This is a genomic window from Luteolibacter ambystomatis, from assembly GCF_018137965.1.
Lineage (GTDB): Bacteria > Verrucomicrobiota > Verrucomicrobiia > Verrucomicrobiales > Akkermansiaceae > Luteolibacter > Luteolibacter ambystomatis.
Genome location: NZ_CP073100.1, coordinates 2,534,927 through 2,650,269 on the forward strand (window position 1 = coordinate 2,534,927; position 115,343 = coordinate 2,650,269).

The 115,343-nt window shown below is 61.3% G+C and carries 89 protein-coding genes and 2 pseudogenes (2 of these 91 running past the window's edge); 38 read left to right on the forward strand and 53 right to left on the reverse strand.

Translation table 11 applies throughout. The features are described 5' to 3' along the window. Positions 1-1,562, reverse strand: the 5' portion of a protein-coding gene (locus KBB96_RS09690) for a chitobiase/beta-hexosaminidase C-terminal domain-containing protein (RefSeq protein ID WP_211634496.1). Its footprint begins 241 nt before the window's first position; only the first 1,562 of its 1,803 coding nucleotides appear in the window; it begins with the start codon at positions 1,560-1,562; its stop codon lies beyond the left edge, outside the window. Between the two features lie 304 nt (positions 1,563-1,866). Between KBB96_RS09690 and KBB96_RS09695 the strand changes: the two genes are divergently transcribed. After that, positions 1,867-2,772, forward strand: a complete 906-nt coding sequence (locus KBB96_RS09695; protein WP_211634497.1) for an alkaline phosphatase family protein — start codon at positions 1,867-1,869, stop codon at positions 2,770-2,772. Between the two features lie 9 nt (positions 2,773-2,781). Here the strand turns inward: KBB96_RS09695 and KBB96_RS09700 are convergent, their stop codons facing one another. From KBB96_RS09700 to KBB96_RS09710, 3 genes are all read right to left on the reverse strand, one after another. Beyond that, positions 2,782-4,692: a right-handed parallel beta-helix repeat-containing protein gene (locus tag KBB96_RS09700; RefSeq protein WP_211634498.1), complete on the reverse strand. Its 1,911-nt coding sequence runs from the start codon at positions 4,690-4,692 to the stop codon at positions 2,782-2,784. A gap of 239 nt (positions 4,693-4,931) precedes the next feature. Further along, positions 4,932-6,491, reverse strand: coding sequence for a LamG domain-containing protein (locus KBB96_RS09705; RefSeq protein ID WP_211634499.1), 1,560 nt, complete (start codon positions 6,489-6,491; stop codon positions 4,932-4,934). Then, positions 6,488-7,033 (reverse strand): sigma-70 family RNA polymerase sigma factor, encoded by a 546-nt coding sequence (locus KBB96_RS09710; protein WP_211634500.1) that lies wholly within the window; start codon positions 7,031-7,033, stop codon positions 6,488-6,490. The genes KBB96_RS09705 and KBB96_RS09710 overlap by 4 nt, the downstream gene beginning before the upstream one ends. Before the next feature lie 137 nt (positions 7,034-7,170). Between KBB96_RS09710 and KBB96_RS09715 the strand changes: the two genes are divergently transcribed. Both KBB96_RS09715 and KBB96_RS09720 read left to right on the forward strand, forming a co-directional pair. After that, positions 7,171-9,945: an alpha-L-fucosidase gene (locus KBB96_RS09715; RefSeq protein ID WP_211634501.1), complete on the forward strand. Its 2,775-nt coding sequence runs from the start codon at positions 7,171-7,173 to the stop codon at positions 9,943-9,945. Between the two features lie 112 nt (positions 9,946-10,057). Further along, positions 10,058-10,837 (forward strand): LamG domain-containing protein, encoded by a 780-nt coding sequence (locus KBB96_RS09720; protein ID WP_211634502.1) that lies wholly within the window; start codon positions 10,058-10,060, stop codon positions 10,835-10,837. Between the two features lie 24 nt (positions 10,838-10,861). Here the strand turns inward: KBB96_RS09720 and KBB96_RS09725 are convergent, their stop codons facing one another. Then, positions 10,862-12,313 carry a DNA-3-methyladenine glycosylase 2 gene (locus KBB96_RS09725; RefSeq protein ID WP_211634503.1) on the reverse strand — a complete coding sequence of 484 codons (1,452 nt, stop codon included), beginning with the start codon at positions 12,311-12,313 and terminating at the stop codon, positions 10,862-10,864. A 121-nt stretch (positions 12,314-12,434) separates the two neighbouring features. On the opposite strand from KBB96_RS09725, the gene KBB96_RS21185 reads away from it, so the two are divergent. Further along, positions 12,435-12,947: a methylated-DNA--[protein]-cysteine S-methyltransferase gene (locus tag KBB96_RS21185; RefSeq protein WP_211634504.1), complete on the forward strand. Its 513-nt coding sequence runs from the start codon at positions 12,435-12,437 to the stop codon at positions 12,945-12,947. Between the two features lie 151 nt (positions 12,948-13,098). On the opposite strand, the gene KBB96_RS09735 is transcribed toward KBB96_RS21185, so the two are convergent. Beyond that, positions 13,099-13,485: a helix-turn-helix transcriptional regulator gene (locus KBB96_RS09735; RefSeq protein WP_211634505.1), complete on the reverse strand. Its 387-nt coding sequence runs from the start codon at positions 13,483-13,485 to the stop codon at positions 13,099-13,101. A gap of 226 nt (positions 13,486-13,711) precedes the next feature. Here KBB96_RS09735 and KBB96_RS09740 point away from each other — a divergent pair, with 226 nt between their 5' ends. From KBB96_RS09740 to KBB96_RS09760, 5 genes are all read left to right on the forward strand, one after another. Beyond that, complete coding sequence (locus tag KBB96_RS09740) at positions 13,712-15,583, forward strand: DNA/RNA non-specific endonuclease (protein WP_211634506.1); 1,872 nt, start codon at positions 13,712-13,714, stop codon at positions 15,581-15,583. Positions 15,584-15,672: 89 nt separating this feature from the next. Further along, positions 15,673-17,469: a S1 family peptidase gene (locus KBB96_RS09745; RefSeq protein WP_211634507.1), complete on the forward strand. Its 1,797-nt coding sequence runs from the start codon at positions 15,673-15,675 to the stop codon at positions 17,467-17,469. Next, on the forward strand, positions 17,466-19,655 hold the full coding sequence (locus tag KBB96_RS09750; protein WP_211634508.1) for an nSTAND1 domain-containing NTPase: 2,190 nt from the start codon (positions 17,466-17,468) through the stop codon (positions 19,653-19,655). The genes KBB96_RS09745 and KBB96_RS09750 overlap by 4 nt, the downstream gene beginning before the upstream one ends. 38 nt (positions 19,656-19,693) lie before the next feature. Next, positions 19,694-20,617, forward strand: a complete 924-nt coding sequence (locus KBB96_RS09755; protein WP_211634509.1) for a lipase family protein — start codon at positions 19,694-19,696, stop codon at positions 20,615-20,617. Continuing rightward, the gene (locus tag KBB96_RS09760) at positions 20,614-21,102 is read left to right on the forward strand and encodes a hypothetical protein (RefSeq protein WP_211634510.1); all 489 of its coding nucleotides are present in this window, start codon (positions 20,614-20,616) and stop codon (positions 21,100-21,102) included. The genes KBB96_RS09755 and KBB96_RS09760 overlap by 4 nt, the downstream gene beginning before the upstream one ends. 567 nt (positions 21,103-21,669) lie before the next feature. Here KBB96_RS09760 and KBB96_RS09765 read toward each other — a convergent pair. Further along, a complete protein-coding gene (locus KBB96_RS09765; protein ID WP_211634511.1) occupies positions 21,670-22,026 on the reverse strand; it encodes a carboxymuconolactone decarboxylase family protein in 357 nt (118 codons plus the stop codon). 194 nt (positions 22,027-22,220) lie between these two features. Here KBB96_RS09765 and KBB96_RS09770 point away from each other — a divergent pair, with 194 nt between their 5' ends. Beyond that, positions 22,221-25,157: a sensor histidine kinase gene (locus KBB96_RS09770; RefSeq protein WP_211634512.1), complete on the forward strand. Its 2,937-nt coding sequence runs from the start codon at positions 22,221-22,223 to the stop codon at positions 25,155-25,157. Between the two features lie 80 nt (positions 25,158-25,237). After that, a complete protein-coding gene (locus KBB96_RS09775; RefSeq protein WP_211634513.1) occupies positions 25,238-25,870 on the forward strand; it encodes a response regulator in 633 nt (210 codons plus the stop codon). Positions 25,871-26,137: 267 nt separating this feature from the next. Here KBB96_RS09775 and KBB96_RS09780 read toward each other — a convergent pair whose 3' ends face one another. The 3 genes from KBB96_RS09780 to htpG form a co-directional block, all read right to left on the reverse strand. Continuing rightward, entirely contained in the window at positions 26,138-29,194 is a 3,057-nt protein-coding gene (locus tag KBB96_RS09780; protein ID WP_211634514.1) for a beta strand repeat-containing protein, read from the reverse strand. Positions 29,195-29,540: 346 nt separating this feature from the next. Beyond that, a complete protein-coding gene (locus tag KBB96_RS09785) occupies positions 29,541-30,308 on the reverse strand; it encodes an alpha/beta fold hydrolase (protein WP_211634515.1) in 768 nt (255 codons plus the stop codon). A 148-nt stretch (positions 30,309-30,456) separates the two neighbouring features. After that, positions 30,457-32,301, reverse strand: a complete 1,845-nt coding sequence (gene htpG, locus KBB96_RS09790) for a molecular chaperone HtpG (protein ID WP_211634516.1) — start codon at positions 32,299-32,301, stop codon at positions 30,457-30,459. Between the two features lie 373 nt (positions 32,302-32,674). Here htpG and KBB96_RS09795 point away from each other — a divergent pair, with 373 nt between their 5' ends. From KBB96_RS09795 to KBB96_RS09805, 3 genes are all read left to right on the forward strand, one after another. After that, on the forward strand, positions 32,675-35,647 hold the full coding sequence (locus KBB96_RS09795; protein ID WP_211634517.1) for a sensor histidine kinase: 2,973 nt from the start codon (positions 32,675-32,677) through the stop codon (positions 35,645-35,647). Positions 35,648-35,724: 77 nt separating this feature from the next. Then, on the forward strand, positions 35,725-36,357 hold the full coding sequence (locus KBB96_RS09800) for a response regulator (protein WP_211634518.1): 633 nt from the start codon (positions 35,725-35,727) through the stop codon (positions 36,355-36,357). A gap of 152 nt (positions 36,358-36,509) precedes the next feature. Further along, entirely contained in the window at positions 36,510-37,145 is a 636-nt protein-coding gene (locus KBB96_RS09805; RefSeq protein WP_211634519.1) for a LuxR C-terminal-related transcriptional regulator, read from the forward strand. A gap of 252 nt (positions 37,146-37,397) precedes the next feature. Here KBB96_RS09805 and KBB96_RS09810 read toward each other — a convergent pair whose 3' ends face one another. The 5 genes from KBB96_RS09810 to KBB96_RS09830 all read right to left on the reverse strand — a co-directional run bounded on the left by KBB96_RS09810 (position 37,398) and on the right by KBB96_RS09830 (position 46,251). Then, entirely contained in the window at positions 37,398-41,276 is a 3,879-nt protein-coding gene (locus KBB96_RS09810) for an autotransporter-associated beta strand repeat-containing protein (protein WP_211634520.1), read from the reverse strand. Positions 41,277-41,755: 479 nt separating this feature from the next. After that, complete coding sequence (locus KBB96_RS09815; protein ID WP_211634521.1) at positions 41,756-43,711, reverse strand: hypothetical protein; 1,956 nt, start codon at positions 43,709-43,711, stop codon at positions 41,756-41,758. A 93-nt stretch (positions 43,712-43,804) separates the two neighbouring features. Beyond that, positions 43,805-44,437, reverse strand: a complete 633-nt coding sequence (locus KBB96_RS09820) for a hypothetical protein (RefSeq protein ID WP_211634522.1) — start codon at positions 44,435-44,437, stop codon at positions 43,805-43,807. A 162-nt stretch (positions 44,438-44,599) separates the two neighbouring features. Then, entirely contained in the window at positions 44,600-45,637 is a 1,038-nt protein-coding gene (locus KBB96_RS09825; RefSeq protein WP_211634523.1) for a hypothetical protein, read from the reverse strand. Next, positions 45,634-46,251, reverse strand: coding sequence for a hypothetical protein (locus KBB96_RS09830; protein ID WP_211634524.1), 618 nt, complete (start codon positions 46,249-46,251; stop codon positions 45,634-45,636). The genes KBB96_RS09825 and KBB96_RS09830 overlap by 4 nt, the downstream gene beginning before the upstream one ends. Before the next feature lie 263 nt (positions 46,252-46,514). On the opposite strand from KBB96_RS09830, the pseudogene KBB96_RS09835 reads away from it, so the two are divergent. Continuing rightward, positions 46,515-46,859 (forward strand): annotated as a pseudogene (locus KBB96_RS09835) (DDE-type integrase/transposase/recombinase); the annotation flags it as partial. 127 nt (positions 46,860-46,986) lie between these two features. Here the strand turns inward: KBB96_RS09835 and KBB96_RS09840 are convergent. After that, positions 46,987-47,226: pseudogene (locus KBB96_RS09840) on the reverse strand (integrase core domain-containing protein); the annotation flags it as partial. Positions 47,227-47,389: 163 nt separating this feature from the next. On the opposite strand from KBB96_RS09840, the gene KBB96_RS09845 reads away from it, so the two are divergent. From KBB96_RS09845 to KBB96_RS09855, 3 genes are all read left to right on the forward strand, one after another. After that, entirely contained in the window at positions 47,390-47,569 is a 180-nt protein-coding gene (locus KBB96_RS09845) for a CRISPR-associated endonuclease Cas1 (RefSeq protein WP_211634527.1), read from the forward strand. 584 nt (positions 47,570-48,153) lie between these two features. Then, positions 48,154-50,448, forward strand: coding sequence for an RNA polymerase sigma factor (locus KBB96_RS09850; RefSeq protein ID WP_211634528.1), 2,295 nt, complete (start codon positions 48,154-48,156; stop codon positions 50,446-50,448). A gap of 1 nt (position 50,449) precedes the next feature. After that, entirely contained in the window at positions 50,450-51,121 is a 672-nt protein-coding gene (locus tag KBB96_RS09855) for a hypothetical protein (protein ID WP_211634529.1), read from the forward strand. Between the two features lie 255 nt (positions 51,122-51,376). On the opposite strand, the gene KBB96_RS09860 is transcribed toward KBB96_RS09855, so the two are convergent. Continuing rightward, positions 51,377-51,700, reverse strand: coding sequence for a hypothetical protein (locus KBB96_RS09860; RefSeq protein WP_211634530.1), 324 nt, complete (start codon positions 51,698-51,700; stop codon positions 51,377-51,379). Between the two features lie 137 nt (positions 51,701-51,837). Here KBB96_RS09860 and tnpA (KBB96_RS09865) point away from each other — a divergent pair, with 137 nt between their 5' ends. The 3 genes from tnpA (KBB96_RS09865) (at position 51,838) to KBB96_RS09875 (ending at position 54,686) form a co-directional block, all read left to right on the forward strand. Further along, positions 51,838-52,110, forward strand: a complete 273-nt coding sequence (gene tnpA / locus KBB96_RS09865; RefSeq protein ID WP_211634531.1) for an IS66 family insertion sequence element accessory protein TnpA — start codon at positions 51,838-51,840, stop codon at positions 52,108-52,110. 20 nt (positions 52,111-52,130) lie between these two features. Next, the gene (locus KBB96_RS09870; protein WP_226373705.1) at positions 52,131-53,069 is read left to right on the forward strand and encodes an IS3 family transposase; all 939 of its coding nucleotides are present in this window, start codon (positions 52,131-52,133) and stop codon (positions 53,067-53,069) included. Between the two features lie 435 nt (positions 53,070-53,504). Beyond that, complete coding sequence (locus KBB96_RS09875) at positions 53,505-54,686, forward strand: substrate-binding domain-containing protein (protein ID WP_211634533.1); 1,182 nt, start codon at positions 53,505-53,507, stop codon at positions 54,684-54,686. Positions 54,687-55,184: 498 nt separating this feature from the next. On the opposite strand, the gene KBB96_RS09880 is transcribed toward KBB96_RS09875, so the two are convergent. Then, entirely contained in the window at positions 55,185-55,328 is a 144-nt protein-coding gene (locus KBB96_RS09880) for a hypothetical protein (protein ID WP_211634534.1), read from the reverse strand. A 49-nt stretch (positions 55,329-55,377) separates the two neighbouring features. On the opposite strand from KBB96_RS09880, the gene KBB96_RS09885 reads away from it, so the two are divergent. The 6 genes from KBB96_RS09885 (at position 55,378) to KBB96_RS09910 (ending at position 58,938) form a co-directional block, all read left to right on the forward strand. Next, a complete protein-coding gene (locus KBB96_RS09885; RefSeq protein WP_211634535.1) occupies positions 55,378-55,962 on the forward strand; it encodes a hypothetical protein in 585 nt (194 codons plus the stop codon). A 130-nt stretch (positions 55,963-56,092) separates the two neighbouring features. After that, positions 56,093-56,383 carry an IS66 family insertion sequence element accessory protein TnpA gene (gene tnpA / locus KBB96_RS09890; protein ID WP_211634536.1) on the forward strand — a complete coding sequence of 97 codons (291 nt, stop codon included), beginning with the start codon at positions 56,093-56,095 and terminating at the stop codon, positions 56,381-56,383. Positions 56,384-56,399: 16 nt separating this feature from the next. Further along, positions 56,400-57,323 (forward strand): IS3 family transposase, encoded by a 924-nt coding sequence (locus tag KBB96_RS09895; protein WP_211634532.1) that lies wholly within the window; start codon positions 56,400-56,402, stop codon positions 57,321-57,323. Continuing rightward, the gene (locus tag KBB96_RS09900; protein ID WP_211634538.1) at positions 57,298-57,687 is read left to right on the forward strand and encodes an RES family NAD+ phosphorylase; all 390 of its coding nucleotides are present in this window, start codon (positions 57,298-57,300) and stop codon (positions 57,685-57,687) included. Before KBB96_RS09895 ends, KBB96_RS09900 begins: the two co-directional genes overlap by 26 nt. Further along, on the forward strand, positions 57,684-58,136 hold the full coding sequence (locus tag KBB96_RS09905) for a hypothetical protein (RefSeq protein ID WP_211634539.1): 453 nt from the start codon (positions 57,684-57,686) through the stop codon (positions 58,134-58,136). Before KBB96_RS09900 ends, KBB96_RS09905 begins: the two co-directional genes overlap by 4 nt. Positions 58,137-58,617: 481 nt before the next feature. Beyond that, entirely contained in the window at positions 58,618-58,938 is a 321-nt protein-coding gene (locus KBB96_RS09910; protein ID WP_211634540.1) for a hypothetical protein, read from the forward strand. Between the two features lie 84 nt (positions 58,939-59,022). Here the strand turns inward: KBB96_RS09910 and tnpC (KBB96_RS09915) are convergent, their stop codons facing one another. The 15 genes from tnpC (KBB96_RS09915) to KBB96_RS09985 form a co-directional block, all read right to left on the reverse strand. Next, positions 59,023-60,255: an IS66 family transposase gene (gene tnpC, locus KBB96_RS09915; protein WP_226373682.1), complete on the reverse strand. Its 1,233-nt coding sequence runs from the start codon at positions 60,253-60,255 to the stop codon at positions 59,023-59,025. Positions 60,256-60,605: 350 nt separating this feature from the next. Then, positions 60,606-60,959, reverse strand: a complete 354-nt coding sequence (tnpB, locus tag KBB96_RS09920) for an IS66 family insertion sequence element accessory protein TnpB (RefSeq protein ID WP_211634331.1) — start codon at positions 60,957-60,959, stop codon at positions 60,606-60,608. Further along, positions 60,953-61,327: an IS66 family insertion sequence element accessory protein TnpA gene (tnpA, locus tag KBB96_RS09925; RefSeq protein WP_211634330.1), complete on the reverse strand. Its 375-nt coding sequence runs from the start codon at positions 61,325-61,327 to the stop codon at positions 60,953-60,955. The genes tnpB (KBB96_RS09920) and tnpA (KBB96_RS09925) overlap by 7 nt, the downstream gene beginning before the upstream one ends. A gap of 228 nt (positions 61,328-61,555) precedes the next feature. Beyond that, complete coding sequence (gene tnpC / locus KBB96_RS09930) at positions 61,556-62,671, reverse strand: IS66 family transposase (protein WP_211634541.1); 1,116 nt, start codon at positions 62,669-62,671, stop codon at positions 61,556-61,558. Continuing rightward, a complete protein-coding gene (locus tag KBB96_RS09935; RefSeq protein ID WP_211634542.1) occupies positions 62,668-63,072 on the reverse strand; it encodes a transposase in 405 nt (134 codons plus the stop codon). Before KBB96_RS09935 ends, tnpC (KBB96_RS09930) begins: the two co-directional genes overlap by 4 nt. Positions 63,073-63,133: 61 nt before the next feature. Then, complete coding sequence (gene tnpB, locus KBB96_RS09940) at positions 63,134-63,454, reverse strand: IS66 family insertion sequence element accessory protein TnpB (RefSeq protein WP_211634543.1); 321 nt, start codon at positions 63,452-63,454, stop codon at positions 63,134-63,136. Next, positions 63,448-63,849 (reverse strand): IS66 family insertion sequence element accessory protein TnpA, encoded by a 402-nt coding sequence (gene tnpA, locus KBB96_RS09945; RefSeq protein WP_211634544.1) that lies wholly within the window; start codon positions 63,847-63,849, stop codon positions 63,448-63,450. The genes tnpB (KBB96_RS09940) and tnpA (KBB96_RS09945) overlap by 7 nt, the downstream gene beginning before the upstream one ends. 67 nt (positions 63,850-63,916) lie before the next feature. Further along, positions 63,917-64,261, reverse strand: coding sequence for a hypothetical protein (locus KBB96_RS09950; RefSeq protein ID WP_211634545.1), 345 nt, complete (start codon positions 64,259-64,261; stop codon positions 63,917-63,919). Positions 64,262-64,574: 313 nt separating this feature from the next. Continuing rightward, the gene (locus KBB96_RS09955) at positions 64,575-74,348 is read right to left on the reverse strand and encodes a DUF6765 family protein (RefSeq protein ID WP_211634546.1); all 9,774 of its coding nucleotides are present in this window, start codon (positions 74,346-74,348) and stop codon (positions 64,575-64,577) included. Positions 74,349-74,751: 403 nt separating this feature from the next. Next, on the reverse strand, positions 74,752-75,144 hold the full coding sequence (locus KBB96_RS09960) for a hypothetical protein (protein WP_211634547.1): 393 nt from the start codon (positions 75,142-75,144) through the stop codon (positions 74,752-74,754). Positions 75,145-75,346: 202 nt separating this feature from the next. Further along, complete coding sequence (locus KBB96_RS09965) at positions 75,347-77,170, reverse strand: alpha-amylase family glycosyl hydrolase (protein WP_211634548.1); 1,824 nt, start codon at positions 77,168-77,170, stop codon at positions 75,347-75,349. Positions 77,171-77,404: 234 nt separating this feature from the next. After that, a complete protein-coding gene (locus tag KBB96_RS09970) occupies positions 77,405-77,587 on the reverse strand; it encodes a hypothetical protein (protein WP_211634549.1) in 183 nt (60 codons plus the stop codon). 39 nt (positions 77,588-77,626) lie between these two features. Further along, on the reverse strand, positions 77,627-78,916 hold the full coding sequence (locus KBB96_RS09975; protein ID WP_211634550.1) for an Nramp family divalent metal transporter: 1,290 nt from the start codon (positions 78,914-78,916) through the stop codon (positions 77,627-77,629). 16 nt (positions 78,917-78,932) lie between these two features. After that, a complete protein-coding gene (locus tag KBB96_RS09980) occupies positions 78,933-80,006 on the reverse strand; it encodes an L-dopachrome tautomerase-related protein (RefSeq protein ID WP_211634551.1) in 1,074 nt (357 codons plus the stop codon). Positions 80,007-80,023: 17 nt separating this feature from the next. Next, positions 80,024-80,497, reverse strand: a complete 474-nt coding sequence (locus KBB96_RS09985; protein ID WP_226373683.1) for a DUF2383 domain-containing protein — start codon at positions 80,495-80,497, stop codon at positions 80,024-80,026. Positions 80,498-80,717: 220 nt separating this feature from the next. Here KBB96_RS09985 and KBB96_RS09990 point away from each other — a divergent pair, with 220 nt between their 5' ends. The 3 genes from KBB96_RS09990 to KBB96_RS10000 are packed head-to-tail and all read left to right on the forward strand — an operon-like array spanning position 80,718 to position 82,642. Then, positions 80,718-81,335, forward strand: coding sequence for an HD domain-containing protein (locus tag KBB96_RS09990; RefSeq protein WP_226373684.1), 618 nt, complete (start codon positions 80,718-80,720; stop codon positions 81,333-81,335). A gap of 3 nt (positions 81,336-81,338) precedes the next feature. Continuing rightward, on the forward strand, positions 81,339-82,130 hold the full coding sequence (locus tag KBB96_RS09995) for an SDR family oxidoreductase (RefSeq protein WP_226373685.1): 792 nt from the start codon (positions 81,339-81,341) through the stop codon (positions 82,128-82,130). A gap of 20 nt (positions 82,131-82,150) precedes the next feature. After that, entirely contained in the window at positions 82,151-82,642 is a 492-nt protein-coding gene (locus tag KBB96_RS10000; RefSeq protein WP_211634554.1) for a hypothetical protein, read from the forward strand. Here KBB96_RS10000 and KBB96_RS10005 read toward each other — a convergent pair. Beyond that, a complete protein-coding gene (locus KBB96_RS10005) occupies positions 82,620-83,069 on the reverse strand; it encodes a low affinity iron permease family protein (protein WP_211634555.1) in 450 nt (149 codons plus the stop codon). The two genes, KBB96_RS10000 and KBB96_RS10005, sit on opposite strands and share 23 nt — an antisense overlap. A 15-nt stretch (positions 83,070-83,084) precedes the next feature. Here KBB96_RS10005 and KBB96_RS10010 point away from each other — a divergent pair, with 15 nt between their 5' ends. Beyond that, positions 83,085-83,648, forward strand: coding sequence for a cysteine hydrolase family protein (locus KBB96_RS10010; RefSeq protein ID WP_211634556.1), 564 nt, complete (start codon positions 83,085-83,087; stop codon positions 83,646-83,648). Here KBB96_RS10010 and KBB96_RS10015 read toward each other — a convergent pair. Continuing rightward, complete coding sequence (locus tag KBB96_RS10015; protein WP_211634557.1) at positions 83,628-84,140, reverse strand: DUF892 family protein; 513 nt, start codon at positions 84,138-84,140, stop codon at positions 83,628-83,630. The two genes, KBB96_RS10010 and KBB96_RS10015, sit on opposite strands and share 21 nt — an antisense overlap. 313 nt (positions 84,141-84,453) lie before the next feature. Here KBB96_RS10015 and KBB96_RS10020 point away from each other — a divergent pair, with 313 nt between their 5' ends. The 3 genes from KBB96_RS10020 to KBB96_RS10030 all read left to right on the forward strand — a co-directional run bounded on the left by KBB96_RS10020 (position 84,454) and on the right by KBB96_RS10030 (position 87,866). Next, entirely contained in the window at positions 84,454-86,547 is a 2,094-nt protein-coding gene (locus tag KBB96_RS10020) for a catalase (protein WP_211634558.1), read from the forward strand. 51 nt (positions 86,548-86,598) lie between these two features. Further along, entirely contained in the window at positions 86,599-87,207 is a 609-nt protein-coding gene (locus KBB96_RS10025; RefSeq protein WP_211634559.1) for a DUF4142 domain-containing protein, read from the forward strand. Between the two features lie 410 nt (positions 87,208-87,617). Continuing rightward, positions 87,618-87,866, forward strand: a complete 249-nt coding sequence (locus KBB96_RS10030; protein WP_211634560.1) for a hypothetical protein — start codon at positions 87,618-87,620, stop codon at positions 87,864-87,866. A 185-nt stretch (positions 87,867-88,051) separates the two neighbouring features. On the opposite strand, the gene KBB96_RS10035 is transcribed toward KBB96_RS10030, so the two are convergent. The 8 genes from KBB96_RS10035 to KBB96_RS10070 form a co-directional block, all read right to left on the reverse strand. Then, the gene (locus KBB96_RS10035; protein ID WP_211634561.1) at positions 88,052-88,498 is read right to left on the reverse strand and encodes a hypothetical protein; all 447 of its coding nucleotides are present in this window, start codon (positions 88,496-88,498) and stop codon (positions 88,052-88,054) included. 24 nt (positions 88,499-88,522) lie between these two features. Next, entirely contained in the window at positions 88,523-88,693 is a 171-nt protein-coding gene (locus tag KBB96_RS10040; RefSeq protein WP_211634562.1) for a DUF1328 domain-containing protein, read from the reverse strand. 441 nt (positions 88,694-89,134) lie between these two features. After that, entirely contained in the window at positions 89,135-89,398 is a 264-nt protein-coding gene (locus tag KBB96_RS10045; RefSeq protein ID WP_211634563.1) for a hypothetical protein, read from the reverse strand. Positions 89,399-89,571: 173 nt separating this feature from the next. Then, positions 89,572-91,227 (reverse strand): ABC1 kinase family protein, encoded by a 1,656-nt coding sequence (locus tag KBB96_RS10050; protein ID WP_211634564.1) that lies wholly within the window; start codon positions 91,225-91,227, stop codon positions 89,572-89,574. A 90-nt stretch (positions 91,228-91,317) separates the two neighbouring features. Then, on the reverse strand, positions 91,318-91,896 hold the full coding sequence (locus KBB96_RS10055; protein ID WP_211634565.1) for a TVP38/TMEM64 family protein: 579 nt from the start codon (positions 91,894-91,896) through the stop codon (positions 91,318-91,320). 77 nt (positions 91,897-91,973) lie between these two features. Then, positions 91,974-94,346: an endonuclease/exonuclease/phosphatase family protein gene (locus KBB96_RS10060; protein ID WP_211634566.1), complete on the reverse strand. Its 2,373-nt coding sequence runs from the start codon at positions 94,344-94,346 to the stop codon at positions 91,974-91,976. A gap of 16 nt (positions 94,347-94,362) precedes the next feature. Continuing rightward, a complete protein-coding gene (locus tag KBB96_RS10065) occupies positions 94,363-95,640 on the reverse strand; it encodes a glycosyltransferase (RefSeq protein WP_226373686.1) in 1,278 nt (425 codons plus the stop codon). Next, positions 95,637-97,853, reverse strand: coding sequence for a hypothetical protein (locus KBB96_RS10070; RefSeq protein WP_211634567.1), 2,217 nt, complete (start codon positions 97,851-97,853; stop codon positions 95,637-95,639). The genes KBB96_RS10065 and KBB96_RS10070 overlap by 4 nt, the downstream gene beginning before the upstream one ends. A gap of 282 nt (positions 97,854-98,135) precedes the next feature. Between KBB96_RS10070 and KBB96_RS10075 the strand changes: the two genes are divergently transcribed. Beyond that, entirely contained in the window at positions 98,136-98,726 is a 591-nt protein-coding gene (locus KBB96_RS10075; protein WP_211634568.1) for a UdgX family uracil-DNA binding protein, read from the forward strand. Between the two features lie 6 nt (positions 98,727-98,732). Here KBB96_RS10075 and KBB96_RS10080 read toward each other — a convergent pair whose 3' ends face one another. From KBB96_RS10080 to KBB96_RS10100, 5 genes are all read right to left on the reverse strand, one after another. Further along, on the reverse strand, positions 98,733-100,247 hold the full coding sequence (locus KBB96_RS10080; protein WP_211634569.1) for an FAD-dependent oxidoreductase: 1,515 nt from the start codon (positions 100,245-100,247) through the stop codon (positions 98,733-98,735). 12 nt (positions 100,248-100,259) lie between these two features. Next, the gene (locus KBB96_RS10085) at positions 100,260-100,634 is read right to left on the reverse strand and encodes a cupin domain-containing protein (RefSeq protein WP_211634570.1); all 375 of its coding nucleotides are present in this window, start codon (positions 100,632-100,634) and stop codon (positions 100,260-100,262) included. Further along, a complete protein-coding gene (locus KBB96_RS10090) occupies positions 100,588-101,703 on the reverse strand; it encodes an alpha/beta hydrolase (protein ID WP_211634571.1) in 1,116 nt (371 codons plus the stop codon). Before KBB96_RS10090 ends, KBB96_RS10085 begins: the two co-directional genes overlap by 47 nt. A 136-nt stretch (positions 101,704-101,839) precedes the next feature. Beyond that, positions 101,840-102,079 (reverse strand): hypothetical protein, encoded by a 240-nt coding sequence (locus tag KBB96_RS10095; protein WP_211634572.1) that lies wholly within the window; start codon positions 102,077-102,079, stop codon positions 101,840-101,842. An 87-nt stretch (positions 102,080-102,166) separates the two neighbouring features. Further along, positions 102,167-102,781 carry a DUF6766 family protein gene (locus tag KBB96_RS10100; RefSeq protein WP_211634573.1) on the reverse strand — a complete coding sequence of 205 codons (615 nt, stop codon included), beginning with the start codon at positions 102,779-102,781 and terminating at the stop codon, positions 102,167-102,169. Here KBB96_RS10100 and KBB96_RS10105 point away from each other — a divergent pair. Together KBB96_RS10105 and ligD are read left to right on the forward strand one after the other, a co-directional pair. Next, positions 102,780-103,175 carry a hypothetical protein gene (locus KBB96_RS10105; RefSeq protein ID WP_211634574.1) on the forward strand — a complete coding sequence of 132 codons (396 nt, stop codon included), beginning with the start codon at positions 102,780-102,782 and terminating at the stop codon, positions 103,173-103,175. The two genes, KBB96_RS10100 and KBB96_RS10105, sit on opposite strands and share 2 nt — an antisense overlap. 99 nt (positions 103,176-103,274) lie before the next feature. Next, positions 103,275-105,620 carry a DNA ligase D gene (gene ligD, locus KBB96_RS10110; protein WP_211634575.1) on the forward strand — a complete coding sequence of 782 codons (2,346 nt, stop codon included), beginning with the start codon at positions 103,275-103,277 and terminating at the stop codon, positions 105,618-105,620. On the opposite strand, the gene mscL is transcribed toward ligD, so the two are convergent. From mscL to KBB96_RS10130, 4 genes are all read right to left on the reverse strand, one after another. Next, positions 105,575-106,000: a large conductance mechanosensitive channel protein MscL gene (gene mscL / locus KBB96_RS10115; protein ID WP_211634576.1), complete on the reverse strand. Its 426-nt coding sequence runs from the start codon at positions 105,998-106,000 to the stop codon at positions 105,575-105,577. The genes ligD and mscL overlap by 46 nt on opposite strands. Before the next feature lie 12 nt (positions 106,001-106,012). Further along, positions 106,013-107,551 carry a glycogen synthase gene (locus KBB96_RS10120; protein WP_211634577.1) on the reverse strand — a complete coding sequence of 513 codons (1,539 nt, stop codon included), beginning with the start codon at positions 107,549-107,551 and terminating at the stop codon, positions 106,013-106,015. A 481-nt stretch (positions 107,552-108,032) separates the two neighbouring features. Next, positions 108,033-112,463 carry a PAS domain-containing protein gene (locus tag KBB96_RS10125; RefSeq protein WP_211634578.1) on the reverse strand — a complete coding sequence of 1,477 codons (4,431 nt, stop codon included), beginning with the start codon at positions 112,461-112,463 and terminating at the stop codon, positions 108,033-108,035. 88 nt (positions 112,464-112,551) lie between these two features. Further along, positions 112,552-113,289, reverse strand: coding sequence for a response regulator transcription factor (locus KBB96_RS10130; protein WP_211634579.1), 738 nt, complete (start codon positions 113,287-113,289; stop codon positions 112,552-112,554). Between the two features lie 419 nt (positions 113,290-113,708). Here KBB96_RS10130 and KBB96_RS10135 point away from each other — a divergent pair, with 419 nt between their 5' ends. Beyond that, positions 113,709-114,212, forward strand: a complete 504-nt coding sequence (locus tag KBB96_RS10135) for a ferritin-like domain-containing protein (RefSeq protein WP_211634580.1) — start codon at positions 113,709-113,711, stop codon at positions 114,210-114,212. An 847-nt stretch (positions 114,213-115,059) separates the two neighbouring features. Here KBB96_RS10135 and KBB96_RS21325 read toward each other — a convergent pair. Continuing rightward, a protein-coding gene (locus KBB96_RS21325; protein WP_386780373.1) for an IS3 family transposase crosses the window boundary here: on the reverse strand, positions 115,060-115,343 show its 3' portion. Its footprint extends 154 nt past the window's final position; 284 of the gene's 438 nt are visible here — the last part of the coding sequence; its start codon lies off the right edge, out of view — the gene reads right to left on this strand; the stop codon is at positions 115,060-115,062.

A 115,343-nucleotide genomic window follows, 5' to 3' on the forward strand; every position in this document is an offset into this window, starting at 1 on the left:
GTGCCGGTCGTGACCGTGGAGGTCGCGTCCACGGTGGAGAGCTCCGGCGCGGGATTCCACACGGAGGGCGTGTCCGGCAGTGCCTGGGCGCTGCCGCTGGAGGGGGTGCCGAGCTGCGAATGCGTGTTCGAGCCCCACGAGTAAACCGTGCCGTCATCGGCGATCGCGAGGCTGAAGCCGTCGCCGTCCTCACCGCCGGCGGCGATGGCCACGATGCCCGAGAGATTGGTGGAATTGTCCGGGGTCCGCACCATGCCGGCATAGCCGCGGCTGGTGGTGGTGTTGTCGCCCAACTGGCCCTTGGCATTGTTCCCCCAGGCCCAGACGCGGCCGAACTTGTCGAGCGCCAGCGTGTGCGAGGCTCCTGCGGAAACAGCCTTGATGCCCTGCAGCGGCACGCCCACGGCGATCTCCGCCTGCACCGGATAGACGACATTTCCGCTGCTGGTCACGTTGTTGCCCAGGCGGCCGGAGCCGCGCTCGCCGAAGCTCCAGACACTGCCCTGGAGATTGGCATCGCCGGTCTTCCAGCGGACCACGGCGGTGTGGATCTGGCCACCGGAGATGGCGGTGACATCGGTGAGCTGCGTGGTGGAGTCCAGCATCACCGGAAAGGCCCGCAAGCGGTTGTTGGTGTGGCCCAGTCCGAGCTGACCGGAACTGTTGTTCCCCCATGTCCAGACCTTGCCGGTGCCGCCCGGGACTTCGTCCGCATGAGCCTCACGTGCGACTCCGAAGGCACCGCCGAACTCGATCTCCACGATTCCCGAGAGGCTCGGAGCGCCGCCCACATCGCCGCGGGTGACAAGGCCCGCGTACTTGCGGTTGCCGAGGTTGTTGCCATTGCCCAGGCGACCGGTGATTTCGCTTCCCCAGGTGTAAACGTTCCCGCCGAAGGATAGCGCGCCGGAGAAATTGTTGCCCGCGGCCACCGCCTCGCAACCGCCGACGCTGAAGGAACCGTCCGAGACGTTCACGAATCCGGATCGCGTGGTGAGCGTGTCATCACCCACCTGTCCGTTGCTGTTGCTGCCCACGCCAAAGGGGCTATCCCCGCCGATGATGAGGGACTGGTCCTGCCCGGCGGCGATGCTGCCGGCATCCCGCACCGGAGTGGTGGAGGCGTAGGACATCATGGCCACGGCGGTGCCGGAGCCGGTGGTGAGATTCGCCAGGCGGCCGTTGTTTTGCGCGCCCCAGGCATAGGCATTGCCGACCGCATCCATCATCACCGTGTGAAGGCTTCCCGCGACGATATCGCCGGTGAAGGTATAGGTGCGGGTGGTGGTGGGGCTGGAGTCCGCGCCCACCCAGGCCTTCGCCTTGAACGTGACATTGTCTCCGATGCTGACAATGCCGGGGAAGGGCGCGATGGGATCATTCACCGTGGGTTCCTGACCGTTCAGGGTATAGCGGATGGTGGCTCCGGGTGTGGTGCAGGTGACGAAGAATCCACCCCCGCGCTTGTACGAGCCGCTGGCCACCGGGATGATGGGGGCATCCACGACGACGGCGGAGACGGACGAGCATCCCAGGGCGAGAATGGGAAGGGATTTCAACATGCTATGTCTGTTGTTAGGCATATCATGCATGTTCAAGAATCCGGCCCGCGCCCTGTAAATCAAAAAGTGATGACATGTTGATAAATGACAAAACCGCGCAAAAAGCAAACCACCCGGATTCATCATAACACACTAACATCAAGCAGCCCGGAACGACGGCGGCACGCGTGACAAAAATGACATGTCATCCGGCAAGGCGCCCTTCCGGCCGCGGGATGCCGGTTTTCACCCCGCGCTTTCCCCTTTCCTGCCATGCAGCCTGCCTCCTTGACACCCCGCCGGAAGATTTCTTGGGTGGTGGCGTATGAACCGTATGATCCGCCGTTTGTTCGTGGCCGTGCTGGCCATTGCAGGAAGTCCGTTTGCCAATGCCGAGGCCGCGCGTGCGGAGCACGTGTTCATCATCAGCTTCGACCAGGCATCGCCCGCGGGCATCGAGAAGGCGGAGATGCCGCTGTTCAAGAAGATGGCCGCGGAAGGCGCGCACACCTGGGAGGCCTACACGATCGTGCCGAGCCTCACCCTCCCCTCCCACACTTCCATGCTCACCGGCGTGGGCATCCAGAAGCACCAGGTCGACTGGAACAACTACCAGCCGGAAAAAGGCGTGGTGAAGGTGCCCACCATTTTCGCACTGGCGAAGCAGAAGGGCCTGGGCACGGCCATGTTCGTGGCGAAGGAGAAATTCCAGCACCTCAACCAGCCGGGCACCGTGGATACCTTCGTCTATCCGAAGGACGATGAGACCTGCGGCAGCGTGGCGCGCCGTTTCGCCGAGGAGGTCGTGAAGTCGAAGCCCGCGCTGTGCTTCATCCACTTCGGTGATCCGGATGTGAAGGGCCATGAGTTCGGCATCTATTCGCCGGAAAAGATGCAGGCCTACACGGACACGGACAAGGCGCTGAAGGTGATCCGGGATGCGGTGGACAAGGCCGGCCTCACCGCCAGCAGCGTCTTCATCCTCACCGCCGACCACGGCTGCCATGACATCAAGGACAAGAACGGCATCACCCGCGGCACGCACGGCGATTCCTCGCCGGACGACGTGACCATCCCGTGGGTGGCCTGGGGCAAGGGCGTGAAGCCGGGCGCGACGATCACCGCGCCGGTGGTGCAGTATGACACCGCCGCCACCGCGCTGTGGCTGCTGGGCGTGCCGGTGCCGGAAGGCTTCTGGGGCCGCCCGGTGACGAGCGCGTTCGGGAATTGAGAGAGCTTCCTATTCTCCGCTGGGATTCCCGATCTTCACGCGGAAAAAGCGTGCGGCTCCCTCCGCTGTCGTGTCCGGGAGCAACGCCTTGACGATTTCGTGGTTCGCATCGGCGGCCACGACGGCCAGCTTCGCTTCGGACGGGCCCGGTGCCGCGGATTCCGGCACGGGATGCCACGCTTGCAGATCCATGCCGGCCTCCAGCGTGTAGGAGAGTCCGAGCGCGGCGCGATCCTTCCGCCGCGTGAAGTACATCACCCGCCGTCCGCCATCCGCTGCGGATGCCGGGAACACGGAGGGCATCCCCGGCCGCTGGATCGTCCCGGCGGCCGCATCGAACGCCGCAGGAAGGATGGCTGCGCCCACCGGCGGCAGCCCGCAGGCGAAGTCCGCCAGGTTCGCGGTGCCGCTTCCATTCGCATCGGATCCATCCGCGGCCGTCCCGGCATTCACCATCGTGCCGAAGTACTGGAGACGCCATAGTTGCAGCGCGCTCGGGATGAACTCCAGCGCCCCGGCATCCGGCGGAGGCGTGCGCGCCGCGCCATCGTGATCCACTGACGGGGCGTATGCCGGCAGCGCCAGGCCGATCGCGGGGGAATCCGGCCGCAGCCGGTAAACGCGCGCGGACGCGTCCACGAACCGGGGATCACCGGACACCGTCGCCACCGCCACGGCGGAGATCTCCGGCGTCACCGTGCCCTGCACCACGTTGTTCTCCACCACCAGTCCGGTGGTGCTGCCCGCGGACAAGGCCCGGCCGCCGAAGTCGTTCACCGCCACGGTGATGTTGTTCCGCACCGTCACGTCCGCGCCATCCTGCACGCTGATGCCCGTGTTCGGCCCGCTGCCGGAGCGCTGGTTGTTGAAGCACGTGTTGTTCACGATGTCCACGCGCTGCGCTCCGTTCAGATGGATGCCGCTGAAGCCATTGCCATCGCACACGTTGTTCGCGATCAGGATGCGGCCGATGTTCCAGCCGCTGATCGCCGCGGTGGTCTTCTGCACCGTCAGCCCCTTGCCTTCGTCGATCTGCGGATTGATGAAGGTCTTCAGCTCGCTCCACGAATAGATCTCGTTGTAGTTGTCGTACACGGTGTTCGCGGACAACTCGATGCGGGTGCCGGTGAAGCCGTCGTTCAGCAGGTTCGTGCCGCCCTGCACCACGAAGCCGTGCGTGCCCACCGCGGACCGCCGCGAGCAATCGTGCACCGTGTTGCGCAGCGCCTTCGTGTGGTCGATCCCTTGCAGCCGCACGCCCGCGCCGGGCAGGTGGTGGACCGTGCAATCCGTGATCTCCACATGGTGGCTGTTCTGCACCAGCAGCCCGGTGGTGGAGAAATAGGAAGGCCGCTGGGCGAAATCCAGCACCGGCAGGTTCGTCAGCGCCGCGATCTGCTCGTCCGTCAGCGAGGGGTCCACCCGGTATCGCACCACACCGTCCGCGTCCTTGTAGGCGAATTGGTACTGCTTCGCTAGTACCACCGGGATACGGTCCACCTCGCCCTCGATCGTGAGGCCGGACACGCGCACGTAGCTGCTGTTCCGCAGTTGGAAGATCGCATCGCCATCGCCCTGCATCAGCACCGTCCCCGGAGTCTGCGCGCGGATGGTGATCCACGCCGCCGCCGTGCCGTTCAGGTTGTTCACCCGCACCGTTTCCTCCAGCTTCCAGATGTCCAGCGGGGTCTGGCCGTAGGTCGGATTCCGGTAGGTGCCCGGCAGCAGCACGATTTCATCCCCGGGAGCCACCCGCCCCGCCGCGTACGCCACCGTGGCGAAGGGATTGGCCGGGCTCGTTCCCGCGGACGGGCTGTTCGTTCCACCACCGGTGGGTGCCACGTAGAAAGTCGCGGCATTGGCCACCGGAACCAGCCAGCAGGCCCACCAGAAACCCCGCAGCGGGAACCGCCCTGACAATCGTCTTATTTTCGACCACATCGGAAACACCCTACAAGAACGCTCACAAAGTCACACGCCTTTGAAACAAATGGAATGATCAAAAGTTCCCGGGAAATCGGAATGACCAGGCGGACAGCTCCGTGCAATCACGGTGGACCGGAGTCTGCACTCCGGACCACCGCATTCTCTATTGCATTGTGTTGCGTTACCCAGGAAAAGCATTGGAGGGTTGGAAAGCGCGCCCGCATGCCCCCCTCTCACTTCTCCCGCGCCAGCGAGGCAATCTCATCGGACGAGAGGACGCGGGTGAAGAGGCAGAAGTCATCCATCTTGCCCATGAAGTTGCGGATGATCTCCGCCTCGATCCCTTCCAGATTGGCGGGCCTCCAGTTGCCGATCTCCGCGGTGACGAAATGAAAGGTGGGGATGCCGTTGAAACGGCTGGAGCTGATGATCCTGCCATCCAGATAGTGGCTCACCTCACCGGTCACCGCATTGCAGGTGGTGGCGAGATGATGCCACTCGCCGTAGTTCACAGGACCGATGATCGGCGGGGTTTTCGCGTCCTGATAGTAGGAGTCCACACGGCTGCACAGCCCGAGGTAGCCGGCGTTTCCCATCTGCCAGTGGACGCCCCCGGGCAGGAAATCATCGGACATGAAGAGCGAGTTGTAGCGACGGTCCAAGCCGGTCACCAGCACCCACGCGGCAAAGGTCAGCTCGGTGGATTCGATGTCCGCGCGCAGGCGGATGCGGTCGGTGTGATGGGAGAACTCCATCACCTGGCCGGATCGGCGGCGGTCCGGTGCCGAGGTGGCGCCGATGACGATGCCATCGCGCTGGCGGGAGCCGCGGCGGGCGCGGTTGACCACGCGGCTGGCGTCCGCCGGATCGGGCTCGAAGTCGTAGCAGATCACCAGCGCCGGATCATCGAGCAAGGACGGCAGAACACCGCCACTGTTGGAACGGGCGAAAGTATCCTTCCTCAGCCGCGCGCCAACCTCCCGCAGCGGTCCCGCGTCCGGCACCTCCTCCGCCAGCCCCCCCTCTCGGAAAAGGGTGGCGCGACCGATGCCCAGCAGCGGACCGCCGGTGCCCTCGATCATTCTGCCGGATTCCAGGAGCACCTCGCAGGAGGAGCGGGAGACGCGCATGACGCACTCGCCTTCCTCCAGTGAAAACGACATGCCACCCGCGGTGATGCGGAGGATTCCGGGCATGGCGGGATGACGGATGAGGAAGATCCCCTCGGACAGCGCGATCTGGCGCGAGTCCGGCAGGCTGAAGCCGGCAGGTGCCATGCAGCTCACCTGGGTGCCTTCCACCGTCTCCAGCGCCGCGGTTCCCGTGGGCAGGCGGTAGCCGCCGCGCTCCAGTGTCTCACCCACGGCGCGGCCATCCATGGAGACCAGTGCGCCGCCACGGAAGGTGGCGATGGCATGGCTGGTGCCGAGCACGGAATCCGGGGAAATATCGGCGGTGACAATGGAGGGCCGCTCCTTCCATACGCCCGGCCCGCGCAATCCCGCCCACAGGCCGAGCGCAAGGAGGGCTGCGGCGGCGAGGCAGAATACGGCCCTTCTGCGGAGGTGGCGGCGGGCGGAGGCCTTGCGGATTTCCGCGATCAGGGCGTGGCGGGACTCGGTGGTCCGGGCCGCACCCCATTCCTGCAAGGAGCCTTCCATGTTTCCGAAGACGAGGAATTCCTCGCGGACCGCGGGATTCTCCAGCAGCAGCGTCTCCAGCACGCGGAGCTCGTCGGAGGCGAGGCCACCGTCGAAATAGCGTTCGATGAGATCCGTGTGGGAGGGCTTCATGGAGGGTTCGGAATCTGGCGGAGCTTCCGTTCGATGCAGTTGCGGAGCAAGGAGCGGAAGCGCGAGAGCATGACCTTCACGGAGGCGGGGCGGAAGGAAAGCACGTCCGCAATCTCCGCCAGCGATTTGCGGTGGGTGTAGCGCAGCGAGATCATCTGGCGGGCGTTGCCCGGCAGCTTCGCGATGCAGTCGCGGAGATGGGCGGCGCGCTCGTCGAAGTGTCCGTCCGGCGGTTCCCGGTCCTCCGTGATCGCTTCCAGCACCTCCGGCGCCAGATACCCCTCATGCCGCCGCTCGCGCAGGGACTGGAGTGCCTTGTGCCGGCCGATGGTGAAGACCCACGCGCGGAAGTTGGTGCCCTCCTCGAAGGTGTCCGCCTTGCGGGTGACGGTCAGGAAGGTTTCCTGGATCACATCATCGAGGCGGTGGCGGTCCGGCACCAGCGTCCACAGGAAGCCGCGGAGATTGGAAATCTCCATGACGAACATCTGCTGGATGCGGAGGGCCTTCGCGGGATCAGGGGGTGATGGGTGCGGGTTCAACAGCTTGTCAGTTCTTGGATCGCACAGGATGGGCGATCGTTAACAAAAAAAACCACAAAAACCCAAAAAAACCATTAACCTCGGGCGAAGCCGGAGTGATGAGCGGTTGTACTTCTCCACTCGTTCAACTCCCCGCCATGTATCCAAAATTGACTGCCATTTTAACGGCCTTCACCCTGAGCCAACCCGTGCTGCGGGCGAATGTGGCGATCCTCGCCGACTATCCGCTGGGGGAACCCGGCTCGCTCGGCACGAACAGCCGCCCGCTGGACCTCACCGGCACCTATTCCTACACGGGGAACAACTACGGGGGCACCACGCCGGTGGCCACCGCCGGGGTTTCCGCGCCGGGATCGACGCACTATCTGGACACCTCCGACACCACGCGCCAGGAGGGCTTCTGGGGACCGGTATTCTCCGTGCCGGGCAGCGACAACTTCGCGATGGGGATCTATGTCCGCGCGGCGGAAGACACGGCGGCCACCCGCGGCTCGATCTTCACCTCCGGCCCGAGCAACCAGAACGGCGTGCTGAAGATCACGCTGGATGGAAACGGCTGGTCCGCCAGCGCGCACAATGTCGCGTGGATCGGGACGGCCGGCGGCACGGGCTTCACCGCCAACACGTGGGTACACCTCGCGCTGATCCGCAGCGGCGGCGTCACGACCTTCTACATCGATGGCGCGGCGCAGGCGGGCACATGGTCCGGCACGCCGGTCTTCGGCCAATCCCACCTAGGCGTGGATGCCGGTGGCACCAACGCCTTCGACGGGCATCTCGACCAGGCCCGCGTGGTCACCTTCACCGCCGGAGAATCCGTGGCGAACATCCTCGCCGCGCTGACCTCGGCGGGCGCTCCGGAGCCGCACATCCTCCAGCAACCGGCATCGGTGGTCGTACAGAACGGGGGGACCGCGACCTTCACCGCCTATGCCAGCGGCCATCCCACGCCGACCTACCAGTGGTTCCGCAATCCCGGGGCGGTCCCCGTTTCCGGCGGTGCCACGGGCACGCTCACGCTGGCGAATGTCACCAGCGCGGACACGGGGGACTACTACGTGGTGGCCACCAATACCGCGGGCAGCGACACCAGCGCCACCGCCACGCTGGCCATCGGCCGCGCGCCAACGCCCTCCACGCTCCCGGACGCGGTGCAGCAGATGCAGATGGACCGGAAATACGGCATGTTCTGCCACTTCGGCGTCAATACCTTCGCCGACCAGGAGTGGACGGATGGCACGCTGCCGGCCACCACCTTCAATCCCACCGCGGTGGACGCGGACCAGTGGGTGCTGGCGGCAAAGGCCGCGGGCATGCGCTATCTGCTGCTCACCACGAAGCATCACGACGGCTTCTGCCTGTGGCCGTCCGCCTACACGACGTATGACGTGGCCTCGTCCTCGCGGCCGGATCTCGACGTGGTGAAGCTGGTGTCGGACGCCTGCCAGCGCCACGGCCTGCGCTTCGCCGTCTATTACTCGCTGTGGGACCGCAACTGGAACAACGGCGCGATGCGCGCAACCAGCCTCGACCTGAGCCCGGCGAACAGCGCCGCCTACGTGACCTACATGAAGAACCAGCTCACGGAGCTGCTCACGAACTACGGCCCGGTGGCGGAGCTGTGGCTGGATGGAGGCTGGGTCACCCCCAGCGAGGACTGGAACATCCCGGCGGTCTATGACCTGGTGAAATCGCTCCAGCCGGAATGCCAGGTGAGCGTGAACTGGACGGTGGGACCGGAGGGATCGAACGTCACTCCCGCGAACCAGCAGCCCGGCGATCCGCTGCGATACTTCCCCTCCGATTTCCGTACGGCCGACCCGTTCATGCCGAAGTTCGCGGACCCGAAGACCTTCACGCATTCCGGAAACACCTACTACCTGCCCTTCGAGGCGACGATCACGATCGCGAATGGCTCGCACTGGTTCTACCACACCGGCGACGAGACGGCGAAGCCGCTGTCCTCGCTGGAAAACTCGTTCAACACCGCCACCGCGCAGGGAAACCTGCTGGTCATCAACTGTTCTCCCAACCGCAATGGCGTGCTGCTGCCCAGCAACGTCACCGCGCTGGCGCAACTGGCACAGCGGCTGGGACTCGAACCGGATCGTCCGTTCCCGGTGAACCTCGCCCGGACCGCCACGGCCAGCGCCTCCACCGAGTGGCCGAGCGGCGGCCATCAAGCGTGGAAGGCCAGTGACGAGGACCCTAACAGCCGCTGGGCCGCGGCGGACGGTGATGCCAGCCCCACGCTCTCCTTCGACTTCGGACAAGCGACGACTTTCGACCGGATCATGGTGAATGAATATGGCGAGGGCGATGTGTACCGCTGCCAGTCGTTCGACCTGCAAACGAGTGACGATGGCTCGGCGTGGACCACGATCCACAGCGGCACCACGCTGGGCGAGTCCATCCGCATCGACCTGCCCGCACCGGTGACCTCGCGGTGGCTGCGCCTCCGCGTGAACTCCGCGTCCGGCGCGGTCTCGATCTGGATGTTCAAGGTCCAGAACTCCGCAAGACCCGATCCGGAGAAGACCTCCTTCCGCCTGTGGCAGGAGCAGAACTTCACGCTCGGTGAGATCCAGTCCGGGATCGCCGGAGCGGATACCACGCCGTGGGGCGATGGCCTGCCGAACTTCCTCAAGTATGCGCTCGGCATCGGCAATGCACGCCATCCCCACACAGGAGGGAGTGCCACGACCTTTGGCATGTTTCCGGGAGGCGGCTGGAAATTCCAATTCCACCGCGCCCGTCCGGACGTGACCTACACGATCCAGTCCTCGTCCGATCTCCAGAACTGGCAGTTGTACGATCAGGACCCGGGCAGCGTCGGCAGCCCCGTCGAGGTCTTCGTTCCCGGTGGCACGGGCTCTCTTTTCCTGCGCCTCCAAGCCGCGGAGAAACCATGATCCGGATTTATCCAGTTAACCTTCCGCCTCTCCGGGGGATGACAAGGCGGAGCATCGGCTCCGACCTCCTGCCCCCGTCCCATTGATTGCTTCGTTCATACAACACATGTCCATGAAAAACACATCCCCCTTGGTGCTCGCCATGTTCGCGGGCCTGACCGCAGTCTCTCCCGCCGCCGTAACGGTCTTCGCCGAGTATCATCTCGGTGAAGCCGGGAGCCTCTCCGGAGCCAACAATCTTCCCCAGGATAGTTCCGGCAACGGCAGGAATCTCGCCACCGCCATCAGCGGCAATACCGTCATTGTCGGAACCACCGGCGTGGTGGCTCCGGGATCGACCGCCTACATCGATACCAGCAGCGCGACCAATGAGGGATGGTTCTCGTCCAACCTCCTGACCGGCCTACCCACCGATGATTTCGCGGTGGGCGTCTATGCTTCTTCGGCAACGATTGGCGGCACACGGGACATCATCTCGCTGGGGGGAAACAACGGAGCCTACAAGCTCTCACTGGGCCCCAATGGCTGGGCCGCAAGTGCGCATAACGTATCATGGATCGGGACCGCCAACGGGATTGCCGGTTCCTTCACCGCGGACCAGTGGGTGCATCTCTCCCTGATCCGCTCCGCTGGCACGACGACCTTTTACATCAATGGCGTGGCACAGGCCACCTACGCGGGCGCTCCGGTCAATGACACGCTTCACATTTCGGTGAATCCAGGTGGCGGGACTTATTTCAACGGCAAGATCGACGAGGCCCGCATCGTGACTTTCACGCCGGGTGAAAGCACCTCGAACATCCTCAATGCGCTCCAAGGCGTGCCCGAGCCATCGGCGGCCATTCTCGGAGGACTGGGATTGCTCGGCCTGCTGCGCCGCCGCAGGGAGTGACGCGGAACCGCAGCGTCCCCACCTTCAGGGATTCCGCCACAGGTGCATCACCGCGTAGCTGCGCCACGGACGCCACGCTTGTGAGATTTCTTCCGCCCGCTTCGCCGTGACGCGGCCGAGGCGGTTGCGGATGGCGATGTCTTCCTTCGGGAAGGCATCCGGCCAGCGCAGCGCGCGCATGGCGAGATAGTGCGCGGTCCATGGACCGATGCCGGGCAGCGCGGTGAGCTGCGCGAATGCGGCGTCCGGGTCACCGCCGCTGTCGAGGACGAGTTCACCGCGATGACACGCACGTGCGAGCGATTGGATGCAGGCGGCGCGACTGCCGACGATGCCAAGGCGCGCGATGTCCGATACCTCCGCCCGCGCGAGCACGGTGGCAGCAGGTGTGAGACGATTGAGTGGCGGGAAGGGTGTGGCGAACTCCTCGCCAAAAGTGGCGGCCACGCGGCAGGCGATGGTGGTGGCGGCGCGGACGGTGACCTGCTGGCCGAGGATGGCGCGCACCGCCATCTCGAAGGGATCGAAGGCACCGGGCACGCGCAGCCCGGGATCGCGCCGCACGGAGTCCGCGAGCAGCGGATCGTTCCCGAGATGCGCGGCGATGAGATCCGGGCGCGCGTTGAGATCGAAGAGATCGCGCAGGCGTCCGAGCAACGCGGGCAGCGCGGGCGTGAGCGTGTGGGTGAACTCGACACGGAGCGCGCGTTTCTCCTCATCATGGCGGACGCGGACCCAGCCGGTGTGATCGCCGAGACGAATGGTGCGGAAATAGGCGGAGCCATCGTCCGGAATCCACTCCACTCCCTGGATGAGACGATGGCGGAGAAAGGCGACGATGCCGTCCCAATCATACGGCGGGCGATAGCTGAGGCGGAGCGTGGAGGTGCCGGTGGAGGATGGCGTGGATTTTTCCGCGAGGGATTTCCTCAGGCGCGTGGGCGGCATGCGGTAGTGGCGCAGGAAGGCGTCATTGAACCGGCGCAGGCTGGCGAAGCCGCTGGCAAAGGCGATCTCCGTGACGGGCAGCGTGGTTTCTGTTAGAAGCTGCTTCGCGAGCAGCAACCGGCGCGTCTGCATCAGCTCAATGGGCGAGACGCCGAGCTCGGCATGGACGATGCGGCGGAGCTGCCGCGAGCTGATGCCGAAACCTTCCGCGAGGTCCTCCAGGCCCGTGCCTTCATCGAGCAATCCTTCATTAAGACGATGGACGATGAGGTGGGCGATGCGCTGGGCGTGATCGACAGGTGCCTGGCCGGGCGCGAGTTCCGGGCGGCAGCGCAGGCACGGGCGGAAGGCGGCCTTTTCCGCTGCGGCGGCACTGGGGAAGAAGCGGCAGTTTTCCCGGCGCGGCGTGCGCGCGGGACACACGGGACGACAATAGACGCCGGTGGAAGTGACGCCGACGTAGAAGACGCCATCGAAACGCGGATCGTGCGAAGCGAGGGCGCGGTAGGCGGCGTGGTCGTCGATCATGATGGGGTCACGATAGCCGTGCGGAGGGATTCACGCTGGCCGTTTTCGGACATGGGAACGAATTTGCATCCATGTCCGGAAACGGCCAGCATTTCCTCCCGGAATGCGGCAGGGTGAGGCCATGAACACGACGACAACCCAACAGGCATGCAAGGTGATCGGCTCGCCGGTGGGACGGCTCACCCTGGTGGCGGGCGAAAAGGGACTGGCGGCGGTGCTGTGGGAGAACGACGCTCCGGACCGCGTGCGGCTGGGGGTGCTGGCGGAGCGGCCGGATCATCCGGTGCTGGTGGAGGCGGAGCGGCAGCTCGGCGAATACTTCGCGGGGAAGCGGACGAGCTTCACGGTACCGCTGGAATTCCACGGCACGGATTTCCAGAAGGAGGTGTGGGCGGCGCTGCTGGAGATTCCCTACGGTGAGACTCGTACTTACGGACAGATCGCGGAGCGGATCGGGCGGCCGGACTCGCAGCGTGCGGTGGGAGCAGCCAACGGGCGCAATCCGATCTCGATCCTCGCACCGTGCCACCGCGTGATCGGCACGAATGGGAAGCTCACCGGATTCGCGGGCGGGCTGGAGACGAAGGCGAAGCTGCTGGCCCTGGAATGCGGCCAGCCGGTGGCGTGGTGGTAAGGGCGGGCCCGGCATCGCAGGTCTCCTTCATCGGGGAGGCGGTCGAGCGCACGCTGGACGATCTCCATGCTCCGTCTCTGAGAGGGTGTACCGCCCCCCTTCGGCCCGCCTCCGGAGGTAGGGACGCCCGCAAGAATTCCACACCCGCCTGCTAGTTAAGACCGGGCAGCCTCTCGCGCCACCTTTCGCTCATCTTCTCCAGATAGCGTACCGGTGACACGCCGTAACAGCGGATGAACTCGCGGCGGAAGCTGCCGAGGGTGGAGAATCCCAGCTCCCCCGCCACGTGTCCCGGACCTTCTCCGGCACGCAGCCGCAGGCGGGCCTCCACCATGCGGATCTGCGCCAGCCATGCCTTCGGCGGCAGGCCCACGTCCCGGACGAAGACATCATAGAGATAGCGATCACTGCAACCAAGCGTGGCGCTCATGCCGGAGACGCGGAATCCGTTCCGGAAAGCGATTCCGTGCAGATCCAGGCGCATCCGCCCGCAGGTGCCAAGCACCAGCCAGTTCCCGTTGTTGCGGACAATCCTCATGGAAAATCCCCTCATCTGTGACGCACCTCATGCTAACTGGTCAATATCAAACGGAACATCCCGTTCATTTCCGTAAAGCAAAACAGTGTTCCGGTTTTGTACGCCTCCGAGTCTTGGCATTTTCCTCCCAAAACCCCAAGGATCAACGATCACCCTCACCCACTTTTTCCCGTCCGGCCTCATGCCGGAAACCACTCCAACACATCACCCCAACTCCCGAGAAAACATGTCCAACAACAAACAGAGACTCAAGTCATCCCTGGCTTCCCTGCTCTCCGACACCGCCGTGATGGCGGAACTCGGCAACAGCCGGGAAACCCTCGAATCCGCCAAAGGCAGCCCGGGTGCCGAATCCCTGGACCTATTGATCGAAGGCAATGGCGACGTCCTCCGGGACGGCGCCTACACCACCACGGAGGCCATCATCCTGGACTTCGGCCGCCCGGCCCTGATCGTGCAGGACGGCAAGTGGCAGACGCCGAAGTCCAAGGAAATCGAAACCCGCCTGAAGGGCGCGGAGGCCACGCTGCTGGCTGCCATTCCGAAGGTGGGCCGCGTGGAGATCCTGAACTACCGCTCCGACTACGTGGGCACCGGCTGGATGATCGACGAGGACATCCTGATCACCAACCGCCACGTGGCCTCCCTCTTCGGCCAGAAATCGGGTGGCAGCTTTTCGTTCCGCGCCTCGCCGTCCGGCCGCTTGTATGAGAGCCGCACGGATTTCCTGCGCGAGTACCAGCGCAACGCGGTGGCACAGGCCGCGGTCCGCGAGATCATCTACATCGAGGAAGACAGCGATCTGCTGCCGGACATGGCGCTGGTCCGCATGGATAAGAACGCCATCAAGCTCCCCGCCCCGGTGGAGCTGGCCGCCACCCTGCCCGTGTTCGACCAGCAGATCGCCATCATCGGCTATCCCGCGGAGGATTCGCGGAATGATTCGTTCGTGATGAACGACATCTTCGGCGGCGTGTACAACGTGAAGCGGCTCAGCCCGGGCCGGATCATGGGAGTCCGCCCGGATGGCAAGCTCCTTCAACACGACGGCACCACCCTGGGTGGAAACTCCGGCTCCCCGGTCATCGATCTGGCAACCGGCAAGGCCGTGGGACTCCATTTCTCCGGCTCCTTCCACCTGGAGAACTACGCCGTCACGTCCGTTTGGCTCAAGCAGCGGCTGGCGGAGATCTCGCCCGTGCGGATCACCGTTCCCGCGCTGGCCGCCCCCACGCCACCCGCCGGCGGACCACCCGAGGCGACCGTGGCCGCGCCGGTGCCGAACGGCGGCTCGGGCTACCACCCGGATTTCCTGGGGACGAATGGCACCAGCGTGCCGCTGCCCACCATCCCGGAGGACCAGACCGGCCTGATCGCACCGGTGGAGGGCAATGACGACGGGGAACTGAAATACAGCCACTTCTCCATCGTCATGCGCTCGGACCGCCGCCTGCCGTTCTACACCGCGGTGAACATCGACGGCAACCTGCTCTACAACTTCAACCGCGGCACGGACAAATGGTACTACGATGATCGTATTTCCCGCGACCACCAGATCGGCGAGGACCTCTACGTCCGGAACAACCTGGACCGCGGCCACCTGGTGCGCCGCCTCGATCCCACGTGGGGCGAGTCCCGCAAGGAGGCGAAGCAGGCGGAGGAGGAGACGTTCTTCTTCACCAACTGCTCGCCCCAGCATTCCAAGCTGAACCAGAAGACCTGGCTGAGCCTGGAGGACTATATCCTCGGCAATGCCGGAAAGGAGAAGCTCCAGGCCTCCGTCTTCAGCGGACCGGTGATGGATGAGAACGACCGCGACTACCGCGGCGTGCAGATCCCGGAGGAATTCTGGAAGGTGGTGGTGATCGTGAACCCGCTCTCCGGAAAGCTCTCCGCCACCGGCTACGTGCTCAGCCAGGCGGACTACCTCGGGGACCTGGAGTTCGTGTTCGGCGAGTTCAAGACCTACCAGGTGCCGATCAGCCAGATCGAGGGGAAGACCGGCCTTTCCTTCGACCTGGAGAAATACGATCCGCTGGCCAGGACCGAAGCCCGCCCGCAACGGGAGATCAACGGCCCGGCCGATCTGATCCTCTGATGTCTCATCGCAAGCGCGGGCAATCCCGCGCCCGCCCCGGAGTCCGTGCGCTGATGCGGACTCCGGCTCTCTTTCCACATGCATCATTCATGGAAGCGATTCGAAATTACGTCTGGTATCTGGAGGCGCGCCCCCAAGGGAACCCGCAGGGAGCGGCCCAGATGGGCAGCGGCGTGGTGGTGTCCCTCTATCAGCCGAACCAGCCGGACTCGCACAGGCGCTACCTGCTGACCTGCCGCCATGTGATCCGTGGTGCGGATTCAAAAGGCGCGAATGGCTACGGAGATCCACTGGGGGAAATCCTGTGTTGGAAGCCGAATCTGGGATTCACCAAACCTGCCGACATCCCCAACCGCCAGAGCGGCGTCTGCCCCGGATCATGGATCGCCAGAATCGCCGATGTACTCTCGCCCCAGTCACCAGGAGACGTGCCTGCCGACCAACGCCATCCGGCACGCGATTGGGTGCTGCTGGAGGTGAAGGGGTCCGACCCCTTGGACGACTTCCAGGTCGAACCCTTCGCGCCCGACTGGAAGGAAGTGAAGGACGGCGAGGCGCTGGACATTGTCGGCTTCCCGGGAGGTTCCGCCACCTGGCGTACCAACAAGCTGGTGCAGAGCGTGATCGCCCGGAACGCGGAATCCCAGCGACTCGGCGAGGCGGGGACATTGAAGCTGAATGGAGCCCAAACCGGCCCCGGCATGAGCGGCTGCGGGGTCTTCGATCCAGCGGGGTTTCTTGCCGGCATCCACCGCTCCGCCACCGTGGTGGAGCTGGCCACGGGCGCCGTTTCCGCCCCCTTTATCCGCGGAGAACTCGCGAAGCTGGGGTGGCTGGTGAGTGCCGCGGCGGCCGATCCCGTCGCCGCCATCCGCGAGAGCTCGAAGGAGGTCTCCGCCGCGTTCGTTTCCCTGACCAAGCTGGATACGAACAAGTTGACACAAACGAAACCGAACACCCTGGAAGAGCTGGCATCCGCCTTGGAAACGCTGAAGGCGGACCTTTCCACGATGCGGGATTGCAAGGCGGCACACGAGATTCTGCTGCATCAGGCGGGAGTCCGTGTCCGGCCCCTGCTGGCGGCGGTCGCCAGAATGGCGGATACCGCGACCGTGGATGAGGCGAAGGAGGAGGTTGCCAGCCTGCTCGATCTGCTGCTCGCCGATGCCGCCGCTTTCCAGAAGATCGCGGCGAAATGCCCGAGCGTGGACACGGCCGCTCTCTTTGCAAAGCAGTTCACGGACGCCGTCAACCGGCTCAGGGAACCGGCAATCACCCCGGACAAGTCGGAAAAGGTGATCCGCATGACCTTGCAACGGATCGTCGCCACCGGCCCGGCCGATTTCCAACACGAGATCGGCCGGAAGGCGGCGAAGCTATCGTTCGACCGGATCTCCGTGCTGGTGGCGGACCTCCTCACGGACCGGATGATTCCGCCCGGAGTCGGTCTGGAAGGAATGATGAAGCTCATCCCCCTCAAGGACGAAGTCGGCCGTCTGGTCGCCGAACACCAGTCCTGGCAGGACTTCGACCGGGAGGTGAGGCCGATCGACGACAAGGCCCGGAGCGTCGAAGGGGGGCGGGAGGCGGACCTACCAGACATCCAGTACTTGGCGGAGCTTCTGGCCCCGTGGGTCCAGAATCTCCAGGCAACCCAGACCGGCTATTCGGACGATTTCAGCGACCTGATGCTGTCCATCCGCGCCTTCACCACCGCTGCGGCCGCGGAAAAACCGGAGCCAACCACGGTCATCAAGACCTTCGATGCCATGCGCGCGAAGGCGGACTATCTCTTCAACCTGGCGGATCAGAAACTGCTCAAAGCCTGCGAAAGCGTCACCACAATCATCGCTCCCATCGAAACCCTCCTCACGAAAATCTCATGATTACGGAATCCGTACCCGCCGGCACGCCATGGAACAGCCTGGCGGAGATGAAGGGCGAGCACCGCAGGCTGCTGGGGAACCCCGACCGCAGCGCGCGGGAACCCGCCACCCGGGAAACAATCCGCCATTTCATCCTGCAAGGGTCCGCGCTCGGAGCGCGCCTCTCTTCCCTGGACGACCGGGTGGAGGCCCAGCGGATGCTGGACTACTGGGCGGCGGTCAATACCGGCGCCCCTTCCGAGGGGCTGGTAAGGGCGGTGCTGGATGACTACCAGGATGTCGGGGAGGAGGATGCGGGCAAAAAGGCGGAGGAGCTCTATCAGAGCGCCACCCCCCATGGCAAAACACTGCTGAAACGGCTATTTCTGGGCCTCATCGAGCTGGAGGAGAACGGCACCTCGTTCCGGCTGGTGCCGCGCACGGAACAGGAGCTCACCGCAAAGCTGGAAGCGCCGTCAGGCGAAACCCAGCCCAAGGAGTGGCTGCAGAGGCTGGTCGCGACCGGGCTGGTGCTGGAGCAGAACGGCAGCCATACCTTGGTCGGCCCCTCCGTCATCGACCAATGGGAAGTCGCAGGCAATTGGATGACCCAGCGCCGCCGGCTGCGCGGTGCGGCGCGCTTTTGGAACGAGCACGGCCGGAATGGTGCCGCCCTGCTGGAACCGGGCAGCCTGCTGGATGAAGCGGACGGCTATCTCGACCTGACAAAGCAGGAGGACGAATTCGTCAAAGCCAGCAAGTCGTCCGGCGAAGTGAGGAAGAGAAAGAAATGGCAGTTCGTCGGACTCGTCGCGGGCATCGGGCTGGTGATCGCGCTGATGGGGCTCGCTCAAGCGAGGCAGGAGAGCAAGGCCGCCAACAAGGCCTTCGCTGACGCCCAGGCACAATTGGCTGTATCCGAAGCACGACTCGCCGAAGCCAATGCAAAGCTGGCTCTCTCGGAAAAGGAATCCTACCAAGCCAAGGTCCTCGGTGTGCAGGCGGTGTCCCTGAGTCAAATAAGGGAAGTCAACCAGGTGAAAGTATTGGACGGACTGACCAAGGAATTCGAGCAAACCATCCGCAACAGCACCCTGCCGCCCGAAGATCTCAAGGCCAAGATCGATGAGTTCGGGGACAAACTGATCGCCAACGGACAGGCACCCCAGACGGCCATCTCCGGCCAGGGAGCCACCGCCGCGGCTCCCGCCACCTTGCAGCCCGGATCAGGACTGCTCATCCGCTCGGATCAGGAAATCGCAAGCCAGGCGACAGCGGGGGTTTTCCTCCGGAAACCGGGCGGGAACCAAAGCTATCTGCTGATGCCCGCCTACCTGCTGGCCCCTGACAAACCAAGCGAACTCTATCCCATCCGCTCGGTGACGGACCAGGCGGCCAACGCGCCACGCCTGTTCTCCACTCCCGCCGATCCATCCTACGGTGCGAACAATCCGCTGGAACTCGCCGCCGTGCCCATCCTCGACGCGGCACCCACCGTGGAAGCGAAAAATACGGCGGTGGGAGGGACTGTCATCCACGGGGTCGCACAGCCGGCGGAGTTGCCGGCCGGCACCTCCGTGACCTTGATCGGCCTGAGTACCGGCGTGAAGGAGGGAAAGATCCTGGAGTACAATCCCACCTCGAAGCTGATCTACACCACGAAGATCTCCACTCTGGGTGACGCGGGAGCACCGGTCCTGACAAAGGACAACAAGCTCGTGGGCATCCTGCTCAGCCTCGATCCGCTCGATCCGAACCGCTCCGTGGTCAAAGCCGCACAACCCTTCCTGGCTGCCACCGGCTTCACCCTCGCGGGCGACGACACTCCAACACCGGAGCCGACACCGGAGGAACGGAAATGGGCCGGAGTGATGGGCGAGATCCTGATTTCCGGTGATTCCCCCGAGTTCGCGGAGGAGGCGAAGAAATATGTGAACCTGCTCCAACAGTCGGGCATTCCCATGCCGGTGCCATACGCCCAGGTCCGCAAGCGGGTGCCGTCGAAGACCGAGGTGCGCTACTTCCGCACGGAGGACAAGCCCATCGCGCAGGACGTGATCGAACTCATCGTCCAGCACGGGGTGCCCCGGGAAAGGCTGCGGTCCTCCTTCGTGGACGACCCCACCGCACCTCCGAAGTTCATCCAGATTTCGATGGCAAAGGACCTCCTGTCCCCGCACCCGGACGCACCGGTCCCGCCTCATTGAAATCTCCTTCCCTCATCCCACCCCAAGAACCCCATCCCATGGCATCCTACCAACTCCTGCAAAAATCCGGACTGCATCTCGATACCGCCGTCTTCCTGGCGGAAGCCTCGCAGGCAGCCTACAACGACCAAGCCGCACGCACCTGGGCGACAGCCGCAGGATTCAGCCACACCACCACCTTCAACCGCTCGAACATCCAGGGCTTCTGGAGCACGGCGGATGACGTGGCGCTGCTGGCCTTCCGCGGCACGAGCAATCCCGGGCAGTGGATCAGGAACGCGCACTTCTTTCCGGTGAGGCATCCATGGGGGCGCGTGCATGAAGGCTTCAAGGACGGCGTGGCCGATGTGGAGACGGACCTCCGGGGCTTCGATGAGGTGGCGGGGAAGGCGAAGTATCTCTGGATCACGGGCCACAGCCTCGGTGGCGCGCTGGCGCTGATCACCGCGGCGCGGTGGAAGATGGCGGGCATCCCCTCGTCCCTCTACACCTACGGCCAGCCGATGGTGGGCCTGGAGGGATTCGCGGACCGTTTCGCCATCGAGCTGCCGGGACGCCTCGTCCGCTTCGTCAACCAGAGCGACATCGTGCCGCGGGTGCCGCCGGGCTTCAGCCACACCGGCATGCTGAAGCGCATCGTCCGCCCCGGCGTGCTGGAGGCCGTGCCCGCGCTGGAAGCCGTGGCCGCCGTGCAGACTCCGGAGCTGGCGGCCGCCGTGCGCACCGCCACCACGCTCACGCTGGAGTCGGTGGAGGCCGTCGTGCAATCCGGGATCAGCGAGCCGCTGATGATCGACTCGGAACTCGCGCCCCTGACCGCGAAGCAATTCCTGGAATTACAGGCGTCGCTGGATGCCGCGGAATTGGAAGGAGCGCAGCTTGAGGGGATGTTCGACCTCTTCAAAGATCACCGCATCTCCGAATACATCCGCCTGTTGGCCCAACTCCTTGACCACGCATGAGTGCTCCCCTTTCTCCTCCCGGATCATTGCGGGTGGGTCCCGCCGCCCCCGCACCGGTCCGTCCCGCAGATCCCGGCCTCGAAGCCGTGGAGCCCCCCGCGAATGGCGCACCGCCGCAGGCTCCGGCCACCGCGCCGGACAAGCCCTACCTCGCACGGCTGGTGCTGCTGGTGCCTGCCGAGGTGATCTCGCTGTATGTGGCGCTCAAGCCGACGGCGGTGAATTTTCTGCCGCAGTTCGGAATCGTCTGCCTGCTGCTGGTGATCCTGGTGCGCTGGAAGGCGACGAAGGGCACGGACGGAAAAGCGGAGTGGGGCAGCGTGGTGATCAGCGCGATCTCCTTCGGCCTGTGGATCTACTCCGTGGGTGGATCGCTGCCGTGGCTGCCCGCACCGAAGGACGCGGGCGTGATCGCCGTGGCGATCGGTGTCTGGACCTTCACCGTGCCCTATTTCTACCAAGGTGCGAAGCCCGCATCGGCCTGACTCCGCGCTTCCGCGGCCCACCATCGTGCCCGGAAGGCGCGTGCCATGCCACGGGCATTGCGGTGTATTACTAGAATCACCGTATCAAAGATGTTCCTTCCGCGGCCGCCCCGGCAGACCTGGTGACGCGTGCGGTGCCGGTGAAAATTCACCCGAATGGGTGATTGGGCGGATCACCCGGAGGAGATAGGGTGTCACCAGCATCATTCCGGGGAAGCATCCTGCTCATCGCCGTCCTTGCGGCCCTGCGGAGGATGACGACCTGCGGTCCTACTCCCGCCAGGCGTGGGAGCCGCATGATGCACCAAACCCAAAACCCAAAAACACCTGCTCCCGATCCAACAAGGAGCAAGCTCGAAGCGCCCGGCGCCTGTCAGGCATTCTCCTGGCAGGTGCCACCCCTTTTCCGGCACCGGCGGCGACTCCGATGACAGATTTCCCGGTTGCCTGGATGAAGTCCGCCCTGAAGCGCGGATGGCGGCAAGGAACGGGTAGCGGGGTGGTGCGAAATAGGATCCGCGCCATCCCGCAATCCGGCAGGATGGGTGGAACTCCGGCCTGTCATTCTCAATCGGCGGATGGCGGAGGAGTGCCGCGCGCTTCATCGAAGAGGCGCATCGCCAGGAGGCCGTTTCCCGCCGCGCCTCCCGCACGCAGCGCCGCCGCGATGAACACGGTCTCCGCGATTTCCTCGCGGGTGGCCCCCGCCTTCACGGCGTTCTGGACATGGGATTCGATGCAGTACGCGCATTGGGTGGTCAGCGCGACTCCGATCGAGATGAGTTCGCGATATTTCGCAGGGATGGCTCCATCGGTGCGCTCGGCGGTGTACTTGAGGTTGAAAAACGCGCCGGCTTCCTTGGGGGCTCCGTCGATCAGTGCTTGGATGTACGCGCGGTCTTCCGGTGCTTGATACGATGACATGGGATGCGGGATGAGGTTTCAGCGAAGCCCCGGCACCACACCAACGGGCAATCGTGACTTGTGATTCTGATCCCTCTTCCGCAGAATCGCATCACCCGAATGGGTGAATCTGAACCTTCATGGAAACCCCGGTTCCGGGAATCCCCCGACGGAAACCGATGATTGCGCACGGACCAGCCGCTTTTTTCACACGTGTGCTTCTCATCGCAGCCTCGTGGGTGCTGCCGGGAAGAGCCGAGGACAGCCGCGCCTGGCTGAACCGCTCGTGGCAGATGAGCGAAGGCATGCCGAACAACGCGGTGACCGGCATCACCCAGGACCCGCAGGGATACATCTGGGTCTCCACCTGGTGGGGGATCGCTCGCTTCGACGGAGTGAAGTTCGACAACATCGTGGACGAGCTCCCGGGCGGAACGGTGTTCTGCATCGAGCGGGACCACCGCGGCCGGATCTGGGTGGGCACGGCCGCGGGAGTCGCCTGGCGCGAGGACGGGGTGTGGAAACGTCCGCCGGGAAGTACGACCGATCCCGTATATGCGCTGCAGGAGACCGCGGATGGCACGATGTGGGCCGGTGGCTACTACCACAGTTGGAAGATCTCCGGCTCCGGCACCATCCAGATGGATTTCCCCCAATCCAGCCCCCATATCCGCGCCCTGCGGGCGGATGGCGATGGCGGGATGTGGCTGCTGGGCCGGACCCAGCTTTTCCATTGCACGGCGGATGGCGCACCCGTGGCGGTGCTGGGTCCGTGGAACGGGCAGGAACTCGACGGACTGGGATATGACCGCGACCAACGGCTGGTGGTGTGTGGAAATGGAACGCTGGTGAGAAAGGACGGCGGGATCTGGACGGATCTGCTCCCGCTGATTCCCGGAGGTGGCAAGGACACCTTCAACGCCTGCACCACCGGACCGGACGGAACGCTGTGGCTGGCGACACGCAACGCGGGACTGGTGTATCTCGATGGAGAGACGCACGGCCGCATCGATGCTCCGGCCTCGCTTTCCCTCAATGACACCCGCTGCGTCTTCTTCGACCGGCAGGGCACCCTCTGGGTGGGGACGAACGGAGGAGGACTGGACCGCCTGCGCCGCCGCACCTTCGACAGCTACGGCCCGGCGGAGGGACTGGGGCGGAATGTGACCTCCGCGATCGCAATCGGTCCGGACGGAGTGGTGCGCGTCGGCACGGATGGCTCCGGCATCTTCCGCATGGAGAAAGGCCGCTTCGTGCCGGACCAGCAGGAAGCCGGGCTGCCGGAGCGCGCGCCCATCTGGTCGATGACCTATGATCCGCAGGGAACCCTGTGGGTGGGCTTCGAGCGGGAGGAACTTTTCCGGGTGCGGGATGGGAAGGCGGAAGCGGTGCGCGGTGTCTTCATCCCGCCGAATGAATCCCCCACCCTGTTCCATTCGCTGAAGCCCGCCCGGGACGGAGGCCTGCTGCTGGGGATGTCCTACCACGGCCTGCGGAAACTGGAGGACGGGACCTGCCGGACACTACTAGAGAGACCGTACGTGGGCTCCGTGACCCACACGCTGGAGGACTCGCGCGGCAGGCTGTGGGCGGCGGCCAGTGGAGAGGGCGCGTGGGTTTTCGAGAACGGCGCCTGGCGGGATGTGCGCAAGGACATCGGGGTGCGGAATTTTTCTCCGTCCATCCTCGCGGAGGCCGCGGAGGGAGGAATCTGGATCGGCTCGTTCGGCGAGGGGCTGGTCCTGTGGCGGGACGGCCATGTGAAATGGTGGGGCAGGAAGGAAGGTCTCATCAGTCTGGCGATCTTCCAGATCGAGGTGGACGACCACGGCCACCTGTGGCTGGGCACGGACCAGGGATTGCAGCGTCTCGACATCGCGGAGCTGGAGCGCTCGCCGGGCAACGACGGCCTGCCCTTGCACAGTCTCCGCTTCAACCGCGCGGACGGTCTGCCACCCGGGCAGTTCACGGTCGCCCATGGCAATGCGTCCCTGAAGGCACCGGATGGCTCGCTGTGGTTCTCACTGGCGGGCGGTGCGATCCACGTGGACCCGACGGTGACACTGAGGGCCCCGGAAGCGCCGCAGGTTCACATCGAGAGCGCCTCGGACAGCCGCGGCACGTTCTGGCAGTTTGAGAATCCGGCGCAGCACGGCCGCGTCGTGCAGCCACCGGGCTCCGGCAGATTGTTGATCCGCTTCACCGCGCCGGAATTCGTCCGGCCGGAGGAACTCCGCTTCCGTTACCGGCTGGCCGGAATGGAAAAGGATTGGCGGGAGAGCGGCGGAGACCGCACGGCCGGCTATCCGCTGCTGCCACCGGGCGAATACCGCTTCGAGGTGGCGGTGGCCACACCGGAAGGCGGCTGGTCCGCGAAACCCGCCTCCGTGGTGGTGATGGTCCAGCCGTTCATCTGGCAAACGGCCGCCTTCCGCATCGCGGCGGTCACGCTGGCACTGCTGGGAGCGGGCATCCTGGTGCGGAAATGGAGCGAGCGGCGGCTGAAGCGGAAGATGGCCCGGCTGATGCAGGAGACACGCCTGGAGCGCGAGCGCACCCGCATCGCCGGAGATCTGCATGACGATCTGGGAGCCACGCTCAGCGAGATCAATTTCATCGGCACCTTCGCCGCCGATACCTACTCCGGTCATCCCGTGCGGCAGAGCCTGGAGAACATCGTGGACCGCGCGCAGCGGATGGCGAAGTCGCTGGATGAAATCGTGTGGACCGTGAATCCCGCCCACGACCGCCTCCCGTCCGTGGCCCGCTATCTGTGTTCCCGCTGTCAGGAGAGCCTCGGCACCGCGGGCATCCGCTGCCGCCTGGATGTGGCGGAAAGATTGCCGGACGTGCCGCTCGATTCACAACTCCGCCACCACCTGTTGATGGCGGTGAACGAGATCATCCACAATGTGATGAAGCACTCCGGGGCCACCGGCTGCACGCTGGCCATCCGCCTGGAGAAGCATGAACTGGTCATCCGCGTGACGGACGACGGGCGGGGCTTCGACCGCTCCGAATGCCCGGTGGACCGGAACGGCCTGGCCAACCTGGAGCGCCGCATGAACGAGATCCAGGGTTCCTTTGAAATCACCAGTTCGCCCGGCCACGGCACGAAGGCCACGCTGCGGGCACCACTCCCATCCTCGTAAGAAACACCCCATTCTGGTGGTTTGCCGATCCGGCGTCCGGTGGCAGACTTCCGCCGTCACCTTTCTTTTTCATTCCGCTCATGTCGTCCAGGATCATCATCGTCGAAGACAACCACGTCGTCCGGGGCTGCCTTGAGGAATTGGCCAATACCCTGCCCGGCTGCGAGTGCGTGGGGGCCTTCGCCAGCGCGGAGGAAGCCCTGAAGCTGGCCGTGCATCTCAAGCCGGATCTGGCGATGATGGACATCCATCTGCCGAACCTCTCGGGCATCGAATGCGCGTCCCGCCTGAAGCAATCGCTGCCGGACCTGCGCATCCTGATGCTCACGATGTATGAGGATGAGGAGAAGATCTTCGAAGCCTTCAAGGCCGGAGCCAGCGGCTACCTTCTGAAGCGCAGCAGCCCGCGGGAGATCAAAGGCGCGATCGAGGAGATCCTCCGCGGCGGCGCACCGATGACGAGCGCGATCGCGCTGAAGGTGGTGGAATCCTTCCGACCCACGCAGGCGAAGGACGCGGACGCGCCGGAGCTCTCCCGCCGCGAGACCGAGGTGCTGGGTTGCCTGACCAAAGGATACTCCAACAAGGAGATCGCCGAAGAACTCAGCATCTCCCCCGATACGGTCCACTGGCACCTCAAGCAGATCTACGACAAGCTCCATGTGAAGGGCCGCACCGAAGCCGCGCTGAAGTACATGGGGATGAAGGGGTAGGTGACAGGGGGCCAAGCATGGCTCTCTGATCCCGCAGGGATCACGGACCATAGCCCCGGGTCAACGAGCCTCGGCGAGGCATCCCTACCTTTAAGACACGATGACGGGCCGGCTGGAGACCCAACCGGCCCGTATTTCATTCATTGCATCATTATCCAGGAAATCTTGCTTTGGTGAGGCGCGCAGACGGACCGGCCGGAATGCCAGCCGGTCCGCCTCTATTGCAGTGGACCCAGGAAAAACCGTCCCACGCTCACGCGTGGCTCGTCACAAGACCGGCAGCTTCAGGCGCAGGAAAAGACGGGAGGATACGGCCAGAGCCCGCGGCACCGTCACCGTCACGACCCCGCTGGGATCGGAGACAATGGACACCCCATCCACCCCATCCACCGCGTCCGTCCAAACGCTCAGATCCGAGCTGTATTGGACGACGGAAGGGTAGTTCGCAGCCTGGCCGTCCCGGAAATAGATGAACTGCACGCTGCCCGGCGGATACATCACCACCGGCAGGAGAGCGCCATCGCCGGAGGCCGCGGGATTTCCGCCGATGAGGAACTCGATGCCGTTCCGGATGCCATCGTGATCGTCATCCGCATTCGCCTCCCCCACCCCATGGCTCACGGCCCAGGCGGTATAGCTGCCGGGACCGGCCACCGTGAGACGGCCGCTGCCGGAGAAGTGCGCGTCATCGATGATGCCGGCACCGGAACCGGTGGCCCCATAGGTGCCGGAGGCCATGGCGACACCGTTGATGAACAGTGCGCCCACGATGTCCGCCTGGCCGTGGGTCAGCGCCAGCTTCGCGCCATCGGCGATGTTGACCGTGGAGCTGTCATCCAGCGTGGCCGCTCCCAGGGAGAGCGTGCCCGCGCTGATCGTGGTATTTCCCGTATAGGAAGGATGGGCCACGATGGCGGTGTTGCCGCCGGTCTTCGTCAATGCGGCGGCACCTGTCACCGTCCCGGTCAGGGCCAGCACGTTCGGGCCTGCATCCAGCGTGAAGGCATCCGTCACGGAAACCGCTCCCGTCCAGGTGCCGGTATCGCCGCCCTCCACATACAGGGCGCCGCCGGATTCGAGGATCACCGGAGTGGCGATGGTCCGTGTGCCATAGGTGCCGACGCGTGCGCCGCTTTTCACCCGCACGTCTCCGGTGGTGCCGCCGAGGGCCTTGTCGGAATTCTCGACCCAGACACGGCCCGCGGCCACCACGTAGTGGATGGGTGAACCGGAGGCATCCCCGCGGATGCCCATGCCCTTGTCGGCATTGAGCGTGAGGGTATGGCCGTTGCCGGTGATGATGCCCACGCTGTTGTTGGTCCGGCAGAGATCGAAGCGGCCACCCTTCGCCCCCAGCGAGGCATCCGCGGACAAGGTGAAGTTCCGGATGCCGGAGCCTTCATAAATATCGCCGCCGCTGTTGGCCAGCGCGCCGAAGCCGTCCACGCCATCCCCCGCCACGGTGTAGTCCGTCACGCGGCCGGACCACGCGGGTGCATTGCCGGCGAAATCCAGCGTCGCTCCCGCGGCCACCGTCACTCCGGAGGTGAAGCCAAGCGGCTCCCAGTTGTTCAGCTTGATGGTGCCCGCATTCAGCAGAACCGGTCCGGTATAGCTGCTGCCGGTGCCGCCGAGCACCAGCGTGCCGGTGCCGTTCTTGGTGAGGCCCGTGGGACCGGTGATGCCATTGCCATTGCCGGCATTCAGCGTGTACGTGTTCGCGGTGTTGAAGGTGACGGAGGTCGGCTGGACCACGGCGTTCAGATCTACGGTATTCACCGTAGATGTATCGTCGAACAGGACGTCATCCCCCAGCAGGAAGGGAATGTTGCCCGAGCCCGCGGTCCAGTTCGTGCTGCCATTCACATCCCAGGTGGTATTCGCCGCGCCGGTCCAGACCAGCGGCAGGTTGCTGCCGGACACGGTGAGATTGATGACGCCGGGGGTGGAGGTATCCAGCGCCACGGTCTTGCGGTAGAGGCTGCTGTCGATCGTGAAGCCGCCCGCTCCCGCCAGCCCGCCGTGATTCATGACCGGCCAGGTGCCGTTCGCGGGCAGCGAGGGAAGCGTGAGCTTGTTCGGCCCCTCGAAGGTCACCGTTCCCAGCACCGTGAGCGGGGAGCCCGGAGTGAGGGCCAGCTTGGCCCCGGCGGTGGTGCCCACCGTGAGATTGCCGTTGATCGTGCCGGTGCCGCCGAGGGTGAGCCCGTCATTGACGATGACGCTGCCGCCCAGGGTCCCGTTGAGGTTCGCCCGGCCGCGGGTCAGGGTGAACGCGCCGGTGTAGCCGGGGGAGCTTCCATTGAGATTGAGGGTGCCGGACGCATCGTAGGTGCTGGTTCCCAACTCCAGCGCGGCGGTGCCGCTCAGGGCGCCGCTGATGGTGGCGGTGGAACCGCCATTCACCACCACGCGGGCCGCTCCCGTGAGCGCCACCGGCCCGCCGAGCACCACCCCATCGCTGAAGCGGATCGCCCCGAGCTGGCCCACGCCTTCCGACCAACCATTGCCCTCGATCTGGATCGCATTCGCGAAGGTGCCGTTGGCATTGAACCAGAGCTGCGAATTGGTGCCGACCGCCCGCGCCATGCCGGTGCCCAGCGAGTTGGTGTTATCCAGCCTCAGACGGCCGTTGTTGACCCAGGTGCCGCCGGTGTAGGTGTTGGCGGAATTGATCGCGAAGTGGTCGCCCCCGGTCTTGATGAGCTTGAGCGGCGTGGAACCGTTGTAGTCCTTGATGACCGCTTCATTGACCTGGTAGTTGTCTCCTCCCCCGTTCGCCACGATGGCGAGGGTGCCGGAGGACGAGGTTACGAAGCCGCTGCCGCTGCCGACCTTCAGCCAGTGGCTTTGGTTGTGAAACATCAGGCCGCCGAGCGCGATATCCACGGTGGCACCGTTGCTGATGAGGAAATCGCGGGTGGTTTCCAGATTTCCGATCGACTGGCTGGTGGCCACGGTGGAGTCGGAAAAGCCGTCGAAGTAAGTCGTGGGGGCCGTGGCGGTGGCGAGGGTGCCGGGGCCGATGGCCTTCTCGGCATTCGAAACCGGAACCACCTGCGTGCCATCGTATTTCAGGAAGCCCCACTGGGTATGGGCCCAGCCCGGCAGCGGCCCGGTGGCGGGAGTGGAACCATTGATCGTGCCCAGCGTGATCGCGGTATTCGAGAAGAAGTCGAAGCCGATGCTGTCACCGGCATTCACATTGACGTTGGCGGTGGTGCCGTTGATAAAAGTTTCAACGGCGTGGCTCAATCCCGGCAGCAGGGCCAGGGTGGCTGCGGTTTGCAGAAGGCGGGTCCGGAGAGAAGCTTTGGGTTTCATCGGATGGGTTTGGGGAGTGGCTTTGCAATGGACTCACGGCATCCAAGCGGAGGTTCCGTGTGGTAATACCTTGCAATCCCCCGCTCCGGTGCGCACCCACCCGAATGGGTGGAAATGAGAAACCGTCATGACACGGACACCGAACGATGAACACGGGACATACGACATCGGGCCCGCCCCCCGGAAATCATACGGGCCGGTTGGAAAACCAACCGGCCCGTGCTCGTTATTGCGTGTTCACCCAGGAAAGCTGTGGCGTGGGACTAGTGGAGCGGAAGATCTCAGAAACCGATTCCTCGCGCACCTACCAGAACAGGTGAAAATGACGCGGACGGAACAGGGACGCTCACCGCTCCACCGACAGCGCCTTCACCAGCACCTCCGGGAATTCCGCATTGGTGACGCAACTGATGTGATCGGAATCCTTGATGACCGTGACCGGCCAATCCGGTCGTGCGGCCTCCAGCGGCCTCACATACAGGAAGCGGATGGGATCGCGGTCGCCCACCACGACACTCACGGGAGTCTTCATCGACTTGAGCTGGTCCTGCGTGAGCCACAGCTTTGACATGCTGCGTCCGCACAGCGCCGTGGGCTCGGCGTTCTTGTCGAGCTTGCCGAGCTGATCCATCAACCCCTGGAGCTTTTCGTCCGGGTTCTGCCAACCCATGCCGCCGATCACCAGCGAGAGGACGCGGTCGGGGTGCTGGAAGGTGAAGTTCAGCCCGATGGTGCCGCCCATCGAGTAGCCGACGATGTGCGCCTTGCGGATCTTGAGATGATCGAGCAGCCGGGTGACATCCTCGACCACTTCCTTGCCGTAGAGGTTCTCTTCCTTCGGCTTGTCCGAGCCGCCGTGGCCGCGCACGTCCAGCTCGATCACACGGAAGCGTTCCGCCAGTTTCGTACTGACGCCGGGCCTTTCCCAGTTGGTCGCGTAGTCGACCGTCCAGCCGTGGATGAGCACGACCGGCGGCCCTTGCCCGCGCGTGGCGTAGGCGATCTTCACACCATTGGACACGAAGGACGCCGTTTGCGGCGCATCCGCAGGAGCGCCAAAGGTACAGGCGCTGGAGAGCACAACAAGGCAGCCATGGATAAGATTGTTTTTCATCGACAGGAGGAGTTGGAGGGAAACCGTCGATAGGTGTCCGTGGAGACCGCCCCGGAAGGTTACAAGCCTATCACAAAAAAGCCCTGCGGGAAGAATCCCGCAGGGCATTTGAAACGGCGGTGAAGATCGGCACCCGTGCCGGAGAACCTCAGCCGATCGCTTTTTCCATCAGCGTGTTCATGCGGCTGATGGTATCGCGCGCATCCTCGAGCAGCCCCGCGGAAATGAGCGCGTTGTCGAGAAGCTGGAGCGCGACGAGGCGGGCGACGTCCGGATTGCCTTCCTTCGCGGCGGCCAGCTTCCGGATGAGTGCGTGGCGGGGATTGATCTCGATCTCCACCTTCACCTCGTCCTGGAAGTTTTCGTCCATCGCCTTCATCATGCGGCGCATCTGCGGCGTCATGCCATCCTGCGGGACGAGCGCGATGATCGGGCTGTCCACCAGGCGCTTGCCCGCGGACACGGTGGTGACGCGGTCGCCGAATTCATCCTTGAGGAAGGTGCAGAGCGCCTCGGTCTCCGCGGTGCCGAGCGATTCGCCATCGTGGCTGGAATCCTCCAGCTCCACGCCCGCGCTGCTGATGGCGACGAGCTGCTTGCCCTCGACCTCGCCGAGGGTTTCGAGCACGTATTCATCAATGGCATCGGTGAAGTACACGACCTCCAGACCGCGCGCCTTGAAGGCCTCCAGATAGGGGCTGCTCTCAAGCTGCTCGCGGTTCGGGCCGATGAGGTAATAGATCTTGTCCTGGCCGTCCTTCGCGCGGGTGAGATAGTCGCTGAAGCTGGAGAGCTTGCCATCCTCGGTCATGGAAGACTCGAAGCGCAGCAGCTTGGCGAGCGCGTCCTTGTTCGCGTGGTCGGTGGCGACGCCTTCCTTGAAGAAGCGCTCGAACTTCTTGTAGAAGGCGTTGTATTTCTCCGGATCGGCGGCGGCTTCCTTCTCGAACATCTTGATCACGCGCTTGCTGATCACGCTGCCGAGTTTCTTGACGAGCGCGCTGTCCTGCATCGTCTCGCGCGAGATGTTCAGCGGGATGTCCGCGCTGTCGATCACGCCCTTCACGAAGCGCATCCACTCCGGCAGCAATCCCTTCGGTGCGGAATCAATGAGCACCTTGCGGCAATACAGCGCCACGGCGGGCTCCATCTTGCTCATGCCCCAGCGCTCGGGATTTTCCGATGGGATGAAGAGCAGCGCGTTGATGACGATGGGCGCGTCCGCGCTGAAGTGCAGGCGGTAGGCGGGTTCGTCGAAGGCTTTCGCGGTGAACTGGTAGAAGGCCTTGTATTCGTCCTCGGTGATGTCCGCCTTGTTCTTGAGCCACAGCGCCTCGACGTGGTTGACGCGCTCGCCTCCGAGCAGGATCGGGAAGCCGACGAAATTGCTGTAGGTCTCGATGAGGTGCTTGATACGGCTCTGCTCCGCATACCCGGTCTGCCCTTCCTTCAGGTGCAGCACGATCTTCACGCCGCGCGTCTGCTCCGGCGCGTCCTCGATGGTGTAGCCGCTGGCGCCATCGCTGGTCCAGACGAGGCCCTCGCCGCCCTTGCGCCAGCTCCGGGTGTAAACCTTCACCTCATCCGCCACCATGAAGGCGGAGTAGAAGCCCACGCCGAACTGGCCGATCATGTTGCCCGGAGAGCCGCCGCTGTCCTTCATCGCCTGGAGGAAGGCCTTGGTGCCGGAGTGGGCGATGGTGCCGAGGTTCTCCACCAGCTCCTCCCGGGTCATGCCAATGCCGCGGTCCTCGATGGTGAGGGTCTTTCCTTCCGCATCCGCGGTGATGGTGATCTCCAGCGGCAGCTCCGCGTCCTGGATGTCCTTCTCGATGCCCTGGAGATGCCGCAGCTTCTCCATCGAGTCGGACGCGTTCGAGATCAACTCGCGCAGGAAGATCTCGCGGTCGGTGTAGAGGGAGTGGACGACGAGATCGAGCAGTTGCTTGATTTCCGCCTGGAAGACGTGCTTTTCGAGTGTGGCTTCGCTCATGGGAGTGGAGGCGCGGATGATAGCCGCGGAGGCTCCCGTGTCAAAACCGGCGCTCGGCGTCGGCCACAACCCCATCCGAACACGCCGGGGCCGCCCGGGAAACTCCCGGGCAGCCCCTTTTTCACGGGATAGCTGCCACACTATTGACCGCTACTTGTTCCCAGGAAGGCCGCTCAATACCAAATCCTCCAACGGAACTGCGTGGATGCACCATATGCGGCCCGGGACCATCTGCATGGGTTTGATGGGGGGAAGCAACCGAACTGGCATCAAGCGCGCTTTGTATCCCGCAAGCCGGAGCCTGCCTATCACCAGAATGGGTGAATCTGCGGGATTGCCCGATGCAGGCAGCAAATGCGACAATGAAATTGGAATGATCCCGCATGGTGCCCCTGCCTTTCTTTCCCGCGTCCTGCTGGCGATGGCGGGACTGATGTTGCCGGGCCCGGGCGATGAAGGGCGGACGTATCTGAACCGCGTCTGGCAGATGAGCGAGGGGCTGTCCAACAACGGAGTGAACTCCATTTGCCAGGACGCGCAGGGATACATCTGGGCCGCCACCTTCAATGGAATCGACCGCTTCGATGGCATGAAGTTCGAGAACTTCACCACGCGCGATGGACTTCCCAGCAATCACGTTGTCTGCGTGTTCGCGGACAGCAGGGGGCGCCTGTGGGTCGGCACCATCGCCGGGATCGCATGGCGGGAGAACGGCACGTGGAAGAAGCTGCCGGACGGCCCGAAGGGGAACGCCTACCTGCGCGAAGCATCCGATGGCACGATCTGGGCCGCCTGCGATGATCAAATCTGGAAGATCTCCGGCGATCGCGCCACCCACATGGACGTGCCGGGCTCCAATCCGAATCTTCACGCGCTGCTGCCGGATGATGCGGGGGGCATGTGGATCCTCGGCCGCAGCAACGTTTACCACTGCACCCGTGATGGAGAGCCGCAGGAACTTCGCGGCCCGTGGACCGACGATCTGGAAGGACTGACCCGTGATCGCGAGGGACGGCTGGTGGTGTGCGGGAATGGCATGATCGTGAGACGGGATGCGGACGGCTGGACGGACCTGTGTCCGCTCATTCCCGGCAGCACGGAGGATGCGATCCATACCTGCATGACCACGGCGGATGGCACGCTGTGGCTGGCCACGCGCAATGCGGGTCTGGTCTATCTGGATGGAAAAGCGACGGACCGCCTCGACACGCCGGCCACCATCTCGGTCAATGACACCCGCTGCCTTTTCATCGACCGCCAGGGAAGCCTGTGGGTGGGCACGAACGGCGGCGGACTGAACCAACTGCGCCGCCGGATGTTCGACAGCTACGGCCATGCCGAGGGACTCGGGCGTGCCGTGACCACCGCCATCGTGAGCGGGCCGGACGGAGTGCTGCGGATCGGCACGAACGGCTCGGGCGTGGTGCGCAAGGAGGGAGCGCGTTTCGTGCCGGACCTGCGGGGCACCGGACTGCCGGAGCGCGTTCCGGTGTGGTCGATGGCTTATGACAAGGAGGGAGCGTTGTGGGTGGGAGCCTACCGCGATCCCCTGTTCCGGGTGAAGGATGGCCGGGCCTCGCAGGTGGCGTCCATGTTCCCGGAAGGCGCTCCCTACACGCAGTTTCTCTCTCTCCACGCCTCGCGCGATGGCGGGCTGCTGCTGGGGATGAGCGGCTACGGGCTGCGCAGGCTGGAGGGAGGATCGTGCCGCGTGCTACTAGAAAAACCGTACGTTTGGAACATCTACGACACGCTGGAAGACTCGCACGGGAACCTGTGGGCCGCGGCGGGCAGGGAGGGCGTGTGGCTTTCCGGGAAAGAAGGCTGGCGGGACATGCGGCCTGAGACGGGCGTCGCTTACATGAATGCGGCGGTACTGACGGAAAGCGCGGGCCGCGGCGTGTGGATCGGCACGCTCGGACAGGGATTGATCCAGTGGCGGGATGGCCGTGCGAAACGCTGGACCGGAAAGGAAGGCCTGGTCAATGACGCGATCTGCCAGATCGAGGCGGATGACCGGGGTTATCTCTGGCTGGCGACGGAAGGTGGCTTGCAGCGGCTCGAGCTGGCGGAGCTGGAGAATTCGCCGGGCCTCGGGGGCCCACCCTTGCATGGGGTGAGCTTCAGCCATGCGGATGGCCTGCCACCAGGACAGTTCACCACGGGTCATGGCACCCTGTCCCTCAAAGCGCCGGATGGCTCGCTGTGGTTTTCGTTGTCAGGTGGTGCGATCCATGTGGACCCTGCGGTGGAATTGATGGAGCCGGCCGCGCCAGTGGTTCACATCGAGAGCGCCGCGAACAACCGTGGCAGGCTTTGGCAATTCGAGACCGCCACGACACGCGACCGGCTCGTGCAGCCCGCGGGCGCGGGCACGCTGCTGATCCACTTCACCGCGCCGTATTTCATCCACCCGGAGAAATTGCGCTTCCGCTACCGCATGAGCGGATTGGAGACGGAGTGGCGGGAGGCGGGAAGCGAACGCACCGCCGGCTACGCGATGCCGCCGCCGGGCGAATACCGCTTCGAGGTGATGGCCGCCACCTCCGGCAGCGGATGGCCCGCGACCCCCACGGTGATGACCGTGGTAGTCCAGCCGTTTTTCTGGCAGACGGTGGGATTCCGCGTCATTGCCACGGCGGCGGGATTCATCGCACTGGGCATCGGCATGCGGACATGGACGGAGCGCCGGATGAAGCGGAGGATGGCGAGACTGGAGGAGGAGACCCGCCTGGAACGCGAACGCAGACGCATCGCCAGCGACCTGCACGATGATCTCGGAGCCACCCTCAGCGAGATCAATTTCATCGGAACCTTCTCCGCCGTCACCTACACCGACCATCCCGTGCGGGACAATCTCCAGCACATCGTGACCCGTGCGCAGCGGATGGCGAAGTCCCTGGACGAGATCGTGTGGACCGTAAACCCCACGCACGACAACCTTTCATCGGTGGCACGCTATCTCTGCTCACGCAGCCAGGAGAGCCTCCGGACCGCAGGCATCCGCTGCCGCCTGGACGTATCCGAGGACCTCCCGGAGGTGACCTTCGATTCGCAACTCCGGCATCACCTGCTGATGGCGGTGAACGAAATCATCCACAACGTGATGAAGCACTCCGGAGCCACCGAGTGCATGCTGTCCATTCACCGGGAGCAGGACGAGCTGGTCATTTCCGTGCGGGACAACGGCCGCGGCTTCCGCCGCTCGGAATGCCCCGCGGATCGGAACGGGCTGACCAATCTCGAACGCCGGATGAATGAAATCCACGGCAGCTTTGAAATCACCAGCACGCCCGGCCAGGGCACCCTCGCCGTCCTTCGTTCGCCACTGCCGCTTCAGAAATGAAAATCAACCATTTCGGGGGATAGGATTGTCCGGCTCCGGCTGGTATGATCGCGGCCTAATCCTTTGTTTTCATTCTCATGTCCTTCCGAATCATCATTGTCGAAGACAACCACGTTGTCCGGGGCTGCCTCGAAGAATTGATCCACACGATGTCCGGCTGCGAATGCGTGGGGAGCTTCATCACCGCGGAGGAAGCTCTGAAGCTGGCCGTGCATCTCAAGCCGGATCTGGCGATGATGGACATCCACCTGCCGAACCTCTCCGGCATCGAATGCACCGCCCGCCTGAGGGAGATGCTGCCGGATCTGCGGGTGCTGATGCTGACGATGTACGAGGATGACGACAAGATCTTCGAAGCCTTCAAGGCCGGAGCCAGCGGCTATCTCCTGAAGCGCAGCAGCCCGCTCGAAATCCAGGGTGCGATCGAGGAAGTCCTCCGGGGCGGAGCGCCGATGACCAGCGCCATCGCTCTGAAGGTGGTGGAATCGTTCCGGCGCACGCCGAAGAAAAATCCGGGTGACCCGGAACTCTCCCGGCGCGAGAAGGAGATCCTGCAATGCCTCGCCAAGGGCTCCGCGAACAAGGAGATCGCCGACGAACTCGGCATCTCACCCGATACGGTCCACTCGCATCTGAAGCAGATCTACCACAAGCTCCACGTGAAAGGCCGCACGGCCGCGGCGCTGAAATTCCAAGGCATGCAGGAGTAAGCAGGAGGCAGGGATGCCCCGCCGGCACATCCGGGGAGCGGAGGATCGTTCGTGGATGAGGGAGCGTTCCCACGGAGAAAAATCACCCTTTCAGGCGAGTGACCCTTTCCAACCCCGGTGGCATGATCGGACGACCCATCCTTTCCCTGGTCATGCCATTCAAGATCACTATTGTCGAGGACAGCCATGTCATCAGGAGTTGCCTGGCACAGCTGGTCAACACGCTGCAACGTTGTGAATGCGCGGGAGATTTCGCGAACGCCGGGGAAGCGCTCGCAGCAGCTTCCAGCCTGTCCCCGGATCTCGTTTTGATAGACATCCATTTGCCGGACCGTTCCGGCATCGAGCACACGGCGCGCTTGAAGGATCTGCTGCCGGAGTTGCGGATCCTGATGCTCACCCTGTTCGACGAACAGGACAAGATCTCCGATGCCTTCAATGCCGGAGCCACCGGATACAGCTTGAAACGCGGCAGTCCGCGGAAGATCAAAAAAGCCATTGAAGAGATCCTCCCGGGCGAAGTTCCGATGACCAGCGCCATCGCGTCGAAGGTGGTGGAATCCATCCGGTCTTCATCGAAGAAGCGGATGGCGGATGAACCGGATCTCTCCCGCCGCGAAACCGAGGTGCTGGGCTGGGTGACGAAAGGATACTCAAACAAGGAAATCGCCAAAGAACTGGGCCTCTCGCCGGATACCGTCCACTGGCACCTGAAGCAGATCTACGAAAAGCTCCGGGTCAAAAGCCGCACGCAAGCGGCATTGAAGTTCACAGACATGAAGAGATGAGGTTCCGACGCAAAGAGAGTGGAATCCGGTTCGAGAAGATCGGATAGGACGGACGAGTATGGAATGACGGGCCGGTTGGAATCCAACCGACCCGTCTCTGTTGCATGGACCCAGGGAGAGTGATCGCAATCGGGACGCAGCTCGGAAGCAGTGGGAACGGCAGCTGCCCATGAGCAGCCACCGCTCCGCGCTTCGTTCATTGCATGCTACCCAGGAAAACGTTTCCGAGAGCACGGCGTTCCGGATTTCCCCTCACTGCGCCTCCGTGACCGTGGCGCGGAGGAAGAACATCGGATTCGCTTCCGAGTTCGGGATGTAGAAGAAACGGTTCGAGTAGCCGGCGGGAGCCGGCACGGCTGCATCCATCAACGGCTGGCGATCCGCCACCGGCACCTCGGCGGCCGGGATGCTGGTCCAATCGATCAGGTCGAGGCTGGCCTGGATGTTGTAGGTGATTCCGGAGATCGTGGCGGTTGGCCCGCCCGCGAAGTTCGCTCCGCTTCTCACCGGTACGGTGAGGGTCAGCATCCGATTGCCGTTCACCATCGCCATGCGGCTCACGATCCTCAGGTTGGTCGCCCCGGACACCGGGCTGCCACCGAAGGCGAATTCATGCAGGTTGTTCAGGCCATCGTGATCCGGATCGGCGTCCTTCAGCTTGTCCGCGGGATTGACCAGCCCGGGGTAGCTGTTGGTCCAGGTGGCATACGGGTCCGCGGTCAGGCCCATGAAGTTCGCGGCATCCTCCGCGATCTGGGCCGGGGCCAGCGCGATCTTGTCAAAGCGGAGGCGGGCGATCTCGCCATTGAAGAACCGGCGGTCGGCACCGTTCACCACGTTATAGCCGATCCCGAAAGGCGAATTGCGGATGGCGTCCCCGGGAGAAGACGTTGCATAGGTGAGCGCGGAGCTCTTGCCCTGGCTCACGCCATTGATGAAGGTCTCGATGGTGTATTTGGTCGCATCGGTCCCGGAGGGATTCTGGTCCACGACCATCGTCACCGTCTTCCACTCGTCTGCGGTCACCGCCCCGCCTTTCACAAAAAAGTCTCCGCCGCAGGCCACGGCTCCATTGAGTGTATTGGCGCTGGAAAATCCGAACTGGAATTCACCTTGGTTGGCACCGCCCAATTCAAAGCCGGTGATCATGTTGTATTGGTAAGCGTTGGCATCGGGTCCGGCTCCCGTCCCGGGAGTCGCACCCACCTTGATCACCGCGGTAACCGTGAACTCCTTCAGGTTGCCCAGCAGGGAGGATGAGTCCGAGGCGAAGCCCGAAGAGCCATTGAACTGAACCGTGGAAACCGGTTTGGACTGGATCGTGCCACTGCCCACGGTCGGCGTTCCGGCTCCGATCGTCGCGGGTTCGGAGGAGATCGCATCGGTCCAGACTCCGGTGCCAGCCCAATCCTCCGCACGCCATTCCATGATGGCGGCGCGGGTCGCCACCGTGGTGACCGACAGACGGCCGGTGCCGGAGAAGTGGGTATTGTCGATGTTGGTGGCACCGGACCCGGTGGCACCATAAGTGCCGGGTGCCATCGCCACGCCGCCGATGAACAGTGCGCCCACCGTGTCCGCCTGGCCATGGGTGAGGCCGAGCTTCGCCGAGCCGCCGATGGTCACGATGGAACCGTCCGCCAGCGTGGCCGCCCCCAGCGACAGGGTGCCTGCGGTGACGGTGGTATCGCCGGTGTAGCCCGGCTGCGCCACGGTCACGGTCTGCGCGCCGGTCTTGGTGAGAGACGCATTGCCGGTGACCGGCCCGGTGACAGTCACGGTATTCGGACCCGCATCGAAGGTGACCGCGCCGCTCAGGGAAATCGGGCCGGTCCAGGTGCCATTGCCACCTCCTTCCGCATACAGGCCACCACCGTTCTCGATGGTCACCGGCGTGGGGACTGTGAGGCCGGTCCACATCCCAAGACGCGCGCCGCTTTTCACCAGCACGGTGCCTGTGGTGCCGCCGAGCGCGTTGTTGGAGGTCTGCGCCCACACCCTTCCGGAGGCCACCACATAGTGGATCGGCGAGCCCGAGGCATTTCCGTGCACGCCGATGCCTCTGCCCGCATTGAGCGTGAGGGTGTGATTGTTGCCGGTGGTGATGCCGCCGGTGCCACTGCCGAAACCGATGTCCAGACGCCCTGTGTTCCCGTTGACCGAGGCATCCCCGGTCAAGGTCACGTTGCGGACGCCCGAGTTCTCGTTGACGTCTCCGCCCGTATTCGTCAACGCACCCAGCCCGTCCACTCCATTGCCTTCGATGGTGTAGTCCGCGATGCGTCCCGCCGTCCTGGGCGTGTTGCCGTTGAAATCCACGGCCGCCCCGGCCACCACCGTGACTCCAGAAGTGAAGCCGAGCGGTTCCCAGTTGTTCAGCTTGATGATGCCCGCGTTGATCTGTACCGGACCGGTGAAGGCATTGCCGATGCCGCCGAGCACCACGGTGCCGGTGCCGTTCTTGGTGATGCCGGTGGGGCCGGTGATGCCATTGCCCGCCGCGCAGTTGATCGTGTAGGTGCTGCTGTTGTTGAAGGTGACGGAACCCGGCTGCAAGAGTCCGAGAATCGTCACGGTTTTCGCGGTGGCGGTTTCATCAAAGAGGACGTCATCGCCCTGGAGGAACGTGATGTTTCCCGCTCCCGCGCTCCAGTTCGCACCCGCGTTCAGGTCCCAGTTCCCATTTGTCGCGCCGGTCCATGTCAGCGGCAAGCCGCTGCCCGAAACCGTGACGGCGATGACTCCCGGCGCGGAGGTGTCCACGGCCAGGGTCTTGCGGTAGAGCGTATTGTCGATGGAGAGATTGGAGGGATTGACCAGCGTGCCGTAGTTGAGCACGGGATAGGTGCCGTTGGCCGGCAGCGTGGAAATGGTCAGCTTGTTCGGGCCATTGAGGGTCGCCGTTCCGAGGACTTTGAGAGGAGATCCCGGAGTCAGAGCCAGCGTCGCACCCGCCGTCGTTCCGACAGTGAGGTTGCCATTGATCGTACCGGTTCCGCCAAGCGTACGAGCGTCCGTTACATTCACGCTGCCGCCGAGGGTGGTGTTCACGTTCAAGCGGCCCCGGCTGATCGTCAAAAGCCCCGTGTAGCCCGAAGCATTTCCGTTGAGGTTGAGCGTGCCACTGACATCGAACGGGGCGTAACCCATTTCCAAGGCCGCCGTGCCAGTCAAGGCACCGGTGATGGTCGCGGTGGAATTGGGACTCACTGCCACACGGGCTGCTCCGGTGAGAGTCACCGGACCGCTGAGCGTGACTCCGTTGTTCAGGCGAAGGGCGCCAAGCTGGCCCACGCTTTCCGACCATCCATTCCCCACGATCTCAAACGCATTGGCGTAAGTCCCTCCTCCGGTCAGCCAGATCTGGCCATTGGTGTTCGCCACCCGTGCGGTGCCCGTTCCGAGAGCGCCGGCGTTGTTGGCTTGAAGCCGACCGTTGTTCACCCAGGTGCCGCCGGTATAGGTGTTGGTCGCGCCGAGGTAGAGGTGGTCCGGACCCGCCTTGATCACTTTCAGCGGCGTGGTGCCATTGAAGTCCTTGATGACGACGTCATTCACCCGGTAGTCGCCGGCACCGCCATTGGCCACGAGGGCGAGTGCGCCGGACGAGGAAGTCACGAAGCCGCTGCCGGTGCCCACCTTCACATAGTGGCTGTCACTGGAGAACATGAGACCGCTGTTCGCGACATTCAGCGTGGCACCGTTGCTGATGAGGAAGTCGCGGGTGGTCTCGACCCATCCGATCGACTGGTTCGAGGCGGACGTGGTGGCCGCGAGACTGTCGTTATAAATGGAAGAGGCGGTGGCTGACGAGAGGTTGGCGGCACCCACGACCTTCTCACCGCTCGGGATCTCCAGCACCTGCGTGCCATTGTATTTCACGAAGCTGTTCTGCGTGTGCGCCCAGCCGGGAAGCGGTCCGGTGGCGGGGGCCACCGAGTTGATGGTGGCGAGGGAGATGGCCGCATTGGTGTTCGTGGAATCGAACCAGACACTGTCTCCCGTGTTCACCACCAGGTCGGTGACGGCGGAGTTGACGGTGATTTCACCCGCATGGGTGAATCCCGAAAACAGGATCAGGATGGCGGTGGTTTGCAGGAGACGACTCCGGAGGGATGACTTGGGTTTCATCGGGGAATTGGGTATTGCGTTGCACGATCCACGGAATCGGCGGCGGCCCCGTAATGGTCGGCCTTCTCCACTGAAACCGTGGGATGTCAGCATCGCGGCTTTGCTTTTTCCGCGCACTCACCAGTACGGGTGAAAATGTCTCCCCTTCATGCCCGGCCAGCAACCTGATGAATTCCAATCATAGGAACACCAACCACTACCCATGCCGTACAAAGAGACTCCCGGAAATCCCTCCCGATGCCATTGGAGATGGAGCCAGCCCGCAACCCGGGAGCTGCGGTGTCAGAACCGGTGGAGACATCCCACCTCCCCATTCATCTCATGCGAACGCATGAAAGCGCCGGCACCGGAGGCGGATGAGCCTCGGCACCGGCGCTCCCATTGCAGCAAACCAGCCGCCGTTGCGCTTGTGGTCTGAAACAGAAATCCAGCGCCGCCTGAAAAATCTCCAAGCGGCGTGGATCATCCCCTGGGGACGGTTACTGCACCGCTTCCACGCGGAAAAAACGATAGCCCCCGGTGGGGAAATCCACGTGCCCCACCCCATTGCCATCCGTGGTGATAGTCGTTCCATCCAGGGTGCCGATGGTTTCCGGTGTGGCGACCGGAGTGACGGTGAAGGGGAAGCCATCCGCCAGGTCCTGCGATCCGGTGATGGTGTAGGCGGTCTGTGGTTCGCCCTTGAACGTGAGATGGAAGTCCGTGCCATTTGATTGCACGGCGGTGATTCTGAAATCCACCGGCAGCTTTCCGAAGAGGGCGACATTGTCCACGACCGCCTGCTGGAAGGTCGCCGAGGGGTTGGCGGCATTCAGGACCAGATACAGACTGCCCGCCGCCGTGGGACCCGTGGTCACCGCGAAGCCCTGCTTCAAGTGCTCGCTGGTTCCCGTGACGACATTGAAGGAACTTCCTACCATGGTCGCCGTAGCAGGATTGAAGGAAGCAAGTGGATCGGCGCTGAGATACACCGAGGCGGTCAGAGTCCCCGTGAAGGCCTGGCCGGGCCTCGCAAGATAATCGAGGACCACGGTGTACGGAGAGTCCGGCACGGCCTCGACTCCGAAGGCCATGACAATGGCGGCACCGTTTCCACCGTTGCCGGTCTGGAAAAAGAGATGCCGGTCGCCGTTGCCTCCGGGTGAAGCCTCCACACCACCACCACCGAACAACGTTCCGCTCAGAAGACGGGAGTTCTGCTCCGCCAGTGCGGCGGCATTGGGGCCGCTGCTGGTGGCCGGAGTCTGGAAGTCTTCGAAGAAGATCCTCGGGAAAGTGAATGTCGTGGGATTGGTCCCCTGTTGGAACTCCTGGAGATTGGTGAAGGAATCCCCATCCGGATTTCCATTCGGTCCATTGAAGGGATTGCCGGTGCCGTTGTCATTCGGGTCCAGGCCATGGGCGGTTTCATAGGAATCGGTGAGGCCATCTCCATCCGAGTCCGCGTTGAGCGGATTGGTGCCGCCGGTGATTTCCGCTCCGTCGCTCAATCCATCGCCATCGGTATCCGCCAGGAAGAGATTGGTTCCGGCGGTGATCTCCGCGCCATCCGACAGACCGTCATCGTCGGAATCCGCATCCAGGGGATCGGAGCCGGTATCCGTCGCGCCGACAAAAACGTGCGTGTTGGTCTCCACCTCATCGGCGAGGCCGTCATTGTCGGAGTCCGCATCGCGTGGATCGGTCCCCCGTTGGAATTCCTGGAGATTGGAAAGGCCGTCTCCATCAGGATTCCCACTCGCGCCATTGTCCGGGTTGATGGAGCCGTTGTCATTCGGATCCAGGCCATGGGCGGTTTCCCATTGGTCATCCAGCCCGTCACCATCGATGTCATTGAGAGCCGCGGTGGTGACGATGACGTTGTCGATGATCGGCTGCTGGAAGGCACTGGCACTACTCTGCGCGTCCAGCACGAGATAGAGATTCCCGGAGGCGGCCGCAGAGAGATCAAAGGTGAACGACTGCGCGAGTTGGTTGGTGGTGCCGGTGGTGACGCTGGCCGTCGTGCCGATCTGCGTGGCGGTGGCGGGATTGAATGCAGCCAGTGTGGCGGTGCTGTGGTAGAGCTTCGCATTCAGCACTTCCGTGTAGGAAGCAGTGCCCCCCTTCGCAAAGTAGTCCAGTGTCACCGTATAACGTGTGCCTGTGGCCGCGGGGGCGAACAGGCTGAGGGCGACGGTGGAATCATTGCCGCCATTTCCAGTCTGGAAAAACAACGCGCGGCTGCCACTGACACCGGTCTCCACACCGGCACCGCCAAAGAGCGGGCCCGACAGAAGGCGGGCGTTTTGTTCAGACAGGGCCGCTGCGGTCGCCCCACTGGAAGCGGCCGGGGTATCGAAGTTTTCCGAGTAAATCTGGGCTGCTGTCAGATGTGCGGCGAACGGTCCCAACAGGAGCACGCCAATGATGTGGAACGAAAGATTGGGTTTCATGAAAGTAATGCAAGAAGGGTTTGGCGGGTCGATGATCGGGTGGACTCCCGCGCAAACGCGGGAGTCCTTCCAATTGCATGCGCACCCGGGAAATCAGCGGCGGCGGCGCAGCAGCACGGAAAGGCCGAGCGCACCGAAAAGGCAGGCGGAAGGTTCCGGCACCAACGTGACCACCACGTTGTCGATGATGGGTTGGTCGAAGCCGCTGCCGGGAGAAGTGACGCCCGCATTAAACCGCACGTAGATGCTGCCCGCCGTATTCGAGACGAGGGTCGTCTGGAGTGTGATCGGAGAGACGGCACCCGAGGCCGGATTGACAGGGGTCAGGCTGGCGAGCTGCGTGCTGCCACCCACCGTGGGATCGCCATCCCACAACGATACCGTGAAGGTACCGGTGTAGAGGTCGGAGTTCGTATTCCCGCCGAAATCGAAGGTGAGCGTGATCGTGTCACCTGCCAGCCCGGACGTGAGCGTGGATCGGTACATGCCCGCGGCACTGGTTTCATTGGTCTGGAAATAAGCCCAGATGCCGCTCCCGGTACCACCGGGATGTTTGGCGGCAGCCTCGGTGCCGATGCCTCCGAAGAGGTTCGCGCCGGTTTCGGTCCAGTTGACGATCGAGCCATTGGTCGTGCCGGCGGCGGTGAAGTTGTCGGTGAGGATCACCGCGGCGTGGGCCTGGGCGGCCAATCCGGCGGCGATGATGCAGTGAAGGGGGATGTTCATGGGAGTGGGGTCTTGCAATGCGATGAAGATCCCACCGGGAGGGCGACCTTCGCTGGGGAATGTCCCCACCCTCCCGCTTCTGACATTTTTCTTCAGAAACTTCACACGCCTCCGTGATCACCACCACGGGGCCGCCACTTCACGCGGCGCACATGCGGATCATCACCTGTCCTTGGCCGGACCTTCGGACTCTTCCCCGATCTCCAGCGCATCCAGCAGCAACTCTCCTCCGATACAACGGCTGTCGAGTGACAAGGTAAGTTCGCGACCGTTCACATCGAGCTTCGGTGGTGACGGCAAACCGGGATCGATATCGCTGTAGGCGACGACCAGATCCTCCGGCAGTGTCATTTTCAGACGGAAGACCTGCCACCCGCCTTTCTCCAGAACGATCTGGTCGCGTGCGACCTCATACTGGATCATCCCCGGCTTGCTGGTCGCCACGAACCGCAAGGCTCCCTTCAGCCCATACGGTGGCGGTCCACCCGCTACATAAGCCCAGCCGCGGACGACGACCGTCAAGCCCGGCCGCGCCAGCAAGGCACTCCCGTCCTTCCGCCGCAGCCGCTGCGTCAGGTAGGCGTAGTCCCGCAACCGGGCCACATTCCGGCCCGACTTCGAAAAAATTCTCCCTTCCGACACCCTGCCGATCTCAGCCAGGCTCGCACCGGAGGTGGTGAAATAATCCTGCCAATCCACCAGCGCGCTGTTCACTCCATCCGCGGCAAAGGTCAGATCGGTGGCTTCGAAACCGGAGTTCTGCAGTTCCAGCGGAGAGATGGCCGCCACCGGTGCCGCCACGGGCGCACGATGCCGGAGCCATGGCAGCAGGCCAGCCAGACCGACCACAGCCACGATCAGAACCAGCCACCACCAACGCCACCGCACCGGGCCGGCCGGACCTTCCAATCTCTTCCGGCCATAGCGGACGGACTGGTTCCGCTGGACCTCCCAGTCCTCGTCCTTCCCGAGGATGACTTTCCGGGTCTCGGACCATTCCAGCCGTGACTGCGGTTGCAATACCTCCCGCATGTCGGCATCGAAGAGCAGGCAATCGGCACAATATTCCCGTGCCTGCGGTTCATCGCGCAGCCGCTCCTCCAACCGCCGCTTTCCCTCCGCATCAAGCTGCCGGTCCCTCAGCCGTGCAACGAGGCCGACGAGTTCCACATCCGGTTCGTAGTGGGGAGAGGCGTTCATTCCATGTGGTGGATTCGTTTCGAGATGCAGTCCCGAAGCGCGATCCGCAACCGCTCAAGCTGCTTGTACAAACTGTCCGGAGAACGACCAAGCCGTCTGGCTTCGTCCTTGAGCACCGCGCCTTCATCCCCCGAATAACGGGCTTCGAGAAGCTGCCGTTGTTTGTCATCCAAGGAAGCGAGACACGAGCGCAGCGCGGCAAGGCGCCCGCCAGCGGGCTCGGATGCCTGCTCTCTTCCGCGGACCGTATCCGCCAATGCGGCCATCACATCCGGCGCGAGCAACTGCATGCGCCCGATCTTGTTCCTGCGGATCGCCGCCTGCCCGATGCGCCAGGCACAAGCCAATCCGTATGCCAGGAAATCCTGGTGCCCCCGGTCCAGCGGACTCTTCTGCCAGGCCACGATGGCCAGCTCCTGAAGACAATCCTCTACCAGCGTGGGGTCCGGAACGAAACTGGAAAGGTAGGCCCGAAAGGAAACCCGACAGTCCTCCCAGCATCGGTTGAACGCGTGCAACCTGACCAATTCCGCATGGTCGGGAGAGACGGCCTTCACCTCTTCCAACTCTCTTCCAAACCCGGTTGAAGGAGGGAGCGATCCTTCGGCGGTCATGACCCAAAGCGTAACACGGTTCAGCCAAGGTAGAACCGGTTCTCAAAACAATGTCAACACCGCCACGCGGACGCATGTGCCCGGCAGTGTGGATAGAAATATAAGGTTTTACCTCAAAAGGGCTCCACAACTGGCAGTCTCGTAAGGACTCGAACCTTCAATTTTTCATCGTTTTTAAGCAAGTTACAAATCTTCTGCCTACTCATAGCCCATTTGGGCCAATGATCCCGACAAATTCCGGACCCGCTACTTTCCCGGGGAATCTCGCCGTGCCGCGGCGCGCCAAGAAGCGCCTCCCGGCCCGTGTCCGGCAGCCACTCGAAGCTCCGGCCCGGCCCGACGAGTTGTGGTCCATGGACTTCATGCACGACACGCTTTGGCACGGCAAACGGTTCCGCACGCTCAACGTCTTCGACGAAGGCGTGCGCGAGGCGCTGGCCATCGAGGTCGGCACCTCGTTGCCTGCCGAGCGGGTCATCCGCGTCCTTGAACGCCTCAAGATCAACCGGGGCCCGCCCCGCCAGATCCGGGCCGACAACGGACCCGAATTCATCTCCGCGAAGCTTGAAGCCTGGTGCGAAGCGGAGGCCGTGAAGCTCCATCACATCCTGTAGGCGCGGCGGGAGCTTGGCGGTGATCCGCCGGTATCCGTAGCACGGATGCCGGCGCGAAAGCTCCTCCATCCTTTTCCCAAGCCTCTCTTCCAGATGTAAGCTTCCCGTCAAACTGAACATTTCAAAATGAGAGTTGCGGGGCGGTTTTGGGGTTGGTTTGTTGTTGAAGGAAGAGGGCTGGCGGGATGTCGCCGAGGGATTTGTGTGGGCGTTCCTCGTTGTAGCTGATGAGCCAGTGGTGGACGTACTCCCGCACTTCGCTCAACGAGCCGAAGACGTGGGCATCAAGCACTTCGTGGCGAAAGCTGCGGTTGAAGCGTTCGACGTAGCCGTTTTGCATGGGACGGCCGGGGTGGATGTGATGGAGCCGGATGAGGCGTTCGATGACAGGCGCGTCATAGGCGGCTTGGTCTCTGGGGTGATGGTAGTAGGCCGCCGCGCAGTGCAACTGCCCGCTGTTCTGGTTGGGGGAGGATGGCCTGCGCTTCTACGCCTACGGCATTACGCCGAACCATGACAACACGATGGCCCGCGTCCACGCCAGCGCCTGGGCGACGCCGAAGGCACGGAATGAAATCGCACGCCGCATGTTCCTCCACCGCTTCCCGGAGGCTGGAGTGCGGGGGATGAGCATCAAGCAGACCTACGCCGAGCTCGGCCGCCAGTTCGGCGTGACCTGGAAGGCCCGCACCATTGGCAGATGAGCATCCACCATACGACGGAATGCCGCCTCGTCCCGGCTGCGGGCATAGGCTGTAAAATCCGGATCAATCGGAGAAGGGGGGGGCGACATCGGTCTATGACGGGGCTTCATAAGCAATTCGCCGCAGAAACTGTCGGGCCGACATTTTTTTGCGTAAATCTCCCCCCAAAAAGTCTGTACCTCTTGAGAGTACGGATCTGTCAGCACCCTTCCCTAGAAGCTATCTCAATGCAGTTGAAGCAGGCTCTCTTCGGCTTGTTGAGCGCCTTCCGTCCAGACGGTCGACCATTGCCATGTCCTTGCCAAATGCGCGCTCTCTCACCTTCAGTCCCAGCACCTCCGTGGTCCATTCGCGGCTCTGGCGTTAAGTCCGGGTTTCGAACCATCGATTCGTCGTAGGGCGGGATCCGGGAACTCTACTGAGCGCCTTGGAAGCAGAAACTCCACTTTCGAAGAAGCGAAATGACGCGGATAGGGGTAAGGCAGATCCCGCGACCGCAACTCCGAAAAAAAGTACGGGCTTTTTGTCGTATTCCGGAACCCGAGGCCGAATATGGGAAATGGGATGATTTCTTCCCAACCTCCATGACCTCTCCCGAGCTCAAATTCAACGATCCGGATTTCACTGCCTACGCCCGTCAACGGGATGAAGCCGCATTCCGCCGACTGGTGGAGAATTACGTCGGGCTGGTAAGGGGGACGGCGCTACGGACGTTGCGGGCGTATCCGCATCTGGCAGATGACGTGACTCAGTCCGTCTTCCTCCGGCTAGCGAAAAAAGCGCCCTACCTGCCGGTAAATCTGAACCTGCCAGTATGGCTTCACCAGCAGGCGGTGTGGCTCTCCCGGGATGTAGCACGTTCCGAGATCCGCCGCAGGAATCGTGAATCGACCGCTCATCACATGAACGAAGAAGCCCCTATGCCGGCCCCGCACCTGACCGAGATCCTGGCCCCGCTGTTGGATGCAGCCTTGTTGCTCTTGAAGCCCCGCGAGCGAGAGGCGGTGCTATTGCGCTATTTCCAAAATTCCAGCTTCCAGAAGGTGGGAGAGGCATTGGGCATCTCAGCCGGCACGGCGCAGAAGCAGGTGGAGCGCGCAGTGGAAAAACTGCGCGCTCATCTGGCGGGCACCCTGAAGAGTCCGCTCACTCAGACGTCTCTGATCGCCCTGCTGCTGCTGGAGGGCAAAGCCCACGCCTCCGTCCCCCCCTTGCTGGCCGGGGCCATTTCCAACCATGCGCTCACATCGAAAGGTGGAGTGCTGTCCCAGATCTCAAGCATCATGACTACCTCCACCAAATTCATCCTCGCAGGTGCCGTCGCAGGCAGTCTCATTGCCGCGGCACCATTGCTGTCGTCCAACGCCTCAGAACGGAGTGCAAGCAACCCTGGAGATCACAGCAGTCGTGGCAACGACAGCGAACGAGCGGCACTCGAAAAGCTTGCCCCCTTCAGCCTCCCCGTCCCGGCGAACACCGGCAAGGAGCTACTGGAACAGGTGAAACTGATCCTTAAGGAACCGGATACCGAACGGACCCGCACCCGGCTGGAGGCTTACCTCACCCAACTTGACCCGGGACAATTGGCCACCCTTTTCACCGAGGCGGACACCCGTGGCTCCGATGCCATCGCCCTTAGACTGCTGATCCCGCTCACAAAAGCATGGGCGGCTATCGATGGGCCAGGAGCCATGCGAGCCTGTGCCACCGCCACCAAGGACCTGAACATTGGTCCGCTGGACTCGAATATGCTGCTCGCCCGGGCCTATCCAGTGTGGCTCGACAATCACTTTGATGATGCGGAGCAATGGCTCTTACGAAACCAAGAAGACCCCCTGCTGGAAGGTTCACTTTCTAGCATGGTGGGCGATGTGGCCAAGCTCCACGCCGCAAAATCTCCGGACGGATTTGTGGCATGGGCTCGCCAAATCCAAGGAGACGACCTGTTGGAAGCCGCCATCAAGTGCGGAGTCGAGGGCACATGGGAGTTGGGAAAGGGCGAGGACGAGCAGCGATCGACCTTCCGGAATCTATTCGATCAATTGAGGGTGCAGAATGATCCGGATTTCGTGCATACGACGATTGCGAGCTTGTTGTCCGAAGGGTGCTTCGGATTGAAAGGACAAGAGAGTTCGATGGCTGCCGATGTTTCGCGGCTGCCACATTCACAAGATCTGCTTTGGACGCTGCTGAACTCGGATACCTCGGCGACGCTCAACGGGCTGGCTGAGGCATACCCACCTGAGCAGGTGCAGGCAATCATCCAGAACACCCTTCGTTCCTTGACGAAAATTGAATTCACCTCGCGATCCGATGGCAGAAGGAGTAACGGTGCGGATCCGGCGGCGCTGGCGAAGTATCTCACTGGACAGGATCGGGAAGATCAAATCGCGGGCTTCGCCAACCTGATGCTGCCGACCGCCGATCAAGCCGGTTACTCGCCCGAAAACCATCGGGATGCCCTCCGCTGGACCGCGTTGATCAGCGATGAGACCCGGCGAGGAGAAATGACCGACAAAATCCTCCAGTCCCTACCCGATGGACGGAAACAGGGAAACAGGGGGACATACAGCGGGCGTTGGAAACCTTGGCCCCCTCCCTGCCCGAGGACATGCGGAAGAAGGTGGAGGCATCGTTCGGCAGGCAGTGAATCTTGGCACATTTTACTCTTCCTACCACATGAGATATTTTTCAGCGCTTTGCAGTGGACTTCTCGCCGGCGCATTGGCTTACGCCATGGTGACTGGGATCCATCACCTCTTCGATCGCCATTTAAAGGCTCCAGCGACATCGGGATCTCCGCCCGCCGAGCGGGTGGTCGTTCGACAGAAGCAGCGGTTCACCGAAGAAAAGATGGGAGCTCTCGGATCTGTGGATGAAATGATCAAGCGCGCAGCCCGCTCGCCAAAGGACGAGCTGCAACTTGCGAAGTCGCTGACCCGTCTTTCCACCGCCGAATTGCTGGACGCGTTAAAGGCTGCCAGTACCGATCATCCTTACGACGGTGAAGAAGTCCGGGCTCTGCTGGCACAGGAGTGGGCCGAGCGTGATCCTCAAGCGGCGATCGCGTGGGCCAAAGAGCAGCAAGACCGAGAGGCCCAGCAGGAAATCTTACTAACGTGGGCGGCTCGATCTCCCGATGATTTTGGCCGGGAGATATTGCAGAAAAATCTGCTCGGAGATAACCAGAGTAGACCGAGCACCGTAGACAGCATCATGTGTATCATCGCACGCCAGGATCCAGTGCTGCTAGCCCATCTCATGACCTATAACCAGGGTATGGAAAAGAACAATCGCGGGTTCTCTTTCATGGAGTTTGCGGAAGTGGCCTTGAGCACCTCGGAGGAAATCCAGCGCGTAGCACGAGAGCTCCCTCGGCAGATGAAATTCCCCGCATCAGGAGAGGCCGATCTGCCCGAGATGTATACATCCAACCAACTCCTCGGGGAAACCGCCAAACGCTATAAATCGACCGACCCGGATGGATTCGCCGCTTGGCTCCGCACACTCCCGGAAAGCGGCCAAAAGATGGCGGGGGAAGCGGCGAAATAAACGTGAGGGGATGGGTTGACGAGGTGGATCGCAAGTTTTCAACTTGCGATCCGAGGGAGCCGACCACTGCCGACGGCTACGAATCTCGCGGATCGAGATAATAACGGTCTTAAACCGCAACGCTCTGCTGCAGCGAACCCCGAAGAACTGAACCTCAGATGAGGTGTTCAATGCCTGCCCTCCATCATCTGCGTTTCTCGACGAATGGTGGGCGCAGGATACCATGAACGGGAACTCTAATTTTGACGGTCCAAGTCACAGGACCTTCGCGGCCTGGTAGTAGAGTTTCTTCCCTTCCAGTGGCTGTCCGTCGCGGGCCTTGAGCCCGGAAAGGTCGATCTCATGGATCTGCCCGGCGGTCAGTTTCAGCTCGATCGTCAGATCCCGGCCATCTTGGGAAACCGAGATCTTGCCCGGAGCCACCGTAGCGGGATCGGTTTTCGGGGAGCCGTAGTCCTCGTGATAGGCGTATCCGTAGCGCTTGATTGCGGGAGCGGGTGGGTTGGTTGCCAGAGGTTGGCTGAAATGCAGCGTGAGGCTCTGATTCTGCCCGGCCCTGCCCTGTTTGCAGGATGTCACGGTGAATGCCGAATCGATGTTCTCCGGAGTGATCTTCACAAGACCGCGCCCGCCCGCCCAGGAGAGGTGGGTTTGACCGCCGCCTAGGAAAGTAGTCCAAGGCGAGTGAGAGGATTTGATGAACTCGAATCCTCAAAATGAACAGACAGAAGAGACACACGCCGGAAGAAATCATCCGTTTGCTGCGCGAACACGAGGGCAGCGGGTTGAGCCAGGAGAAGTTCTGCCAACAGAAGCAGATCTCGGTGCAGACGCTGCACCGGTGGCGCAAGAAATACGGTCAGATGGACGAGACGGACGCGAAGCGTCTCAAGGCGTTGGAGAAGGAGAACGCCGAGCTCAAGAAGATGTATGCTGATGCGATGCTGGGGAACAAGATCCTCAAGGAGGCACTGGAAAAAAAGCTGTAAGCGCGGGTCAGCGTCGTGAACTGGCGAGCCAGGCTGTGGCCCGGAAGGGCTGCAGCCAGCGGCAGGCGTGCCGGTTTTTCGCGCTGTCCCGCGCCACCTGCCGCTATCGTCCCAGAAGTCCGCACCCTGCCCGGGAGCGGGCGGATCAGGCGGTGGTGGCCTTGAGCCTGGAGCATCCCGAACTTGGAGCCGACAAGATCGCCGCGATGGCGCGGCGGCAGGGTCACCGGTTGGGCAACCGTCATGTCCGGGAGCTTCGTCGCGACGAGTGCCTGACGGTTCCGCCGCGCAAGCCCAAGCAACAGCGGCGTGGCGAATCGACGGGTCGTCATCCGCAGAAGGCTTCGTATCGCGGCCATGTGTGGACGTGGGACTTCATCCACGATTGGACGATGAAGGGAGGAGCCTTCCGGGTGCTGAGCGTGGTGGACGAACATACCCGCGAACTGCTGGCCCTGCATGTGGATCGCAACATCGGTTCGGGCAAGGTCCGCGAGGTGATGGAGGAACTGGTGGCGCGGCATGGCGCTCCCGGCCACATCCGCTCGGACAACGGCCCGGAGTTCGTGGCGCGGAGCCTTCAGGACTGGCTGGCTGCAGCGCGGATCAAGACCCTTTACATCGAGCCCGGCAGCCCGTGGCAGAACGGCTTCGTGGAAAGCTTTCATGACAAGTTCCGTGCGGAGTGTCTGGCCCGTGAGTTGTTTTACACGCTGGGCGAAGCCCGCGTGGTGATCGGCGACTGGCGGAGGAAATACAACAGGGTGCGTCCACACCGGAGCCTCGGGATGCAGACACCGGAAGAGTTCGCGGTGAAGAGCGCGCAGGGAACTCCGCCCGGCCGGGCTGCGGAGCTTGGCGCTCCGACGAGTTGGGAAACCCATTCTCGCGGCAACCTCCTCCACCCGGCCTCTCCAAGGAGAAAAAGGAAGCTTGAACAGCAAGGTTATCGGACGTAGCCAAGCACCCGGATCTTCTCACTCAGGGTGGACTAAAAAATCAACGGCGGTCAGTCGCGGCATTGTTGCAGGCAATACGCCTGCAAGTGCTCCCATCCTTCATCGAAAGGCAAATGGAATATTTTGGGGGATGTGATGTGCATGGAATGCTTGGGAGAGTCTTGCGTGAAACGCAAAGTAAGTCTGGGAATCGGCCGACCGCGTGAGCACTCAACGCGAGCCACATGCTGGTTAGAATCGCCGCATGAATTATTTTTCAGACCGCTTAAGGCTTTTATTGTCAACCCGCTCATCAATCGGCCAGCTGACGCGACCTCCACCCTCTCTTGCACTTAGACATCTCGATCTCCCCGACGTTGGTTGGGACCGCCAGATGGTCTCGGCGGAAGCTCCAGACATAGACCGGTCGAAGGACAGGGATACTGGCCTAAGTGCATGAGCCAACAAGCATGCCTTAAGACACGCGCCACAACAATTGCGCGCAACAGATCGCTTGATTTCGATAGGATGACTGCCAAAGTGACGAACGTGAGCGCCATCAAACGAGTAGGGGCCATCGAGGCCGCGGTTGCCGCCCTTCGTGACATGATCGAGACCGGAAAGTGGGCCGACCGTTTGCCTGGCACCCGCGTGCTGGCCGTGCAACTCGGCGTTTCCCAACCTACGGTGCAACTGGCGCTGCTGGAACTGGCTGAAGAAGGCCTCTTGGAATCGGGTGGCGAGCGGAAGGCCTATCGAGTGAAAAACCGATGCGTGAAGTCCTCTCCCGGGAACGTGCCCAAGGCCCGCCGCGTCATCCTGCTGACTCATCAGGCCTTGGAGCGAACCGCGGAGTCCGGGCGGAAAGTTTTAGAAACCTTGCATCGCTTGCTAATGGCATCCGACTGGGATGTGGAGTACCGCGTTGTGGATTTTCTTCATGCTCGCGCCCCGCACCGCAACTGGGACGACGTGATCGGCGCTGAACCAGGCGAGCTAGTGGTGGCCTTGTTCGGGCGGCCTGCTTTGGCCGAATGGGCGATCAAGCGGGGCGTGAAGATTATTTTCCACGGCGGTGTGACTGGTGGTTTTCAGGTTCCGATGGTGGCAGTCAAATCCTCACATTTGCTGACGGAGGCTTACCAGCGGCTTATAGAACTCGGCCATCACCGTATTGTTACCCCGCTCTGTGATCGCCCTCCGAGCTATATCGAATCCATGCGCGAGGCAGTGCGCTCCCAACTTGAGGCCGCTGGCCTGCCATATTCACCCGCCTATCATACGCCGGAGAGCAAGTACTTGCGACAGGATGTCTCATGGGGCATCATGGAAAGCTTGTTTAAACGCGAACGCCCAACCGCGCTGGTGCTGCTCGATTGGCGGGAGCTGGTGACAACGTTCTGCTTTCTGTCCTGTCTCGGTCTCAAAGTGCCGAAGGATGTTTCCCTCGTGCTATTGAACGATCAGGTGGACGCCGAGTGGTTCCTGCCTCGGCTAGCCCGCTTCAAATTCCCCACCTACCGTATGGCCCGGCGGATCAAGGCATGGCTGGAGGGAAAATGGGAACCGAACCATATGCGCGCGACCGTGCCGGCGGAATGGGTGCCGGGCGAAAGCCTTGCTCCCCCGCCGAAATGATGGATGAGTTCTAGCGGCGAGCAACTTCGCCGACCTTATAAGAGGCTATGTCGAGCAAAGAGAGAAAGCTCCCGGTAAACCTCGACTATCAATACGCTGACATCGGAACGTTCTCGCTACCCCTACAGCGTTCACCCTTCTCGGCACGGGGATGCGCAGCGACGTCAACACACGCTCAGCCGATGGAAGCTTAAGCCATCAATCGCAGCGCATGCATTCATGCCGTCTATCTCCTAAAGCAGAATCCGTCCCCATACGGTTTCAGCTTTGGGAGATGGGCAGCATGAAGGTGGGGAAAAATTTGGGTCCGTCAGAGGTGTCCACCAACCAGGGTCCTTCAAAGACCCGGATGATCAATAGGATCCAACGAGAAGTGAGTGTGGTTGTAGTCTAGGACGATGATCGAGGACCACAGGCAAAATGGTCTCGCAATTTCTCTCACCCTATCGTGGGTTGCTTCAACGGACTCTTGGGCAGGGAATCGCCAGTCCCCCGGCATCATGCTGTAGTAACGCTGTTACCACCTTCCATTACGTCGATTGCTCCTACCGCCCGCATGGCATCGGAAAATTTTTCGACCTGGCTGTTGGCATCATCGGCTTCGTGCAACAAAACCCGGACGTAGTGGTAGTCAGCGTTCACCGCGCTTTCGTACAGTGAAACATTGTGAATTCAAGCTCTCGCCATTCAGATGGCTCCAGCGCCAAGAAGACCCGCAGGCTGTCCGTCCTGCGGCCAGAGCCTCTCCGCTACTCCGGAGCTGTATGGGACCACGATTGAGTGCCCGGCCTGCCAGAAAACTCTGACGGTTCCTCATCCCCAGCCCGTTCCGCCCCAGCTTCCGCTGGCGGCATCCACCCCGGTTCCCGCCATCTGGAACCCGTCGGTTTGCGGGGTCTTCTCCCTGCTCTTCGGCCTGGCGATCGGTCCGTGGCTGCATTCGTTGAACTGGAAGGCCCTCGGACGCACAGACGAGGCATCGAAGGCTCGCTTCTGGGCTCTGGGTCTGCTGGGAGTGGATATTCTCCGCACCGGCTACGTCCTTACGCAACCGAAGGCCGGAACTGGTCTCGGGATCAGCTTCGTGATCGGCCTCGCGGCCCTGCTGGTCTGGATTGTGGCCGCGGGTCGGAAGCAAGAAAGGGAGATCAAGGGGCGTGTTCCCGGGACGTTCCGTAAGCGCTCTTGGATGGGACCCATCTTCGGAAGTCTGGGCTACGCCTGTGTCTGGTTCCTCGCCTGCTCGGTCACCTCTACCTCCCTCCAGCGATTGTAGCAGCGGCTTACTTTGAAATGAAATGACTGACCAATCCCAACAGGGTCATATTCTCCGCAATGGAATTGACCGCCGCCTAGGAAAGTAGTCCAAGGCGAGTGAGAGGATTTGATGAACTCGAATCCTCAAAATGAACAGACAGAAGAGACACACGCCGGAAGAAATCATCCGTTTGCTGCGCGAACACGAGGGCAGCGGGTTGAGCCAGGAGAAGTTCTGCCAACAGAAGCAGATCTCGGTGCAGACGCTGCACCGGTGGCGCAAGAAATACGGTCAGATGGACGAGACGGACGCGAAGCGTCTCAAGGCGTTGGAGAAGGAGAACGCCGAGCTCAAGAAGATGTATGCTGATGCGATGCTGGGGAACAAGATCCTCAAGGAGGCACTGGAAAAAAGCTGTAAGCGCGGGTCAGCGTCGTGAACTGGCGAGCCAGGCTGTGGCCCGGAAGGGCTGCAGCCAGCGGCAGGCGTGCCGGTTTTTCGCGCTGTCCCGCGCCACCTGCCGCTATCGTCCCAGAAGTCCGCACCCTGCCCGGGAGCGGGCGGATCAGGCGGTGGTGGCCTTGAGCCTGGAGCATCCCGAACTTGGAGCCGACAAGATCGCCGCGATGGCGCGGCGGCAGGGTCACCGGTTGGGCAACCGTCATGTCCGGGAGCTTCGTCGCGACGAGTGCCTGACGGTTCCGCCGCGCAAGCCCAAGCAACAGCGGCGTGGCGAATCGACGGGTCGTCATCCGCAGAAGGCTTCGTATCGCGGCCATGTGTGGACGTGGGACTTCATCCACGATTGGACGATGAAGGGAGGAGCCTTCCGGGTGCTGAGCGTGGTGGACGAACATACCCGCGAACTGCTGGCCCTGCATGTGGATCGCAACATCGGTTCGGGCAAGGTCCGCGAGGTGATGGAGGAACTGGTGGCGCGGCATGGCGCTCCCGGCCACATCCGCTCGGACAACGGCCCGGAGTTCGTGGCGCGGAGCCTTCAGGACTGGCTGGCTGCAGCGCGGATCAAGACCCTTTACATCGAGCCCGGCAGCCCGTGGCAGAACGGCTTCGTGGAAAGCTTTCATGACAAGTTCCGTGCGGAGTGTCTGGCCCGTGAGTTGTTTTACACGCTGGGCGAAGCCCGCGTGGTGATCGGCGACTGGCGGAGGAAATACAACAGGGTGCGTCCACACCGGAGCCTCGGGATGCAGACACCGGAAGAGTTCGCGGTGAAGAGCGCGCAGGGAACTCCGCCCGGCCGGGCTGCGGAGCTTGGCGCTCCGACGAGTTGGGAAACCCATTCTCGCGGCAACCTCCTCCACCCGGCCTCTCCAAGGAGAAAAAGGAAGCTTGAACAGCAAGGTTATCGGACGTAGCCAAGCACCCGGATCTTCTCACTCAGGGTGGACTAAAAAATCAACGGCGGTCATTTCGGATGATGCCGCAACAACATTGGCCGAGCTTGCTCATCATGGAGCCAGCGGCTCTCACACGATCCGTTACAGTTTGGATTTGAACAAAGCCAACATTCTCGACCTCACCGATCCCTCGATCGCCAAAGCTTGGGGGTATGCGGGAGGCGACATCACTCCCGCAACACAAGCCATAGGAATACGGGCCATTGAAGCGGGTTACAATGTCATCAAGTTCCCATCCCTCCGGGGACCCGGGACAAACTACGGTGTCATTTCTGATTTCAATAAAATACTTACTCCAAAAATGATTGTCCCAACACCATGAGCTCGGTCATATATGAATACACATGCGCATCGTGCGGAACAGAATTCAAAGCATCAGGAGTTCCGGAAATGAGCTATGGCGAGTTCGTTCTCCGCACGAAATCCGGGGAAGAATCCTATCTGGAAGCCATCGGAAATCCTGCATTCAACGAGGTTTGGAAATTAGTTGAATCACACCCAAGCCTCGCCCACACAGATCCAAACCGACTTGGTGAAATTACACAAAAAATCTTTGGCCCCGTCTGTGATCTCTCACCAACAGGTCAGATTTTTCATGTCGGAATTCCGCCAGCATGTCCCATTTGTTCATCCCATAAAATGGCTTCATGGAGAGAATCTCGTCCTTTGCAACTCAGCCCGATTCCATCGGCAACACAGAATCGCTGGGAGTCGTTGGACGAATCGAAAAAAGCTGCCGTGATTGACGAAGCGATTAGAGATCTTTCATGAACCCATAAAAATTGATTCAAACGAGCTTGAGCCGGATGGAAAACACTTGAAAAACAGGAATAACCACCTCTTGCAGGCATACCTGCCCCATTCTCGCACTCGAAAGCGCGGCGGACATTCACCTTCATCCATATATTCCTCGTCCACGATTAACTGAAAACCGTGCAGATTCAAACCCATGTCTGCATCCAAAAGCTTGCTTGTGCCATCCTCTAAAAGCCGCGCCTTGCTGTTTCCTCACCAGCTGCCAAACCCTAGCAGCTTGGATGTTCGATACGGCAGGACCAAAACGTGCCTGTGGCTCCTGAGCATTGTCGGAGTAGCGTGCGTTACAAACTGACAATAAGTTAAGGCAGGCCAACAAGGCGGAATCAAAGGCACGAAATGAAAGGCCCTCTACCAGCCATCCTCACTAGGGAATTGTATCGGAAACTGGCATTCAAACAGCAGATGGATAAGTCCGTGCACCCGGGAGGCAAGCATGGCCGTTGAATTGGATTTGCCGCTGACGCGTCCTTTCGATCCGAGGGTGATCCAATCGGAGATCGCAGGGCTTCTGCACCAACGGCTTCGGCTTGATGCGAAGCCGGATGTGCGGTTGCGCGTCGAAAAGTGCCTGCTGGAGGCGGACTCCTCCATTCAGGATGTGTCGGTTTTTTTCAGCATCGCCGATCTGGCGGAGGTTTGGGTGATGTCCTATCCGGACCCGTCCGATTCCAGCACCTGGGTATCCGTCAGCTACGGTCATTTCCGCTCGGCGGAGTCGAAGCTATTGTGTCTGGCGACGGCTGTTGTTCTGTAAGCGTGGTCCCAAGCGCCATCCGGTAGGCGTTGCAGCGGCGATTTCGTTGTCGTCATAGTGAGAGGTTTATGACGACAACGAATTTTACGCGGCGCGACGGGTCGCTACAGTCCGTTGGGTTTTCAGCCAGTTGGACGGGGTCAGGGCCGCAACCTCGTGGTTTTGCATCCCGGGTAGCCGGGTGAGCACGTCGGTGAGATAGTCCTTTGGATCGATTCCGAGGCGGCGGCAGTTCTCCACGACAGTATAGAGGATGGCCGCCTTGTCCCCGGCGGCTTCGCGGCCGATGAACAGCCAGTTCTTCGCGCCCAATTTGGTCGGGCGGATGGCATTCTCGACGAGGTTGTTGTCGATCTCAATGCGCCCGTCCCGCAGGTACGTGACAAGGTGGTCCCACTGGTTGAGGGCGTAACGGATGGCCTTCCCCAGGTTGGATTGAGGCAGGATGGAGCGACGCCTGGCCAGCAGATCGAAGAGCCGTTTGAGCTGTTGGTGGATGGGGCGGCTTTCCGAGGCGCGGATGGCATCGCGCAGAGCCGGACCGGCGCGGCCCTGCCGCAGGTGCTTCTCGATGCGGTAGAGGTGGCCGAGCTGGCGCAGGATCCATCCGACGAGCTTGGGCGATTGATCCTTCGCTTCGTAAAACTTGCGACGTACATGGGCGTGGCACCCCATGAGGGTGATGTGCTCCTTGCCGCGTGCCCAAGAGGGATAGGCGCTAAAGCCGTCACATTGGATGATCCGCGGGAACGGAGTATCCGCGCCGAGCAGGCCGGTGATGCCGCTCTGGTCGCGACCCGGCTGCCAGTGGTAGAGAACACTGCCGCCGGGGATGTTGCTGGTCCAGAGGTAGCCGGTGCGGGTCTTGCCGTGGCCGGGTTCCAGATAGTCGATGGGCGTTTCGTCGAGCTGGAGGTAGTGGCTGGCGTGGTGCTCGCTCCGGATCTCGCGGTGGATGGCGGCGAGCCAGTCCGAGGCGAGCAGCGACCAGTCGCAGAGGGTCTTGCGGTGGAGGTTCACGCCCTGACGGGAGAAGATCTCGCTCTGCCGGTAATAGGGCAGATGGTGGGCGTAGCGGGCGGTGACGACCTCCGCGATCAGCGCGGGAGTGGCAGTGCAGCGATCCTGCAACGACGGCGGCAGCGGAGCGATGACGGGTTTGGCGAGGGGATCGCCGGCGCGCACATACTTGGGCCGGACGAGGCGGCGGCGCAGGAAGCGACCGGGTCGGTAGTCGAGTTGCTCGCGGACTTCCTCACCGATACGCCGCCAGGCGGTGGGATCGGCCGTAACCTCGGGCGGGTCGAGAACTTCCACCTCGACGGGAAGGTGCTCGGGGATGCGCGGTTGGCGGGATGCCTTCGTGGTTTTCGGCTTGTGATCGGGTGTTTCAGCCGCCGGGACGCCTTCGGTTCCATCGGCGGCGGGCGCTTTTTTGCCGCATCGGGATCCAACAAGAGTTCGAGCTGGGCGGGATCGAGCGATTCGCTGGTCGATCCGAAGACGCGGCGCACGAGCGCATCAAGCTTCTGCTCCAATAGGGCGATGCGCTGGTCCTTGCGGGCGAGCTCGTCCAACAGGAACTGTTCGCGCTCGCGGGTCATCGTCGTGCGATTTACTACGAGGTGAGCCGTAAATGATCAAGGGGCCGCCGTGCGACATTTCCGTCAAGTGGACTCATACCACGGCCGCTTGCAGCCGTCGCGCATGTCGATGCCATCAAGCAGGAAGGCCAGTGCGGTGGAACTCAGGCGCAGCTTGCCATCGCGGACCTCCGTGCCCTTGGGCCAGGAAAAGGTCCCGCGTTCAAGCCGTTTTGCCAAAATCCAAAGCCCGCTTCCGTCCCAGTAGAGGATTTTGAGCAGCGAGCGCCGCTTGTTGGTGAAGGCGAAGATCGCGCCGCTCTTCGGATCTTCCTGAAGTTTGGTGGTCACAGCATCGTGCAGGCCGTTGAAGCTGCGGCGCATGTCGCAAGGCTCCACTGCCACGAAGACCTTGAGGCTTCCCGAAAAACTCAACATGCAGCACCTCCGGACAGGCGCTGGATCACCCGCGCGGCCAACGACACGTCCGTTTCATCGCGGATGAGAAGCGTCGCTCCTCCCGGAAGCCTCACCTCCAGCCCCACGGAGCCAACCGGCGGGATGCCTGTCGGGAACTTCTCCACCACAGCCGGGAGGAACAGCGGCGCGGCAGGAGCGGGGCCGGAGACCGGATAGCGGCCGTCGTCGCGTTTGCGCTTCTGAAGCCACGTGGCGAAAGTCTGATACTTCACTCCGTGCAAGGCGCAAAACTGCGGGCCGCTCGATCCACTGGATTGGTAAGCATCAAGCAACGCGTCACGCTGCTCCCGCGAAAAGCGGATCCTGCCGATACAGTCCTGTTTCACCAATCCTTCGTTCGTTGTCGTCATATCCACTATGCCTATGACGACAACGAAACCTCCGTTGCAACCGCAACGGCATGGCGGCTCGGACTACGCTTACTTTACCACCTCTTTGCGGCGGTTTGATAAGGAGCGGCCGCAGGTTGATTGTATCCCGCCCATTCCAGCGGATCGAAGAACGGTAAGCGCTCCATGCGGCCTCTCTTGACCGAGGATGCATGAAGCCGCTTTTCAGGACGCTACTTGGATCGGCACGAGCACCTCGTTCGTAGGTTGCCAGTTCTTCGGGAGCAAGGCGTCGATCTCCGAGGCCTTCATCCCGGGCAGGCGTTCGAGAACGTCCCGCAGGTAGGCATAAGGTTCGTGGCCGTGTCGCTTCGCGCTCCCGATGAGCGTGTAGAGGATGGCGCTACGTTCTCCTGTGTCCTCACCTCCGACGAACATCCAGTTCTTCTTGCCGATCGCCGTGGGACGAATGGCATTTTCGGTGAGGTTGGTATCTGCCTCGATCTGGCCGTGGCGGACGAAGGTTTCGAGCTTCGGCCACAGCGCGAGGGTGTAGTCGATACCTCGGCCGAGCGGACTCTTCGGCAACACGGACACGTCGGCACGCAGCCGCAGCAGATCGTGGCGGAGGGCTTCGAGGATCGGGAAGCTTTGCTCCCGACGTATGGCGGCCCGTTGCTCGGGGCCTGCCCGGGTTTGGCGTAGTTCCTTTTCGATGGCGTAGAGGCCGCCGATGGCCTTGAGCGGTCCCGGGGCGAGGGGCTGCCCGCTTTGATACGCTTCGTGGAACTTGCGCCGGGCGTGGGCCCAACAGGCGGCCTGCGTGATCTCCGGATGCCGGGCGGCGTAGGTGTCGTAGGCCCGATACCCGTCGCTCTGGAGGATGCCGCGGAACTCGGCGAGAAGATCGTCCAGGCAGGCGCTGCCGCGGCTGGCGTGCCATTGGTAAAGGACATCGCCGCCAGGACGGTGCAGGGTCCAAAGATAGCCGAGACCGGTTTTGCCGGTGCCGGGGGCGAGGTATTTGACCGGTGTCTCGTCGGCCTGCAGGTAATCGCCCGCGAGGAGGTCTTCATGGATGCGCCGGTAGAGCGGCTTGAGCCAGAAGGCGGCGAGTTCCGCCCAGCGACACAACGTGTTGAGCCCGATGGCGACGCCTTGCCTGCGGGCGAGGATCTGTTCCTGACGGTAGGACGGTAGGTGATCGCAGTATTTCGAGACGAGGGTGTGGGCGATGAGCGCCGGCGAGGCCGTCAGACCATCCTGGAGGCGCGGTGGGAGCTTGGCGGTGACGGGGGCCGCGTCCCGGTCGGCGACACGGACGTAGGTGGGGCGGATCAAGCGGCGGATGAAGATCCGGCCGGCTGGTAGTCGAGCTGGTCGCTGCGTTCCTCGCCGATCCTGCGCCAGACATCGGGGCTGGCTTCGACCGGTTCGGGCAGCAGCACTTCCTCGACGACCGGCAGATGGTCGGGGATGCGCTCGCGGCGCGGCTTGCGATCAGGACGGGCGACGCTTGCTGCGCTGGCCTCCACCACCGGTGCGTCGCCGAAGGTCGGGGAGGCCGGGGCTTTTCCCGGCGGTTCACCGAGCAGGAGTTCGAGCTGGGCTGGATCGAGCGCCTCGCTGCTCTTGCCGAAGAGTTTGCGCAACACCAGGTCGAGCTTCTGGCGCGGCAACGCGTTCTCCTGCTCCAGGGCGGAGATCCGTTCAAGAAGCTGTTGTTCGCGCTCGGGCGTCATCGGACGCGCGCAGGCTACGATGGATGGGGTAGTCCCCGGCAAGCCGGATATTTACTCCCGCTCATACCACGGACGCATCCGCGCGCCTTTCAGATCGATACCGTCGGTAAGCATGGCAAGGGCCTCCGCGGCCATCCGACGGCTTCGGCCACGAGAAGGTTCCCTTTTCGAGCCGCTTGGCGTGGACCCACAACCCGGTGCCATCCCAATGGAGGAGCTTGATGCGGTTGCGCGAGCGGTTCGAGAAGACGAAGACCGCTCCGCTGCGCGGGTCCTCGCCGAGCTGGCCGGTGACCAGCGCATGGAGGCTGTCGAAGGACTTCCTCATGTCGCACGGCTCCAGCGCCAGAAAGACGCGCAGGCTGCCGGAGAGAGTCAGCACGGGCGGGTGGAGGTAAGGTGGCGGAGCAGCTCCGCCACCCAGGCGAGGTGCTTGCGGCTTGCCACCTCGATGCGGGTGCCGTCGGCAAGCGTGACGCGCAGGGGCTCGGCGACGGCTGCCTGGACCGAAGGCTCCATGGGCGCGTCCACCACGACTTCGGCAAAGGAGTGTTGAACGGGTTCGGGTTCCAGCCGATCCCGGCGACGTTTCTGCACCCAGGTGGCGAAAGTCGGATACTTCAAGCCGTGTTGGCGGCGAAAGGCCATCGCCGACTGGCCGCCGCGCTCGAAGGCATCGAGTAGGGCCTCGCGCTGGGTGGGCTCGATCAGCACGCGGCCGCGGGAATCCGATCGGATCAAACCCGGCCCGCCACCGGGATCTACGATAGAGGTCATTCATGCCTATGTATCACCTCTATCGTAGGTCCGGGAACGGGGGCTCTATGGAGCGCTTACGCCTATCTCAGAGCTGCTCCTTGAGCTTCTGAAACTTCGCTTCCAGCGCCACCAGTTCCTTGCGTCTCATTGCGATCTCTTGGTCCAGCGAGAAGAGCTGCCCCAGCAGCTTCGTACGCCCGCCATCGCCTTCCCTTACCCCGGCCTTCGCAGACTTTCCGGATTTTGGAGTGGTGCTCCCCTCGGCCTTGACCCATGAGCTGATCGTTAGCGCGCTGACCGCGAACTTCTTCACGGCGGCGGCGACACCACCACGGCCCTTATCTCTGTTTGCTTCGCGGACGAAGTCCACGATTTGCTGCTTTTCTTCCGGGGTGTAGCGTTTGCCTTTGGCTGATTTCTTTGCGCTCATGACGAACGGAAGGTTCGCGCCAGCGGTTAGAAGTGCAAGTGGTATGTGCGCGTGGAGCGAGCTGACGACACCGCGCTGCACGTATAAGAGAATACGGCAGGCCCCCGTCAGCCCGACCCACCTACATGTTATCCATTTATTCCATGATTATAAAGCCATGTCTTGATCCAAAATACGGGAGTAAATGGAAAAGCCACAATCTTGACCCACCTATCTTCAAAGGATATGATCTCAAAATACATTGCCATCTCCAATGCCCTTCCTAGGACATAGTAGATCACGACAAGCACACCTAATAACATCAGCCTCTTTTTCATCTATCCATAATATTGCCAACTTTGTCCAAATGTTTCTTAAAATCCGCATCGCTGGGCTCCGCCCATTCTTTATACACTGCATGTTTTTGGCGAGGATCATAGCCATATAATGGTGCCCTCTCTCCAAAATTGCCAACAAACCATTCATGCATTTTGGCATTAGGTCCATCGTGTGATGACCCGACTATACCTAGTTTTTGGGAATTTTCCAGAAGGGATTGCATGTCTGGATTTTTCTCGAAATCTTTTCCACCCAGTGCAGCATACAGGGATCTCGCATAATTTTCATATTTTTTCAGATTATACGAATTTTCCGCAATGGAATCCGGCCTAAACCCATCTTCCGCATGCCCACCCAACGGGGCGTAGCCTTTTTCGCCATCGCCGCCATTTTGTTTTGCGTGAGCATAAGTATCACCAAGAGTATGAATCGCAAAACCTATCTGCCAGTCACTCTCAAATTCACCCGCCTTAATAGCCTCTGCTAGATTTCTTCGAGCGCTTATAACTTGTTCATTATTTGCCCCTCGAAGGAAATGCAGATTTCCCTGAACTGCAACCATTTGGTGGGTAGCGCCAGTGTCGGCTGCGAGCGCTTCTTTACTTAACGGAGGGCCGGTAGGCTTGAGCGCCGATTCCAGGCCACCTGATTTTGCATGATCGATTGCGTCATATCGACTGGATTCATCAGGCAACTGAGAATAATAAGCAATTCTCAAAGCCTTGTTCTTTTCCACTCCTGCAGCAATAGCCACTGCGTAAGTGGTGTAGTAATGACCAGCTTCAGCGTAAAGTCCCTCCGGATCGAATGCCGTCCACGGGTTCTGCCTTACATAGGTGTAGACATTCGGGCCATCCACAAACCCGGCCGGGTCCCGTGAGATGAACGTCCCGCTGTCCAGATCACGGTAGCGGAAGCCTTCGTTCAGAAGGCCGGTTGGATCCTCGTCCTTGGTATTGGCGCGCTGGCGCTCGACATTGGTGCCCAATTCCGCAGTGCGGGTGCCGAAGGCCTCGTAGGAAGCTTGCCAGGTGGCCGCTCCGGAACCATCGGTGGTGGAGACGACATCGCCACGCGAGTTGTAAGCATTATAGCTGCGATCGGTGCCCCGGACCGTGTAGAGCACGCCTCCGATGCCTCCGCCCCAATCGCTGCCGCGGATCATCTCCACCTGGACCACGCCGGAAGCATTCGCTTCCTGCACGCTGGTGCCGCCACTAAAGGTTAGCGACGTTTTGGCTCCGGACGCCGCCGATTCATCGCGCAGAACACGGCGGCAGCGGTAATCGTAGGTGTAAGCATAGTCCCCCGACGGGGCATCGAGCGAGATCAGGCGGTTCTCATGATCCCACGTATAGGCGTCCGTTCCGCCCGTCCCGGTCCGGGTGGCCCGGTTACCATTGTGATCGTAAGTGAAGGTCCAGGACGCTGCTCCGCCGGACGGCCCGTAGCTGATAAGTTGGTTGGAATTGTAGCCGCCCGTGCCATTCCCGAAGGTGTAGACCGTCGTGATGCCGCCGGCCACCTTGCCGGTGCGGTTGTTCGCCGCATCATAGCCATAGTAGGTGGTTGTGGCCGCCCCGCCGGAGGGGGTCGCGGCCTCCGCCACCAGGCGATAGGTCTTGTCGTAGCCGTTCACCACCACGCGGTTGGCCATGCCCGCCTTCGTATAGGTCTCCGCGACACGCAGGACATTCCCAACGCCATCATAGCTGTTCGGCCACGACCCGACGGAGACGGAATAATCGTTGGAGGAAACGAGGGCGTTCGAGCCATTGCGCTCCACAATCGTCAGGGTGCGTCCGAGGCGATCGTAGGTGCTGGTCGATTTCGTTCCGTTGGGCAGGGTCTTGCGGGTGATCTTGCCGCCCAGGTCATAGGCGTAGGAGGTGACACGACCGGACGGCGTGCCCAGCGCATCACGCTCTTCACAGGACGACAGGCGGTTGAGTTCATCATACTCGCAGACAAGGGCCCGGTTGGTGCGTCCGTATACGGTTTGCTTCCGGTTTCCAGCCTCATCGTACAGAGGATAGGCGTGGGTGATCCCCGCCGAGGTTTCGCTGGTGAGGCGTTTCAGCTTGTCATAGGTGCTGGCTGTCTCGCGCAGCGAACCCGGGTCATTCGGGTAGGTGACAGAAAGAAGGGAATCGACCTCGTCATAACTTCTCAGTTGGTTGTCCAGGTGCGTGCTCGTGCCGCCGCTTCCGGGATTGTAGATGACCTCCGTAAGACGATGCAGAGCGTCGTAGCCATAGGCCGTGATCCGTCCCATGCCGTCCGTCCGGCGCACCTGCACCAGGCCGTCGTAATCCGAATACTCGGTCCGCTGCACCGCAGTGCCCGGATCCCAGAGTGTTCTGGTCTTGCGGGCGAGGCCGTCATAGGTAAACCCGGTCCGGCAACCTTTGCCATCGGTCACGCAGACGAGATTGCCGGCGTCATCATACTCTTTGCTTACGAGCAGGACTCCCGGATAAGCCGAGCGGTAGGACGAAGGACTGAATCCGCTTCCTCCTGGCTGCACCGGATTTCCGGCCGTCGGATCGGTCGCGGTTGCCACGAGACGCCCCAGCCCGTCATAGGCATTCCGGGTGATGTTTCCGTTTGCATCCTTGGAGGAGAGCACCAGCCCGCCCGGATCCAGTTCGGTCGACTGGGTGATGTCTCCCGTTCCCGGGTTTGCGAAAGAATCGGAGGGGTCTCCAGTCTCCGGGTTCGTCCGCGTAGCATACACCCGGTAGGCGCGATCCAGGAACGACCGGCTGAGGTTGCCGCGCTCGTCGACCGCCGCCGTGATTTTGCCCACCCGGTTGTAGTAGGTGAGGCGCTCAGGCCGGACGCCCCCGATCGGTGCATCCGGATCTTTGGCATTCGTGACCGCTGGCAGGAGCACCTTCGTCTGACGGTTCCGATCGTCATACTCAAAATCGGTCCTGTTTAGCCGTGGATCAATGGTGGCCAGCACATTGCCTGCCTCGTCATAGATCGTCTTCGTGGTCGGTGAATTCGCGGTGATCCCGCCAGTCGCGGGGTCCGCCGCCCACGTTTGCACCGCTCTCCCGGCGGAATCGAAGCGTGTTTCAGTGTAACGGTTCTGGGGTTCAAGGGTCCGCCATGCCAATCCGGTGGAAGTGTAATAGCAATAGGTCGTCCTCGCCAATCCCGACACTCCCTGCGCCTGTGTCGTGGACACGGTTCTGCCAAGTCCGTCGGCGACGGTTTTGGTCACCGTGCCGCGGTCATCGGTGACGGAGGTGATCAGAGCTTCCTTTGAGCCACCTCCAGTCAGGCCATAGGCGGTTTCCGTGGTCTTGAATCCGTCATCCCCACCGCTTGGCGACCCTGAGTATTGGACTCCCGTCGCCACCGGCCGGTAAACCGCATCGTAGGCACCATAGGTGAAGAGAGACTCGCGACTTCCGAACGTGGTTCCTACCGCGTCCACACGTTTGCTGGACGTAGGCTTGAAGCCGCTGGTATCAAACGCGCTGGACCCTGGATTGGCGGCATAGGTATTCCCACCGAACGTAACACTGCTCTGATACCCCAATTCCGTGTGTGTGACCTCCGACGAAGCAGCCGCCAGACTCACCAGTGCCCCCAAGGTATCTCCCTGTCCGGAAGGAACTCCGGTGAAGACGTGAATCGGCCGGTAGATTCCGTCGTAGACCGTGCAGGTTGAGAAGCCCCGGGCATCTTCCTGCCGGGTCACTCTTCCCACCTTGTTGTAGGTCGTCCTGGTGACAAGATCCTGTGTGGTGATCGCCACGCCCGGCTGAAGCGCGGTGTCGTCAATCCAACCCTGGGTTCCGGCGGAGGGAATGCCCGCGCGATCCATGTCGATGACGGTGTGGGTGACCCGGCCCAGGACATCGCGCAAATAGAGCGTCGTGTTTCCCTCCTCATCCGTCGTGGCGGCTTTTCTGCCGTTCCGGTCGTATTGAACGTAACTGGAGGAGGCGAGAGGGTCGCCGCTTTCCGAATAGGTGGTGGGGAAATCAGTCCGCACCAGACGATTCAGCAGATCGTAGTGGAAGGTGGTCACCTTGCCCCTGGGATCCTTGATCGTCTTTTTATTATTGTTCAGGTCGTAGGTGTATTCCGTTTTGAGATCCGTACCATCGGCATGCATGGTCGCGGACTTCAACCGGCCCAGTTCGTCCGGCACATAATCGGTAACGATGTTTTGAACCCACGAAGGATCGGAGATGTGCCCCTGTCCGGCAAATTTCTGCACGATCTTCCGGGTCATGAATCCTTTGAACGTGCTCGTATATTCGTAGGCTTCCTTTTTCAGGATATAACCGGTGCCGAGGTCGGTGACAATGAGAGCCGTTTGATTGCCATTGGCATCGACCGGTGTCTCGGTTTTGATGTTGTGAACATTGATCGTGGAGAGCAGTCGCCGCGATTTCTTCGGGTTCTGGCTCTCATCATACTCATACGTTTCGGTCCTGCCGAGTGCGTCGGTCTTGATCGTGGGATCCGACCACTTCGTCCCGAATGTCGGGATGTTTCCCGCGGCGGTCGGCAATGTGTACGGAGTCACGTCTCCAAAAGCCCACCCTGTGACATTCCCCGAGAAATCTGTGACCGAAGAAAGGCCCAGGCCGGAATCCAGATCGAAAGCGTAGCTTTCCTCACCGATCGTTCCGCCTCCGGCTGCTTCGTAAGTGTTGGTGAAGCCGAGGTAGTAGATCATCCATTCCGGCGCATATCTGCCCTGCTGGCTGTAGGCACCGGGGTCGTAGGTCTGCTCGTCCTCAAGCTCGACGATCTCACCATGCACGTCCTCGAAGTCATAGAGGGTGACGTTGCCTTCCGCGTCGGTCACCTTGGTATGGACCTCCGCCTTGAAGGTGGGGGTGCCGTCCGACTTCGGATAGAACCACATTTTCGAATCAGGACGCGCGAACAAGGCGGTGGAACCGTCTGCGCGCTCCACTTTCGAGACGAGTTGGGGCAGGCCCGACACGGTCTTAAAGTTCGCCTGATTGCTCGTTTCGTAATCCTTGTTGAGCGTTTTGAGATGATTGCTCAAGCCACCGAGGACCTCCGATGGCAATCCGTCCAGCGACACCGAAGCGGTGTAGAACCCGCTGTCGGTCCCGTTGGCGGAGAACGCCTTGGTATAGTCATTGGGGACATACTCGATCTTGGTTTCCTTTTCCCGGCGGTCCTTGATCGAGATCACGTGGAAATGGAGGTGATCGTCGAAACGATAGTTCTTCGAAAGTCCCGCCGAGGCCTTGACCTCTTCCACGCTCACCTCCGAAACCGGATCACCATAGCCATAGTCGACACTGGTCCCATCGGCGTAATGAACCTTCACGAGCTTCTTGCCTTTCTCCGCAAGCACGCGCGGTGCGGGAGGCACCGCCGAGCTCGAATCCTGAGTCGACGATCTGCTCGACCAGGTGATGTCCTCGTAATCGAACGTCGTGCGGTTGCCCATGGAGTCCGTGACTGCCTCCACCCGGCGGCAGTCGCTGCTCCGCTGGATGGTGATCTTCTGGCCCGGGCGCTGCGGGCACGAGATTTCCGTTGGAATCAGGGCCGAGCCATCCGACGCGCCGTAACTGTAGACGAGTTCATTATCGAAGCGGTCGACCACCTTTTCCAGACGCCAGTAGTAGTGGCGCTTTCCGGTGGGAGCCGGCTGGATCCGGTCGGAGGAGTAGGCGAACCATGCGGAAGTGGGTTCGAAGACCAGCTTCGTGCCGAACTTCTTGCGGTAGACCAGCTTCCCGTTTTCCAAGCTGAGTGAATTCTGAAGGGTCTTCTTGTCCACACGGGACGACGGCCAGGGCATGAATTCCAGGCCGTTGTTCGTAAACCGCTGCGATCTCCCTTCCTCGTCCACCACGTTGAAAACAACCGGATCGGGGCTGTCGTCGCCGACGGATTCCAGCACCTCGATGTAGGAACTGAGGTTGGAAGACCAACCCGCTCCAAAGGGCTGGGTCATGGACTCGTGGGGGCGAATGCCGCTTCGTTCGGTCCAAATACATTCGTTGGCGCTCAGGTTTGCCTGAAGCACGAGGTCGGACGCTGCCAATGGCGTGTAGATGAGACTGTTGTCGTGGCGCAGGCTCAGATCGAAGGCATCGACATAGGTTTCCTCCTCGTTCTGATCGGTCTCGGCTTCCGTCTCGGGCTTCTGGTCACCCAGCGGCCGACCGGCCAACGAAACCTTGCGATAGCGCGGTCCGGTGGCGTCGTTTCCGGAGAAGTTGAGAGACGTCGAGAACGACATCTTCTCGATCGGCACGATGTAGGCCTTCTTGCCATCCGCCGTATTCTCAGTGGTGTGGCCGGGGCCCGAGTATTCGATGAGGAGACTGTTTCCGTCCCAGAGGTAAAAGGACTTGTCGTCACACTCGATTTTCGCGGTGTAGTCATAATCCGGACCCTCATCATCCGAATAGGTCGTCGACATATGCTCAAGCGAGATCTCAGTCCAATTCCGGCGGTCGAGCGGATACTCGATCTCCTCCAACACCTCGGTGCTGTGGTTGTGCACCGAAGCCTCACCAAGCAACAGGCGCCATTGTTCGGAGTGGGATGAGGAATGATCCCCGATTTTGATTTTCAACTCGTTGTCAGGCGAGCTCGGCCCGAACGCCGGTCCGAAAACACCGAGCATCCCCAACCCGGGACAATGGGGTGGATGGGCCACGGCCTCCGCAGGCGTCAGTTCGAGCGGGTCCAATGGAGCGCTATCCGGATCCACCGGGTTCGTGCGCCATTGCAGTTCTTCCGAATCGCTGATGCCGTCATTGTCCGTGTCCGCCTTTGTCGGATCCGTCCCAAGCACGGATTCCATCCAATTGTTGATTCCGTCGCCATCGGGGTCGTCATACCACCGGCCGCTGGATTGGCTCTTCGGGTTGAATCCGTAGTTCACCTCGAATCCGTCGAAAACACCATCGCCGTCCGTGTCGGCGTTTCTCCAGTCCGTGCCATTGATGAACTCCAGGGCGTCTGGAAGTCCGTCATGATCGTAATCCGTGTCCTGCCCCCAGATGTAGGGATCTCCGGCGACATTGCGTTCGAAATAATCCGGAGCGCCATCATGGTCCTCGTCCTGGTTGAAAAGCTGTCCCGCCTCGGTGACGTTCAGACCGCGATCGAAGAACATCACGCGGTCCAGATCCACGGCCGATCCCCCGAACTTCAGCTGCGCACCAGTCCCGACGGTCCATGCGGCATTCGGAAGGGAGGTGGTCAGCGTGCCCGTCGCCATTTTCCCATCCACATACAACTTCAGTTGGTTGGCCTCCCTGACCATCATCACCTGATGCCATTTTCCATTGTCGATGCGTTGAGAAGCGAGCGTCTCAGGCAGTTGGAATTGGAGGTTGCCTTTGTCCGATAGGAACGAGATGGTCCGCCTGACATCAGCAGGAGGATTGCTACCGGTGGCGGAGAGGCTGAATCCGAAAGTGGTCGTGTTTCTCCTGAAGTAGCAGATCGCCTTGGTCGTGGTCAGCGAGGACGGCGCGAACCGAACCCAGGTGGACAGCGTGAAGTTCGCCTTGCCGGACAGGATCGAGGGATCCACGTCCACATAATCGTTGGTTCCTCCGAATCGAAGCCCCTTCGACAGCATGCCATCAGCCACTTCGGAAGTCGCCCCTGCCACCACCGCCGGATAGCTCGATGACATCCGGTTCGGATAGCGGTTGGGGGACGCCACCAACATCTCGAAATCCCAGAACCCGATCAACGAATCGAACGTCGAAGCGGGAATGCCTGCTCCGTCGGGATCGTGGAGCGCATCGTTTTCGTATGCCCACTGCCAATCTCCCTCGCCACCATCATCCTCGTCGTCGGGGATTCCATCCTGGTCACGGTCCGGGAACGAAGGCACCCGGGCATATCCATCCAAAGGAATGGTGAAATTCAGCACCGGAGAGACGTGGGTTGCTCCCGAGCTATCGGTGGCAACCGCATGCACGGCATGAGATCCCGCCGTTGGAGCAGGCTGCGCGAGCTTCCAAGGAGCGGAGCCCACTGTGCCAAGCGATTGGGTTCCTTCAAAGAACTCCACTTTTTGCACATCTCCCGGACCGTCCTTGTCGATCACCGACGCGATCAATTGGATCGATGATGGCGCTGCCGCGTCGGGACGATACAAGCCCAGCGAGATATCCGGCGCGCGGTTGATCACGTTGAGTCGTTTCACCGGAGTCGGCAACGAGACCACGTTTGCCGTGGTGCCGTTCCCACCCATGCCATCCGCATTCCTGCCCCAGCAATAAACCGTGCCGTCCGAGGCCCAGGCCATACTGGTGCCATTGGTTCCCGTTCCACCGGCCTCGATGCGGACGATGCCGGAGAGGATCCCACTGCCATCGGGCGTCTTGACCCGGTCCGCAAGTCCCCGCTGGGTCGTTCCTCCATCGCCCAATTCGCCGCTCGCATTGTAGCCCCAGCTCCAAACCTGCCCCAGATTGTCCAGAGCCAGCGTGTGCGCCGCGCCGCAAGCCACCTGGGTGATCCCATTCAGCAAGGGATTGTCCGTCAGATCCGCGGGAGTGGCATCGACTTTCTTGACGCGAACCGGTGTGCTGACGTTGGCAGCCGCGGTCAATCCATTGCCGAGACGCCCCTTGTCTTGTGATCCAAAACACCAGACCTCTCCCTGATGATCGGGATCGCCGGGGGTCAATCTCACCGCCGCAGAATGAATATCTCCTCCTGAAATCGAAACGATATCCTGCAAGGCGAGAACATTCGCCCGGGACTGGTTGGTGATATTTCCAATCCCCAGCTGTCCGTTGGAATTGGTGCCCCAGGCCCAAACCCGGCCCTGCCCACCCGGAGCTTCGGACACATGAGCTTCGCGCGCCAATCCATGTTCGGCTCCCGCCGCGATTTCCTTGATGCCGGAAAGTGCGGGAAAGGGTGAGCCGGCTTGCGTCACGCTGATTGCGTACGTGGATCGCCCGGTGACGGCTCCATTGCCCAACCGGCCACGCAACGCCGATCCCCAGGCACTCACGGTACCGTTCGTGCCGAGGGCCAGCGAGAAGGTCTCCCCTGCCGCCACCTGGCTGCAAGCATCCAATGGCACCCCCGCGCTCTTCAGAACAGGCTTGGCCAGCGGGCGATCCACCTGTGTCCCGTCCCCGACTTCACCATTGAGGTTGTAACCGAATCCCCACACCTGCCCGTTCTTGTCTAGGACCAGACTGTGGGTCGCGCCTGCGGAGATATCCCAAGCATTGGCGAAGGGCCCGGCAGGATTGCTTCCAAACGCTTCCTTCTGAACCTTGTTTGGATACAGCACCGTTGCGGGACCTGATTGGCCGTTGCCCAGCCGCCCATATTGCTGGGCACCCCACGCGAACACCTGTCCGTCCGACTTCAGCCCGAGCACATGCGCCCCTCCTACGCTGGCGGAACCGGTGACGGTAAAATCTTCAGTGGCCACCCCGCTGGACACCCCGTCTTTTCTCGCAATCGCCTTCACCACCATCCCCTTGCCAACCATCAACTTCTGACCGGCAGGAAGTGTCTGCGAGGAAGCATCCGGGGTGGATCCATCCAAGGAGTAGTGGATCGCAGCCCCGGTCGTCGTGGAGGTGATCTGGACCTCCACCCTCACCGCTGATCGCCCTCCGCTTGGCACGATGACGGGAGTATCCACCGCATTTGCGGCCAACGGAGACAATACCGCCGCCAGCACGACGGGAGAAGGGAGGATTCTCAGGTGGAAAATGAACGCGCTGAACCACTTGGAGGCGTAGTTGAACTTCATGAAAGAAGGGATGCGAGAAGTAAAAATTTCGGGAGTGCTAACGGATGGGGATCGGAAAAAGTCAGAAACGGAGTAGACTGGCAACCCTGTTAGATGCGAAAAGGAGGCCTTCGCGAAAATTTCACCTGATCTCCACAATCCGCGGCATCAAGTGCCAAGATGGCTTCCTAAACCATCCATTCTGCCGCTTACTGAGTTAGGAGTAATTTGTCTAGATGATTGGCCTTTTACCTTTCCTCTCAGCACAAGCGTTTGATTCGTTAATGGAAACTAGCTCCCGCATGCGTACGCTGCCGGTTGATTGGATTCATCCTATCGCCGCCATGAGAGAGCGGAAGGTTTCCACACAGAGCTCGGCGGATGCCACGCAGACCAAAGTTCCTATGGCTTTTTTGCTCCCTAGTTACCACGTGAAGCGGTCGCACTCGATGAAGCCCTCCGACTGGAAACTCACCACCTGGAACGGAGAACCACAGGAGTCATAAACCGATGCAACGAGTGCCTTCAACCGTCGAAGCTTCGCTTCCGCTGCGTCCAGTTTCCGGCGAAGGTCTGAGACTTCCGCTTCAAGCACTGCCAGTTCGGCCATCCTCCTGGCGCGCTTGTCCCGGCCCATTCCTGCCACCTCCATCCAGCCCTCGCTTCCTTCGGCAATTTTATAGCTAGCCATCCAGTATGAGACGGCAGCATTACTGAGCCCGTGGGTTTCAGTCCTGAATTCGATTTCCATCGTCGTGGCGTGGCCGCTTGAGGGACCGATACGAACCAGCCTCACTTTCTTGCCTGCCTTGATCATGCTGGCTACCAGTGCCCGACCAATCGCGCCTCCCCCGAGGATATGAACAGGCTCATTCCACACACGCCCCTCTTTTATCGAGACTGCCTCCGCTTGGATAGCGTCAACGGACGAGCTTTCAGGCTTGTACAGATTGAACCCGTACCCGCCCGTCCCTGGCCATAGGTGTCTTCCTGCCGTAAGCACAAATCTCCAAAAGCCATCAAGATTGCCATTCGTCACGCCACTTGGCCGATCCTCTGGAAGGGATCAAGCGGCGGCGGACGATGCGATTCTCCCGTGTGGGAGCGGCCTTCCTATCGACCGGAAAAACCACAAGCTTATATCCGATGGACGACCCGGCACTTTGCTCAAACGGAATTTCCGCGAACCACGTGTTGGCGTTCACGCATTCCATCCGATGGGCTTTGGCGAGATCCCACTTCCCCAGTTCGGGACAATCTCCGATGACTGCTAGGGTGTCGCCCGGCTGGGTCGGTGCGCCGTTCACCTGAAGCCTCACCACACATCGGCCACGAACCGGTCCACCTCGGACAGCAATAACGATCGCCTGGTTGGCGTTGAGATGAAGGGCCGCAGTCCCATCGGCTACAATGATCCGCTGTCCGCCCAGAAGGCAGTCGTGCTCCCCGTCGGGGAACTCAAGATTGGAGACCACCAGCTCCCTTTCCGGGCCCTTGTTCAGCGCCACGAGACAACTCGAGTCGCGATAGCGGCGCAGGAATACATAGCTTTCTTCATCGATCCACTTCGGCCACTGTCCACCCAGTTGAAGAGCCGGGTTGAGCTTCCGCTCTTTTGACAAAGCGGCGACGATGCGGCACGCGGGAGTAGATTCCCAGGAATCCATCATCGGACGGTTGTAGGGATCCTTCCCTCCGTCGGTGTCGTTGTGGAGATACTGCTCGCAGCCATAGTAGATGCAGGGAATACCCCGGCTGGTGAGGAGAAGAACGAGCGCGAGGTCCACCACCTCGTTGGGCGCACCCAACGATTGCAACCTCGGCATGTCGTGGTTTTCAAAAAACGTGACGAGTTCCGTGGCTCCGGAGTAATTGCCGTCCAGATCGAGGATTTCCTGCAGGTGACGGAATCCTTCCCGCCTTCCCCCGGCGAGAATGGCACGCACGGCATGGCAGAAGCCGAAGTCGAGAATGGTCATTCCGGATTTGTTTGCGAATTCCACCGGCTTCTCCTGGCCGGGATGGCCGTGGATCCATTCGCCGAAGCGGAACAAATTGGGATTGAAGGCGTCGAGATCGGCACAGAACTCCTGCCAGAACCACAAGGGCATGTGCTTCACGGTATCCACCCGCAGGGCGTCGACGCCCTTGGCAACCCAGAGTTTGATGGCCTCTTTGATATGGTCCCGGTAAAGGATGTTGTTCTCGTTGAAAGTGGCCAAGCCTGCCAGTTCGCAGTTCTGCACCTGCCATTCGTCGGTCCAGTCCTGCATCTCCCCGTAATGGTGGTACCAGTTCGCGGTGTCGTTGTCGAAATCAGCGATGAGCTTTCCGTCATCATAGAGCCTGCCCTTTCCACCGTCGGTCTGGGGTGAGCTGTGGTTGCAAACGATGTCCAGGATGAATTTCATGCCGCGCCGGTGCAACTCCCCCAGAAGCGTGTCGAACACAGTATCATTGCGCTGGAACAGCCGCTTCTCGGAGGGATCGTTCATCCATCGCGGATTGATCCGCTTGAAATCGCTGGTCCAATAACCATGGACCGGCGCACGGCGTTCCTCGCCGGTGGTCATGGAGTGGACTTGCTCGAAAAGAGGAGTCGTCCAGATCGCCGTGATCCCGAGCGACTCGAGATAACCGAGGCGCTCGATCAACCCTTGCAGATCGCCACCCCAGTATTTCTGCCAGTCCTGATGGGAGGCATCGAACATTTCGTCGGCTTCCCGGGCTTTGTCCGGATTCCCGATCGCAAACCGGTCCAAGACAATGAAGTAGATCGTCTCGGACCGGAACTCGACATCCGAGTCCGCAAGTATCTTCAAGGCTGCGGAATCATCTGACATGGTGCATCTTATTCTTCGTCATGCTCGCTGGGAGCCGGTGGAATCAAGGTCTGGGTGATGAAGGTCAAATCCTTGTCGGTCTGTCCTTACTCATCGGCGGTGCCTAGGAATTCGACGACCTCGGACAAGCTGAGAGCTTCCGCCAGAGCGCAAATCGTTCGCCCCTGCGCAGTAACTTGCGCTCCACCCACGGTTTTGTGAGCACCGTAGCGGTTTGCACTGGACGGCCGTTTCTCAGGCAGGTGGCCCGCCCTCCGGGTGACTGATCGCCGGGGCGTAGAGCAGGCACAAGTGAAGGAAGCCGTCCGTGCTCCATCCCTGCGAGTGGACAAGGGTGATCCCGCGGTTTTGGCCAAGCCAGGCATTGAGCTGGGATTCAAGTTCCGCCGGGCTGCCGCTGAATAGTTTCGAGTTCATGGTTTTGGTGGGTTCGAGGAAAAGGATCCGTCGGGCAGGTCAAAGGACGGCAAGGCTGGCCGCCGCAGCGAACATGACCAGGCTGGTGAGGCTGACGATGGCGAGCGAGAGACGGGAGCTCGGCTGGCCTTTCATCAGCTTGCGGTCCGCCGCGACCAGGACGATGCCCGTCATCATGAATGGTGCGAGCACGCCGTTGACCACCGCCGACCAGAACAGGGCCTTGATCGGATTCACGCCCAGAAAGTTCAGCGAGACACCCAGGAGGGTGGAGGCGACGATGATCGCGTAGAAGGCCCGGGCCTGCGTCGGCTTGAGATCCAATCCCTGTTTCCAGCGGAACGTCTCGGCGAAGGCATAGGCCGCCGATCCCGCGAGCGTTGGAATCGCCAAAAGCCCGGTGCCGATGACGCCCACGCTGAACAGGAGATAGGCCGCGTTGCCGGCGAGCGGCTTCAATGCTTCGGCCGCCTGCTTCGTGCTCTCAATCTCAGTGAGCCCGTGTCGGTTCAACGTCAGCGACGTCACCAGAATGATGAAGAACATCACCAGGTTGGAAACCAAGGTGCCGAATCCCACATCCACCTTGCGGTCGCGGAGTTCCAAGGCCGTGGCGTTCTCGCGTTCCTTCCGGGTGGTCTGGCCGTTCGCCTTCATTTCCTCCACCTCCTGTGAAGCCTGCCACACGAATAAATAGGGGCTGATGGTGGTGCCGAGAATCGCAACCAGCATCGACCACTGTTCGGAATGGGCCGGCCATTTCGGAACAAGGGCTCTTCCCACCTCCGCCCAATCCGGGCTGACGAGGAATGCCGTCACGATGTAGGTGAACAACACGAGCGCGAGCCATTTGAGGGTATCGGCGATCCTACGGTATTTGAACAGCACGGTGGCGGCGGCAATTCCGACTCCGAAGAGGGTGGAGGAAACCTTGGAATCTAGCCCGAAGAGCATTTGCGCCGCATCGGCCATTCCGGAAAGATCCGCGCCGATGTTGATGGCATTGGCAGCCAGGAGACCGAGGCACATGAGGCCGAGCAGCCATCTCGGAAACTTCTTGCGGAAGACTTCCGAAATACCCACACCGGTGACCATGCCAATGCGCGCGCACATGAACTGGGTGCAAGCCATGAGAGGCCAGGTCAAAAGGGCCGTCCACAGCATGGAATGACCGAATTTCGCTCCCGCCATCGAGTAGGTTGCGATCCCGGAAGGATCATCATCCGCGGCCCCGGTGACCAAGCCCGGTCCCAGACAGCGCAGGAAGCGACGGACCGGGCCTTTATTCTCCCCGTCGGAGTTCTTCTTTTTTGCGGTGCCCTCTTTCATACGGCTTGGTCGCGGTTCAGTTTCCCGACTTCACCTTGTAGACCCGGAATGGCTCGATCCGTTTGTTTTCGCCCCGGTTGTATTTCGGCATGAGGTGGATCTGCGACGTGGTGACATAGAGCCAACCATCGGGCCCCCAGCTGAATGTGTCCGGCCATTTGAGCCGGTCGTCGCGGACAATCAGCGTCTCCTTGCCTGCCGCGATGTCGAAGCGGGTGACCGCGCTCTTTTCAAAGGCCGCGAGGTAGATGCCGCCCTGGTTATCTTCAATCATGCCATCAGGCGACGATGTAACCGCGACCTTTTCGACCTTCGCGGCCAGTGCTTCCGGAGACAATGCCGGGTTGCGCAACGCGGCGGTGGGCACCCGGTAGAGGGTGTCGCCGGTCAGCGCGTGATAGTAGAGCCAGCCGCCTTGCTCATCCAGCGCAATCCCATCGGCGTGGAAGCGGGGCGTGCCTCCGGTCTTCGGATCGACCGGCTTCTCGTCCCCCACCACCAGCACTTTGGAAGGTTCCGCGTGGGTCGAGGGATGATTTTCCAGCAGACGCCGTGCGCGGCCCGAGCTCAGGTCCACCACGATCAAGGATCCCTCGCCGGACTCGGTGAGATAAGCGCTTTGGTTTTCTCGATCGATCCGGATGTCATTCAGGTAAGAAGCCGCGGGAGCGACGTCGGGTCCCATCGGGAAAGTTCGCACGACCTTGTCGGTGGTCAGATCGATCTCCACCAGCTTCGCGCCATTCGCGATCACGCCCTGCTGCATGGGAGAACCGGTGTCCACCACCAACAGGTGGTCGCCCTTGTCGCAAACCACGCTCTGAACGCATACAAACCGTGTGGCCGCATCTCCTTCCTTTGAATTCCACCGGCCATCCGGAAAGGACTGCGGCTTGCCGTCCTTCAGTTCCGCTACTGACAACGTATGACGTTCGTCCCAGAAGGGGAAGTTGACGAAAATCCTTCCCTTGGAAGAGACGGTCACTCCCGTCACCTGTTGATCCGGGAATGACGCCACTTCCACCAGTTGGGGATCGGCCTGCGTGACGGAGGTGGCGGCGAACAGAACCGCAAGGAATGAGGATCTCATGGCGATGAGGTTTGGATTCAGACCTGGAGTCCTCCCGGCGGTCCGCTGGGATTCGGGGTATGCTGGAGCGCGGTCAGCATATCGAGATGCTGCTTGAGGGAAGGCAGGAGCGTGGAGCGGATTTGCTCCTTGATCTCTTCCATCACCTGGTCGTCGGCCAAGGCCTCCTCGTACTGCGCGATCCCGTGCTCCTCCCCTTGCTTGAGAACGGTCAGGGTAACCGCATCTCCCAGCACCGTGGCGGTGGCTTCCGCGGCGGCCGCAAACGACCCCCACAAGCCGGAGGAGCCGCTGGGTTCAGTACCCATGGCACGGAGATGACGGGCGAGAATATCGCAGTTTTCCTGATGGTCGTGTTGGATGCGCTGCAAATCCGCGTGGCCCGGGCCCTCCGTGAAACGGCTCAGAGCGTGGTTGTAGCTTTCGACCGCTGACATTTCGCCGCGATGAAGACGCAGACAAATTTCCGAACAGGCGTTGGTATCACTCATGAACCTTCGCTTTGCATGCCGGGTGCCAGAGACATCCGCGCATCACATTCCACGGTGCAACAGGCTTACGGCCATCGCCTGCCGAATGCCGGCCGATGAAGCGCGTGCAAAATGTCGCGCCAACGTGCATGTCGCATGGCCTTGTATAAAAATAGATGAACGCAAACCTCGCCGCCTCCCTATCTGATGTTAGGCATGGTTTCTGCGAGAGCGGTCTTCGATGGACTCCATCCCAAACCCATTGGAAGCAACATCTGTCAGCGGCACATACGGGCACCTCCTAACTTACCATAGGAAATGTCAGTACGCGTCCAGGCTTGCAGCCGAGGCACACGCGGGCCAAACGATGAAAGGCAGCAAGCTTCCATACTTCGTCCATTGCTCGGGTGTTGCCGCCACGGTGTCATCCACCTTCCAATGTCAGGACGCCGAAGTCGTGGCGGCGGCGTTTCTGCACGATGTTCTGGAGAAGACCCGGATGACCGCGAAAAAACTGGAAAGCCTCATGGGACGACGCGTCATGGCGTTGGTCCAAATGCTGACCAAGCCTTCCCGAGGCAATCCGAAGGACTACTGGGAACGATTGAGAGAAGCGGGATGGGAAGCGCGCCTCATCAAGATGGCGGATGCGCTCGACCATCTCGCTGAACCAAGCAACAAGTTGCCCGCCAGAATCGTCACCGGACACAAGACCCTCGCACTGGCCTTCGGAAAGGAACGCGAAATCCAACTCGCCCGGGAAGTCCTGTCCGCCGCACTCGACAACGCCGTGATGTCAGTGGTGCAGGAATCCGGAGACGACCGCGTCCATCAGACCGGTGCCAACCTGACCCGCTGAGCTATGGAAGTCGTTCGCAATCTGATGGGAAAGTCCGCGCTGGTCACGGGTGCCGGTTCGGGAATCGGCTTGGCAACCGCGCGCCTGCTCGCCCATGCGGGTGCCCGCGTCGCCTTGCTTGGCAGGGACAGGCGGGAATTGGAAGCCGCCCTTGGAAGCCTGGGCGGGGGCAACGGCCATGAACTATTGGCATGCGATGTCGCGGACGAAGGTGCGATGCGGGGTGCCATCGAAAACATCAGCCGCCTGTGGGGCAGCCTCGACATCGTGGTGGCCAATGCCGGCATCAACGGCACCTGGTCTCCCGTGGATGAACTCAGTGTCAGCGAGTGGAACCACACCCTCACGACCAATCTCGGAGGAACGTTCCTGACCATCCAGGGAGCGGTCCCTCTCATGAAGGAACGAGGGGGCTCCATCATCGTGGTCTCTTCCATCAACGGCACGAGGATCTTCAGTAATTCAGGTGCGAGCGCCTACGCCTCCTCCAAAGCCGCCCAGGTTGCTCTGGCACGGATGATGGCATTGGAATTGGCGAAGGACGGCATCCGCGTCAACACCGTCTGTCCCGGGGCGATCCGCACCGCGATCGACCGCTCAACGGAACGGCGCGATCTTGAGGGTCTCCATCTGCCCGTCGAGTTCCCGCACGGGGACGTACCTCTCACCGGAGGAAATCCCGGCACCGCCGAGCAGGTGGCGCGCTTGATCTGGTTCCTCGCCTGTGACCTTTCGAACCACATCACCGGCACCGAGGTCTTCATCGACGGCGGCCAGTCGCTCCTGCAGGGCTGACCGCTTTTCCATGCACCACGATGAACGCAGCACTCAACCGCTATCTCAACGACCATCTCGCCGGATCAGCCGGGGCCGTCGATCTCATCCAGACCTTGGCGGACCGTGCCAAGGAGCCGGAGGAGAAACGGTTCTTCATCGACCTCAAGGCGGAGGTGGAGAAGGACCGTGTCATGCTCAAGAAACTCCTGGAAACCGTGGGCAGCGGCGGCAGCGGAATGCTCCAGGCCGCGGGAAACCTGACGGCGAAGGCCAGTCGGCTGAAGCTCGCATGGGAAGGCCTCGACCCTGGCAAACTGGGGGCATTCGAAGCCTTGGAAATCCTGGTACTCGGCATCCAAGGCAAACGCGTGCTGTGGAGGATGCTAGGGGAAATCGCCGGCGAAATCCCGGAGTGGGCCGGCATCGACTTCGCTGCCTTGGAAGCGGATGCCGTGCGCCAGCGGGACGCCGTCGAGGGAAAGCGCCTGACGGCCGGACGTGCGGCCCTCATTCCTGAGGAGGAAGAGTGAGACCGGAGTCGTCACTGCCAGCACCTCCCTTCCTCTTCACCGCCCGCGCCTGGCGGAAGAACCGGGCATGAAGGACTTCCAACTGCCGCTCATCCAATTCGTCCAGATTGATCAGGCCGTTGTCGGCCGGTTGCACCGCTTTGAGCAGCTCATCGACCTTCAGCTCCACGGCTTGCATCTCATGGTTCTGCGAAGCCTGGATCAGGAATACGGCTAGGAACGTCACGATGGTCGTCGCCGTGTTGATCACCAGCTGCCAGGTTTCACTGAATCCTGCCAACGGCCCCACCAGCGCCCATATCGCCACCAGCAACACCGCCGCCAGAAAAGACCAGGGATTGCCGCAAAGACGGGCAGCCGATCTGGCCACGCGTGCGAAGGAGAAGCGCTTCCACCACATGTCCCACCATTGCACGGATTCTTCCATACGCGACCCCAAGCCATGCCTGCTTCACGATCATCTCCGCTTGCCAACGCCGCCCTCCTGCTGATCGACGTGATCAACGACATGGCGTTCGAGGAAAGTGCGGCATTGGTGAAGCACGCGCTGCCCGCCGCAAAACGTCTCGACCGGTTGCGCCGAAGGCTCGCGGCTGCCGGAGTGCCGGTGATTTATGTGAACGACAACTTTGGGAACTGGCAGTCCGACTTCAAGGAACAGGTCCAGCGTTGCGCCGGTTCGGCATGTCCGGGCCGCCCGATTGCCAGCCTGCTGGTGCCTGAGAAGAATGACTATTTCGTCCTCAAGCCTAAACACTCGGGGTTCCATTGCACCTCGCTGGAGGTCCTGCTCGCGCATCTGGGCGTGACCACTCTCATCCTTGGCGAGTTCGCCGCCGACATTTGCGTTCTCTACACCGCCAACGACGCCTACATGCGGGATTACTCCCTGGTCATCCCCCGGGATTGCGTGGCCTCCGAAACGGAAGAAGAGCGCCGGGAGGCGCTTCAGCACATGAAGAAGCGGCTCGGAGCACGGGTGTGCTTATCCAGCGCCATCCGCTGATCCCTCGGATTCGTGCTCGGCCAATTTGCACCGTGCGAGATCCATCAGCCGGCGGATCGCCTCGTTGCGTTCATCGAGGAGCATCTCAAGCATCGCGGCCTCCTCCTCCGAACCAAACCTCCGGGCGAGTGCGGCCGAAATACCGTACGCGGCGATGAGGTAGGAAAAGACACGGCTGCAGTGGGCGATGAGGAGCAGGTCGCGGGTCTCTCCGGGTTCCGCTTGTTTCAGATGATCGGCTCCCCCGGAAATCAAACCCGCCATGGCCTTGCAAGGGTCGGCAGCCGGGTCCACACCGTGACTCCTGCACAAGGATTCCAGCTGACCCGTACCTCCGCGTGAAAGCCCCTCCTGCTCCGTGAGAAGCCCCTTGAGGGCGGCGTCTCCGGCGGAGGCAGACAACTCGGGCAGCGAAGCCACGATCTGCGTCTCGGCACTGAAGAGATCCCGGATTTGGTCTGCAAGCAGATCGGATGGTCGGATTAGATGCATGGTAGTTCGGGTTTTGAAAAGGAAGGGAGCTTGGGATCGGGAAGTGTGGCAGCTTCCTTGCAACTCACATGCCATCCACCATCTGACCAACCCCACGCTGAAGAGCCATCAAGCGGACTTGAGGAAGTCATGCAAAACGCCGGGGCGCGTTGCAAAATGGTTCCTGACAACAACCACTCATGGGAGGGTGGTTCGCAGAAAGATGAGATCGAGCCATACGCCCGCAGTGAAATACTCGTAGAGGTGGGAAGGGCACACAACGTGCGAGGGTCGCAGGTCCGTCCTTTTCGCGGCGGCCCAACCCTCATTCACGATGGCCACAAAGAAAACCCCGAGCGCGCCTCCCGTCGGAGCTTCCAACGCGATCCCAGCGGAAACCCACCAGACCGCCGCAACCAACGAACCGGTGCTGACCACCAACCAGGGCGTGCCGGTCTCGGACAATCAGAATTCCCTGAAGGCGGGAGAGCGGGGTCCCGTATTGCTGGAGGACTTCGTACTGCGGGAGAAGATCACGCATTTCGATCACGAACGAATCCCCGAACGCATTGTTCACGCACGGGGATCCGGGGCACACGGCTATTTCCTGCCGTATGAATCCGCGGCGGATCTGACGAAGGCCGCCTTCCTGCAGAATCCGAAGAAGAAGACCGAGGTTTTCGCCCGCTTCTCCACGGTGGCGGGTGGGGCCGGATCGGTGGATCTTCCGCGAGACGTGCGCGGCTTCTCGGTCAAATTCTACACCGAAGAGGGCAACTACGATTTCGTCGGCAACAACATCCCCGTGTTCTTCATTCAGGACGCGATGAAATTCCCGGACGTGATCCACGCCGTCAAAATGGAACCGGATCGTGGCTTCCCACAGGCGGCTTCGGCCCACGCAACCTTCTGGGATTTCATCTCCCTCACTCCGGAAAGCATGCACATGATCATGTGGGTCATGTCGGACCGGGCCATCCCCCGCTCGCTGAGGATGATCGAAGGCTTCGGCGTTCACACCTACCGGCTGATCAATGCCGAAGGCGTCAGCCGCTTCGTGAAGTTCCATTGGAGGCCGGTGCTGGGTTCATCATCGGTGATCTGGGACGAGGCGGTGAAGATCAGCGGTGCCGATCCGGATTTCCATCGCCGGGATCTGTGGGAGTCGATCGAACGCGGCGACTTCCCGGAGTGGGAATTCGGCGTCCAGGTCATTGAGGAGGCGGACGCCGCCAAGCTGGACTTCGACCTGCTGGACCCGACCAAGCTCATCCCCGAGGAAATTATTCCCATCCGGATGCTGGGCAAGATGGTCCTCAACCGCAATCCGGACAACCACTTCGCCGAGACGGAGCAGGTCGCCTTCTGTCCGGCGAATGTCGTTCCCGGCATCGGCTTCTCCGATGACCCGCTCTTGCAGGGACGCTTGTTCTCGTATCTCGACACGCAGCTCAGCCGGCTGGGGGGCCCGAACTTCCATCAGATCCCCATCAACGCTCCCCGCTGCCCGATGCACAACTTCCAGCGCGACGGTCTCCGACAAATGGGTGTGTTGAAAGGACGCGTTGCCTACGAGCCGAGCCAGATCGAGCCCGCCGGCCCGCGGGAGTGTCCGGTCACCGGCTTCCGTACCCATCCCGAGGCCGAGACCGGGGAAAAGATCCGCAAGCGCGCGGAGACCTTCGCCGACCATTACTCGCAGGCCCGGCTTTTCTTCCGGTCGATGACGCCGCCGGAGCAGAATCACATCGCGAGCGCCCTTGCGTTCGAACTGGCGAAGGTGGAGATCAAGGAGATCCGGCAGCGGATGCTGGGCCATCTGCAGCACATCGATGCGGCGCTGCACGACACGGTCGGCGCGGCATTGGGAATGGAAGGTACGGACATCGATGTAACTCCGGCCGTGAAGCCCCGGGACCTTGAGCCATCCCCATCCCTGAGCCTGATCACGAAGGCACCTTCGACCTTGAAAGGAAGAAAGGTGGGGATCCTCGTCACCGATGGCACGGATGCGTTGCTGTTGGAGTCCCTCGTTGCCGCGATCCGGAAGGAAAAGGCGGTGGTGGGACTTGTGGCTCGCCGGATAGGCGGCTTCACGGATTCGAACGGTTCGATGGTCGAAGTGCAGCACGCGTTGTCGGGCGCACCTTCCGTGCTGTTCGACGCCGTTGTCCTCCTGCCTTCGGCGGATGCGGTGGAGAGCCTCGTCCAAGAAGCCGCGGCGGTAAACTGGGTGCGGGATGCCTATGGGCATTTGAAGGCCATCGGCCATCATGCCGCCGCGCTTCCGCTGTTGGAAGCGGCGGCGGTGACGGTGGATTCCGCGGTCGTGGACGTGGAGGCTCCGAAAGGAATCCGGAACTTTGTCGCGGCGGCGAAAAAGGGACGACTCTGGGAGCGGGAACCCGCGCTCCGAAGCATCGGATGAGCGGCCCGCCCTTCATTCTGCAAGAACTGAAAACACAAACCAACCAACATCATGAACCGTAGAACCGTAACCAAAGTGTGTTTCTTCACCGCCGTTGGAGCCACCATCGGCATCGCCAGCGCGAAGGATGATGGAAAAGTCGGCGACATGACTCCGGCCGATTTCGACAAGACCAACAAGGACGCAGGCGAGAAGATCAAGGCCCTGAAGGCGGACGCTTCGAAGCTCTCCGAGGATGATCTCAAATACTTGGGAGAGATCGCCATGGGGGGCATGTTCCAACTTGAAGCCAGCAAGCTAGTAGCCGGCAAGGGACAAGGGGCCGACATCAAGCTGTACGCGCTGGGCGAAGTCGCCGAACAAACCGGCCTCTCCGACAAGCTCAAGGAGGTGGCCTCGGCGAAGGGAACCACGCTGCCAACCGCCATGGACAAGGAAGCCGAAAAGACGATCGCCAAACTGAAGGGGCTGTCGGGCCGGGAATTCGACGAAGCCTACCTGAAGCAGGTGGGCATCGCGGGCCACAAGGTCCTCAAGGACACGATGGAAAAGGTCAAAAGCAAGGCGAAGGATCCGGTGCTCAAGCAGATCGCCGAAAATGCTCTTCCCTTGATCGAAATCCATCTCGCCGCTGCCACGGCCGAGTTGAAGATGTCCTGATTGGCGCCGGGCCGAGTGTGGCGCTACGCGCTTTGAAGACATGCTTCGGGAAGCCCGCGGACTGGCGTCTGCGGGCTTCGGTTTGTTAGGGCTCTAAAAGCAAGATTGCCGAAGAACCCCGAATCCGTGGATGAGCATTTCGGAAGAAAAAATACGAGAGACTAGGGATTTTCCGTACGGGGATTGTCGCATTCGCCCCGGGGTTTTTTCTTGAGCGGGGGTGGACCCAGTTTTTAGGAGAAAGGCGACCAAAATGACCAACAATGCTCACCGCTACTGACGAAGACCGGAAGGTTCGACGAGCGCTTGAGACGCTGATCCAGTCGCTCTGGTTGGACCATTACATACACGAGGAGGCCAACGGTTACCGCCTTTTCTGGACACCGCTTGGGAAGCAACGGGCGATGCTCATGCAGCACCTGGTCCGCTCACGAAACCTCGCCGGAAGCTTGGCGGAAGTCGAGACCTACGCCGGAAAGTGCCGTCAAGCCGGACTGGCGTCCGGCACCGGCTTGTCCGATCCGGAGACCGAGTTCTGGCTGATGTGCCACCGCGAGTGGAAAGAGGATGATCCGGGGGTCCTGTGGACCATGATGCGGCTCTTCGACCAGTGGATCCCCCGCAACCCGGAGGAGTTCGCGCAGGAAGCCGACTTCTGACAGGAAGGGCCGGTGTCGCTGCAGAATGGCTGACGCGGGCGGACCGGAGAACCTCGGATTTTGGCTCTGCCCTGCCACCTATGTTCCGGGGGGAAGCGGTGGCGGGGCGGGGTCCATATCCACGAGGCTCCGTCCGGAAACGGGTCCCACAAGCGGCGCTTTTTCAAGAATGACTGGCGGACGTTTCATCGTGCCTTCGGGAGAGGCAACTCCTTCAAGCGTATGAGGACAGCTTCTACGGAAGGAAGAAGAACCAGCCGGATGGAATCGCGAATTCCCGGCATGGTGTCGGGACTGGCGAGGGCGGATTCATAGGCCTCGATCAGGGAGGTTTCGATTCGCTGGAGGTAATCCAGCACCGGGCCGGAATGTTCACATGCATCCGCTTCCGCAAACGCCCTGAGAAGCTGCTCGTCCGGCTCGATGTCGCACATCGGGGATGCCTCCAGGGCTCGCAGGTGATTACGGAGCCGCAGGATGTTGGACTCATGGCAGGAAAGACTTTGGTTGACGGCGGTCAGCTCAACGTCACTCCCGAGCTGACTTGCGGACATGCTCCATCCCAGCCGAGCTCCGCACTCGGCATGGAGGAGTGCCTCGCAGATCCGGATGCATGCGCCGTTGTAATTCATTTTCCTCTCGGCGTTGGCGGTCGCTCAAACACGCGGGGAACGTCCGCCGCGCATGAAAAACGAGATCAGCCACAGTACCAGGAAAATGACGAACAGGATCCAGGCGATGTTGGCGGACATGCCGGCAATGCCCGTCAGGCCGAGGACGCCGGCGATGAGGGCGATGACGAGAAAGACGAGGCTCCAGTGTAACATGGCTTTGACAGGTTGGCGGTTGAGCCGGGCGGCGGAATGCCTTGCCGACGTTCTAACCGGTCGCACCATCGGTGATGAAATCAAGGAATGATCGGGACGTTTTCGGCTTTTCCGGTTGTTCCGTGATCCACTCGGGAAACCGATCATTTGAATACTATAATCCAAGTAACGGGCTTCGTTTACGTCATTCGTTCATTGCCTTCTTTCTTCTGCTTGTCTCCCACGCTCGCGGGTTCTCTCCTTGGGCGGCACTTCTTCGTGCTTGCCCGCCAAGAGCGGGCCCCGCGTCCACCTTGGCACCAGATACGGCGGATCCATCACCCGGCCTTGGGAACGAAGTTCTTGTCTGTGAGGACACAGCGCCGTCACGGTGACTGCCCTGTCGGCCTGGGGGGAAGACCTTTTCGCGAACCAGGTGCCATCAGGCGCATCCACCCCGAGTTACTCTTCAGCAAGCGAAGACAACGCCTCTTGCCAATCGCAGCCTTCGTTCTCTTTAAAATCGCCTGGGTGGAGGTGTCCGTAACGGTCCAGGAAGGTATCAAGGGCATTGCGCCGGATGCGGACTACACTGCCGTCATTCTGGAAGGCCACTACCTCACCGCCTTCTTCTACGATCCGGTTCAGCTCCACAAGCTGACGGATGGTGAAGTCCTCATGTGGTGCCGGCCCCGTCGCGAGAGATGATGAAAGTTCATCGGACATCCGGCAAGTTAGCGCCTTCCCGGCTGATTGCCATTCGGGATTGGGTCGGCGATGACACAGCGGCGGCGGCCAAAGGCAAGCACGGTGTCCGATCAAGGTGTCTGCGATTCCGGATGGTAGCGCGCACTCGACGAGCCGGGCCTGGGATCTCGTGTCGGGCCTTTGCCGCGACTTCAACGGTCCTTGAAATAGATTTGTGCCAATAAAAGAATCCCACCCGCGGCGGCCACCAGAAAGAACACCATGGCCAGGCCGGGATAACCGAACAAGCGGAACGTGGTCTCGATGCGGGCCAGCATCGAACTTCCCACGATAAACGCGGCGAGGATGAGCCCCATGGTGATCCGGTTCGCCACTTTTTGCAGCCCGACCATCAGGGTCTTTTCGTCGATGGAATCGACCTTCACGCGGAGCTTGTTGTCGGAGACGAGATCGAGGATCCGGTTCATCCGGCCGGGAAGCTGGGTCACGAAATCTTTCACCTCGGTGAGGATTCCCAGAAAGTTCGCGGAGGTGAGGGTGTCCCGCATGCGGGCGTTTCCGAGCTCCGCCAGATTGCGGCGGATAGCTTCGTGTGGATTGAAATGCGGGCTCAGCGCCGCTCCGACGCTGTCGAGATTCATGAGCGTTTTTCCAATGAGACTGATCTCACCCGGAATGCCGATGCCGGCATCGGCACAGGCCTTGGTCACGGCCATGACGATGAAACCCATGTTGATGTCCTCCAGCCGCCGGGATTTGGCGGCGCCAACGATATCCTCGACCCGGGAAATAAAGGCGTTCCGGTCCAATCCCTCGGAAGGGGAAATTCCAATGTTCATCGCAGCCTCCGCCACCTGAACCCCGTTACCCTCGCTGATTCCCGCCAACAAATGCATGAGATGATCTCTCATGCGTGCCTGTACTCGGCCGGTCATGCCGAGATCCATGATCGCGATCTCCCGCCCGGGAGTCAGCAGCAGGTTCCCGGGATGCGGATCGGCATGGAAGAAGCCATCGATCAGGATTTGCTTCAGATAGGCACGGAAGAGTTGTTCCGCGAGAGTCTCACCTCTGAGATCGGTGAGGACGGCTCCTGACAATGCCGTGACCTTGGTGCCCGCAAGAAACTCCATGGTGAGCACGCGGCTGGTGGTGTAGTCGCGTATCACATCCGGAACCCGCAGCCGGTCAAAATCGCGGAGATTGTGTTTCAGTTCGACGAGGTTGTCGGCTTCCCGGGTGTAATCGAGTTCGCCGACGAGACGGCTCCGGAATTGCTCCACAATCCGGGCCGTCTGATATTTCCGCCCGAAATCGGTGTGTTCATCGAGAAAGGCTGAGATCGATTCGAAGCTGTCCAGATCCTCGAAAATCCTCTTCCGAATGTGGGGCCTTTGGACCTTCACCGCCACTTCCCGGCCGTCCCGCAGCAGCGCGCGATGGACCTGTCCGAGGGAGGCGGATGCGGTGGGCTTCTCGTCGAACTGGTCGAAGGCTTTTGAAATGCGCACTCCCAGCTCCTCTTCAATCCGTTGTTTGACCTCCTCGAACGGGATGGGTTCGACGTGATCCTGCAATCGGCACAGGGGCTCCAGAATACGGGGAGGCAGCAGATCGGCACGTGTGGACAACAGTTGGCCGATTTTCACGAAGGCGGGGCCGAGGCGCTCAAGATCCGAGGCCAAGTCGGTTCCCTTGTTCTCTCCTACCTCCTCCCCGCCATCTTGATCTTCAGGGTGGACCATCGCCCTCAGTTGAGGATCGGTGCTGAGACTGCTTCCGCCATATTTGATCAGCAGCAACGCTATGTCTTTGTAGCGGATCAGATGCTTGGGAGAGAGGTCCATAATTCTCTAACATCGCACGCCTCCGATCGATTTCAACCTGCCGCTTGCCACTGATCGGGAATCCCGGGATCCACCTTGCTCAAGCCAACCTTACGCCACTCCTCCTTTTCCTTCAGATTCCCTCCTGCCAAAACGCCTTCTTATCCAAGGAAGAATCACCAGGACAGCGATCAAGACGCCCATGATCCAAAGGATGCTTTCTGTCTCCAACGCGTGGCCGAAGGCGAGCGAGGGAATGGCGAAAAGAAGGTACACCGGCATGCCGACCCAAAGGTAGACTCTCGGGGGAATGTCGGTCAACGCGAGCAGATAGAGCTTTGCCGCGTAGGGCGGCCCGTAGATCGCGGCGAACAGTGCCGTCCAGCGGACCTGATGCCCGCGTGACAACACCGGAACCTTGTATCCCCATCGCTCCAGACGCTGGAGAAGCCAGCTCCGCGGACGGGCATGCGCGATACGGTAGGCGAGGAGATGGTGGAAGACCATCGCACAGGCCGTGAGAAGAAAGCCGTTCCCGAACCCGAACCTCGTGCCAGCCACGATGAGGAACAGGTTGATCGGGCAGCCGCACAACGGAAGAACAAACATCGCGGCGATGAAGGCCGGAGCCGGGATGCTTCTGCCCTTCTCCAACAACGCCTCCACGTTCAGCGACGGGTGATCGCCCAAAAACAGAAAGAGGATGAAGCCCGCAAGGACGAAGCCTAAGAGAATTTTGAAAACCCGTGATCTGGTCACCTGGATCTTCATTCCGTGGGGATCTTGAATTCCACACAAAGCGGCAGATGATCGGACGCCACCGCCGAAGTCGGAGTGGAGGGAATAATCACGTTCTCCACTTCCAGATCAGAACTGGCGAAGACATGATCTAGCCGCAGCAGCGGCCGGTGGGCGGGAAAGGTCGGGCGTGCGACCTGTCCGGTTCGTCCCTGACTCGCCGCAGGGAGACGCTCATTGAGCCGCTGCCAGACACGAGAGGAAGGCACCGAGTTGAAATCCCCGCATAGGATGGCCGGCTCGTCCTTCGCGACAGCTCCGAGCCATTCGTCACCCAGCAGTTCTCCGGCCTGGATGATGCGTTCCCGGCGTGCCAGACCGAAATGCGTGTTGATGAAGTGGACCGCCGGGCGTCCATCCGAAGCAGGCAGTTTGATCCAGATCGCACCCCGCGCTTCTTTGCCGCGTGCCGCTTGGGTCAGAAGAGCCGACCGCTGGATCTCGAATGGCTGCTTCGAAAACACCGCGATCCCGTATCCTTCGCTCCCCTCCTCCAACACACTGTAGAAGGAATGCTCCATCCTAAGATGGCGGGCGATCGCGAGCGCCTGGTCGGCATGGCCCGTCCGCAGCCGATGAACATCCACCTCCTGGAGGGCGACCACGTCGGGATCGAGCTGATTGATCACGCGTGCGATGCGCTCGGGCCTCACCTTCCCATCAATGCCGCGGCAGCTGTGCACATTGTAGGTCACCACCTTCAACGTTCCGTTGGCGGGCGTGGTGTGATGGGCCACCGCTTCCTCGGACGACAGGTCGAGATACCGCATAAGCATTGATCGGAGTTCGGCAGGCCTCAGACAGCCCGCACGAAGTCCCCGATGCCAACGCTCCAGACGATCCGGTACCAGCACGAATCCATGCGTTTCCTCGCTGCCCGGGCCGCCGTGTCCGCCGTTTTCCAGGACAAAAGAAACCGGTGGTATCCCGGGTCTCCACCCACTGACCAACAGATCGCCCGCGTTCGGGTGTTGGCACAGACCCACCAGATCTTCGGTTGCCTCCTTGAGGAACGGATGGTCCTCGCCAATCAGATGCCTCTCATCTCCAGGCAGGGTCCATGATCCCTCGCGATCAAAGGCTCGTATCACGCCGTCCGCCGCCGGAAGCAGAACCAACGGCACTCCGCCTTCGACCAACCGCGTGGCATACATCGCCCTCTCCGTTTCACCGAGCTTCACCGGCAGATAAATGTGCCCGATCGGCCCCAACGCGGTGAGAATGATTTCCTTCTCTGGATCGCAGGTCGCCGCCATCGATTCGAGGGGCACTTCACGCTGGAGCAATCCACGGCAACGATCCCACGTGCTGCCCACCACGGTGGGGAAGGCTGGAGTCCACACGGGAAAGGACGACGCAGGGCCGGTCGACAAGGCCTCTCCCACGACTTCCGCCAGTGGGCGTCCGCTGGTTCGAGCGAACGGAACGGTCTTCTCCTGGCCGTGATCGGAATACACCACGATCTCGTAGTCCCGATAAGACGACGCCATCGCCGCGTGATGAATGTCGCGGATCGTGCGGTCCAGCCCCTTGAGCGTCCAGTGGGCGAAGGCCGACCCCGGACCCCGGCGGTGGGCTTGCTCGTCGTAACCGAGGAAGTTCGCATGGATCACCCTCACGCCACGCTCGATGTCCAACAGGATGTGAAGCCGGATGAATTCGCGCACCACACTGCAGATGATTACACGCATCGGCACGAACGAGAGCTCCTTGCGCAGGTCCTGATTCCGGAACAATCCGCGCGCCACATCCACAAACGCCAGTACCAGTTCCACGGCGGCCAGCCCCGCGATCCGCAGCAGCTTGACGAAATAGAGCGCGGAGAGCACCAACCACTTCAGCACATTCACGCGCTTCCATATCTCCCGGAGCGCGAAATCACGGGAGCAGAACCAGGATCGCGCGGCCCCCGCGACATAGATGTCCGAATACGCGTGTGCTCCGTCCAGAAGAGGCTTTCCGCACTCGCGCCTCAGTTCATCCTCCACGTCGCTCGCGGAATCCGCTTCATACATGCGGCGCAGCTTGCCGGTCGCACGATCCAGGAACTGGAAACTCGGCACGGCGGACTTCTTTCCATAAAACAACTCCGCCTGGACCGCGGGGGTGGTGGATGGCAGGCCCGAGTAAAAGCTCTCGAGCTGGAAGTGGCCCCGTCTGACCAGCTTCCGCAGAAATGGAACCCGGCCGTCTTCCATCGCCTTCTCCAGTTGCCGCCGCGACAATCCATCGACCTGCAGCACAATGAGCCCGGGTTCGGTGGTTTCTCCACGCGGCAGTTCATATCCAAGGAGCCCCGCCACCCAATGGGTGCGGTTCAGTTTCCGGCGGAGCCAGCGCAACCGCACATTGATCCGGCTAATCAATCGACACCTCCTGTTCCGGCGGAACCACCGCAGCGGCCACCGCGGAAGTCTTGGCCGCCAGCAGATTCCATTCGATCTCCACCGTCTGGACAAAATCGTCCCACAGCGATCGCTCGGCTTCGTCACCTTTCCGATAATTGGCGAGAACCTCGCCATACAGCGCCAGCATCCTTTCCGCACACTTGCTTCGATCAAACCGGCTGGCCGTCTTCACCGCCTCCTGCCGCCACGCAGCCATCCGACCGGCATCGCCCGCCACCTGATCAAGCGCCGTGGCGAATGCTTCTTCGGACTCATCGGACGGCAACAACCGGCCATTCACTCCGTCTTCCACCACCTCGCGGACTCCCGGTCCATCCAAGGCAACGACCGGGCAGCCGCAGGACATGGCCTCCGCCAATACCAATCCCTGCGTTTCCGATTGCGAGGCGAACACAAACAGATCCATCGCCGCGTAGGCATCCGCCAGATCCTTGCCGCTGCGGACCCCCAACGCATGAAAGCGACCGTCATGGCCAATCATGCTCTTCCGGACTTCATCCATCGCTCCGCCATCCCCCACGACCACGAAGACGGAATCGGGATTCCTTCCCAAATGGATATCCACCGCTTTCGCCAGGTAGGCGAGGTTCTTCTCATGAGCGATACGCCCGACATGGCCGATGACAAAAGCTTCCGGAGCAATGCCTGCCGAGTTGCGGACATCGCTTCCCTCCCCCGTTGCGAAGAAAGCCGTGTCCACGCCGGTGGGTAGCTCCATAACCGGCGTGGTCACGCCTCTCGCCATCAGCAGATCGGCCACGCTTTGGCTTGGAGCGATCACCTGCTGGCAAAGGTTGCAGTACTCCGTCGCCAGTTGGATCGCGGCCCGCTTCAGAGCCGGTGAGTCCAGCGGCACGTAGTGGGTGTATTGCTCATACAAGGTATGATGGGTGAACACCACGGGGACCCCGATCCTCCAGCCTTCGCGCAGGGCGGCATCCCCCAGCAGGAACGGATGGTGGCTGTGGATGAGATCGGGAGCGAATTCATCGATGAACTCGCGAATGAGTCCGGGAGAAGGCAGCCGCACGCTGAAGTCGCTGCCGTTGAAATTCTGGATCGCAGGGACGCGCAACACCTCGGGCGAATCTTCCGCTCCCTCGAATTCAGGTGCCACGATCCGTACTTCATGGCCCAGCCTCCGGCATTCTTCCGCCAGCGTGGAAACGGCTCTGGCGACCCCGCCCACATGCGGCAGGTAGGTATTGGTGAACATCGCGATTTTCATGGAGAAGCTTTCTGGAGGTGGTGCTCGACCCCTGAAGCTGCATCGGGGATCGGGTCGTAACCGGGCACGGCAATGAGGATCCTCCCCGGGGCATCATGCCATCGGGCTGTCACGAGCACGCGATGGTCGACCAACCTGACGGTCACCTCGCCCCAGGCGGTCAAGGTGGGCCCGAAGCCGATCTCGCTGCCATCGAGCCATTCCGGAAGAATGCCGGAACCGACGATCACCAGATGGTCGTCTTCACGAATGAAGCAATTGCGCATCATCATGATCCACTCCGCCGCCGCCCATCCATGCTGCCCATCTCCCATGCATCCCCCAAGGGTGCGCGGATGAATCGCTTCGGGCCATTGGCCGGTCGGCGAGGCCAGCGCCGCCACACTTCGGATGAGTGCCGCATGACGAGGGTCACCCGCCCTCAGAAGGGTCTGGGCCAGATCCAGCGTGAGGTAGGCATTGATCCCGGAGTGGATCATCTCCTGAAAGAAGCCGCCTCCATGGAAGCAACAGGTCAGGAGAAACTCCAAGGTCTTCGCCAGGCGTGGTTCTCCTGCCGGATAAAGTTGCAGGGGGTAGTCGGCGACCATGGATCCGATCGCTCCAGCATCCATCCGCCGTCCCGGAGCAGCGGGTATTGCGCCCAGGGTTCGCTCGCGCGGGATCGAAGCCAGGCTGCGCTCAATGCCGTCGCGGAAGGCCTTCGACAGCGTTCGCGCCGTTTCCGCCATGCGCCGATCTCCGGAGTGCTCCCAGTAACGGCCGATTTCCCAGAGCCCTCCCACCGCCCAATAGTCGTCCCAGTAATAGAAGTCGTTCGGTCCCAAGTGTTCGGCGCTGAATCCCGCGGGCAACAATCCACCCGCTCCGCTCGTATGATCCGGCGACAGCCGCTTTCGATCCAGCCAGGCAACCGCCTTCCTCGCCGCCGCATTCAATTCGGGGGAAAGCGACCGTTTCGTCATCGCCGCATGGCGTGCGAGAATCCACAGCACCTGCCCGTTTGAATCCCATTCCCCTTCCTGCGATTCGAAATATCCGCCGAAGGTTTGCCGCTGCGGGAACTGGCGGATGATCCGCTCGGCCCGGTCTTCATCGTGGATGGCCAGCAGCGCATGCAACATCAGGCAGGCATCGCGGAACCAGAACCGCCGGTAGGTATAGGGACCGGGGACCACCAGATCAGCCGCCAGGAGGACCAGGGTCCGAACGGCGCTGTCATACAGAAACTGCATCCGTTCATCCGGAACCCTCAGCCGCGCCAGGCCGACGGTTGCATCCTTCCACGCCTCCGAAGCGGATCCTTTCCGCGCAGCGGCCTTCTCCTTCCCGTCCGCATCCCTCAAATCGATCGTCACTTTCAAGGAACGCGGCTGTCCCGCCTTCATGCGGAACATCGCGGCGGCGGTGGCCATCCCCACCTCGCAGTGAACCTCCCTTTCCAGCTCAGCTCCTGCCAGACGATGCGAAACGTCCCCTTGGGCGTAGTGAGCCATGCGCAGGAGGTCCGGTGCTTCGGAAAGCATCACCTCCGTTTGGTCATCCACGAGAAGCGAGCGGCGGTCCTGCGTCGCCCGGATGTCATGGATGAACTGGACGCCCTCCGGGTTGTAAGGTCGCACCGAAGCGATGATCCAGCCGTCTTCGTCCGACTTTCCCTCCACATGGATTTCCAGGCGCGGCCCGCCCTTCTCCAGTTGCATCGCGGTTCGAGCGGTCAACTCCATCCCATCGTGCACTCCGTGGGTGCACACCTGCAAGGCCGGCTCCAGTTCGAGTTTTTGTGTCACCTCCCGCTCCTCAAGGCGGGAGGGAAACAGCTTTTTCCCGGTGTCGGTGATGATCCAGAAATCGAGGGACCATCCATCATGGAGCGGAGTGACCATTCCCCGCGGATCCACGATCGGATAAATCACCCGGTCGGGCACGCCGACCGCGGTCCAGTTGCGATGCGTGAGATTGATGTGGCTGAATGAAAACGCCCGCGGCACGAACGATGGGTCCGCCGGATTGAACTGGCGTTCCACCCAGTAGGGCCACAGCCAGTCCATGTTGTGCTGGATCGCCTTCGTATTGACCAGACCCCTAGCGTGAAACGAAATGCCGGCCCGCAACAACTCGAGTGGCTCCTGAACCTCGGATGGCTGGGAAAACTTGCGGATACGGGCCACGAAGGTCGCCGGATCCAGAATGCCGTATCGTTGGGCAGCCATCCTCGCGAGGAACCTCCATGGAAGAAGCCGAATCATAGGTGCTCCTCCAGCATGACGCGGCCCACATTCCTCCGTATTACGTGCCTTCTGAAATCCGCGTGGCTTGGGGAAAAATGCACTCCTCTTCCCGTTACCCGTTTTCATCCATCGCGCAGGTAGCATAGATTCCGCTGCATGGGGTTGCAGTTCGCAACAAGGCAGCTGCACTCCAATCCAACTGGCTCGTAGACCAGATCACCTTAGATTGAACGCTTGCACCGGAAACAATGCCGGTCCCAGCTCATGCCCACGAAAAGCCAGCTCATCGGCGAACTGGAAGACGCCATCCGGACGTGCCGGAACTGTCCTCTTTGGAAAAACGCCACCCAGGCCGTTTGCGGAGAGGGAAGACCTTCCGCGAAGATTCTCATGATCGGCGAACAGCCGGGCAATCAGGAGGATCTCGAAGGGCGGCCGTTCGTGGGTCCCGCAGGCCGCGTGCTGGATCGCGCCCTCCACGATGCCGGGATCGACCGCAGCAAGGTGTGGGTCACGAATGCGGTGAAGCACTTCAAATGGAAACCGAAAGGCAAGATCCGTCTCCACCAGAAGCCCTCGACCGGTGAAATCGACGCGTGCAAACCCTGGTTGCTCCGCGAGCTGTCGACCATCGCCCCACAGGTAGTGGTGATCCTCGGCGCAACCGCTGCGCGAGCCGTGCTTGGAACCGGCATCAAAGTTACGCAGCAGCGCGGTTTGTACGAAGCACCCTCGGTCGCCCCGAAGGTGATCCTCACCGTCCACCCCTCTTCGTTGCTTCGCCGCAGCGGGCATGGCTTCCCGGAGGAAGAATACCAAGCCTTCGTCAGCGACTTGAAACTGATCCTCGGATAGGAACTGTTACGACTTCCCGCCATCGCAGCGGCGCAACGGCAGGCCCTTTTCCGCCGGCCCTGCGATCAGCTCGCCTTCTCCGGTGAATCGGGAGCCATGGCAGGGACAGTCCCAGGTCGCCTCGGCTTCATTCCAGCGGACGATGCATCCGAGATGTGGGCATACGGCTTCCAAAATGTGAATCTTGCCATCCTTGTCCCGATAGACCGCCGATCTTTCTCCATCGATCTCCATCAAAGCCCCACAACCGCTGGAAAGCGCGTGGGGATCGGTGGGAAGCTTCCCGATCCGATCCGTGATCATGCACACCGGAAAGTCGACATTCTCCCGCACATAGTCAGGAAGCGACAGGAAGCTCTTGCGATCCGGAGAGAACAGTTCGGCCCAGCGGTTCTCCTTGCCGGTGATCGCATCGCACGCCATCAGGCCGCCGAGGGTTCCGTAGGTCAGGCCGTTGCCGGAAAAGCCGGTGGCGATGAACTGTCCCGCACCATCGAATCCAATGTAGGGCAGGCCATCGATCGTTTCGATCACCTGCCCGGACCAGCGGTCGGTAATACGGCACTTCGGAGCGAATTGGGCCATCTTCCTTTCCAAAGCAGCGAAAGCGTCCCCGGCATGCTCCTTCTGGCCGGTCTTGTGGTCCTCCCCCCCGAGGATGATGTAGGCCCCTTTATCACGCCGGTCCACGCGGCAGTAGAGGAATGGGGATGCGGTATCGGACCAGATCATTTCCTCAAGGGAGGTTTCATCGACCTCCGCACCGATGGCGTAGGTCGAGTAGCCGGCCAGCTTGGTTTGGAACAACGCGGATGGCAGGGTGGACACACCGCCCTGCAAGGGAACATGGGTGGCGATCACGACATGCCGGAAATCAATCCGATGCCCGCATGCGGAGGCCTGGCGTTCCTGGAGATCCATCACTTCCGATTCCTCATGAATCATCACCCCCGCCTGGCTGGCGGCGGCCGCCAGCGCATGCAGATATCGCAAGGGGTGGAATTTGTACTGGTCAGCGAAGATCAGCCCGCTGCGGCCGTCGGGCGGCACGTTCCGCGACCAATCGATTCGGAACCCCATCCGGGCAGCCATCACGAATTCCTTGTGCAGCAGGGCGTTTTCCTTGCTTTCGTCACTGCCTGCCGCAACCGCCAGATATCCCGGAACCTTGACGAGGGCACAGTCGATCTTCAATTCATCCACCTTCCTCCGGATGTACTTCATCGCCGCCAATCCCCCCTGCCAGGCCAGCTTTGTTTTCTCCTCGCCGAAGAGTGTCATCAATTCCGACAAGCGGGTGTCGGTCATGTAGGTGAGGTGCGCGGTGGTATGGGAGGTCTCTCCCGAGCCAATTTGGCCGCGCTCAAGCAGTGCGACACGGAGGCCTTCCGACCGGAGCTCCAAGGCCGCGGTAAGACCCGTGATTCCTCCGCCGATCACCAGCACATCCACCATGAGATCACCCCACACCGGAGGAAACGAGCAAGCCTTTGACGTTTTGGACCAGTACGGAGTGTTCATGGTGGGATGCGGTTATTCCGGGTAGGCCGGAGGTGAATAGGACGTGAAGATGAACGCCTCCGCGTGGCCGCGGTTGACCAGCCGATGGGGCGTTCCCGCTGGAATAATGAGAGAAGAGCCTGAAGGGATGGTGCACTCCTCGTCGTCGACCTCCGAATGCAGGTCGCCGGTCAACACCAAGATCAACTGGTCGCTTTCCGGATGAATCTGCGGAGTCTCCGCGGATGATTCACCCGGGCTCAAACGCATGACGCCGGTTTGAACGCGGGCCGTCGTTTGGAGGATCTTGAAATCCCCATGCGTTCCATAGATGTGGCTCACGTTCATCACCGGCATTGGTTTATTTCTCCAAGGTGGAAGCGGTCGCCGGACGACCGGCAAAAGCATCCTTGAGATCGGAGGCAACGACCCCGACGGCATCCTTCGCCTTGTCGACCACGCCACCCATGCCGAAGAACTCGTGCGTCACGCCTTCATAGTTGCGGTAGTTGACCGTCACACCATCGGCCTGAAGCTTCTTCGCGAGCATCTCGCCATCACTGCGCAGCGGGTCGATCTGGGCGGTGATGATGGTGGTGGAAGGCAGGCCCTTGAGGGTCTTCGCCTTCAGCAGCGCGATCTTCGGATCGGTGCTGTCGGTGGTGGGGTTGGCGAGTTCCTGGTCGAAGAACCATTTCATCATCAGCGCGTTCAACGGCTTCGCCATGGCATTCTCGCGATAAGATGGGGTGTCCATCGAAACATTGGCCACGGGATAGATGAGCGCCTGGTGGACGGGCATCTGCATGCCCTTGGCTTGTGCCATGATGCTCACGGCGGCAGCCATGTTGCCCCCGGCGCTCTCGCCGACGAGTGCGACGCGTTTGGCATCGCCCTTGAAGCGTCCCGCGTTCTCGAGTGTCCACTGATACGCGCCGAAGCAGTCCTCATGCGCGGACGGGAACTTGTGTTCCGGGGCCTTACGGTAGTCGGTAGAGATGACCAGAGCCTGCGCCGCGTTGGCGAGGGCACGTGGCGTGGCGTCATAAGTGTCCAGATCAGCGAGAACCCAGCCGCCGCCATGGATGTAAAGAATCACGGGAAACGGACCGTCGCTGGCAGGGCGGTAGATGCGGCCCTTCACGTCCCCGCTGCTGAGCTTGATCGTGATGTTGTCCACGGTATCGACCTTCTCCTGGGACTTGTCCTGCTTCTTCATCAGTTTCTCCACGGCGTCGGCGGGAGAAGGCTGCTTGCGGGCGTCTCCGGCGGAGAGTTCGTTGACCGGCTTTCCGTTGAGAGCGGCAAGCTCGTCGAGCACCAGTTGCATCTGGGCATCGGGCTTTGCCATCGGCGCGGCGGGCAGTTCCTTTTCGTCCGCCAGCAACGGCGAAACACCGGCTAGAACCACAGCAGTGGCTCCGAGGCGGACGAAACAAGTGAGCGAAGGTTTAAGATAAGATGATTTCGTTCTCATGGCTCCGGCCTCTTCGCAAAGACCATGCCATGACAGATTTCCCGGTATTCAGGCGCTCCAGCGCTGGTGACCTGCACACCCGAGATGTCTTCTGCATGGCACGATCCGCAATCTGCGCGATAAAGACTTCATCCGATCATTTGTGGGCATGGGCTTTTCCACCCTTGTGGCCGCCCTTGCGTTCGGAGGAATGGTCTTCCTTCTTGCCCCTGCCGGAGCCGGACTTCTTGCCGCCGCCGGTGGTTTTGTTCACCGTGGCCCAAGCGCGGCTCTCGGCTTCTTTTTCGGAAACACCCTGCTTCTCATAGCCTTTTTCGATATGCTCGGCCTGGCGCTTCTGCTTGTCCGTATAGCTGGATTTATCTCCTCGTGGCATGGCTTTGGTTCCTTTCGGGTTTGAGGTTGAGGTCAATGGGCTGCACGCCCATGAAGTACTTTCGCAATCACCGTGCCATGGCGGTCTTCAGTCTCCGGTGTGATCATCGTCCTCTTCGACCTTCTTGCTCTGGGCCGATCCTTCCTGCCTCAGAAAGATCGTCAGGATCACCATCGCCAGAATGGCGAGGAACTCGCTCTGCCAATTCTGGAAGGATTGGAACCAGAACTCGGGGTTCCGGAGAAATTCCGCCAGTTTGAGAGGCGCCCGCCCATGACGCGTCATCTCCTCATTGAATTCCGCCAGCCCACCCAACGCATGGATGGTGAAAGCCCCTGCAAAAAGCCCGAAGAAGGCGAGCGAGAGCGAGTTCCGATAAAGCCATCCTGCGGACGATCTGCGATGGGGCTTCGACTCTTCCTCATCGGGATCCAGGGATTCCGCGGAGCCCTTTTGAAAAAGGAACGCGGTAAAGATCACATACGCCCCCATCTGTAGGAATTCGCTTTCCCAGTTCTCTCCGGTTGCCTGCCAGAAATGGCCGCTCGCCAGATAGTCGGCAAAATCGCCCTGCCGATCTCCATGCAAGTCAGCGTTTTGTTTGGAAGCGAGATAACCACTCACCGCTTGTCCCGCCCAGAAAAGCAGGAACAAGCCGCCCATCACGATCGAAAGCCCGTTGTTCCGGAGAAATCGCTTCATGGGTCCGCTTTTGCACGCCGGGTGCCTTTCTTCACACCAACGACGGGCAGCGGATGGTATGCGAGCTGCGAATCGTATCCTGAACCCGAAAGACAAAACCATGAGTCCAATCGATCCAGCCAAAGAAGTTCCGGAGAAGCAGCCGACGGGAATGGCTCCCCCTTATGTGGATGAAGATCCCAATGAAGCCTTGGTCGAGGAAGGTCTCGATGTGGCCGAAGATGAGGCAAGGGAAGCCGCCGCCGATGATTTTGAAGCCAACGCACGCCTCTCGGACGAGGAGGATCTGGCCGGCGAGGAAGACTTCGAGGATGAAAAGCCTTCTTCTCTTCCTCCCGAAGTCGCCGCCTTGCACGAAGAAGGAGATCCCGAGGAAGAAGCCTCCGCAGATTGAAGAGCTCCATGCGAAGTGCCCTTTCCGAGCGCTTCTTGCAATCATCGATCACGTGCCTCGGAGCCTGGATATTGTATAGTCCCTCGGAAAATAACCGCCATGGCTACCACTTCGTCATCGAAAGCCAAAAGCAAGGGCAAGGAAGGAAAGGTCCGCGGAGGGCTCGCGCGTTACCGCAAGAAGCGAGATTTCACTGCCACGCCCGAGCCGTCGTCGCCACGTGCGAAGGAGAAGGGCTGGTCGTTCGTGGTGCAGGAGCATCATGCGCGGTCCCATCACTACGACTTCCGCCTGGAGATGGATGGCGTGCTGGTGAGCTGGGCGGTGCCCAAGGGACCACCCGAAGATCCCGCCGCGAAACGGCTGGCCGTGCATGTGGAGGATCACCCTCTTGATTACGGTGGCTTCGAGGGTGAAATCCCGAAGGGTCACTATGGTGCGGGCAAGGTGGCGATCTGGGACCGCGGCACATGGGAACCGGTGGAGAAGAATTGGAAGAAGGCATTCAAGGGCGGGAAGCTGAAGTTCATCCTCCACGGGGAGAAGATGAACGGCGGCTATCTGCTAGCTCGGATGAGGGAGGAGCCAAACTGGCTGCTACGGAAGCTGGACGACACGGCCAAGGCACGCGGCGGCACCACCACGGAGACCGCCGCGTTCGTCGCTCCGCAGCTTGCCCGGGTCGTGCCATCGGTGCCGGAAGGCCGCGATTGGGTGCATGAGATCAAGCTCGACGGCTACCGGTTGATCGCGGTGCAGAAAGGCGGCAGGCTGCGGCTGTTCACGCGCAACGAGTTGGATTGGACCGATCGTTTCCAAGGACTCGTGAAGCTCCTCGGCAAGCTCACCAAGAAGGACTTCGTGATGGATGGCGAGGCGGTGGTGTTTGATGCGAAGGGACGTTCCAGTTTCGGCGCTTTGCAGGAGGCTCTGCAGAACCCGCACAGCGAGGACATCGACTACGTGGCGTTCGATCTGATGCACCTCGACGGGAAGAACCTGCGTGCAATGCCACTGGTGGAGCGGATGGAAATGCTCGATACGCTGGTCGATACGGAAACCGGCCGGGTGAGACGCTCCAAGGTATGGCCTGCGGAGCAAGGGAAGGATCTCTTCAAACAGGCCTGCAAAAGCGGGCTAGAGGGTATCATCAGCAAGCTGGCCGCCTCGCCCTACATGGAAAAGAGCCGCAACGCGTGGGTGAAATCGAAGTGCCGTGCCCGTCAGGAATTCGTGGTCTGCGGCTACACACCGCCGCGCAATTCATGCCCGGCATTCGGAGCGCTGGTGCTGGGATCGTTGGAAAACGGCAAGCTGGTGCCGCGTGGCAAGGTGGGCACCGGCTACAGCGAGGCGACTCGGCGAAGCCTGCTCAAGACGCTGCAACCGCTGAAACGGAAACAGCCGCTGTTCGAAGATGCGTCCAAGGACATCACCTGGGTGGAACCGAAACTGGTGGCGGAAATCGAGTTCGCGGAGATCACCCGCGATGGTTCGATCCGTCAGGGCAGCTTCATCGGCCTGCGCGAGGATAAAGCGGCGAAAGACGTCCACCTTGATTCCCTGCAAACCGCCAAGGCGGACGCCAAGCAAGTGAAAGTCTTTGGAACCGTGGTCACCCACCCCGACCGGCTGGTGTATCCCGCCGATGGCATCACCAAGCTGGAGGTGGCGGAATATTACGAGAGCGTGGGAGAGTGGATGATGCCCTATGTGGCAAATCGCCCGCTGGCCATCCTCCGCGCGCCGTCCGGCATCACCGGCGAGCAATTCTTCCAGAAGTCCTTCGCCAACCACGTCCCGCCGCATGTGACAACCGGCACGCTGAAGGACGATACCGAGGTGCTGCACATCAAGGACGTGAAAGGCCTGGTGTCGCTGGCCCAGTTCGGAATGATCGAAGTGCATCCGTGGGGCGCTCTCCTGCGGACGCCGGACAAGCCGGACGTTCTTGTTTGGGACCTCGATCCGGATCCCTCGGTGCCCTGGAGCGAGGTGCGGGGCGCGGCGTTCTTACTCCGGGACTTTCTCGGCGAGAGGGATCTGGTGACGCAGGTGAAGACCTCCGGCGGCAAAGGCCTGCACGTGATGCTGTATCTGAAACGCACGCATGAATGGGAGGCCCTCAAGCCATTCGCCAAGGCGGTGGCGGCAGCCGTCGCCGGATTGAACACGAAGCGCTTCACCATCGAGGCCTCCAAGGCCAAACGGCACGGAAAGATCTACATCGATTGGCTGCGCAATGGGCGCGGGGCGACCTGTGTCGCGCCGTGGGGATTGCGCGCGCGGCCAGGCGGGCCGATTTCACGACCATTGGATTGGGAGGAGCTGGAGGACGCCACGGCGGCGGGGTTCACCCTGCGCGAGCCATTGGTGATGCCAAAGGATTGGAAGCGGATTCAACCGCAGGTGATTTCCAAAGCCCTGCTGAAGGAGTTCGTTTGATCCCGGCGACGGCGGTGAGGAGGTTGGGAGGTGCCCTCGGTCTCATGGCGGCGCGGGCTTCCGATGGCTTTCTTCGCAATCAGGAAGACGGCGAAGGCGAGGATCATGAATGACAGCAGGTCTGTGAGGAACTGGCCATACGCCAGCACCGGTGCACCCGCCTCCCGCGCCTTCTGAAGCGACGGAAACCAGCGCCCGTCGAGCGGCACGTATTTGTCGGTGAAGTTCACACGTCCGCTGAGAATGCCCAACGGTGGCATGAAGACATTGTCCACCAGTGATTTCACCACCGTACCAAAGGCTCCGCCGATAATCACACCCACGGCCATGTCGATCAAATTGCCTTTGAAGGCGAACTCCTTGAATTCCTTGAACAGCATCGGCCTGTCCGCTCAGGCGCGGAGTTGGAGCAGTTTCGAATAGATGCCCATGTAGCCGGCCACCATGCTCTCCGGAGAAAACGCGCGCGCGGACTCCGCCATGATACGGGTGATCTGGCGCTGGCGGTCAGCGGCGGGCTGGATCTGGAAGCGGATGGCCTGATCGATCGCCCAGCGCAGGCCATTGGCATCATGCGTCTCGAACACGAAGCCATTCCCGGAGGAAGTGGCGGCATCGAAATGGGTCACGGTATCGCGCAGGCCGCCGGTGCCGTGGACGATCGGCAGGCTGCCATAACGCAGCGCCACCATCTGCGAGAGGCCGCAGGGCTCGTAGGCGGAGGGCATCATCGTGAAGTCCGAGGCGGCATAACCGAGACGCGACACCGGCTCGCTGAAGTGATGCACGGCGATGCGCTGCTGGAGGCCGTGGAACTCCGCGATGCGGCGGAAATGCGGCTGGAAGGGACCATCCGCGACGAAGACGACCTGGAGGCCGAGGCCCCAGTAATCGCTCACCACTCGGTAGAGGATCTCCGCGAGCAACTGGCAGCCCTTCTGCATCGGATCGAGGCGCGAGGGCCAGAACAGCATGGGCGCGTCCGCATCCTCCTCCAGGCCGAGCATCTTCTGGAGCGCCAGCTTGTTCGCGCGCTTGCCTTGGACGTGGGTCTTCTCGTCGTAGCGTTCGGCGAGATACTTGTCCTCGGACGGGCGTACGCGCGCGGGGATGGAGTTGAGGATGCCGGCGGCACGTCCCGCCTGGATCTTGCCGCGCACGGCATCCGCCACCGGACGGACGGCACCGTGGCCACCGGCGGAGAGTTCATGCAGGAAGCTCGGGCTGACCGTATTCATGTGGTCGGCGGCGAGAATGCCGGAGCCGAGCAGGCTCACCGCGCCGTGATCGCGCATGGACTCGTAGCTGGATGGATACTGCTCGAAGTAAAGGTGCTGCCAGAAGCGCGGGACATCCACGCCCTTTTCCTCGATGTACGACATGGTGGTGCGCTCATCGTGGAGATTGTGGACGGTGAAAAGACTCGGGATGCCTGCGGCCCGCGCCGCCGCCGGAACGAGACCAGTCATCCAATCGTGACAATGCACGATGTCCGGGCGCAGGCGCGGCAAGATGTAATGGATCACATCTCGCTGGAAGGCCATGGCCGCGCGCAGGTTCGCCTCCGGGCTGCCATCGTATACGGAACGGCGATAGAAGAATTCACGGTCTTGGCAGAGATGAAGCTGGCGCGAAGGGATGCCCGCATCCGAGTGGAACATGCCGCGGAAATTCGGCATCGCCACGTGCACGTCGAGCCCCTCCTGGCTGAGCGTGTCGAGCAGGAGCGCGCTGACATCGGCGAGTCCGCCGGCCTTCGCACAAGGAGCGCGGTTGCCACGGCGACTGAGGAAGGCGCTTTCGCCCAGTTCCGGAGTGACGAGGAGGATGCGTGGACGTCGCAGCTTGCGGCGCACGGGTCGCGCCGGAGCGGCTGAGGGTTCAGGAGAGGAAGCGGTTTTGCCGGGCAGAGTGTGTTCGATGGGTGCCATGGGGTATTCGGCAGGAGGACGATGCAGTCCTCCACCGAGAGCTTTTCCATCAGCTAGCGGCGTGCCGCATGGCAGATGCGTGGAACTACTAGATGCTACGGGCTTCGAAAAGCGGGCCGATTTTTGACCCTCTGCAATACGCAGAGGATCGTTGCAGTTTGCCGTCTGTGTTTTCTCTCGTGGATCACCCGTTTGGCTCTACGTGATAAGCGGTTCTCCTAATTCTCTCAGGAATCGGCAGGCGTGCCGCCGCCCGCTTTCGGCACAGCCGCCACGGTAAAGCAGAAGCTGACACCCGTCGGGAAAGGAGCGTCCTCAACCCACATACGGTGATCCGAACGATCAATGATCTGGGCCCCGAACTCCAAACCACCGGTGCAGCCCCGGTTGCCCTGGACCTCTCTTCATCACCGATAGTCCTCCCGACAAGCATTTCGCAGCCGACACCGTCCACTGCTGCCTGAGCACCCCGGAGTTCGTGCTAGCAATGCGTCACCTTGACATGGACCCGCGTGCCGCCACCCGGTGTTGAAAAAATTTCCAGTGTCCCGTTCACCAACGCCACGCGTTCACTCATGCCAAGCAGCCCCAGACGATCATTGGCAAGAACGGGATCAAATCCTCGCCCATTGTCCACCACGTCCAATTCAGTGTTGCCATCCGTCTCCAGACGTACGGTAACCTTGGTGGCTCCGGCATGCCGGGCCACGTTTGTTAGCGCCTCCTGAGCCACTCGGTACAAGGCGATCTCGCAATCCGGATCAATCCGCTGGTCATTCCATCCGATTGATTGGAAATCGACCTCAATTCCAGTACGGCCGCTCCAGACATTCAGATAAGAACGCAAGGCAGCCTCGAGTCCGAAATGATCCAGTTCCGTTGGCCGGAGCTCCCACGCCTGCCGGTGGGCTGCATCCATTAGGGATTTCACAATAGCTTTCAGTTCCTCGAAGCTTTTTCCCGGATTCACTCCTTCCGGCTTCCTTTCGAATTCCTTTTGGATCGCATGAAGCTGCAACATCACTGATGTCAGGTATTGGCCGAGGTTGTCATGAAGATCCCGCGAAATGCGTTTCCTTTCCTCCTCCTGGGTGGTGACCAGGCGGCGCAAGAGGTCATGCCGCGCCTCCTCCAACTTCTCCTTCTCCACGATTTCGGCGCGCAGACGTTCCAAAGCCTTTTCAAGATCGTGGGTTCGCTCGGCCACCCGGGCTTCCAATTCTTCCCGGGCACGCTGCAGGGCCGCCTCAGAACGTTTGCGCTCGGAGATATCCATGAAGACGATGGCCACCCGCTTGCTGTCAGGCCCACCCAGACGCGCAGCCGACACCGCCAGCCAACGGTCGAGCGGCGCGATATAGGCCTCGAATTGGGTTGCCTCACCTGTCCGAAGCACCTTCTCGTAGTTCTCCAGCCACAGGCGCTCCACTTTGGGCATCAACTCTAGCACTGTATGCCCCTTCACATCCTTGAGCCCCGTTTGGCGGGAAAAGGCCGGATTGCACTCGATGAAGCGGTAGTCGACCACCCTTCCCTCCGCGTCCTCAATGGCTTCCTTGATGACAAAGGCCTCATTCATGGACTCGAACAAGGTGCGAAGGCGTTCCTCGCTTTCGCTGATCTTTCGGTCGGCTTCACGCTGTTCCAAGAGGTCCGCAGTCTGCCGGGCGAGCAGATCGAGATAGCCGAGCTCTCGTACGCTGGGGCGATGATGGTGGCGCCAGTGGGTGGAAATCATGCCGATCGGCTTTCCCGAACGGGCAATCAGCGGAGTGGACTGGGCCGAACGATATCCGGCTGCCAAGTGCGCTGCCAGCTCCCCATCGGGATCCGGCAGAGAAGGATCGTCATAGTCCACGAAACAACGTTTGCCGCTTCGGAGTGCAGCGCCGCAAGAGGTGGACGAAGTGGCATCAACCCAGTCGAAGCGTTCGACCTCGTCAACGGAAAATCCGGAGGCGGCAATGATGGACAGGCCCTCCTTCCTCTGGTCGTAGATCTGCACTGTTCCGCCATCCGCCTGCACCAACTTCATGGAAATCGCATTGATCTCCGCATACAGCGGCCGCATTCCGGCCTCGGTGGCGAAGCGCGAACCTAAGTCGAGCAACAGCTGCATGTTTCGCAGATCAGCGGCAAGAGCTGCTTCAGCGTTTTTTCGCTCCGTGATGTCATTGAACAGCAAAGCCACCTTCTGCTTTTCCGGTTCTCCCACTGGAAACGCGAATACATCGAAGAACCGCCCTAACGCCAAGGCCATCTGTTCGAACCGTTGCGGTTTCCTTTCTCGGGCGACACGCTCGTAAGTTTCAACCCAGAAGGGCTCGATGGATGGTGCGAGTTCCAACATCGTATTTCCCACTGCATGACACAGCCCGGTATGCTTCTCAAAGGCTGGATTCGCCTCGAGGAATCGGTAATCGAAAGCACGTCCATTCTCGTCGAACATCATCTGGATCAAGCAGAAGCCCTCGTCGATGGATTCGAACAACGTCCGATAATTTTCTTCCGAAATCCGCAATGCCTCTGCCGCCCGTGCGCGTTCCACGGATGTCCAGGTGCGCTCACCCATCTCCTCAATCAGGGAGATCTCCTCCTCCGTGAAACGATGCGGCTCCCGGAAATGCACAAAGAAAACCGCGAGTAATTCGTCCTCCTTCAGAAGCGGCTTGTTGAGAGTCGCCCCAATTTCCAAATCGGCATAGACCGCCTTTTGACGCGGTGTCAGTTGGGAATCGGACGCGACGTCCGGGCGTACCATGGTCCGGCCTTTGAGAAACCCATGCAAATCCGCACCGAAATCCGAAATCCGATGAGGACCCTCCACCGACGCGGCCCCTCTGCAAAAATGCCGGGAAACCTCTAGGATTTCACCACCCGCCCGCGCCTCCGCATATCCCACTCGGTACGCGCCGAGATGGTCTCCTAACAAACTTGAAGCGGTTCTCTGAATCTCTATGGGATCGCGCAAAGGTCTCAGCGCGTCACCCACGGCGAGGAGAAAGGTCTGCCGACGTTCGTTTTCCCTCAACACTTCCTCCGCCTGCTTTCGCTCCGTGATGTCGATGTGGGCACCGATCAAGCGGAGTGGTTTGCCATTTCCGTCACGTTCGATATCCGCCTTGGCAAAAATCCAGCGCTCTTCGCCATCATTGGGGCGGATGATTCGGTACTCGCTTTCGTATGTCGCCGCCCCACTTTCCAACGCCGATCTCAAGACGCGATCGGCCGATTCGCGATCCTCAGGATGCACTCTCCGTAGCCAGTCTTCGTGTGACTCGTTTACAGCGTCCCGGGAGAGCCCGTGCAGACGCAGGTATTCCGGAGACCGACGTCCGGTGAGCCCCGCCACCACGTCGACCTCGACACCGCCCACTCCCCCCACCCGCTGGACATGGGCCAACTCCGCTTCGCGCCGACGCAGCTGGCGCTCGCTTTCCCTAAGGTTGGCTTCGGCCGATGCTCTCAGTGCGGCAGCCCAGATGCGCTCGACCACTTCCTGAAGCAATTCCTGCTCGCCGGTAGTCCAAAGACGAGGCCTTGTGTCGTGGACGCGAATGGCTCCAACCATGTTGCCGCCCTTGAAAAGCGCCGCCGCTGCGAAGGCGGCCACACATTGCCTTCCGAACGTTTCTTTCTCCGCTTCTTCCAGCCTGGGATCGGCGGCGACATCGGAGGACATCACGACACTTCCTCTCTTATAGAATTCCGCTAGAAAGCCGCCAAATTCCGAAACACGTCCCCTCTCCTGGAATAAAGATACTTCGGTGGCATCTCCCGCCCTCGCCACGTAGTCGTCGCCATCAATATCGACATAAACTACCTGGCTGACGCCCAGCTTCTGTCCAACCATCGCACAAGCTATGGTTTGGATTTCAAAAGGATCCTCCAGAGCGCGCAACTCGTCCGCCAAACGCAACAGAAACGCGTGGCGATCCTCATTGACCCTCACAGTCTGCTCCACCTTCCTGAGCTCGGTAATGTCGATGCTGCCACCCACATAGCGCCAAGGCTGCCCGCTTGCATCCAGAATGATTGCAGCGCGCCCCGCCACCCAGCGCTCCTCGCCGGTGTCTGCACGGACGATGCGATATTCGTGTTCGAATGGCCGATGATCACGTATGGCCGCATCAAGAGCTTCAAAAGCCTTCTGGCGATCCTCGGGGTGAATGGATGCACCCCAGGTTTTACGGGTGAGCACAGTCTGCTCGTTCAGACCGAAGAGGGTGTAATACTCAGGTGAGCATATCGCTTCGTCCTTCTGGAGGTCATAGTCGAATCCTCCTACACCACCCGCGGCTTGGACCATCCGCAACCACTCCTCCTTCTCGCGCAGAGCGGCTTCGGTTTCCTTCCGGGTCGTGATGTCGATCGCTGCTCCGGCCATGCGATCGGCGAGCCGCGGGCTACCGGCGAAATAAACCTGCCCGGTGATCGACAACCAATGCAACGATCCATCGGGGTGGAGAACACGGATATCCTCCTGAATCACTCCATCACCTGAGGGATCGGTTGCACGACGCAACGACTCCGCATATCGTTCCCTGTCATCTGGATGAATTCCGGCCTCCAACGCGCTTTTGAGCGAGAGTGGAGTATCCATCGGTAAGCCGAGAAGCGCCAACATCTGCTCGTCTGGTTCTCCACATTCTTCCTCTACGTTCCAGATGAACGTTCCCATGGAAGCAGCCTGCAATGCCAAGCGCAGGCGAGTTCCTTGGTCACGAAAAGCTTCCGCCGATGGAGACTCCGGAGCAACACCGGGGCCGCGACTCATATCCCGGACATCGAGTTGTTCCTGCAGCTCGTATGCGAGCGTCGATACCTCTCCCAACTTCCGGCGTAACGATTGGACTTCGGTCCAAAGCGCCTGGGCGGAAGAGTCTTCGGAAAATGGAAGTTCCGTGGCCATGCGACGGAGACCAACCTGAAATTCTCCAAATCACGGAGAATTTCAGGCCTTCCATCATTCTTATCGTCGGAAAGCCCACCTCGCCAGTTCATTCCTTGAATCCAGAACTAGCGTCCTGCTCTCCATTTCCTTCCTCACGGCCATCCGGAGAGGCTAGTGTTCTTCGGAAAGCGTGAGACGATCCCGTCTTTCCGTGTTCAATCCAAAGCACGGCCTCTCTCATGAGCGCCGCGGCATCCGGTAAACCCAGCTTGGTTTTGATGTGGGTGCGGTGGGCGTCCACGGTTCGCGGACTGATCCGGAGTTGCTCCGAGATCTGCTGGTTGGACTTCCCGCGCCCCACCATCTCGAATACCTCCAACTCCCGGTCGGTCAATCGGTCCAGCCCGATCTGGCCGCGAGCGCGAGTTCCAGCGAGATTCCGGAGTAAGTGGGATGAAACCGTGGGACTCAGATAAACCCCACCAGAGAGGATCGCGCGGATCGCCTTGAGCAGTTCGTCAGCGGATTCATCCTTCATGATGTATCCTTTTGCCCCGGCACGCATCACCCTTTCGGCATACAGCATCTCGTCGTGCATCGAAAATACGAGAACGCTCAATTTCGGGGACAGAGCCAGCAGATCCTTCAACAGCTCTAACCCGTTTTTTCCGGGCAGCGATATATCCAGGATAAGAATGTCGGGCCTCGCTTCCATGACCCTGTTTAAAGCCTCATCCGCGTTGGCCGCCCCCCCGCAAATCTCCCATCCCTCCTGCACCAGCAGGCGGGCGAGTCCCTCGTGCATCATGGGATGGTCGTCGACGATGAAGATGCGCTCGGGCATGACGGCAGAAGATCCGCCGGTGGAAGTGAAATATCCGAGCCTCATCCTCGAATGTGCATCCATCCGGCGTGATCGGCACCCTAAATGCTTCTCCATTTCGCGGTATATGGCCGGATTCGCCATCAGCCGCGTACGAAAAATCCTTAATTCCGGAGCCCTCTGAAGACCGAAAATTGCTCAAATTGAGCGTAATCTAGCCGATAGCGTACGCTGCTTCCGTACAAAAATGGGATTCCTTCCAAAGCCATCGTTCTGCATTTCGCGCTTTCGCATTGCACTTCGCTTTAGAATTGCGAGTTCGTTTGGGGTAGGGCGAGGGAGGTAGCCCTTCCAGTGCATGGGTTGCAGAGTATTTTTCGAGTTGGGCCCCGGCATGCTCGTTGGCTGCGGACCGTTTCCAACCAGCGGTTCCCACATCCATGTCAAAACTTACAACCGTGCACGTCCTGCTCGAACAGGAAATCAAGGATCTCTACAACGCCGAGACTCAATTGGTGAAGGCGTTGCCTAAGATGGCGAAGGCGGCCACCGACGAAGCCCTGAAGGAAGCCTTCGAAGCTCATTTGGAGGAAACCAAGGGGCATGTCGAACGCCTCGAAAAAGTGGCGGATATTCTGGGCATCAAACCCACTGGCAAGGTTTGCAAGGCCATGCAGGGACTGGTGGAGGAAGGCGGAGAGACCATCTCGGAAAAAGGCGAAGGCGTGCTGCGGGACCTCGCTCTCATCATCGCCGCCCAAAAGGTGGAGCATTATGAAATTTCCGGCTATGGCTCCGTGAAAACCCTCGCTGAGGCCTTAGGGCAGGATGACATCGTGGAACTCCTCCAAACCACCGAGGACGAAGAAGGCGAAGCGGACAAAAAGCTTACCTCCATCGCGGAGCGATTGCTTCCCCAGGCCCTCGAGCTGGAACCCGCCTAACCCTAGCTGCTCTACTCCGGCTCTGCGGCTTGGATCCGCTGTAGCCGGAGGCACATCCACGGGCACCGTTGCCGGACTCGATGCCCGCCGGTTTGCAGGCCTCAGCGAAGTCTGTTTGAATGGAACCGCCGTGCCAGAGCCCACTTCTTTTGTCGCATTGGGTTGTATGGGTGCCGACATCCTTTGGAAGCGCAAACGCCGCCTCTGAGTCTTCGAAATAGCCTCAGGATTTTCAATAGAGCGCCAACCCAAGCATTCCGAGATTCGGTTATAAATTTTTCACCGGGAATGCTTGGGTCGGAAATTCCTTGCACACAAAGGCATCGGTTATTTCCTGTTTCCTTCGACTGCCACGGAAAAAAATGCAGAGAGTCTTCTGAGAAATCCTCGAAACACCGCAAAACGGAATATTCCTTATTGGCGGAAATGGGGAGGCTGCTTCGAGAACACGTCGTCCCCCTCCTCCGCCAGGATCTTTCCCCGAGGTTGGGAACCAGTTCGGTCACGTTCGCCGCACGCGTCTCAACGATGATCAGGCGCCGGGCCCGTGGCCCCGCATCTTCCCCGGCAGGGAGACGAAGCACGCCATTGGTGACAAGAATATGGGAATCACCTAGCGCCGCGACCCTCTTGTTCGATTACTTCATTTCCATCTCCAGCACCCGCAGATTCTCGTCTCTTGCGGCCATCTTAATTCGGTTTCGAGCAACAAAACCGGCGACCGGATTTTATACCCAGCCACCGGTTCATATCTGCATTGCATCGTTACCCGGGAAAGATCATATCAGGGATTTGGCACGAGGATACGGAGAAACAGGCAGCGCGAGGTGGCCAGATTCCGCGGAATTCATCGAGGATCGTCAGGATCCACAATGCCCCGCCACGCTGGGTGGCATCCGCGATGAAGTCCCACGTCCAGACGTGGCCACGGTGCTCCGCACGCGTCGGCAGCCCGGTCGAGCGTCCTCGACGGGACCCGCTTGCGCGTGGCGGGTGGCACCCGCAAGCCGCAGGCCCGCCTGAGCCGCTGCACCAACCGCTTGCCGACCCTCCAGCCTTCACGCCGAAGCAAGGCTGCGATCCGCCGGTAGCCGTAGCGTGGATGCCGGTGCGAAAGCTCTTCCATCCTTT

Coding starts and splice junctions, on each gene's coding strand:
- KBB96_RS09695 (WP_211634497.1), top strand. CDS start 1,867: ATGAACCGTATGATCCGCCGTTTGTTCGTGGCCGTGCTGGCCATTGCA.
- KBB96_RS09705 (WP_211634499.1), bottom strand. CDS start 6,491: ATGAAGCCCTCCCACACGGATCTCATCGAACGCTATTTCGACGGTGGC.
- KBB96_RS09715 (WP_211634501.1), top strand. CDS start 7,171: ATGTATCCAAAATTGACTGCCATTTTAACGGCCTTCACCCTGAGCCAA.
- KBB96_RS09720 (WP_211634502.1), top strand. CDS start 10,058: ATGAAAAACACATCCCCCTTGGTGCTCGCCATGTTCGCGGGCCTGACC.
- KBB96_RS09725 (WP_211634503.1), bottom strand. CDS start 12,313: ATGATCGACGACCACGCCGCCTACCGCGCCCTCGCTTCGCACGATCCG.
- KBB96_RS21185 (WP_211634504.1), top strand. CDS start 12,435: ATGAACACGACGACAACCCAACAGGCATGCAAGGTGATCGGCTCGCCG.
- KBB96_RS09735 (WP_211634505.1), bottom strand. CDS start 13,485: ATGAGGATTGTCCGCAACAACGGGAACTGGCTGGTGCTTGGCACCTGC.
- KBB96_RS09740 (WP_211634506.1), top strand. CDS start 13,712: ATGTCCAACAACAAACAGAGACTCAAGTCATCCCTGGCTTCCCTGCTC.
- KBB96_RS09745 (WP_211634507.1), top strand. CDS start 15,673: ATGGAAGCGATTCGAAATTACGTCTGGTATCTGGAGGCGCGCCCCCAA.
- KBB96_RS09750 (WP_211634508.1), top strand. CDS start 17,466: ATGATTACGGAATCCGTACCCGCCGGCACGCCATGGAACAGCCTGGCG.
- KBB96_RS09755 (WP_211634509.1), top strand. CDS start 19,694: ATGGCATCCTACCAACTCCTGCAAAAATCCGGACTGCATCTCGATACC.
- KBB96_RS09760 (WP_211634510.1), top strand. CDS start 20,614: ATGAGTGCTCCCCTTTCTCCTCCCGGATCATTGCGGGTGGGTCCCGCC.
- KBB96_RS09765 (WP_211634511.1), bottom strand. CDS start 22,026: ATGTCATCGTATCAAGCACCGGAAGACCGCGCGTACATCCAAGCACTG.
- KBB96_RS09775 (WP_211634513.1), top strand. CDS start 25,238: ATGTCGTCCAGGATCATCATCGTCGAAGACAACCACGTCGTCCGGGGC.
- KBB96_RS09780 (WP_211634514.1), bottom strand. CDS start 29,194: ATGAAACCCAAAGCTTCTCTCCGGACCCGCCTTCTGCAAACCGCAGCC.
- KBB96_RS09785 (WP_211634515.1), bottom strand. CDS start 30,308: ATGAAAAACAATCTTATCCATGGCTGCCTTGTTGTGCTCTCCAGCGCC.
- htpG (WP_211634516.1), bottom strand. CDS start 32,301: ATGAGCGAAGCCACACTCGAAAAGCACGTCTTCCAGGCGGAAATCAAG.
- KBB96_RS09795 (WP_211634517.1), top strand. CDS start 32,675: ATGATCCCGCATGGTGCCCCTGCCTTTCTTTCCCGCGTCCTGCTGGCG.
- KBB96_RS09800 (WP_211634518.1), top strand. CDS start 35,725: ATGTCCTTCCGAATCATCATTGTCGAAGACAACCACGTTGTCCGGGGC.
- KBB96_RS09805 (WP_211634519.1), top strand. CDS start 36,510: ATGCCATTCAAGATCACTATTGTCGAGGACAGCCATGTCATCAGGAGT.
- KBB96_RS09810 (WP_211634520.1), bottom strand. CDS start 41,276: ATGAAACCCAAGTCATCCCTCCGGAGTCGTCTCCTGCAAACCACCGCC.
- KBB96_RS09815 (WP_211634521.1), bottom strand. CDS start 43,711: ATGAAACCCAATCTTTCGTTCCACATCATTGGCGTGCTCCTGTTGGGA.
- KBB96_RS09820 (WP_211634522.1), bottom strand. CDS start 44,437: ATGAACATCCCCCTTCACTGCATCATCGCCGCCGGATTGGCCGCCCAG.
- KBB96_RS09825 (WP_211634523.1), bottom strand. CDS start 45,637: ATGAACGCCTCTCCCCACTACGAACCGGATGTGGAACTCGTCGGCCTC.
- KBB96_RS09830 (WP_211634524.1), bottom strand. CDS start 46,251: ATGACCGCCGAAGGATCGCTCCCTCCTTCAACCGGGTTTGGAAGAGAG.
- KBB96_RS09845 (WP_211634527.1), top strand. CDS start 47,390: ATGGCCCGCGTCCACGCCAGCGCCTGGGCGACGCCGAAGGCACGGAAT.
- KBB96_RS09850 (WP_211634528.1), top strand. CDS start 48,154: ATGACCTCTCCCGAGCTCAAATTCAACGATCCGGATTTCACTGCCTAC.
- KBB96_RS09855 (WP_211634529.1), top strand. CDS start 50,450: ATGATCAAGCGCGCAGCCCGCTCGCCAAAGGACGAGCTGCAACTTGCG.
- tnpA (WP_211634531.1), top strand. CDS start 51,838: ATGAACAGACAGAAGAGACACACGCCGGAAGAAATCATCCGTTTGCTG.
- KBB96_RS09875 (WP_211634533.1), top strand. CDS start 53,505: ATGAGCCAACAAGCATGCCTTAAGACACGCGCCACAACAATTGCGCGC.
- KBB96_RS09885 (WP_211634535.1), top strand. CDS start 55,378: ATGGCTCCAGCGCCAAGAAGACCCGCAGGCTGTCCGTCCTGCGGCCAG.
- tnpA (WP_211634536.1), top strand. CDS start 56,093: ATGAACAGACAGAAGAGACACACGCCGGAAGAAATCATCCGTTTGCTG.
- KBB96_RS09905 (WP_211634539.1), top strand. CDS start 57,684: ATGAGCTCGGTCATATATGAATACACATGCGCATCGTGCGGAACAGAA.
- KBB96_RS09910 (WP_211634540.1), top strand. CDS start 58,618: ATGGCCGTTGAATTGGATTTGCCGCTGACGCGTCCTTTCGATCCGAGG.
- tnpB (WP_211634331.1), bottom strand. CDS start 60,959: ATGTTGAGTTTTTCGGGAAGCCTCAAGGTCTTCGTGGCAGTGGAGCCT.
- KBB96_RS09935 (WP_211634542.1), bottom strand. CDS start 63,072: ATGACGCCCGAGCGCGAACAACAGCTTCTTGAACGGATCTCCGCCCTG.
- tnpA (WP_211634544.1), bottom strand. CDS start 63,849: ATGACCTCTATCGTAGATCCCGGTGGCGGGCCGGGTTTGATCCGATCG.
- KBB96_RS09950 (WP_211634545.1), bottom strand. CDS start 64,261: ATGAGCGCAAAGAAATCAGCCAAAGGCAAACGCTACACCCCGGAAGAA.
- KBB96_RS09955 (WP_211634546.1), bottom strand. CDS start 74,348: ATGAAGTTCAACTACGCCTCCAAGTGGTTCAGCGCGTTCATTTTCCAC.
- KBB96_RS09960 (WP_211634547.1), bottom strand. CDS start 75,144: ATGATCAAGGCAGGCAAGAAAGTGAGGCTGGTTCGTATCGGTCCCTCA.
- KBB96_RS09965 (WP_211634548.1), bottom strand. CDS start 77,170: ATGTCAGATGATTCCGCAGCCTTGAAGATACTTGCGGACTCGGATGTC.
- KBB96_RS09970 (WP_211634549.1), bottom strand. CDS start 77,587: ATGAACTCGAAACTATTCAGCGGCAGCCCGGCGGAACTTGAATCCCAG.
- KBB96_RS09975 (WP_211634550.1), bottom strand. CDS start 78,916: ATGAAAGAGGGCACCGCAAAAAAGAAGAACTCCGACGGGGAGAATAAA.
- KBB96_RS09980 (WP_211634551.1), bottom strand. CDS start 80,006: ATGAGATCCTCATTCCTTGCGGTTCTGTTCGCCGCCACCTCCGTCACG.
- KBB96_RS09985 (WP_226373683.1), bottom strand. CDS start 80,497: ATGAGTGATACCAACGCCTGTTCGGAAATTTGTCTGCGTCTTCATCGC.
- KBB96_RS09990 (WP_226373684.1), top strand. CDS start 80,718: ATGGACTCCATCCCAAACCCATTGGAAGCAACATCTGTCAGCGGCACA.
- KBB96_RS09995 (WP_226373685.1), top strand. CDS start 81,339: ATGGAAGTCGTTCGCAATCTGATGGGAAAGTCCGCGCTGGTCACGGGT.
- KBB96_RS10000 (WP_211634554.1), top strand. CDS start 82,151: ATGAACGCAGCACTCAACCGCTATCTCAACGACCATCTCGCCGGATCA.
- KBB96_RS10005 (WP_211634555.1), bottom strand. CDS start 83,069: ATGGAAGAATCCGTGCAATGGTGGGACATGTGGTGGAAGCGCTTCTCC.
- KBB96_RS10010 (WP_211634556.1), top strand. CDS start 83,085: ATGCCTGCTTCACGATCATCTCCGCTTGCCAACGCCGCCCTCCTGCTG.
- KBB96_RS10015 (WP_211634557.1), bottom strand. CDS start 84,140: ATGCATCTAATCCGACCATCCGATCTGCTTGCAGACCAAATCCGGGAT.
- KBB96_RS10020 (WP_211634558.1), top strand. CDS start 84,454: ATGGCCACAAAGAAAACCCCGAGCGCGCCTCCCGTCGGAGCTTCCAAC.
- KBB96_RS10025 (WP_211634559.1), top strand. CDS start 86,599: ATGAACCGTAGAACCGTAACCAAAGTGTGTTTCTTCACCGCCGTTGGA.
- KBB96_RS10030 (WP_211634560.1), top strand. CDS start 87,618: ATGCAGCACCTGGTCCGCTCACGAAACCTCGCCGGAAGCTTGGCGGAA.
- KBB96_RS10035 (WP_211634561.1), bottom strand. CDS start 88,498: ATGAATTACAACGGCGCATGCATCCGGATCTGCGAGGCACTCCTCCAT.
- KBB96_RS10040 (WP_211634562.1), bottom strand. CDS start 88,693: ATGTTACACTGGAGCCTCGTCTTTCTCGTCATCGCCCTCATCGCCGGC.
- KBB96_RS10045 (WP_211634563.1), bottom strand. CDS start 89,398: ATGTCCGATGAACTTTCATCATCTCTCGCGACGGGGCCGGCACCACAT.
- KBB96_RS10050 (WP_211634564.1), bottom strand. CDS start 91,227: ATGGACCTCTCTCCCAAGCATCTGATCCGCTACAAAGACATAGCGTTG.
- KBB96_RS10065 (WP_226373686.1), bottom strand. CDS start 95,640: ATGAAAATCGCGATGTTCACCAATACCTACCTGCCGCATGTGGGCGGG.
- KBB96_RS10070 (WP_211634567.1), bottom strand. CDS start 97,853: ATGGCTGCCCAACGATACGGCATTCTGGATCCGGCGACCTTCGTGGCC.
- KBB96_RS10075 (WP_211634568.1), top strand. CDS start 98,136: ATGCCCACGAAAAGCCAGCTCATCGGCGAACTGGAAGACGCCATCCGG.
- KBB96_RS10080 (WP_211634569.1), bottom strand. CDS start 100,247: ATGAACACTCCGTACTGGTCCAAAACGTCAAAGGCTTGCTCGTTTCCT.
- KBB96_RS10085 (WP_211634570.1), bottom strand. CDS start 100,634: ATGCTTTTGCCGGTCGTCCGGCGACCGCTTCCACCTTGGAGAAATAAA.
- KBB96_RS10090 (WP_211634571.1), bottom strand. CDS start 101,703: ATGAGAACGAAATCATCTTATCTTAAACCTTCGCTCACTTGTTTCGTC.
- KBB96_RS10095 (WP_211634572.1), bottom strand. CDS start 102,079: ATGCCACGAGGAGATAAATCCAGCTATACGGACAAGCAGAAGCGCCAG.
- KBB96_RS10105 (WP_211634574.1), top strand. CDS start 102,780: ATGGGTCCGCTTTTGCACGCCGGGTGCCTTTCTTCACACCAACGACGG.
- KBB96_RS10100 (WP_211634573.1), bottom strand. CDS start 102,781: ATGAAGCGATTTCTCCGGAACAACGGGCTTTCGATCGTGATGGGCGGC.
- ligD (WP_211634575.1), top strand. CDS start 103,275: ATGGCTACCACTTCGTCATCGAAAGCCAAAAGCAAGGGCAAGGAAGGA.
- mscL (WP_211634576.1), bottom strand. CDS start 106,000: ATGCTGTTCAAGGAATTCAAGGAGTTCGCCTTCAAAGGCAATTTGATC.
- KBB96_RS10120 (WP_211634577.1), bottom strand. CDS start 107,551: ATGGCACCCATCGAACACACTCTGCCCGGCAAAACCGCTTCCTCTCCT.
- KBB96_RS10125 (WP_211634578.1), bottom strand. CDS start 112,463: ATGGCCACGGAACTTCCATTTTCCGAAGACTCTTCCGCCCAGGCGCTT.
- KBB96_RS10130 (WP_211634579.1), bottom strand. CDS start 113,289: ATGCCCGAGCGCATCTTCATCGTCGACGACCATCCCATGATGCACGAG.
- KBB96_RS10135 (WP_211634580.1), top strand. CDS start 113,709: ATGTCAAAACTTACAACCGTGCACGTCCTGCTCGAACAGGAAATCAAG.